The 115,343-nt window shown below is 42.5% G+C and carries 106 protein-coding genes, 4 tRNA genes and 1 riboswitch (2 of these 111 only partly in view); of the genes, 57 read left to right on the plus strand and 53 right to left on the minus strand.

Annotated elements, in window-relative coordinates; all coding sequences use genetic code 11:
- The 3 genes in view from GZH31_RS15385 to GZH31_RS15395 are tightly spaced (at most 21 nt apart) and all read right to left on the minus strand, a layout consistent with a single transcriptional unit that may run on beyond the window.
- Nucleotides 1–610: the 5' portion of a heme A synthase gene (locus GZH31_RS15385; RefSeq protein ID WP_074989192.1), read on the minus strand. The gene continues 380 nt to the left of window position 1, outside the view; 610 of the gene's 990 nt are visible here — the first part of the coding sequence; its start codon is at nt 608–610; its stop codon lies beyond the left edge, outside the window.
- A gap of 21 nt (nt 611–631) precedes the next feature.
- The gene (locus tag GZH31_RS15390) at nt 632–1,126 is read right to left on the minus strand and encodes a hypothetical protein (protein WP_036973422.1); all 495 of its coding nucleotides are present in this window, start codon (nt 1,124–1,126) and stop codon (nt 632–634) included.
- Nucleotides 1,116–1,856 carry an SURF1 family protein gene (locus GZH31_RS15395; RefSeq protein WP_180311214.1) on the minus strand — a complete coding sequence of 247 codons (741 nt, stop codon included), beginning with the start codon at nt 1,854–1,856 and terminating at the stop codon, nt 1,116–1,118. The genes GZH31_RS15390 and GZH31_RS15395 overlap by 11 nt, the downstream gene beginning before the upstream one ends.
- 14 nt (nt 1,857–1,870) lie before the next feature.
- Here GZH31_RS15395 and GZH31_RS15400 point away from each other — a divergent pair, with 14 nt between their 5' ends.
- Nucleotides 1,871–2,182: a DUF2909 domain-containing protein gene (locus tag GZH31_RS15400; RefSeq protein ID WP_075594307.1), complete on the plus strand. Its 312-nt coding sequence runs from the start codon at nt 1,871–1,873 to the stop codon at nt 2,180–2,182.
- Here the strand turns inward: GZH31_RS15400 and GZH31_RS15405 are convergent.
- From GZH31_RS15405 to lexA, 5 genes are all read right to left on the minus strand, one after another.
- Nucleotides 2,082–2,957, minus strand: a complete 876-nt coding sequence (locus tag GZH31_RS15405; protein ID WP_036973425.1) for a cytochrome c oxidase subunit 3 — start codon at nt 2,955–2,957, stop codon at nt 2,082–2,084. The two genes, GZH31_RS15400 and GZH31_RS15405, sit on opposite strands and share 101 nt — an antisense overlap.
- Before the next feature lie 35 nt (nt 2,958–2,992).
- A complete protein-coding gene (locus GZH31_RS15410) occupies nt 2,993–3,523 on the minus strand; it encodes a cytochrome c oxidase assembly protein (protein ID WP_036973427.1) in 531 nt (176 codons plus the stop codon).
- A complete protein-coding gene (gene ctaD, locus GZH31_RS15415) occupies nt 3,523–5,118 on the minus strand; it encodes a cytochrome c oxidase subunit I (RefSeq protein ID WP_036973428.1) in 1,596 nt (531 codons plus the stop codon). The genes GZH31_RS15410 and ctaD overlap by 1 nt, the downstream gene beginning before the upstream one ends.
- On the minus strand, nt 5,118–6,260 hold the full coding sequence (coxB, locus tag GZH31_RS15420) for a cytochrome c oxidase subunit II (protein WP_036973429.1): 1,143 nt from the start codon (nt 6,258–6,260) through the stop codon (nt 5,118–5,120). Before coxB ends, ctaD begins: the two co-directional genes overlap by 1 nt.
- A gap of 543 nt (nt 6,261–6,803) precedes the next feature.
- Nucleotides 6,804–7,421, minus strand: coding sequence for a transcriptional repressor LexA (lexA, locus tag GZH31_RS15425; protein WP_036973430.1), 618 nt, complete (start codon nt 7,419–7,421; stop codon nt 6,804–6,806).
- A gap of 173 nt (nt 7,422–7,594) precedes the next feature.
- Between lexA and GZH31_RS15430 the strand changes: the two genes are divergently transcribed.
- Nucleotides 7,595–8,032 (plus strand): PaaI family thioesterase, encoded by a 438-nt coding sequence (locus GZH31_RS15430; protein ID WP_036973431.1) that lies wholly within the window; start codon nt 7,595–7,597, stop codon nt 8,030–8,032.
- 3 nt (nt 8,033–8,035) lie between these two features.
- Here the strand turns inward: GZH31_RS15430 and GZH31_RS15435 are convergent, their stop codons facing one another.
- Nucleotides 8,036–8,416: a hypothetical protein gene (locus GZH31_RS15435; RefSeq protein WP_065979420.1), complete on the minus strand. Its 381-nt coding sequence runs from the start codon at nt 8,414–8,416 to the stop codon at nt 8,036–8,038.
- Nucleotides 8,417–8,563: 147 nt separating this feature from the next.
- Between GZH31_RS15435 and GZH31_RS15440 the strand changes: the two genes are divergently transcribed.
- Nucleotides 8,564–9,289, plus strand: a complete 726-nt coding sequence (locus GZH31_RS15440; RefSeq protein WP_180311215.1) for a hypothetical protein — start codon at nt 8,564–8,566, stop codon at nt 9,287–9,289.
- Here GZH31_RS15440 and GZH31_RS15445 read toward each other — a convergent pair.
- Entirely contained in the window at nt 9,264–9,617 is a 354-nt protein-coding gene (locus GZH31_RS15445) for a VOC family protein (protein WP_180311216.1), read from the minus strand. The two genes, GZH31_RS15440 and GZH31_RS15445, sit on opposite strands and share 26 nt — an antisense overlap.
- Nucleotides 9,618–9,731: 114 nt before the next feature.
- Here GZH31_RS15445 and GZH31_RS15450 point away from each other — a divergent pair, with 114 nt between their 5' ends.
- The 3 genes from GZH31_RS15450 (at nt 9,732) to GZH31_RS15460 (ending at nt 12,491) form a co-directional block, all read left to right on the plus strand.
- On the plus strand, nt 9,732–10,391 hold the full coding sequence (locus GZH31_RS15450) for an endonuclease (RefSeq protein WP_074989189.1): 660 nt from the start codon (nt 9,732–9,734) through the stop codon (nt 10,389–10,391).
- A gap of 98 nt (nt 10,392–10,489) precedes the next feature.
- On the plus strand, nt 10,490–12,124 hold the full coding sequence (locus tag GZH31_RS15455) for a S41 family peptidase (protein ID WP_065979423.1): 1,635 nt from the start codon (nt 10,490–10,492) through the stop codon (nt 12,122–12,124).
- Entirely contained in the window at nt 12,117–12,491 is a 375-nt protein-coding gene (locus GZH31_RS15460) for a hypothetical protein (protein WP_036973440.1), read from the plus strand. Before GZH31_RS15455 ends, GZH31_RS15460 begins: the two co-directional genes overlap by 8 nt.
- 107 nt (nt 12,492–12,598) lie before the next feature.
- Here GZH31_RS15460 and hmpA read toward each other — a convergent pair whose 3' ends face one another.
- Nucleotides 12,599–13,762: an NO-inducible flavohemoprotein gene (gene hmpA, locus GZH31_RS15465; RefSeq protein WP_036973442.1), complete on the minus strand. Its 1,164-nt coding sequence runs from the start codon at nt 13,760–13,762 to the stop codon at nt 12,599–12,601.
- 22 nt (nt 13,763–13,784) lie between these two features.
- Complete coding sequence (locus GZH31_RS15470) at nt 13,785–15,017, minus strand: NnrS family protein (protein ID WP_074989185.1); 1,233 nt, start codon at nt 15,015–15,017, stop codon at nt 13,785–13,787.
- Nucleotides 15,018–15,175: 158 nt separating this feature from the next.
- Here GZH31_RS15470 and norR point away from each other — a divergent pair, with 158 nt between their 5' ends.
- Nucleotides 15,176–16,738, plus strand: coding sequence for a nitric oxide reductase transcriptional regulator NorR (gene norR, locus GZH31_RS15475; protein ID WP_036973447.1), 1,563 nt, complete (start codon nt 15,176–15,178; stop codon nt 16,736–16,738).
- Here norR and GZH31_RS15480 read toward each other — a convergent pair.
- Nucleotides 16,735–17,628 carry a LysR family transcriptional regulator gene (locus tag GZH31_RS15480; protein WP_036973449.1) on the minus strand — a complete coding sequence of 298 codons (894 nt, stop codon included), beginning with the start codon at nt 17,626–17,628 and terminating at the stop codon, nt 16,735–16,737. The genes norR and GZH31_RS15480 overlap by 4 nt on opposite strands.
- A 113-nt stretch (nt 17,629–17,741) precedes the next feature.
- On the opposite strand from GZH31_RS15480, the gene GZH31_RS15485 reads away from it, so the two are divergent.
- Nucleotides 17,742–18,311 (plus strand): NADPH-dependent FMN reductase, encoded by a 570-nt coding sequence (locus GZH31_RS15485; protein ID WP_036973450.1) that lies wholly within the window; start codon nt 17,742–17,744, stop codon nt 18,309–18,311.
- 4 nt (nt 18,312–18,315) lie between these two features.
- Here the strand turns inward: GZH31_RS15485 and GZH31_RS15490 are convergent, their stop codons facing one another.
- Nucleotides 18,316–18,762, minus strand: coding sequence for a TerB family tellurite resistance protein (locus GZH31_RS15490; protein ID WP_180311217.1), 447 nt, complete (start codon nt 18,760–18,762; stop codon nt 18,316–18,318).
- A gap of 168 nt (nt 18,763–18,930) precedes the next feature.
- Between GZH31_RS15490 and GZH31_RS15495 the strand changes: the two genes are divergently transcribed.
- Entirely contained in the window at nt 18,931–19,254 is a 324-nt protein-coding gene (locus GZH31_RS15495; protein WP_371915646.1) for a hypothetical protein, read from the plus strand.
- A 74-nt stretch (nt 19,255–19,328) separates the two neighbouring features.
- On the opposite strand, the gene GZH31_RS15500 is transcribed toward GZH31_RS15495, so the two are convergent.
- From GZH31_RS15500 to fabR, 6 genes are all read right to left on the minus strand, one after another.
- Nucleotides 19,329–19,922, minus strand: coding sequence for a hypothetical protein (locus GZH31_RS15500; protein WP_036973454.1), 594 nt, complete (start codon nt 19,920–19,922; stop codon nt 19,329–19,331).
- Between the two features lie 129 nt (nt 19,923–20,051).
- Nucleotides 20,052–20,651 carry a 3-isopropylmalate dehydratase small subunit gene (gene leuD, locus GZH31_RS15505; RefSeq protein WP_036973455.1) on the minus strand — a complete coding sequence of 200 codons (600 nt, stop codon included), beginning with the start codon at nt 20,649–20,651 and terminating at the stop codon, nt 20,052–20,054.
- Nucleotides 20,651–22,051 (minus strand): 3-isopropylmalate dehydratase large subunit, encoded by a 1,401-nt coding sequence (gene leuC / locus GZH31_RS15510; protein ID WP_036973457.1) that lies wholly within the window; start codon nt 22,049–22,051, stop codon nt 20,651–20,653. The genes leuD and leuC overlap by 1 nt, the downstream gene beginning before the upstream one ends.
- A gap of 57 nt (nt 22,052–22,108) precedes the next feature.
- Complete coding sequence (gene leuB / locus GZH31_RS15515; RefSeq protein ID WP_180311218.1) at nt 22,109–23,185, minus strand: 3-isopropylmalate dehydrogenase; 1,077 nt, start codon at nt 23,183–23,185, stop codon at nt 22,109–22,111.
- Complete coding sequence (gene leuA, locus GZH31_RS15520; protein WP_036973462.1) at nt 23,182–24,729, minus strand: 2-isopropylmalate synthase; 1,548 nt, start codon at nt 24,727–24,729, stop codon at nt 23,182–23,184. The genes leuB and leuA overlap by 4 nt, the downstream gene beginning before the upstream one ends.
- 370 nt (nt 24,730–25,099) lie before the next feature.
- The gene (gene fabR, locus GZH31_RS15525) at nt 25,100–25,717 is read right to left on the minus strand and encodes an HTH-type transcriptional repressor FabR (RefSeq protein WP_036973464.1); all 618 of its coding nucleotides are present in this window, start codon (nt 25,715–25,717) and stop codon (nt 25,100–25,102) included.
- Between the two features lie 116 nt (nt 25,718–25,833).
- Here fabR and GZH31_RS15530 point away from each other — a divergent pair, with 116 nt between their 5' ends.
- Both GZH31_RS15530 and sthA read left to right on the plus strand, forming a co-directional pair.
- Nucleotides 25,834–26,967 (plus strand): fatty acid desaturase, encoded by a 1,134-nt coding sequence (locus GZH31_RS15530; RefSeq protein ID WP_180311219.1) that lies wholly within the window; start codon nt 25,834–25,836, stop codon nt 26,965–26,967.
- A 13-nt stretch (nt 26,968–26,980) separates the two neighbouring features.
- Complete coding sequence (gene sthA / locus GZH31_RS15535) at nt 26,981–28,411, plus strand: Si-specific NAD(P)(+) transhydrogenase (RefSeq protein WP_036973466.1); 1,431 nt, start codon at nt 26,981–26,983, stop codon at nt 28,409–28,411.
- A 59-nt stretch (nt 28,412–28,470) separates the two neighbouring features.
- Here sthA and hemE read toward each other — a convergent pair whose 3' ends face one another.
- The gene (gene hemE, locus GZH31_RS15540; protein WP_036973467.1) at nt 28,471–29,535 is read right to left on the minus strand and encodes a uroporphyrinogen decarboxylase; all 1,065 of its coding nucleotides are present in this window, start codon (nt 29,533–29,535) and stop codon (nt 28,471–28,473) included.
- A 613-nt stretch (nt 29,536–30,148) separates the two neighbouring features.
- Between hemE and GZH31_RS15545 the strand changes: the two genes are divergently transcribed.
- Together GZH31_RS15545 and GZH31_RS15550 are read left to right on the plus strand one after the other, a co-directional pair.
- A complete protein-coding gene (locus GZH31_RS15545; RefSeq protein WP_036973468.1) occupies nt 30,149–30,619 on the plus strand; it encodes an Rsd/AlgQ family anti-sigma factor in 471 nt (156 codons plus the stop codon).
- 147 nt (nt 30,620–30,766) lie between these two features.
- Nucleotides 30,767–31,819 carry an LD-carboxypeptidase gene (locus GZH31_RS15550; RefSeq protein ID WP_174403897.1) on the plus strand — a complete coding sequence of 351 codons (1,053 nt, stop codon included), beginning with the start codon at nt 30,767–30,769 and terminating at the stop codon, nt 31,817–31,819.
- A gap of 42 nt (nt 31,820–31,861) precedes the next feature.
- On the opposite strand, the gene fkpA is transcribed toward GZH31_RS15550, so the two are convergent.
- On the minus strand, nt 31,862–32,617 hold the full coding sequence (gene fkpA / locus GZH31_RS15555) for an FKBP-type peptidyl-prolyl cis-trans isomerase (RefSeq protein WP_065979435.1): 756 nt from the start codon (nt 32,615–32,617) through the stop codon (nt 31,862–31,864).
- A 201-nt stretch (nt 32,618–32,818) separates the two neighbouring features.
- Between fkpA and GZH31_RS15560 the strand changes: the two genes are divergently transcribed.
- Both GZH31_RS15560 and GZH31_RS15565 read left to right on the plus strand, forming a co-directional pair.
- Complete coding sequence (locus tag GZH31_RS15560; RefSeq protein ID WP_036973471.1) at nt 32,819–33,817, plus strand: WD40 repeat domain-containing protein; 999 nt, start codon at nt 32,819–32,821, stop codon at nt 33,815–33,817.
- The gene (locus GZH31_RS15565) at nt 33,804–34,016 is read left to right on the plus strand and encodes a SlyX family protein (RefSeq protein WP_036973473.1); all 213 of its coding nucleotides are present in this window, start codon (nt 33,804–33,806) and stop codon (nt 34,014–34,016) included. The genes GZH31_RS15560 and GZH31_RS15565 overlap by 14 nt, the downstream gene beginning before the upstream one ends.
- A 20-nt stretch (nt 34,017–34,036) precedes the next feature.
- Here the strand turns inward: GZH31_RS15565 and GZH31_RS15570 are convergent, their stop codons facing one another.
- A complete protein-coding gene (locus tag GZH31_RS15570; RefSeq protein WP_036973475.1) occupies nt 34,037–34,240 on the minus strand; it encodes a YheV family putative zinc ribbon protein in 204 nt (67 codons plus the stop codon).
- A 129-nt stretch (nt 34,241–34,369) separates the two neighbouring features.
- Between GZH31_RS15570 and GZH31_RS15575 the strand changes: the two genes are divergently transcribed.
- The 7 genes from GZH31_RS15575 (at nt 34,370) to GZH31_RS15605 (ending at nt 40,729) form a co-directional block, all read left to right on the plus strand.
- Nucleotides 34,370–36,289 (plus strand): ATP-binding cassette domain-containing protein, encoded by a 1,920-nt coding sequence (locus GZH31_RS15575; protein ID WP_180311220.1) that lies wholly within the window; start codon nt 34,370–34,372, stop codon nt 36,287–36,289.
- Nucleotides 36,276–36,692 (plus strand): TIGR02444 family protein, encoded by a 417-nt coding sequence (locus GZH31_RS15580; RefSeq protein WP_065979437.1) that lies wholly within the window; start codon nt 36,276–36,278, stop codon nt 36,690–36,692. Before GZH31_RS15575 ends, GZH31_RS15580 begins: the two co-directional genes overlap by 14 nt.
- A 244-nt stretch (nt 36,693–36,936) precedes the next feature.
- On the plus strand, nt 36,937–37,077 hold the full coding sequence (locus GZH31_RS15585; RefSeq protein WP_074989877.1) for a DUF3149 domain-containing protein: 141 nt from the start codon (nt 36,937–36,939) through the stop codon (nt 37,075–37,077).
- A gap of 142 nt (nt 37,078–37,219) precedes the next feature.
- Nucleotides 37,220–38,221 (plus strand): hydrolase, encoded by a 1,002-nt coding sequence (locus GZH31_RS15590; RefSeq protein WP_036973479.1) that lies wholly within the window; start codon nt 37,220–37,222, stop codon nt 38,219–38,221.
- A complete protein-coding gene (locus GZH31_RS15595; RefSeq protein WP_036973480.1) occupies nt 38,196–38,453 on the plus strand; it encodes a YheU family protein in 258 nt (85 codons plus the stop codon). The genes GZH31_RS15590 and GZH31_RS15595 overlap by 26 nt, the downstream gene beginning before the upstream one ends.
- A 60-nt stretch (nt 38,454–38,513) precedes the next feature.
- The gene (locus tag GZH31_RS15600; protein WP_074989875.1) at nt 38,514–39,707 is read left to right on the plus strand and encodes a dipeptidase; all 1,194 of its coding nucleotides are present in this window, start codon (nt 38,514–38,516) and stop codon (nt 39,705–39,707) included.
- 131 nt (nt 39,708–39,838) lie between these two features.
- Nucleotides 39,839–40,729, plus strand: coding sequence for a HEAT repeat domain-containing protein (locus GZH31_RS15605; protein ID WP_036973483.1), 891 nt, complete (start codon nt 39,839–39,841; stop codon nt 40,727–40,729).
- Between the two features lie 349 nt (nt 40,730–41,078).
- Here the strand turns inward: GZH31_RS15605 and tuf are convergent, their stop codons facing one another.
- The 8 genes from tuf to murB all read right to left on the minus strand — a co-directional run bounded on the left by tuf (nt 41,079) and on the right by murB (nt 45,619).
- Nucleotides 41,079–42,263 carry an elongation factor Tu gene (gene tuf, locus GZH31_RS15610; protein ID WP_036971551.1) on the minus strand — a complete coding sequence of 395 codons (1,185 nt, stop codon included), beginning with the start codon at nt 42,261–42,263 and terminating at the stop codon, nt 41,079–41,081.
- A gap of 136 nt (nt 42,264–42,399) precedes the next feature.
- Nucleotides 42,400–42,475, minus strand: a tRNA-Thr gene (locus GZH31_RS15615).
- 12 nt (nt 42,476–42,487) lie between these two features.
- Nucleotides 42,488–42,562, minus strand: a tRNA-Gly gene (locus GZH31_RS15620).
- Nucleotides 42,563–42,606: 44 nt separating this feature from the next.
- Nucleotides 42,607–42,691 (minus strand) — tRNA-Tyr (locus GZH31_RS15625).
- A gap of 40 nt (nt 42,692–42,731) precedes the next feature.
- A tRNA-Thr gene (locus tag GZH31_RS15630) sits at nt 42,732–42,807 on the minus strand.
- Between the two features lie 117 nt (nt 42,808–42,924).
- On the minus strand, nt 42,925–43,623 hold the full coding sequence (locus GZH31_RS15635; RefSeq protein ID WP_074989484.1) for a type III pantothenate kinase: 699 nt from the start codon (nt 43,621–43,623) through the stop codon (nt 42,925–42,927).
- On the minus strand, nt 43,620–44,612 hold the full coding sequence (gene birA / locus GZH31_RS15640) for a bifunctional biotin--[acetyl-CoA-carboxylase] ligase/biotin operon repressor BirA (protein ID WP_074989485.1): 993 nt from the start codon (nt 44,610–44,612) through the stop codon (nt 43,620–43,622). Before birA ends, GZH31_RS15635 begins: the two co-directional genes overlap by 4 nt.
- Nucleotides 44,609–45,619 carry a UDP-N-acetylmuramate dehydrogenase gene (murB, locus tag GZH31_RS15645; RefSeq protein ID WP_180311221.1) on the minus strand — a complete coding sequence of 337 codons (1,011 nt, stop codon included), beginning with the start codon at nt 45,617–45,619 and terminating at the stop codon, nt 44,609–44,611. The genes birA and murB overlap by 4 nt, the downstream gene beginning before the upstream one ends.
- 146 nt (nt 45,620–45,765) lie before the next feature.
- Here murB and GZH31_RS15650 point away from each other — a divergent pair, with 146 nt between their 5' ends.
- Nucleotides 45,766–47,610, plus strand: coding sequence for a M1 family metallopeptidase (locus tag GZH31_RS15650; RefSeq protein ID WP_036973488.1), 1,845 nt, complete (start codon nt 45,766–45,768; stop codon nt 47,608–47,610).
- 56 nt (nt 47,611–47,666) lie between these two features.
- Here the strand turns inward: GZH31_RS15650 and GZH31_RS15655 are convergent, their stop codons facing one another.
- Nucleotides 47,667–48,290 (minus strand): DUF2057 domain-containing protein, encoded by a 624-nt coding sequence (locus GZH31_RS15655; RefSeq protein ID WP_180311222.1) that lies wholly within the window; start codon nt 48,288–48,290, stop codon nt 47,667–47,669.
- A gap of 103 nt (nt 48,291–48,393) precedes the next feature.
- Between GZH31_RS15655 and GZH31_RS15660 the strand changes: the two genes are divergently transcribed.
- The 3 genes from GZH31_RS15660 (at nt 48,394) to GZH31_RS15670 (ending at nt 51,918) form a co-directional block, all read left to right on the plus strand.
- Nucleotides 48,394–48,765 (plus strand): histidine triad nucleotide-binding protein, encoded by a 372-nt coding sequence (locus GZH31_RS15660; protein WP_065979446.1) that lies wholly within the window; start codon nt 48,394–48,396, stop codon nt 48,763–48,765.
- Nucleotides 48,766–48,995: 230 nt separating this feature from the next.
- On the plus strand, nt 48,996–49,652 hold the full coding sequence (locus GZH31_RS15665) for a response regulator transcription factor (protein WP_036973496.1): 657 nt from the start codon (nt 48,996–48,998) through the stop codon (nt 49,650–49,652).
- 109 nt (nt 49,653–49,761) lie between these two features.
- Nucleotides 49,762–51,918 carry an ATP-binding protein gene (locus GZH31_RS15670; RefSeq protein WP_180311223.1) on the plus strand — a complete coding sequence of 719 codons (2,157 nt, stop codon included), beginning with the start codon at nt 49,762–49,764 and terminating at the stop codon, nt 51,916–51,918.
- 120 nt (nt 51,919–52,038) lie between these two features.
- On the opposite strand, the gene GZH31_RS15675 is transcribed toward GZH31_RS15670, so the two are convergent.
- From GZH31_RS15675 to GZH31_RS15685, 3 genes are read right to left on the minus strand one after another with little or no spacing between them, the layout of a single operon-like run.
- Nucleotides 52,039–53,454 carry a mannose-1-phosphate guanylyltransferase/mannose-6-phosphate isomerase gene (locus tag GZH31_RS15675; protein WP_180311224.1) on the minus strand — a complete coding sequence of 472 codons (1,416 nt, stop codon included), beginning with the start codon at nt 53,452–53,454 and terminating at the stop codon, nt 52,039–52,041.
- Nucleotides 53,455–53,510: 56 nt separating this feature from the next.
- Complete coding sequence (locus tag GZH31_RS15680) at nt 53,511–54,284, minus strand: amidohydrolase (protein ID WP_180311225.1); 774 nt, start codon at nt 54,282–54,284, stop codon at nt 53,511–53,513.
- The gene (locus GZH31_RS15685; protein ID WP_180311226.1) at nt 54,272–55,414 is read right to left on the minus strand and encodes a methionine aminotransferase; all 1,143 of its coding nucleotides are present in this window, start codon (nt 55,412–55,414) and stop codon (nt 54,272–54,274) included. Before GZH31_RS15685 ends, GZH31_RS15680 begins: the two co-directional genes overlap by 13 nt.
- 99 nt (nt 55,415–55,513) lie before the next feature.
- Here GZH31_RS15685 and GZH31_RS15690 point away from each other — a divergent pair, with 99 nt between their 5' ends.
- The 6 genes from GZH31_RS15690 to GZH31_RS15715 all read left to right on the plus strand — a co-directional run bounded on the left by GZH31_RS15690 (nt 55,514) and on the right by GZH31_RS15715 (nt 59,959).
- Nucleotides 55,514–56,131 (plus strand): methylthioribulose 1-phosphate dehydratase, encoded by a 618-nt coding sequence (locus GZH31_RS15690; protein ID WP_036973502.1) that lies wholly within the window; start codon nt 55,514–55,516, stop codon nt 56,129–56,131.
- Entirely contained in the window at nt 56,128–56,814 is a 687-nt protein-coding gene (gene mtnC, locus GZH31_RS15695; protein ID WP_036973505.1) for an acireductone synthase, read from the plus strand. Before GZH31_RS15690 ends, mtnC begins: the two co-directional genes overlap by 4 nt.
- Complete coding sequence (locus GZH31_RS15700) at nt 56,811–57,353, plus strand: acireductone dioxygenase (RefSeq protein ID WP_180311227.1); 543 nt, start codon at nt 56,811–56,813, stop codon at nt 57,351–57,353. The genes mtnC and GZH31_RS15700 overlap by 4 nt, the downstream gene beginning before the upstream one ends.
- Nucleotide 57,354: 1 nt before the next feature.
- Nucleotides 57,355–57,696, plus strand: coding sequence for a gamma-glutamylcyclotransferase family protein (locus GZH31_RS15705; RefSeq protein WP_180311228.1), 342 nt, complete (start codon nt 57,355–57,357; stop codon nt 57,694–57,696).
- Between the two features lie 98 nt (nt 57,697–57,794).
- Nucleotides 57,795–58,349, plus strand: coding sequence for a winged helix-turn-helix domain-containing protein (locus GZH31_RS15710; protein ID WP_180311229.1), 555 nt, complete (start codon nt 57,795–57,797; stop codon nt 58,347–58,349).
- The gene (locus tag GZH31_RS15715) at nt 58,337–59,959 is read left to right on the plus strand and encodes a hypothetical protein (RefSeq protein WP_180311230.1); all 1,623 of its coding nucleotides are present in this window, start codon (nt 58,337–58,339) and stop codon (nt 59,957–59,959) included. The genes GZH31_RS15710 and GZH31_RS15715 overlap by 13 nt, the downstream gene beginning before the upstream one ends.
- Here GZH31_RS15715 and mtnA read toward each other — a convergent pair whose 3' ends face one another.
- Complete coding sequence (gene mtnA / locus GZH31_RS15720; protein ID WP_180311231.1) at nt 59,960–60,985, minus strand: S-methyl-5-thioribose-1-phosphate isomerase; 1,026 nt, start codon at nt 60,983–60,985, stop codon at nt 59,960–59,962.
- Nucleotides 60,986–61,118: 133 nt separating this feature from the next.
- Here mtnA and mtnK point away from each other — a divergent pair, with 133 nt between their 5' ends.
- Nucleotides 61,119–62,336, plus strand: coding sequence for an S-methyl-5-thioribose kinase (gene mtnK, locus GZH31_RS15725; protein ID WP_075594210.1), 1,218 nt, complete (start codon nt 61,119–61,121; stop codon nt 62,334–62,336).
- Between the two features lie 54 nt (nt 62,337–62,390).
- Here mtnK and GZH31_RS15730 read toward each other — a convergent pair whose 3' ends face one another.
- Both GZH31_RS15730 and GZH31_RS15735 read right to left on the minus strand, forming a co-directional pair.
- Nucleotides 62,391–63,875 (minus strand): FMN-binding glutamate synthase family protein, encoded by a 1,485-nt coding sequence (locus tag GZH31_RS15730; RefSeq protein ID WP_065979454.1) that lies wholly within the window; start codon nt 63,873–63,875, stop codon nt 62,391–62,393.
- Between the two features lie 114 nt (nt 63,876–63,989).
- Nucleotides 63,990–65,654 carry a DUF885 family protein gene (locus tag GZH31_RS15735; protein ID WP_374027200.1) on the minus strand — a complete coding sequence of 555 codons (1,665 nt, stop codon included), beginning with the start codon at nt 65,652–65,654 and terminating at the stop codon, nt 63,990–63,992.
- 174 nt (nt 65,655–65,828) lie between these two features.
- On the opposite strand from GZH31_RS15735, the gene GZH31_RS15740 reads away from it, so the two are divergent.
- The 12 genes from GZH31_RS15740 (at nt 65,829) to GZH31_RS15795 (ending at nt 78,451) form a co-directional block, all read left to right on the plus strand.
- Nucleotides 65,829–66,815: a GGDEF domain-containing protein gene (locus tag GZH31_RS15740; protein ID WP_036973756.1), complete on the plus strand. Its 987-nt coding sequence runs from the start codon at nt 65,829–65,831 to the stop codon at nt 66,813–66,815.
- 114 nt (nt 66,816–66,929) lie between these two features.
- Nucleotides 66,930–67,685, plus strand: coding sequence for a bifunctional demethylmenaquinone methyltransferase/2-methoxy-6-polyprenyl-1,4-benzoquinol methylase UbiE (gene ubiE / locus GZH31_RS15745; RefSeq protein WP_036973531.1), 756 nt, complete (start codon nt 66,930–66,932; stop codon nt 67,683–67,685).
- 27 nt (nt 67,686–67,712) lie between these two features.
- On the plus strand, nt 67,713–68,318 hold the full coding sequence (locus tag GZH31_RS15750; RefSeq protein WP_036973533.1) for an SCP2 domain-containing protein: 606 nt from the start codon (nt 67,713–67,715) through the stop codon (nt 68,316–68,318).
- Between the two features lie 17 nt (nt 68,319–68,335).
- Nucleotides 68,336–69,937 (plus strand): ubiquinone biosynthesis regulatory protein kinase UbiB, encoded by a 1,602-nt coding sequence (ubiB, locus tag GZH31_RS15755; RefSeq protein ID WP_065979457.1) that lies wholly within the window; start codon nt 68,336–68,338, stop codon nt 69,935–69,937.
- 78 nt (nt 69,938–70,015) lie between these two features.
- Nucleotides 70,016–70,252 carry a twin-arginine translocase TatA/TatE family subunit gene (gene tatA, locus GZH31_RS15760; protein ID WP_036973536.1) on the plus strand — a complete coding sequence of 79 codons (237 nt, stop codon included), beginning with the start codon at nt 70,016–70,018 and terminating at the stop codon, nt 70,250–70,252.
- A gap of 5 nt (nt 70,253–70,257) precedes the next feature.
- Entirely contained in the window at nt 70,258–70,587 is a 330-nt protein-coding gene (tatB, locus tag GZH31_RS15765; protein ID WP_180311233.1) for a Sec-independent protein translocase protein TatB, read from the plus strand.
- 48 nt (nt 70,588–70,635) lie between these two features.
- Entirely contained in the window at nt 70,636–71,376 is a 741-nt protein-coding gene (tatC, locus tag GZH31_RS15770) for a twin-arginine translocase subunit TatC (protein ID WP_036973540.1), read from the plus strand.
- Nucleotides 71,377–71,904: a hypothetical protein gene (locus GZH31_RS15775; protein ID WP_036973544.1), complete on the plus strand. Its 528-nt coding sequence runs from the start codon at nt 71,377–71,379 to the stop codon at nt 71,902–71,904.
- A complete protein-coding gene (locus GZH31_RS15780; RefSeq protein WP_065979458.1) occupies nt 71,904–72,686 on the plus strand; it encodes a TatD family hydrolase in 783 nt (260 codons plus the stop codon). Before GZH31_RS15775 ends, GZH31_RS15780 begins: the two co-directional genes overlap by 1 nt.
- 1 nt (nt 72,687) lies before the next feature.
- On the plus strand, nt 72,688–74,544 hold the full coding sequence (locus GZH31_RS15785) for a diguanylate cyclase (protein ID WP_065979459.1): 1,857 nt from the start codon (nt 72,688–72,690) through the stop codon (nt 74,542–74,544).
- 12 nt (nt 74,545–74,556) lie between these two features.
- The gene (hemB, locus tag GZH31_RS15790; protein WP_065979460.1) at nt 74,557–75,567 is read left to right on the plus strand and encodes a porphobilinogen synthase; all 1,011 of its coding nucleotides are present in this window, start codon (nt 74,557–74,559) and stop codon (nt 75,565–75,567) included.
- A 133-nt stretch (nt 75,568–75,700) separates the two neighbouring features.
- Nucleotides 75,701–78,451: an ExeM/NucH family extracellular endonuclease gene (locus tag GZH31_RS15795; protein ID WP_065979461.1), complete on the plus strand. Its 2,751-nt coding sequence runs from the start codon at nt 75,701–75,703 to the stop codon at nt 78,449–78,451.
- A 43-nt stretch (nt 78,452–78,494) separates the two neighbouring features.
- Here GZH31_RS15795 and GZH31_RS15800 read toward each other — a convergent pair whose 3' ends face one another.
- The 7 genes from GZH31_RS15800 to GZH31_RS15830 form a co-directional block, all read right to left on the minus strand.
- Nucleotides 78,495–78,914, minus strand: coding sequence for a hypothetical protein (locus GZH31_RS15800; protein ID WP_036973553.1), 420 nt, complete (start codon nt 78,912–78,914; stop codon nt 78,495–78,497).
- 401 nt (nt 78,915–79,315) lie between these two features.
- The gene (fusA, locus tag GZH31_RS15805; RefSeq protein WP_118844741.1) at nt 79,316–81,403 is read right to left on the minus strand and encodes an elongation factor G; all 2,088 of its coding nucleotides are present in this window, start codon (nt 81,401–81,403) and stop codon (nt 79,316–79,318) included.
- Between the two features lie 226 nt (nt 81,404–81,629).
- The gene (locus tag GZH31_RS15810) at nt 81,630–82,289 is read right to left on the minus strand and encodes a 3-oxoacid CoA-transferase subunit B (protein WP_074989499.1); all 660 of its coding nucleotides are present in this window, start codon (nt 82,287–82,289) and stop codon (nt 81,630–81,632) included.
- A gap of 11 nt (nt 82,290–82,300) precedes the next feature.
- A complete protein-coding gene (locus GZH31_RS15815) occupies nt 82,301–83,008 on the minus strand; it encodes a CoA transferase subunit A (protein ID WP_118844742.1) in 708 nt (235 codons plus the stop codon).
- 9 nt (nt 83,009–83,017) lie between these two features.
- Nucleotides 83,018–83,779, minus strand: coding sequence for a 3-hydroxybutyrate dehydrogenase (locus GZH31_RS15820; protein WP_036973558.1), 762 nt, complete (start codon nt 83,777–83,779; stop codon nt 83,018–83,020).
- Nucleotides 83,780–83,783: 4 nt separating this feature from the next.
- On the minus strand, nt 83,784–84,974 hold the full coding sequence (locus tag GZH31_RS15825; RefSeq protein ID WP_036973560.1) for a homoserine O-acetyltransferase: 1,191 nt from the start codon (nt 84,972–84,974) through the stop codon (nt 83,784–83,786).
- Nucleotides 84,975–84,983: 9 nt separating this feature from the next.
- Entirely contained in the window at nt 84,984–86,285 is a 1,302-nt protein-coding gene (locus tag GZH31_RS15830; protein WP_036973562.1) for a GntP family permease, read from the minus strand.
- Nucleotides 86,286–86,579: 294 nt separating this feature from the next.
- Between GZH31_RS15830 and GZH31_RS15835 the strand changes: the two genes are divergently transcribed.
- The 8 genes from GZH31_RS15835 (at nt 86,580) to GZH31_RS15870 (ending at nt 98,709) form a co-directional block, all read left to right on the plus strand.
- On the plus strand, nt 86,580–88,871 hold the full coding sequence (locus tag GZH31_RS15835) for a TonB-dependent receptor (protein ID WP_036973565.1): 2,292 nt from the start codon (nt 86,580–86,582) through the stop codon (nt 88,869–88,871).
- A gap of 100 nt (nt 88,872–88,971) precedes the next feature.
- The gene (locus GZH31_RS15840; RefSeq protein ID WP_036973567.1) at nt 88,972–89,634 is read left to right on the plus strand and encodes a response regulator transcription factor; all 663 of its coding nucleotides are present in this window, start codon (nt 88,972–88,974) and stop codon (nt 89,632–89,634) included.
- Nucleotides 89,635–89,850: 216 nt separating this feature from the next.
- Complete coding sequence (locus GZH31_RS15845; RefSeq protein WP_230236575.1) at nt 89,851–91,335, plus strand: serine hydrolase domain-containing protein; 1,485 nt, start codon at nt 89,851–89,853, stop codon at nt 91,333–91,335.
- A gap of 161 nt (nt 91,336–91,496) precedes the next feature.
- A complete protein-coding gene (locus tag GZH31_RS15850) occupies nt 91,497–92,774 on the plus strand; it encodes an HlyD family secretion protein (protein ID WP_036973572.1) in 1,278 nt (425 codons plus the stop codon).
- Entirely contained in the window at nt 92,771–93,526 is a 756-nt protein-coding gene (locus GZH31_RS15855) for an ABC transporter ATP-binding protein (protein ID WP_036973573.1), read from the plus strand. The genes GZH31_RS15850 and GZH31_RS15855 overlap by 4 nt, the downstream gene beginning before the upstream one ends.
- Nucleotide 93,527: 1 nt before the next feature.
- Complete coding sequence (locus GZH31_RS15860; RefSeq protein ID WP_036973575.1) at nt 93,528–95,978, plus strand: ABC transporter permease; 2,451 nt, start codon at nt 93,528–93,530, stop codon at nt 95,976–95,978.
- Between the two features lie 64 nt (nt 95,979–96,042).
- Nucleotides 96,043–97,419 (plus strand): sigma-54 dependent transcriptional regulator, encoded by a 1,377-nt coding sequence (locus tag GZH31_RS15865; protein ID WP_118844745.1) that lies wholly within the window; start codon nt 96,043–96,045, stop codon nt 97,417–97,419.
- A complete protein-coding gene (locus GZH31_RS15870; RefSeq protein ID WP_180311235.1) occupies nt 97,420–98,709 on the plus strand; it encodes a PAS domain-containing sensor histidine kinase in 1,290 nt (429 codons plus the stop codon).
- Here GZH31_RS15870 and GZH31_RS15875 read toward each other — a convergent pair.
- The gene (locus tag GZH31_RS15875; RefSeq protein WP_118844747.1) at nt 98,702–99,220 is read right to left on the minus strand and encodes a DUF2569 domain-containing protein; all 519 of its coding nucleotides are present in this window, start codon (nt 99,218–99,220) and stop codon (nt 98,702–98,704) included. The two genes, GZH31_RS15870 and GZH31_RS15875, sit on opposite strands and share 8 nt — an antisense overlap.
- A 207-nt stretch (nt 99,221–99,427) precedes the next feature.
- Here GZH31_RS15875 and GZH31_RS15880 point away from each other — a divergent pair, with 207 nt between their 5' ends.
- A complete protein-coding gene (locus GZH31_RS15880) occupies nt 99,428–102,397 on the plus strand; it encodes a DUF3857 domain-containing transglutaminase family protein (RefSeq protein ID WP_180311236.1) in 2,970 nt (989 codons plus the stop codon).
- Here GZH31_RS15880 and GZH31_RS15885 read toward each other — a convergent pair.
- Together GZH31_RS15885 and ylqF are read right to left on the minus strand one after the other, a co-directional pair.
- Nucleotides 102,394–105,843 (minus strand): PAS-domain containing protein, encoded by a 3,450-nt coding sequence (locus GZH31_RS15885; protein WP_075594219.1) that lies wholly within the window; start codon nt 105,841–105,843, stop codon nt 102,394–102,396. The two genes, GZH31_RS15880 and GZH31_RS15885, sit on opposite strands and share 4 nt — an antisense overlap.
- A gap of 457 nt (nt 105,844–106,300) precedes the next feature.
- Complete coding sequence (ylqF, locus tag GZH31_RS15890) at nt 106,301–107,245, minus strand: ribosome biogenesis GTPase YlqF (RefSeq protein ID WP_065979469.1); 945 nt, start codon at nt 107,243–107,245, stop codon at nt 106,301–106,303.
- A gap of 91 nt (nt 107,246–107,336) precedes the next feature.
- On the opposite strand from ylqF, the gene GZH31_RS15895 reads away from it, so the two are divergent.
- Nucleotides 107,337–107,873 carry a YaeQ family protein gene (locus GZH31_RS15895; RefSeq protein ID WP_036973580.1) on the plus strand — a complete coding sequence of 179 codons (537 nt, stop codon included), beginning with the start codon at nt 107,337–107,339 and terminating at the stop codon, nt 107,871–107,873.
- A gap of 8 nt (nt 107,874–107,881) precedes the next feature.
- Entirely contained in the window at nt 107,882–108,484 is a 603-nt protein-coding gene (locus GZH31_RS15900) for an alpha/beta hydrolase (protein ID WP_065979470.1), read from the plus strand.
- A 7-nt stretch (nt 108,485–108,491) separates the two neighbouring features.
- Here the strand turns inward: GZH31_RS15900 and GZH31_RS15905 are convergent, their stop codons facing one another.
- Nucleotides 108,492–108,701 carry a hypothetical protein gene (locus GZH31_RS15905; protein ID WP_036973582.1) on the minus strand — a complete coding sequence of 70 codons (210 nt, stop codon included), beginning with the start codon at nt 108,699–108,701 and terminating at the stop codon, nt 108,492–108,494.
- A gap of 368 nt (nt 108,702–109,069) precedes the next feature.
- Between GZH31_RS15905 and GZH31_RS15910 the strand changes: the two genes are divergently transcribed.
- Nucleotides 109,070–109,543, plus strand: coding sequence for a Dps family protein (locus GZH31_RS15910; RefSeq protein WP_065979471.1), 474 nt, complete (start codon nt 109,070–109,072; stop codon nt 109,541–109,543).
- Nucleotides 109,544–109,587: 44 nt separating this feature from the next.
- Here GZH31_RS15910 and GZH31_RS15915 read toward each other — a convergent pair whose 3' ends face one another.
- From GZH31_RS15915 to GZH31_RS15930, 4 genes are all read right to left on the minus strand, one after another.
- Nucleotides 109,588–109,989: a hypothetical protein gene (locus GZH31_RS15915; protein WP_036973584.1), complete on the minus strand. Its 402-nt coding sequence runs from the start codon at nt 109,987–109,989 to the stop codon at nt 109,588–109,590.
- 54 nt (nt 109,990–110,043) lie between these two features.
- Nucleotides 110,044–112,122, minus strand: coding sequence for a S9 family peptidase (locus tag GZH31_RS15920; RefSeq protein WP_180311237.1), 2,079 nt, complete (start codon nt 112,120–112,122; stop codon nt 110,044–110,046).
- Nucleotides 112,123–112,262: 140 nt separating this feature from the next.
- Nucleotides 112,263–112,832, minus strand: a complete 570-nt coding sequence (locus GZH31_RS15925) for a chitin-binding protein (RefSeq protein WP_065979472.1) — start codon at nt 112,830–112,832, stop codon at nt 112,263–112,265.
- 114 nt (nt 112,833–112,946) lie between these two features.
- Nucleotides 112,947–113,037: riboswitch (cyclic di-GMP riboswitch) on the minus strand.
- 133 nt (nt 113,038–113,170) lie between these two features.
- Nucleotides 113,171–115,343, minus strand: the 3' portion of a protein-coding gene (locus GZH31_RS15930) for an efflux RND transporter permease subunit (protein WP_036973587.1). It continues 965 nt past the right edge of the window; 2,173 of the gene's 3,138 nt are visible here — the last part of the coding sequence; its start codon lies beyond the right edge, outside the window — the gene reads right to left on this strand; it ends in the stop codon at nt 113,171–113,173.

Raw genomic sequence — 115,343 nt, forward strand, 5'->3', positions numbered from 1 at the left:
CATTGCAGTGCGGTGCCGCATAATTAGCCGCAAGCCACCCTCCTAAGGCAATCTGAAGTATCAGGACGACTAAGCCAATCAAGGCTAATCGGTAATACGGCCGAGCTCCCGTATCCCCACCCACAATGGGTTTTGTGGTTAGCCTCAAGTACAACAAGAACACTAAAGACAAAATACTGAATCCCCCAAGCAAATGCCCCATCACCACTAATGGTTGTAAGTTCATGGTAACGGTCCACATACCTAGCGCGGCTTGAAATACCACTAACAAAAGGAGCAGTAACGTTAACTTAACTGGGGTAGTTGGGTATTGGCGTTTTAACCAAGCCAAAACAAACAAAGCCAAAATAAATAACCCAAGCGCACCGGCAAAATAACGATGGATCATTTCTTTCCACGCTTTTGCCGCTTCAAACATCATATCTGGGTAGTTTTGTTCAACATGTAGTAATGCTGTTTCGTGCTTTGGCACCGTTAAAAACCCATAGCAACCGGGCCAGTCCGGGCAGCCTAAACCTGCATCACTGAGCCGTGTATAAGCCCCCAGTCCAACGACTAACACCGACATAAAACACGTAATTAAGACTAAATATTTATAATTTTTATACATCTTTTGCATCCTTACTGAGCTTTAACTTGAACGCGCATAATTAAGTAGTTTTTTTAGATCTTTCAGTAACCCTTTTTGAATTAATCTGTTTTGTTCTGGCTCATCAGTGTAAGGATAGTGCAGTACCACCAAGCCCATATGATCGACCAAATATAAATCTCCCGCTTTAAGCGCTGAGTTTTCATCTAATTGTCGCCAACTAGTGGCTATATCTTGCTGATTTGTAAGAACGGCAACATCAACCTTTTGCTGATTCTTACCCAAGGCAATATGAAGGTTGTCTAAGCTGGCTAACTGGGCTTCACAAACCGAGTGACAGCTTTTTGGGTAGTTAAGCGCAATCGTCCATGGTTTCGGATCGCCCTGCTGCCAATTTGCAAGCTTTACTTCTGTTTCTAACAGCTCCCCGTAATTACTTGAACCGCTGGGCAGCCAATCAAGTTTCAATGCTGTATACGCTAACGCCAGTGGCACAAAGCAACATAAAGCAAATAAACTAAGTGGATTAACTTTCATTACGCCTCCTTTTCATCGCAAAATAAGCTATAACAACACAGGCCGCACCAATGAGCAGCCACTGCACAGCGTAGGCATAATGCTTGTCTGGCCCCATCACTACACTTTCGTAATGAGGAGTCGCTATGTCATCAGCTGCAAGGCGGTAGGCTAAAAACGGTTGCAGAGGTTGCGCTAGTTGACGACTAAAAATGTCTAAATCAATTGCTTGAATACGCTTAGGCCAGCCAGCTTCAGCGCCAATTTCATCTGCTAGCGTAAAGCCTTGCAGCTGACCTTGTTTGAGTTGCACTGTGGTAGATATGTGTGAAGGTTGAGGCCAATTTACGGTGGGGAGTTGACTACGATCAACCGGTGCCTTCAACCAGCCGAAATTAACAATGACAGGCGCTATATCATCATTAATTTTTACAGCAGCAAGTAGGTCGTATCCTACTTGTCCTTGGTAAATCTGATTATCTAACAGCCAATAACGCTGCGTATTGATGAGCCCATTCAAAGTCAGCTTTAAACCTGTTTTATCAACCTGATTAGGTAATAATTGAAATGCCTGCCAGTCCATTACACCTTGCTGTTCTGACTGCTCAAGCTGGCTTAATTGCTGTTGTTTTTGCTCACCACGTTGATACTGCCATACACTCAGCCGTAAACACACCAGCACAGCAAGTGACACAACGCAAATTGCAATAATTGAGCTAAGCTTTTGTTTACGCCTTAAAATCAACTGCATCTAGGAAACCTAAAATGATAAAAATCATCATTACACTGTTATTGTTATATATCGTGTTTAATCTGTTTCGGGCACTATTTGTGATGATGTCTACTAAGCAACACTCGCGACCGATGTCTCACTATTTAGGTCGACGAGTGTTTTTCTCTGCCATGGTACTGATCATCATTATTGCAGCATTAAAACTGGGCTTTATTCACACTAACCCATCGCCAATTCATAACGCTACAGCACGTACACAAATACAAATAAACACAACCACACCACGTCAACAAAGTGCCAGTACCAAGCCGCAGCTTGAAAGGCAAAATGCTTTTCACTGGTAAAGTGACCTTTAAAAATTCGCAGCAGTACCACAAATAAAATAATTGTCCCTAAGGTCACATGCATGCCGTGAAAGCCGGTCAGCAAAAAGAAGGTATTGCCATACACTCCCGCATCAAGGGTTAGACCCAAGTCTTGGTATGCATGCATATACTCATAAACTTGCAGAGCCAAAAACACCACACCAAGCAACACAGTGAGTGATAAGAACGTTTTGAGTGCCCCCCGCTTATTGTTTTCTATGGCAACATGCGCAAAGTGGATAGTGACCGATGAAGTTAATAGAATAAGGGTATTAATCAGCGGTAAGCCTTGCCAACCCATTGCTTGTGTTGTCTCTCCCGCAGGGGTTGTCAACAATGGCCATACGGCCTCAAATGAAGGCCAAAGTACCTCGTTGGTCATGGCATTATTCCCCGCACCACCTAACCAAGGTACCGAGATCATGCGGGCGTAAAATAATGCCCCAAAGAACGCCATAAAAAACATCACTTCAGAAAAAATAAACCAACTCATACCTTGTCTGAATGAGCGATCCATTTGTGCTGAATATAACCCTTTGTGCGACTCTTCAATCACGTTTTTAAACCAACTAAAAACCATATATATGAGGATCGCAATACCAAGATATAAGACGAACTGACCACTGTTTCCTTCGCCGTTTACTTGCATTACAGTGAGGCCTGCGCCTACTGCAATTAAAAACATTGCGACAGCCCCAACAATTGGCCAAGGACTCTCGGCTGGCACATAATATTTTTCGTAATTTTGATTCATTTTGTTTGCTCCTAATTAGCAATTAGCTTGGCGGCTTAATCGTTCTTGGCCACAACTTGCCCGCTAATATCAAACACGGTGTACGACAATGTTAGCTCTTCCACGTCATCGGGTAGTTCAGTATCAACATAAAACAGTAAAGTGAATTCCACTTCTTCTCCTGCTTTTAACGGCTGTTGATCAAAACAAAAACAAGCAATTTTATGTAGATATTTTGCTGCTTTACCGGGTGAAACACTTGGGATAGCTTGCATTACCTTGTCAGTATTACTGGTATTTTTAGCACTAAACTTAACTTCTCGCATGGCGCCTGGCTGCACAGCGACGCTGTACTGCTCAGACTCCACTTTGAATGGGGCGCCACTTTGCGCATGAGTTGTAAAACTCACATCAACCTGACGTTCAGTATTTACATGCTCACTGACTTTGGCTTGTTCAAGTGAGGGTTTACCATTGAGGCCCGTAACATCACAAAACACGTCATAAAGTGGCACCAATGCGAAGGCAAATGCAAACATAGCTAAACATGCTAACAACAGCTTTTTAAGCAAAGGTGCGTGATTCATTACTTAATCTCCGGTGGCGTCTCAAAGGTGTGATACGGTGCTGGTGAGTCAACTTCCCACTCCAATCCTTCAGCGCCATCCCATACTTTAGCGGGGGCTTTTTCGCCGCCTCTGGCACACTTAAAGACCACTAAAACAAACAGCAGTTGCGATAAACCAAACGCAAACCCACCGATACTGATGATGGCATTGAAATCAGCAAATTGAAGTGCGTAATCTGGAATACGGCGGGGCATACCTGCAAGCCCCACAAAGTGCATTGGGAAAAACAGCACGTTAACGCTAACAAGCGATAACCAAAAGTGCCATTTAGCCAAGGTCTCGTTATACATATTGCCCGTCCACTTCGGCAGCCAATAATAGGCCCCAGCCATAATGGAGAACACAGCACCTGTAACTAATACATAATGGAAGTGGGCAACCACAAAGTAGGTGTCATGATACTGAAAATCGGCCGGTGTAATAGCAAGCATAAGCCCCGAAAAACCACCCAACGTAAATAACACAATAAAGGCGATTGCAAACATCATGGGTATTTCAAAGCTAATAGAGCCTCGCCACATTGTTGCCACCCAGTTAAACACTTTTACCCCAGTTGGCACCGAAATCAGCATCGTCGCGTACATAAAGAACAATTCGCCAGCAACCGGCATACCTGTCGTAAACATGTGGTGTGCCCAAACAATAAAGCTTAAGAGTGCTATTGATGAGGTTGCATACACCATGGACGCATAGCCGAATAATTTTTTGCGCGAAAAGGTCGGCACAATCGTTGAGATAATACCGAACGCAGGTAAGATCATAATGTAGACTTCAGGGTGACCAAAGAACCAGAAAATATGCTGGAACATCACCGGATCTCCGCCACCAGCAGCATCAAAAAAACTGGTCGCAAAGTACTTATCGGTCAATACCATTGTCACGGCACCTGCCAGCACGGGCATAACAGCAATCAGTAAGAAAGCCGTGATCAGCCACGTCCATACAAATAGAGGCAGTTTCATCCATGTCATACCCGGCGCTCTAAGGTTTACAATTGTCACAATGACATTGATAGCGCCCATAATTGAGCTAATACCCATAATATGCACTGCAAACACAAACAGCGCGGTATTGTCGTTACTGTAAGTCGTTGAAAGCGGTGCATAGAACGTCCAACCAAAAGCGGGACCACCACCGGGCATAAGCAGCGATGCCAATAAAATAAGGAAGGCAAAAGGTAAAATCCAAAAGCTCCAGTTGTTCATTCGTGGTAAGGCCATATCTGGCGCACCTATCATCATAGGTACCATCCAGTTTGCAAGCCCTGTAAAGGCGGGCATCACAGCCCCAAATACCATGATCAACCCATGTACTGTGGTCATTTGGTTAAAAAAGTGAGGATCAACCAATTGTAAACCTGGTTGGAATAATTCAGCACGGATCACCATAGCCATGGCGCCGCCAATTAAAAACATCGTCAATGAGAAGATCAGGTACAAACTACCGATGTCTTTATGGTTGGTTGTATATAACCAACGCTTGAAACCTTTCGCTGGATGATGGTGGTCGTGATGCGCATGCTCAGTGGCTTGCTCATTAATAACGTTACTCATTAGTTCGCCTCCGCTGCTGCATCAATTGCTGCTTGAATCTGACTCGGTTGAATGACATCACCGGTATTGTTACCCCACGCATTGCGTTTATAAGTGATGACTGCTGCAAGTTGTTTTATTGAAAGCTGTTTATCAAACGCTTGCATCGCTGTACCAGGCTTACCATGTAAAACAATATCAATATGATCGTTCACATCGCCCAACACGATTGGGCTGCCTTTTAAGGCTGGAAATACACCAGGCAATCCCATGCCAGTGGGCTGATGGCAGGCTGCGCAGCTGGCCATATAGACTTGCTCGCCTAAAACAACTAATTCATCTTTCGAAAGAGTTTGATCAAGTAATGCGGCATCTGCAGCAGCGGCTTGTTCTTTCGCTTGTTTTGCGTCTGCAAGCCAAGTCGCAAACTCATCTTCTGGCAATGCCTCAACAACCACCGGCATAAAACCATGGTCTTTGCCACATAACTCTGCGCATTGGCCGCGGTACATACCGGGCTCATTAATGCGTGTCCATGCTTCATTAATAAAGCCGGGATTGGCATCTTTTTTCACGGCAAAATCAGGAACCCACCAAGAATGTATTACATCATCAGAGGTCATTAAAAAACGTACTTTTTTGTTGATTGGTAACACCAGAGGTTTGTCGACTTCGAGTAGGTAGTGCTCTGTTTTTTCGGCTTGATTATCTATTTGATCTTTCGGTGTCGCTAAAATCGAATAGAAAGCAATATCTTCTCCCATGTATTCATAGTGCCACTTCCACTGCGACCCTGTTACTTTGATTGTAATATCTGCTTTTGAAGCATCTTCCATGGCAATAAGCGTTTTGGTGGCAGGGATCGCCATAGCGATTAAGATCACAAATGGAATTGCAGTCCAAAGTATCTCGACCTTCGTGCTTTCATGGAATTGGGCAGGCTTTGCCCCTTTAGACTTACGATGATGTATCAAAGCCCAAAACATCACCGCAAATACGATGATGCCAATCACACAACAGATAATAAATATCGTCATATGTAATTCATAAACATTATTACTTATATCAGTGACACCTTTACGCATATTGAATTGGCTATTTGCCAAAGCAAGTTGCGGAAGTGCTACCAATATAAGCCACAAGGTGTAACGCAGTTTACCCATGTGACAGCTCCTTTTAATGCTATTGCAAGACGCAAAGCGAAAAGGCGTTACAGCTGGTGCCCATTCGTTTTTTTTATTGTTTAAATACCCAAACCAATCGATGGTTGATGTGTCATCTGCAAACAGCTTGGGTCTGTGTATCATCACGACGCAGTGAACGACACACTCATTGTTTAACCCCCTTACACATTTGTTGTGTGTCTTTTTCGTAAATAGGTGTTAATACAATGTACTTAACCAATTAGTTAAAAAATGAGCAATAAGCAAGTTTTTGTGGTAATAAATGTTTATTTTGGTGCAAAAATAACAACTATAATCAGCGCGTTAATTAATACTTAAGGCAAGTATAAAAACTTAAAAAGAAAGGAAAACTGCGCCGTATAAGGCTTTATGTAGAAAGTAAGGGTGAACAAATCTTAGGTAAACGGTCAAAAACAAACAACGCACCAAATTGAATCAATTTGGTGCGTTGTTTCAAAAAAGTTTAGCAAAGCAGATAAAGTAATTACTCTGCTTGTAACGATTAACGCGTAATATAAAAAGCTACATCCAATCAGCGTTGCGAATAACCCCAACCGCTAAGCCTTCAATATTAAATGACTCATGCTCTAAGTCCACTTCAATCGGGGCAAATTCTTCATTTTCAGCATGCAAAAATACTTTACGTCCTGCTTTTTCTAAACGTTTTACAGTCACATCGTCATCGACACGTGCCACAACAACTTGGCCATTTTCTGCAACTTGCGTTTTGTGTACTGCCAGTAAGTCACCATCCATGATGCCAATGTCTTTCATACTCATGCCGTTAACTCGCAATAAGAAGTCTGCAGCGGGTTTAAACAATGCAGGGTCAACCTGACAATGGCTTTCTACATGCTCTTGCGCCAAAATAGGTTCACCCGCGGCAACACGCCCAATCAGTGGTAAGCCAAGCTGTTCTGGCTCGTCTTCTTCGACTAATTGAATGCCTCGGCTTGCTCCAGGCTTCATTTTAATCATGCCTTTTTTTGCCAGTGCTTTTAGATGCTCTTCAGCGGCATTGGCACTTTTAAATCCCAATGTTTGCGCTATTTCAGCACGCGTAGGTGGCATACCAGTGTCTTTAATAAATACTTTAATAAGTTCTAAAATTTGCGATTGGCGTTTTGTTAATGGGCGCATACAACTGGTTTTCCATACAGTACATTTAACTGTGAGTATATACAGTTATCTGAAAATCGCAAATTTAAATTCCCCTTCCTCTCATGATAAAAAACAAGCATTGAACGGTGGGGATAGATACCATATTGTATACCGATATTTCACTTAAGAAGTTAGTTTGCGAAGGAAACACAATGAGCATTTGGTATCAACCATTCACCCTCGAATTATGTAAAGAACTCGAACAGGGTATTACTGGGCAAGGCACATTAATGAAAACAATGGGCATTGAAATAACCGAAATCGGCGACGATTATTTAGTGGCCACTATGCCCGCTATTCCAGAGCATCATAACCCTATGGGGATGGTCCATGGTGGTGCTAATGTTGTTTTAGCAGAGACTGTAGCAAGTTATGCAGCCAATTTTGTGGTCGACTTCACCGCATATTATGCTGTTGGCCAAGAAATAAATGCCAATCACATTAAAGCCTCTCGAAAAGGCCTCTTAACAGCCACGGCAAAGCCACTGCACTTAGGTAAGCGAACATCTGTATGGGAAATTAAAATAACGAATGCGGCAGGTGAACTATGCTGCGTATCACGAATGACCGCAGCGGTAGTCAAGCGTTAGCGATTAACGCTCAACAGGATAAATAGTAATTTCGAGCCCTGCGCCAATCGCTGAAATACGTAATAAGGTGTCTGCGTGCAGGGCTTGATTAAAACATTTAGGTGAGTCACCCGACTCAAACCCAATATCGAAAGTACGCTTTGAGCAAGATAACCATTGCTTTAATGCATTGCGTGAGCACGACTCTATAAGTTCACATAATTGGTTGATAGCTTTATCTGGTGTGCCGATATCAGCCGCGGCTTCAATACGTGCTAATTGACGGTATTCATCTTGGTCGTAATGTAAAACCATGGCGTTTTTCTTTAAATCAGCTACCAGCGCACTCATATCGTGTTTTGATTCAAGTTCCAGATCTACATTTAAAAATTGAATTTCCGACATACTCTCGTTTTTACCCTCTATTGATATCTCTGAAACTTTAACTCAGTTTTGTACATAAACCAAATTTAGAATACAGTAAATGCTGCAAGAGCGTTGATTCGCTCTGTCTATACCGCTGCCCAATAAAAAAATAATAAGAGGTAATCAATGAATAAGCGCGTATTTAAATATGCCCGTAAAGGGCATAAGTGGCTGGGTTACTTACTCGCCATACAACTCTTTTTTTGGTTATTAGGGGGCTTAGTAATGAGCTCAATACCCCTTCAAAAAGTACATGGTAAACATTTAGCCAATCGTAGCTTAGATAATCCATTTACCTTGCATGATTACCCCGTTTCTCTTGACCAAATAACCAAACAATTTCAGCAAATTGATAGCATTCAATACCGTCATTTTTTAACCACTCCCATCATCGAAGTGACGACTAATAAAGGCGTGTTTAACTTTGACGGTCAATCTGGTCGTGCTATGAGCACACCAACTAAAACTGAAATTATTGCCAATGCCAATGCACACTTACTCATCGAGGCGGATGTCGCGGGTGCGCAGTTACTAGAAAAAGGAGCGAGAGAAGTCGGTCACCGCTCCAATGTGTGGCAAGTGAGCTATAACGATTGGTTAAATACAACCGTTTATTTAGAAGGCGACTCCGGTAAAGTCATTACTGTTCGTAGCACTTTGTGGCGCATTTTTGACTTTTTCTGGATGTTGCATATCATGGATTATGATGAACGAGAAAATTTCAACAACCCATTACTAATTAGCTTTGCCGCAAGTAGCGTATTATTTTGTATTACGGGCATTATTTTATTACTACAAAATGTCCGTATCAGACGCCGTAAACCGATTACACGTGCTGATCAATCAAAATAGGGTTACCATCAGGGTCGGTGACAATAAAACTGGCATCACCGACCTTTTGTACCGCCATCCCCTGTTGTTTAAAGTGCGCCTCTAGTTCATCATAAGCACTAAACTCACTTAAAGGTCTCGCACTTTGGTCCCAGCCAGGGTTAAAAGTCAGCATGGTTTTATCAAACATCCCCTGAAACAAACCAATTAAATGTTCACCGTTTTTCATAATCAACCAATTATGCTCTATCTCACCCGCAAACTGAGTAAACCCCAATTTCTCGTAAAACAGCTTTGAAGCATGGATATCTTGTACATTTAAACTCACAGAAAACGCACCCAATCGCATTGTTCAACTCCCATAGACTGTATTTATTAATGACTATAGTTTACTTTTGGCGCGTACTCTTTTTCTTTTCAGCTCTGCGTTTTACAATAGTGTTTCCAGTAGTTCACTTATGTGATGGATATGCGTTTACTTTTATCAGCAACTTTATGCCTGTTGTTATGCTTCACGGCGTCTGCGGAACAGTTTTCAAACTTTTCTAGCGCCAAAAAATACCTTATTAAAACCTTACCCGAAAACGCTAAAAGCTTATATTGCGGGTGTGATATTAAACGCCAAGGAAAAAAACTGGTGCCCGACCCGAGCGTCTGCGGGTACATACCACGTAACGAAATCACTCGCTCTGGTAAAGAAAATGCACGCGCGAAACGAATTGAATGGGAACATATAGTCCCTGCGTGGGAGTTTGGGCACCAATTACAATGTTGGCAAAATGGCGGGCGTAAAAACTGCCGAAAAGTCAGTGAAAAGTTTCGTAAAATGGAGGCTGACATCCATAATCTAGCCCCTGCAATTGGTGAAATAAATGCCGACCGCTCAAATTTCCGCTATGGAATGGTTACAACCAGCAGCGCCAACTACGGCGCATGCCCTGTGAAAATAGATTTTAAACAGCGCGTATTCGAACCACCACTTTATGCAAGAAAACGTATAGCAGACACCTATTTTTATATGCAAAAAACCTATGACTTAAAAATATCAGATAAGCAACGCACCTTGTTTGAGTCATGGCAAAAACTCGAGATAGCCGAAATAAGCAATAGAAAAGCACTGTAAAATTTGTACACCTGTTTACAAAACTACAACCGTACTCTATTGCCTTGCCTCTTTCTTGTTGATACTTTTTAAACAATTATTTACAGGAAAGTAAACAAATGTTTAAAAATAACAAACTCGCAGTAGCAATCTTTTTTGCAGTGTCAGGCCTCTCTTTATCTGGCTGTGGTGGCGGAGGTTCATCAACGCCAACCAACCCAGATACAAGCACGCCTACACCACCCCCAACAAATTCTGGACCAACATGGACTGCGGGTACTTTTGCCTCATCGAGTGAATTTAAAGACCAATGTGCAATACCACGCACGGGCACTGATCCTTACAACAATAACCAACCATACCCAGATAAAGCAGGCTCTGAATTTACAGAGAAAATGTGGTTACGCTCTTGGAGCAATGAAACTTACCTTTGGTACGATGAAATTGAAGATAATAACCCAGATAACTTTAATTCAGTGGCCGCTTATTTTGCACAGTTAAAAACGTTCCAAAAAACAGACTCAGGTGCTAACAAAGATAACTTCCACTTTAGCGAACCGACCGAAGATTACTTTAAAGAAGCGCAATCAGGTGTCGTATCTGGCTACGGAATTAACTGGGCATTTATTAAGAATACTCCTCCGCGTGAGTTGCGCGTTGCTTATCTAGAAGATGATTCGCCAGCCGCTAAAGCAGGTTTACAGCGCGGCGATACTATTCTATCGGTTGACAATGTAAGCATTGATAGCAATACCGCAGCAGGCGTCGATACATTAAACGAAGTACTTTTTAGTCCAACAGCTGGCGAATCTCACAACTTTAAGTTGCGCAGCAATGATGGCACTGAAAAGTCGATTAATATCGTCGCCGGAAATATCACCCAAACGCCGGTGCAAAACGTTGGCACCATCACTACCGAAAACGGTTTCAAAGTTGGCTACATGCAATTTAATAGCCATATTAGTATTGCTCAGCAAGGACTTATTGATGCGGTCAATCAGTTTAAAGCCGACAATATTGATGAACTCGTAATCGACTTTAGATATAACCGTGGCGGCTTGTTAGCGCTGTCATCGCAGCTTGCTTATATGGTCGCAGGCCCTGCTAATACTCAAGGTTACTATTACTATCAAACCATTAAAAACGACAAACAACCTGTTGAAAACCCATTTCCGTTCGTTGATATTGAAGTGGACTACTCAACTTTTGAGGTAACTAATAATACCCTGCCAGATCTTAACTTAGCAAAAGTCTATGTACTGAGCACTGAAAGCACTTGTTCTGCCTCAGAAGCTTTTATAAATGGCTTAAAAGGCATTGATGCTGAAGTTATTTTAATTGGTGGTAAAACCTGTGGTAAACCCTATGGCTTTACCCCAACGCATAACTGCGCCACGACGTATTACACCATTCAGTTTACCGGTGCCAACTTTAAAGGTTTTGGTGAATACGCCGATGGCTTAAACCCAACACCAACACCACAATTTGCAGCTGATGTGAAAGGATGTGTCGTTGCTGATGACTTTGATCACTCTTTAGGCGACCAACAAGAAGGACTCCTCGCGGCCGCTCTTTATCATATTGAAAATGATAGCTGTCCTGTTGTGGCGCAAGCATCAGCAACTAAACAGCTAAACTTTGCATCACAAGCAGAACAAGAGACTGGGTTATCGCTTTCACCAAATCGTCCTATTTACAGAGAAAACATGGATTTAACTCGTCCAGTTTCAGCGAAAGGAAAGAGCAATGAGTAAAAAACATGTGCTGGCTGTCGCTATGTTAACAAGCTTAGTGGCGTGTAAAAGTACCCAAGCCGAACAACCACAAAATGCCACACTAACGCGAGTCAACCCAGGTGTCATCACTCAGTTGCAACAAGCGATTCAGTCAGCCAAAGGTGGTAGCTTAGTAACGCTCGCTGATGATGTGTTTACAAAAAGCGCAGAACTATTGATTGATCACGGCACCAGTAAAGGTCCAGATGGTATGCCAATTATGGGGGCACATAGCATTCCATCTGAAAAGTTCATATTGCAAAAAGCCGCTGATCAATGCGTACTTTACTACCCTAAAAAAGAGTTGCGTATTCCACTGCCCAATGTGGAATGCGAAGTCAAATAGCAAAAAAGGCGCAGTATGTTACTGCGCCTTTCATTTTCTAGTGCTTCTGATGAATAGCGTTGCTATCCATGCAATTGTCAATAATTAACCCTTGTCAGATATCGCTATTATAGGCTTTGATGAGGACCAAACACTTCGTAATGAATACGCTCGGCTGCCACACCTAAATTAACAAGTTGCTGTTTAATCAAAGCCATAAAAGCAATGGGTCCACAGATATAAAACGCGCCATCGCTAAGCGGTAACTTTTCAGCCAGTAAAGCAACATCCATCAAACCAGTAAAATCGGCTCCGGCTCCTTCTTTAAACCATGTAAAACAACTCAGCCCTTGGTGTGTATTAACTTCTGACAGCAAATAATCTTTAAATGCATATTGCGCAGCGTTATCACAGGCATGTAAATAATGGATAGGCTGACTAGGTTGCTTGTCAAGTAAGCTTTGCAGCATGGCCAACAAGGGTGTTTGACCAACCCCTGCAGAAATGAATACCACAGGGCTGTTACTTTCACGTAAAACAAAATCACCCGCGGGTGGGTAGACCTCTATGTGCTCGCCCTCATCTAAACTATGTAAATAATTAGAAACCAGTCCTTCTCGCTTCACACTGATCCGATAGTTTTCACCGTTACTTTTTTGTGAGATAGAGTACTGGCGAATTTGAGTATTCTCAGTCTTTTTAGAGTGGACTTTTATACCTAAGTATTGACCAGGTAAGTGCGACACAACGGGCTTTCCATCACAAGGAGTGAGGGTAAAGCTGGTAATAGAATCTGACTCAACGTGTTTTTTAGTGATCGTAAACAAACGAGTACCAAACCAGCCCCCTTTAGCTTGTTTAGTTTTTTGATATAGCGCCATTTCTTCTGTAATGCATACATCGGCAAGCAATGCATATGCTTCACGCCACGCATATTCAACCTCAGGGGTAAATTGCTCTGGCAATAACTCTTTTAAGGTCGCAATTAAATGCCCACCAACAATCGAGTAGTGTTCTGGCAAAATATGGTAACTCGTGTGTTTATGGTTAATACGCGCTAACGCACTTTTTAAGACCTCAAGATTATCAATATTTGCAGCATAAGCAGCTAACGCATTGAATAATGCAAATTGCTGATGCCCTGATTTTTGATGGGTCATATTAAAAATATTTTTTAGCTCAGGATTATAACTAAACATACGATCATAAAAGTACTCAGTAACTTGCGGACCTGCTTCTGCAAGCAAAGGCAGTGTACTTTTTACAACCTGGATCGTTTTTTCAGATAACATATTTTTTCCTATTCAAGAGTAGTTAACCTGGACGGCCATCAACACGACGTTTAAGTAAAATGGGCGCACAATGAAATAAAAATAAAATAAAACCCAGCACCCATAGCAATGCACTTAATTGCCACGCAAGGTGATGGTTTAAAATAGCGGGGAGCAGAGCACGGACAATGGCAGCTCCTGCAATAAGCATAAAGGCGACATTCACGAGTACAGGCACCTGTAAAGGACGACTTGTATGGCCATGCGATACACGCACCATCATGGCAAGAATCATTAAGCCAATCGTGCCAACAGTGACAAGATGCAACGCATCTTTAAAGAGTATGAGTGGGCTGTAAAAGCTAACAGCGATTAACGCTAAACCTATTGCCAGTGCCCAATAAGCAAAATGCAGAGACCACAATAAAGGCACTTTTAATACACCTGCATGCCACCACAAAATACTGCGATAAAAATGCAAGGTAGCTAGCCATGCGAATACCCAGCCAACACTCAATGTGTTAAAAAATAACTGGCTTAAGAAATACCAAGCAATGGCAAATAACGAACTGAATAGCAGTAGCTTATCAAGCTTAGGGCTGCGCACTTGTTCAGTAATATTAAGACCGCGTGCGGTAAAAAAAGGCACAACACGCCCCGCAACAACCCCCACCAATAACACCATGAGTAAAACGGCGGTATCAACAATACTTAGCGCAAAGGAAAACTTTTGCAAAACGACCAAACTGAGGAAAATCATATTGCACGCGCATAGCATGGCGGTAATAAAAATGAACAAATAATTATGACGGCTTTTAGCCTGTAAGAGCATATCAGTCAAAATAGCAATACCAGCCAACCACCACACAAGCTGAAATCCCCCTACCAAGTAAAGGTTAAGTTGACTAATACCATTTACGTCAACAAAGAAACTGCCGCGTGCGATAACCCAAGTCACACTAAGTAAACACAATTTAATACCGCTAACACTTGGCACACCTGTCCACGTTTGCGCTGCGGTCAGTAAGAATCCCATAGCAACGACCCCTGCAAACCCAAATAGCATTTCATGGGCATGCCACAGCGTAGCAGGCATTGTTAACTGCCAACTTGCATAGCCACTCAGAATTAGCAGCCAGTAGCTCATAGATAAAACAGCCAAAATACCAGCCCCTAAAAAGAAAGGTCTAAATGCTAATCCCCATACTGGCCATTTACTTAGCTGATAAACATGGATTTTTTTTGGCATTGGCTCTGTTAAATTAATGACTTTCATTGCAACCCTTATTTGCCTGAATTAGTCAGCTTATTGCACAGTTCACGCCAAAAATAAAAACCATTAATTTTCAATCAATTAAAAACAAATCATTGCCTTATGTGTCATAATGACTCACCATTATAAAAGACAAAAGAACACATTTAGGTCAATTTGACATGACAAGCCAAAAAAGCATCCTCGATATTGCATTGGCACTTGCCCACGTAAATCCAAACAAAAACGACTTTAGCGATCTACTAAGCTGTATAAGTGAATGGATACACTGTGATGCCGTTGCCCTACTTATTAAGCAGGGCGAAACGTTAAAACCCGTCGCCCAGCGCGGCTTGTCTCAAGACACTCTTGGCAGACGCTTTGAGATAAACGAGCACCCTCGTTTATTTGAAATTTGCAGAAGCACCCAACCGCTCAAGTTTGCTAAAGAGTGTGAGCTTCCTGACCCTTATGATGGTTTATTACAAAGTCGTGAGGGGGATTTTCCTGTACATGCATGCATGGGGCTGCCCCTTTACAGTCAACAGCAAGATTCACAATTACTGGCTGTTTTAACCTTTGATAGCCTCAACGAATATGCTTTTGATGATGTCCCCCATACTCAGCTCACACAGCTTATGCAATTAGTCGCAGCACATGTTGAAACCCTCCTTACAGTGCAACATTACCAGCAACATGCACAGCACAATCACCAACTAGCTCAGCAACTTAATCTTGAGGCTTTAACCCGAGAAGGTGTTGAAATAATTGGTAATAGCCACTGTATGCAAATACTAAAAAATGATATTCAATTAGTGGCTGCATCGGAGTTTAGCGTACTGATACAAGGCGATACTGGAGTCGGGAAAGAGCTTGTTGCACGTAATATTCATCTCAATTCGAAGCGACGAGAACAACCCTTAATCCACCTTAATTGTGCTTCGTTACCTGAGAATCTGGCAGAAAGTGAATTTTTTGGGCACAGCAAAGGCGCATTTACTGGCGCCCATTCAACTCGCCAAGGTAAATTTCAACTCGCTGATGGCGGAACACTTTTTCTTGATGAAATTGGTGAATTACCCTTAGCAATGCAAAGTAAGTTGTTGCGCGTACTGCAAAGTGGCGAAGTGCAAACCGTGGGTGAAGATCAAAGTCGTTACGTTGATGTACGCGTTATTGCAGCAACAAATCGCGATTTAAAACAAGAAGTTGCTGAAGGACGTTTTCGCGCAGATCTTTATCATAGGCTGCGCGTTTACCCACTTAACGTACCCGCACTAAAAGAGCGCGAAAATGATGTGATTCTTTTGGCTGGCTTTTTTGTTGAGCAAACTGCGCGCAAACTTGCTATAAAACAGCTAAAACTGGGTATCGACACGCAAATATTGCTACGCCAATATGATTGGCCTGGTAATGTGAGAGAGCTTGAACACGTGATAAGTAGAGCTGCTTTGAAAGCCAAACAACAACAATGGCAACAGAAAATCATCACCATTGAACCACAGCACTGTGATATAGAAAAACGTGCTACAAACACGCACACAACGACTCAGCTTATCAATACCAATACATCCTCGCTGTCATTAAAAGAAGCTACCGATGCGTTTAGTTATCAGATGATTATGCAGCAACTAGAACAGCACAACTTAAACTGGGCAGCCACTGCCCGCACGCTTAAAGTCGACAGGGCCAACCTTGTGAGGCTGGCCAAACGCTTGGGTATTAACGTAAAAAAGTCGCTCTAGTTTTTTAATTTTTTAAAATAGGCTTTTAGTAGCTGGCTAAACGCCTGTACTTTCGCGGTGCGGTGCACCAAGTGATGTGTTACCAACCAGAGGTCGGTCGGCCAAACGAGTTCTTTTGCAAGCACAGGCACTAAATCTGGGTATTGATCTGCGACCTCATGCTGTAAACCACCAATGCCCAGCCCCCTAACAATAGCACGCGTTGCTTCTGATGTTTCTGATACTCTAAGCTTGATTTGTGCGGGTGCTATGTGCTCATCAACCCAAGCAAAATAAGGCACTTTAGCGTTGTAACCAGCTACACCCGACACAAAACTATGCTGCTCTAACTGCTGTAAGGTTTTCGGCAAACCATATTTTTCAATGTAGCTTTTTGACGCATAAAACCCGGACGATAACTCAGCCAAATGCTGAGCAATATAATCTCCTTCATCAGGGCGAGGGCCTGCACGTACAGCAATATGAGCTTGACCATGGTCAAGACGTAATCGGTTTTGGTCAAGGATCACTTCAAGCCGTACTTGCGGGTGTAGGCTCTGAAACTGTTCGCATACTTCACTTAATACATCAATGAAACCACTGACCGTTGTCAGTAATAAACTGCCACGCAGTTGACTGTCGGCAGCAATAATATCGTTGTGTAGCTTTTCGAGCTCTGCATTAATCGCTTTCGCTGTCGCAAAGAGCTTTGCACCTATTTCTGTCACGGTGTAACCACGCGCATGGCGATGAAATAAGCGTGCATCAAGATTCTCTTCTAAGTTATTAACCCTTCTGAGTACCGTGCTGTGATGAACACCCAAAGATTCTGCCGCGGCAGTTAATGTACCTAGTCGTGCGACTTCATAAGCAACTTTTACATCTTGCCAATCATCAAATTGAATTGCCATAGCGCCCTCTTGTGTGCGTATATGCACATAAGTTTTGCGTTTATTTGGCTTTTCTGCAAGCTGTTTTTTGCTAAAGTTAAGATATCAACCGTGAAGCTTAAAAGGAAGCCATCATGACAGCACCAAAAATCATTGCCCTCGCAGGCAGCTTACGTAAAGACAGCTTTAATCAAAAACTAATTAATGAAGCAGCACGCTTCGCCCTTGAAAGCGGTGCTGAAGTAGAAGTGCTTAAACTAAGCGATTTAGACTTACCACTATTCGATGAAGATATAGAAGCACAGGGTACACCTGCAGGTGCACAACGTTTAAAAGATAAACTACGTGCTGCCGACGGTATTTTATTAGCAAGCCCAGAATATAATGGCTCTATTACAGCACCTTTAAAGAATGCCATCGACTGGGCTTCGCGAACTGAGCAAGGTGCAGTGCCTGCATTTCGTAACAAAGTAACGGCACTGTTTGCGTCATCACCTGGTGGTTTAGGCGGCCTACGTGGTTTAAATCATGTACGCGATATTTTATCCGGCATCGGTAGCCTAGTATTAGCTGACCAACTTGCAGTGCCCGCTATCCACACGAAATTAGATGAACAAGGCCGCATTAACGATGCCGATACCGCCGAACAAGTTGCCAGCCTTGCACAGCAGCTTGTCAGTGTCGCCAGTAAATTAAATAAGTAAGCGTTTAACTCAACTTTGTCGCTGCTAATTTTGCAGCGATGAAGTCTTCATGAGTCACATACAGAAGACTCGCGACACGGCGAATAACTAATTCTTCATGTTTATCAAGTTCGCCATCAGCGTACGCTAAACGCCATAACAGCTCGATGATATCGATGCGCTGCTCGGCACTGCACTGAGCGTTAATTTGCTTAGAAAATTGGAAGTAATCAATCGCTTCATCTAAGTTTTTCGACGCACCTTCTACAAGCTCCAGCACTTCTTCGTCTGATAAAGAAAAGTATTTCTTTAAGGTGTTGTTCAGTACCTGTTGCTCATCATCTTGTAACTCATTGTCAGCGCGCATCACCTCAATTAATAGTGCAGCAACAGCCGTTTTGAGGTCATGTTCGCTAATGTTAGATTGGCTGTTGTCCATTGCTGAAAAGAGCTGTTTTATTTTACTGAGCATCACATTGTCCCTTTTGGGTGTTAAACTACGTATAGATGTAACGTTACCTTAGTTTGACTATGGATGCTAATTCATGGTTCAACGATGCGATGAATTAACGCATTAATCACATGGAGTTAAGTGTTTATGAGTGGAGTTAGAAGTACACAAGCACTACTGTTCAGCGCGATGATATTGATTGCGGGGTGCAGTGCTGCCCAGGCCGCAAAAGGCGAAACCGAGAAACTCTACGACTTTGATGAGAAAGTCCATTACTATCAAACCAAATTGGCAGATGGTCGTTATCATCTTGAAATTCAATCTGATGATTACCCACATTTCAAAAATCAAAGCGTCTTTTTACTGCGTCATGCTAGCCGGTTATGTAAGGACAAACCTTTTATGTTAAGAGTGACTGATGGCGTACAAGAGTACGAGCGCTTTCCTACGAAACCACGTGCCTACCAGCCACCTTTAACCGTAGTATTGCAATGTGAAGACGACGCTAATTAACCAAAAGGCTGGATAATAAGTCGGTATCCAGCGGCTACTATTAACGCCAACTTCTTGAGTTTACTTGGAGCTAGTTAATCAGTGTAGCCCCACGGAGCGTTTGGAGGTGTAATCGGTTTTGTTAAGTCAAAGTCAACACGAAACTCACGACCCTCACGCACTAAACGGTAGGTGAATTGTTTTGGGTAAATATACATTTGCCACGTATTCCCCATCGACTGCGGAATACCTTGGCTTGCAAACAACTCTTTTGAATATTGATCTGCAGGAAATGACTGAGCATTCACAAAGCCAGCATCAACAGTATGACCGCCATACATTGTAGACGCATCATCGCTGCCATCTTTATGGCGATGGTCGTGCTTTAAACTCAAACCACTGCCCGTTTTAGTTATGATCCATGTACGCGACGCATCATCACCAACATGAAATGGTACTTGCAACTCACGCTCGTTACAGTGGCGCACATGCATAATAAGCTTTTTACCTGCAAATGAGCTTGGCCCAGTGGCATTATCAACCGTAACTTTTCCCTCATACGCTTTGCCACAATGCGCTGCAATATTATTAAAAAAGCCATCATGGCTCGGTATTGACACTAACGGCGCTGGGCGTGCAATTGCCACTGATGATGCTGTCACTAGCATTGATGCCACTAAATATTTCATGGTGTGTTCCTTAAATAAAAAATACGTGTTTTAGATTAGCGATTTATACATGACAAAGAAAGCAATCACGATAAGTAATAAATAAAAACGCGGCTTACGCCGCGTTTAGGTTCCACATGTAATACACGTTTATTGCCAAGGTCTCGTGGCTGCAAGTTGCTTTTCAAAAGCATCTATTTGGCCGTTAAGCGTCTCGGTTACTCCGATAAAATCTAGGCCACTTAATAAACGTTCTTTAATGTCATGACGAATATCAAAATGAATGGTCTCAAATTTATCGCTACGAAGTTGCTGATTTTCTAAATCAACCTCAATATGAATATCATCATACTGTTCACTCAGTACAAATAATTGCTCAAGTGTTTCTGCCGGTAATGCGATAGCAAGCATTTGGTTATTGCCGCAGTTATTAAAGAAAATATCTGCAAAGCTTTCCGCTAAAATGACTTCAAAACCATATTGCTTTAATGCCCATGGCGCATGCTCACGCGATGAACCACAACCAAAGTTGTCGCGAGTTAAAAGAATTTGCGCACCTTGGTAACAAGGGCGATTCAAAATAAACTCGGGGTTTGGCTCGCCATTATCTAAGTAACGCCAATCATAAAAAAGCGCCGCATCAAAGCCATCACGACTTGTCGAAGTTAAAAACTGCTTTGGAATAATTTGGTCAGTATCTACATTGTTTTTATCTAACGGGGCCATTAAGCCACTAAAAAATACGCTCATTAGGCTTCTCCTCTGATATCAACAAAACGACCATGAATTGCAGCTGCCGCAGCCATTGCTGGGCTAACTAAGTGAGTGCGCCCACCGCGACCTTGACGTCCTTCAAAGTTACGATTTGAGGTCGATGCACAGCGTTTACCTGCTTCTAATCGGTCGTCATTCATTGCTAAACACATTGAACACCCCGGCTCACGCCATTCAAACCCTGCTGCCTTAAAGATATCAGCAAGTCCTTCGTCTTCTGCTTGCTTTTTAACAAGGCCAGAGCCTGGAACAATCAATGCCTCTACACCGGCTGCAACTTGCTTACCTTCAACAATCTGTGCAGCGGCACGTAAGTCTTCAATACGACTATTAGTACATGAACCAATAAATACCGTATCAACCGTTGCTGAAGACAGCTTGTCACCCGCCTTTAAACCCATGTATTTCAGTGCGCTGCGAATCGCATCGGCTTTTATTAAATCAGGCTCTTGGTCTGGGTCTGGAATACACTCATCTACGCCAATAACTTGTTCAGGGCTGGTGCCCCAAGTAATTTGCGGTTGAATGTCGGCTGCTTGTAATTCAACAACATGGTCAAACTGCGCGCCTTCGTCCGTTTTTAGTGTTTGCCAATAGGCAACTGCTGCGTCAAAGTCATCGCCTTTTGGTGCAAATGGGCGACCTTTTAAGTAATCATAGGTAGTTTGATCAGGTGCAATTAAACCGGCTTTTGCGCCCATTTCAATGCTCATGTTACACAGCGTCATGCGTGCTTCCATTGACAGTGCTTCAATGCCTTCACCACAAAATTCAGCTACATACCCAGTGCCACCCGCGGTCCCTAGCTTACCAATGACCGCCATAATTAGGTCTTTCGCTGTGACTGTTGGGCGTAAACGACCATTAATTTGAATTTTTAACGACTTGGCTTTTTTCTGCTGTAAGGTTTGGGTTGCTAATACGTGCTCGACCTCTGAGGTACCAATACCGTGCGCAAGTGCACCAAACGCACCATGGGTTGAAGTATGACTGTCACCACAAACAATGGTCGTACCCGGTAAGGTAATGCCCTGCTCAGGCCCCATTACATGCACAATACCTTGATTAATCGAATTTAAATCATAAAGTTGAATACCAAACTCTTTACAGTTTGCATCCAGTGCCATTAACTGGTTTTTAGACACTTCGCTTGCAGCATCTAACGAACGGCTTTTTGTTGAAACGTTATGATCCATGGTTGCAAAGGTTTTTTCTGGGCAACGCACTTTGCGGTTTTTCTCACGCAGACCTGCAAACGCTTGTGGTGATGTTACTTCGTGAACTAAATGACGGTCGATATACAGTAAATCGGTTTGATCATTAATACTGGCGACCACATGGGCTTGCCAAATTTTATCATATAAGGTTTGGGCCACTTGCTATTCCCTCGTTTTAGCTGCACTGAATGACGAGTTCAGCGCAATCAATTTTAATTAAATACGTGCAACAATTGCTGCAGCAACATCACTGGTGGTATACCCTGCATTTGGATAGATGTCAGGCGTACCCACACCGGCTTCAACCGCCTCTGCCACCGCTTTTTCGATAGTCCGTGCCGCTTCATCTTGTCCAAGCGAGTAACGCAACATAAGTGCAGCACTTAAAATTTGCGCAATCGGGTTTGCCACCCCTTTTCCTGCAATATCGGGGGCAGAGCCACCCGCAGGTTCATACAAACCAAAGCCAGACTGGTTCAAACTCGCCGATGGTAATAAGCCCATAGAGCCTGTGATCATCGCGCATTCATCCGACAAAATATCGCCAAATAGGTTATCGCAAAGTAGTACATCAAATTGGCTTGGTTGCTTCACTAATTGCATCGCCGCATTATCAACATAAATGTAATCGAGGCTTACTTCTGGGTAATCTTTACTGACTTCGGTGACCACTTCTCGCCACAGTACACTTGACGCTAACACGTTGGCTTTATCAACCGATGTAACATGGTTACTACGTAGTTTTGCCGCTTCAAACGCAAAGCGAGCAATGCGTTCAATTTCTTTACGCGAATAGGTTTGCGTATCGAATGCGGTCTCTTGTTCGCCTTCACCGCTGCGCCCTTTTTCACCAAAATAAATACCGCCCGTTAACTCACGTACACATAAAATATCAAAGCCTTGTGCGCTAATATCTGCACGAAGTGGTGAAGCTGCACTTAAGGCTGGTAGCAACTGTGCGGGGCGTAAATTACAAAACAAACCAAAATGCTTACGCAGTGGCAACAACGAAGCACGCTCAGGTTGCTCATTCGGTGGTAAGTTCTCCCATTTTGGGCCGCCTACAGAGCCAAATAAAATAGCATCAGCATTTTCACACGCAGTAAGTGTACTTTGCGGCAATGCTTGACCAAATTCATCAATCGCAGCGCCACCTATCGCATGGTGATTACGAGTCAATGTAAAACCAAACTTTTCACTTACAGCATCCAATACGGTTTCTGCTGCAGCCATTACTTCTGGACCAATGCCATCGCCTGCTAATACGGCGATGCTGTAATTAGATTGACTCATCCTGCTTTCCTTTGTTGTTTTAAATCAGACACTTTTTGTGCACGATAAATTAAGTTATACACACGGATCATGGCACGCACTGAGGCTTCAACGACATCTGCCGCAATGCCCGCACCGTGATAAGGGCGACCATCGTATTTAGCAATAATATTTACTTGGCCTAATGAACTTGCGCCTTGCCCTGTGGCTTCAAGGTTGTATTCAATCATCTCAACCGACATACCCGTTAAACGCTCAATTGCCAAAAACGAGGCTTCTACCGGGCCATTGCCCGTTGCAGCTTCTTGCTTTGATACACCGTCAATGGTCATGCCAATCGTAGAGCTGGCAACCGATTGCGAATTAGACGTTGAGTTAACAAACTCAAGTTGATACTTCTCGTCTTTATCTCTGATTTGATTGAAGTAAATCATCGCCTCTAAGTCATAGTCATACACAGTGCCTTTTTGGTCTGCTAATGCTAAAAAGCTCTCGTATAAGCTATCCATGTCGTAGTCAGACTTTTGATAACCTAACTCTTCTAAACGGTGCTCAATAACATGACGCCCTGAACGCGATGTCATGTTTAATTGATTACTGGGCACACCCACACTTTCTGGCGACATGATCTCGTAAGTATTCTGCGCTTTTAAAACGCCGTCTTGGTGAATACCCGAGCTGTGCGCAAACGCATTCTCACCAACAATGGCTTTGTTTGGCTGGACCGGCATATTACATATCTTCGCCACTTGACGAGAAGCGCGGTAAATTTCTTCACTGTGAATATCGGTATGCACTTTTAAGTGGTCTTCACGCATTTTCATGATCATCGCCACTTCTTCAAGCGAGCAGTTACCTGCACGCTCACCTATGCCGTTAATCGTACACTCAATTTGGCGAGCGCCCGCCTGCACCGCAGCAATTGAATTCGCCACTGCTAAACCTAAATCGTTATGACAATGCACACTTAAGCGCGCCTTATCGATGTTGGGCACATTATTCATTAAGTGATGGATCATCGCCGCATACTCGTCTGGCGTTACATAGCCCACGGTATCAGGTAAGTTGATGGTCGATGCACCTGCATCAATGGCCTTTTCAACGATACGGCATAAATCCCAATGTGGTGTACGGCCAGCATCTTCACACGAAAATTCCACGTCATCAGTATAGTGACGAGCAAGCTTAATCGACTTTACAGCCATGGCGGTGGCGTCGTCTAAGCTCATTCGTAGTTTATGTTCAAGGTGTAATGGACTGGTTGCAATAAAGGTATGAATACGCCCTTGCTCTGCTGGGCGAAGCGCTTCACCACAGGCTTCAATGTCTTTTGCAACCGCACGCGCTAAACCACAAATAATTGGTCCTTTTACTTCGGTCGCAATACGCTGTACTGAGCGAAAATCTGCCGGGCTTGATACCGGAAAACCCACTTCCATTACATCCACGTTTAAGCGGCTAATGGTATGCGCAAGTTGAATTTTATCGTCTTCTGTTAGGCTCGCTTTAAGCGCTTGCTCACCATCACGTAAGGTTGTGTCAAAAATCCAAACCTTATCTTTCATAAACTGTCCTCGTTCCCAATGACCCATTAGCGAGATAAAAAAAACCCCGCGCTTGCGGGGTTTTATAATGTTTTACAAATGCAAATACACTAAGCCCCGCCTACTCGCTTAAGCAGTAAGAGGTTTAGTTTTAATGTAATTAAACGTGTCATTTGCATCTTTATTTACTAAATGTGTGTTCAGTGAGCTGTATTTTTAACATTCAACAAACAGGCTTGCAAGCATAATTTTTCTAAAAAGTAGATTGAAAAGCGATAATAATAGAAATTTAAAATCCATTAAACCGTACATTTTGAATAATCAATCCAAAACCTAAGTCGACAGCGTTTAATTTATCGTTTACAGCCGACTCCCGTGTTTAGATTAACTTTTAAGAATGATTGTTGTCTCGCACATACATTGTGGCGCCGCGAGCAATATAACGTAGTTGCCAAATTAGACGCTCTACTAACTCTTCTCGCTGCTGTCCTTCAATATCAAGTGCCTCAGCTCCGGCGTTAAATACTAAAGTCACCATGGCCTCCGCTTGAATATACGCATGGGTGGCATCGCATGGGGTTTCGCTTTCAAGGTAGTGAGCAAGTTCTAAGATAAAGTGTTTAATTTCACGCGCGACAGCAGCACGAAATGCCTTAGAAGTGCCAGAACGTTCACGCAGCAGCAACCTAAACTGATTACTCGAGTTATCAATAAACTCCATAAAAGTCACAATAGATGTCGTAATGACACTGCCACCACTGGCTATTCGCCTACGTGCTTGACGCATTAATTGACGCAGCGTTAAACCCGCTTCATCTACCATGGTTAAGCCAAGTTCGTTCATGTCTTTAAAGTGACGGTAAAACGAGGTAGGCGCAATACCGGCCTCACGGGCAACTTCACGCAAGCTTAAATTAGAAAAACTATGATCCGCACTCAATTGATTAAATGCTGCTTCGATTAGTGCTTGTCGTGTTTTTTGTTTCTGTTGCGCTCTAACACCCGACATGGAAACTCCCAGCGTGAATTTTTAATGATTTTTCGGTTAATGAGACAGTCTAATACTTGACGCGGAGAGTTTGAAACACTATTTTAGCGTACAAGTGTACGCTCAGATTTTGAAAGATGAAAAAACCACCTATTATTTGGACCAATGTCCTATTCTTTAGCCTTACTTTTTTGGCTGCCGTTACTTTAGTGCCATGGTATGGAATTACCTATGGATTTACCAGCGCACATTGGATTGCATTCGTTGCGTGTATGTTTTATGCGGGTATGTCGATTACCGCAGGGTATCATCGCCTGTGGGCACACAAGACTTACGATACTCATCCAGTGATTGAAGCCTTTTTTGCCCTTGGTGGTGCATTTGCACTGCAAAACAGCGCACTGCATTGGAGTAGTGATCACCGTATTCACCATGGTCAAGTCGACGACCCTGTCAAAGACCCTTACGCAGCTACCAACGGCTTTTGGTATAGCCATATAGGCTGGATGCTACGTGACTATCAAGGTGATGAGTATGGCAACTACAACAACTGCCGAGATTTACAGAAAAATAAAGTGGTAATGTGGCAACACCGCCATTACATGAAGTTAGTATTAGCCACTAATATTGGTATTCCATTTGCGCTGGGTTTAATGCTGGGTGATGTGTGGGGCATGCTATTACTTGCGGGTCTGCTACGTTTGGTATTAAGCCAACACTTTACCTTTTTTATAAATTCAGTGGCGCACATTTGGGGCTCTCGTCCATACACAGAAAAAAATACTGCTCGTGATAACGGTTTTTTAGCGTTATTCACTTATGGCGAAGGTTATCATAACTTCCACCATATTTTTGCCAGCGACTATCGTAACGGCATAAAATGGTATCACTATGATCCCACTAAGTGGATGATCCGCTCATTGGCCGCGATGGGTTTAGCCTCAAAGCTCAAACGTACGCCTGTTGAACGTATTGAAAAAGCGAAAGCAGAAACCTTGATGAATAAGACCCAAGATAAGCTCGCAAAATTGCCTTTAGCCCAAGATAAGCTTACATTATTACAATCTGAGTACGAATTATTGCTGAAAAAGCTGCAACACTTTTGTGCCCTGCAAAAACGCGTGTTAGAAATCAAAAAAAATAAAATGATAAAACAATGCGAAAAATCAGCAGTAATGACACAATATCATGAGCTTGAAGCCGCTTGGGAAAACCAAAAGCAGGCTTGGCTTGCACTAAATGCGAGGTTATTAAAAGCCTCTTTTAGTTAACATAGGAGCGGCTGTGGCCAAACAAAACGTAAAGCAAAAAGATACGCCTTCGTATCAGTACGACGCGATTATCATAGGCACAGGTCCTGGCGGTGAAGGCACCGCCATGAACCTGTCTAAAAGTAACAAAAAAGTAGCTGTTATTGAGCGCCAAGAATCAGTAGGTGGCGGTTGCGTCCATTGGGGCACTATTCCTTCAAAAGCCTTACGCCACTCTGTTAGTCGTTACATTGAATACAAAGCGAACCCACTTTTTAATATCAGCGAGCGCCCTAACCGCCTCACTTTCCCTGATATTCTTCGCCATGCTAGTAATGTCATTTCGAAACAATCTAACCTACGCAGTAGCTTTTACGACCGTAATCGTATTCATATGTACCAAGGCGATGCTGAGTTTATTGATAAACACACAGTGAAAATTACTCACATCGACGGTTCATTTGAAACGTTAACTGCACAAACCATTGTTATCGCAACGGGTTCTCGCCCTTACAGGCCACCAGGCGTTGATTTTTCGCATCCACGAATTTACGACAGCGATACCATTTTAGGCCTTGAACACGACCCTCATCGCGTGCTTATTTATGGTGCAGGTGTGATTGGCTGTGAATACGCCTCTATTTTTAAAGGCTTAGGCGCGAAAGTTGACTTAGTTAACACCCGTGATCGCTTACTAGCCTTTATGGATGCTGAGATTTCAGATGCACTGAGTTACCACTTTTGGAATAGCGGCATTGTTATTCGCCATAACGAAGAGTTTGATCGCATCGAAACCCGTGATGACTGTGTCGTGATGCATTTGAAGTCGGGTAAACGTGTCAAAGCAGACTGTATTTTGTTTGCTAACGGACGTACAGGTAATACCGACACTCTAAACCTCGATGCTGTGGGCTTAAAAGCCGATAGCCGTGGCCAGCTTAAAGTAAATGAAACATACCAAACAGAGGTTGATAACATTTATGCTGTAGGTGATGTTATTGGTTACCCAAGCCTTGCGAGTGCTGCCTTTGACCAAGGGCGTATTGCTGCTGATGCCATTGCATGTGGTAACTGCGAAGAAAAATTGATTATTGATATTCCTGCCGGTATTTATACGATTCCTGAAATGAGCTCAGTGGGTAAAACCGAACAAGAGCTTACCGCAGCTAAAATTCCATACGAAGTTGGCCGTGCACAGTTTAAGCATTTGGCACGCGCACAAATTGCCGGGACTGAGGTAGGTAGCTTAAAGATTTTATTCCATGTTGATACTAAAGAAGTGCTTGGTGTGCATTGCTTTGGTGAACGTGCGTCTGAAATTGTCCATATCGGGCAAGCAATTATGGAACAAAAGAACGGTGGTAACACCATCGATTACTTCGTAAATACAACCTTTAACTACCCAACCATGGCTGAGGCCTACCGAGTTGCTGCGTTAAATGGTTTAAATCGCTTATTTAAATAAGCGATTGAACGTATATAGAAAAGCCCGCATATTGCGGGCTTTTTTATAACTAGAGCGACTTACTTGTGATATTTAGCACTTAACTCATGCACTGAGTTAATAAATATACCGGCATGTTCAGGGTCAACATCTGGGGTAATACCATGCCCTAAATTAAATACATGACCAGAACCTGTACCAAAGTCTTCTAAAATTGTGGCCACTTCTTGACGAATACGCTCTGGCGTACCGTGCAGCATTGATGGGTCCATATTACCTTGTAGTGCCACTTTATCACCAACACGACGCTTTGCATCACCAATATTGATTGTCCAATCAAGGCCTACTGCATCACAGCCTGTTGCTGCAATTGCTTCAATCCACTGACCACCATTTTTAGTAAATAGTGTTACCGGCACTTTACGACCGTCGTACTCGCGAATTAAGCCATCAACGATTTTATGCATATACTGTAGTGAGAATTCATTGTAATCACGCGGGCTTAACACTCCCCCCCATGAATCAAAAACCATCAATGATTGCGCACCTGCTTTCACTTGTGCGTTGAGGTAATCAATCACTGAATCAGCTAATTTATCGAGTAATAGGTGTAGTGTTTGCGGTTCTGCAAACGCCATTTTTTTGATTTTCCCGAATGTTTTGCTGCTTCCACCTTCAACCATGTATGTGGCAAGTGTCCAAGGTGAACCTGAGAAGCCAATCAGTGGCACTTCACCTTTGAGTTCACGACGAATGGTGCTTACCGCATTCATCACATAGCCTAATTCATCAGTTGGATCGATATTAGGAATCTTTTTAACATCCGCTAATGATGAAATTGGGCGCTCGAACTTAGGACCTTCGCCGGTTTCGAAATAAAGGCCTAATCCCATCGCATCTGGGATAGTTAAAATATCGCTGAATAGAATCGCAGCATCAAGCGGGTAACGACGTAATGGCTGTAAAGTCACTTCACAAGCAAGTTCGGCGTTTTTACATAAGCTCATAAAGTCGCCTGCTTGAGCACGTGTAGCACGGTATTCAGGTAAATAACGGCCTGCTTGGCGCATCATCCATACCGGTGTAACATCGACAGGTTGCTTTTGTAGTGCACGTAAATAACGGTCGTTTTTTAATTCGCTCATGCGTTTTAGATCCTAGAACTGAATGAAATTGCGCTGATTGTATCACCATATTGCGCCGCTCACTATGGATAGATAACCGACCCTAGACATAGATCATAGTTTTTAGCTACGCCACATAAAACCGCACAATTATTGAACGAAATTAAAATAATTTTAAAACTTTTTATTAATAAATTTGCAACATCGAAAAAAGCTTGGTATAACTTATCCCGCGTTAACAAAAACAATAATAAAAATTGTATAACAATAAGAACAAAAATCTTCCCATAACTATAAGAAAGCTTGTTTTAACAAGTTCGGAAAAAGAATTAAACCACCAATTTTGGTGGTTTTTTCTTTTCTTAATCAACAAGATACCCCCTCTACCTCATTAGATTGATAATCCAAAATAAACACTAGTAGTTTTTAATTATTTCCCATACACTGCTGTTAGAGCATAAAAGTCCAGCCTTAGACAACAGCGTAAAGAAGCAGAAAAACGCTGCTTAAATATGCGCCTCTAAGTTGGCTTTTAACAATCTGTTGCAATTAGGCACTAAGAATTTAGTTGATCTTTGTGTCATATTTCCTTCTTATATAGGGAAGGAAAACCAACTCAGCGAGGAGATGAAATATGCTGACGCGTTTGGAAAAAGCTCAACAAAAGTGGGGAGGTAGCCATTCTGTCATCGATAAATGGCTTACAGAACGTCAAGAGCTACTTGTGTTGTTTTGCCGTATTGCGGGATTTTCACCGTATGAAAAGAAAGATCACGCCCTACCTGATCAACTGCAAATCCAAAACTTTTGTCAAATACTGATGGATTACCTGTCAGCGGGACATTTCGAAGTGTATGACGACATTGCCAAGGCCTGTGAAGAAAAAGGCCCAGAAAGCCAAAAGCTAGCCAATGCGCTCTACCCACGAATTTCTGAAACTACCGATGTTGCATTAGACTTTAACGACAAATACGCTGAAGTTGACTCAGATGACTTGCTCGACGAATTTGATAAAGATTTATCAGTGCTAGGTGAAGCACTTGAGCTGCGCTTTGAATTAGAAGATGAACTAATCGATAATCTCTATTCAAACCACACCAGCTAACACAGTAAGACGGCAGCAGAGAACACTTTCTCTGCTGGAAAGTCTTGTTATCTGCCTACCTTAATAGAATGTTATATTCCATTTCATAACAAAAATTTGAAATAATTATTTTAATGCGTTACTCATAGTAAAAAAATGAGGCGCACGATGAACAAACGTACTTTCTTAAAATCTCTTTCTGTTCTTGCAGCAGGTGCAAGTTTAGCAACCAGCCAACCACTGATTGGCGCATCACACACTGCAACTCCCACTTTAGTAAAACCAAAGCCATTAAAAAAAGGGGGAACCATTGGTCTGTGCAGCCCATCAGCGGCAACCGCTGAGCACGCTGACATCATACTCGCAAAAGGTGTAATAGAAGCACTCGGCTATAAAGCAAAGCTTGCCCCTAATATTTTAGCCCGACGCGGTCATTTAGCTGGCACAGATGCACAAAGAGCGAGTGACTTAAACAGCTTATTTGCCGACCCACATGTCGATGCGATTGTGTGCTTACGGGGTGGGTCGGGTGCGGCTCGTATCCTGCCACTTTTAGACTATGCAACAATTCGCAATAATCCGAAACCTCTTATGGGCTATTCTGATATCACGGCATTACATAATGCATTACTCGCTAAAGCCGGGCTTATTAGTTTTCATGGCCCTAATGCCACCAGCGATTGGAATCCATTTCATGTTGCGCAATTTAAAAACATGTTTGAACAACGTCAGTTAATGCGCTACCAAAATTTACCCAAAGCAGACGATGAACTAGTCAACAGCCAATACTTAACCCAAACCATCAATGCGGGTCAGGTCAGTGGCCGTTTAATCGGGGGGAATCTCACTGTACTCACAGCACTCGCAGGCTCTGACTACTTACCTGACTTTAATGGGGCTATTTTATTTTTAGAAGATATTGATGAAGCCCCTTATCGTATTGACCGTATGATGAGCACCCTTAAACTTATGGGCGCACTAGATAAAATAGCGGGGTTTGTATTTGGTGATTGTAATGACTGTAAGCCTGGTCGAGGCTATGGCTCATTAACCTTAGATGATATCTTTGCTGATTATATTAAGCCATTAGGCATTCCGGCTTATCGCGGTGCAATGATTGGTCATATTAAACGCCAGTTTATTTTACCGGTCGGTACGGTGGTGGCACTTGATGCCGATAAAGGCACGCTGCAAATGAAAGAAACAGCATTTAGCAGCTAAAAAAAGGGCCTACTTTAGGCCCTTTTCTCATTGAGTAAAAAATTACTCTGCAGCAGCTGCTTTTTCTTCGCTTTGAATTTCAAGTAGTTCTACTTCAAACACAAGCGTTGAGTTAGCAGGGATCTTACCTAGGTCGCGCTCACCGTAAGCAAGATCAGCTGGAATAGTGAACTTGTATTTAGAGCCAACAGGCATTAACTGTAAACCTTCAGTCCAACCTGGGATCACACGGTTAAGTGGGAAAGTCGTTGGCTCATTACGTGAATAAGAGCTATCGAACTCAGTTCCATCTAGTAAAGTACCTTTGTAGTGTACTTTTACCACGTCAGTAGCGACTGGCTTTTCGCCATCACCTTGTGAAATCACTTCGTACTGTAAACCAGACTCAGTTACTGTCACGCCTTCTTTCTTCGCGTTTTCTGCTAGGTATTTTTCGCCTTCAGCTTTGCTCTGTTCAGCTTCTACTTTTGCTTTTTCTTGTTGCTTAGTACGAATGCTTTGATCAAGCGCTGTTAACACTTCACGAATTTTTTCGTCGTCTAATTTTGCGTTACCTGCAAGTGCGTCTTCAAAACCACGCTTTAATAGCGCTTCATCTAATTCAACACCTAACTCTTTTTTGTCAGCTAAGTCTTGATTCAAGAAATTACCAACAGAGGCACCGATACCGTATGCTTGTTGTTGTGCTTCAGTCTCTAGTTTAACTTCAACTTGCTGTTCTTTTTTTGCTTCTTGATTACAAGCTGTAAGCGCTAAAACTGACGCTGCAATCAATGACAATTTAATCGTCTTTCTCATTTTATATCTCCGACACACTTTGCAGTTGTCAATTATTGTATTATTACTAGTTAAAGATTAACGACCTACATGGTAGGCTGCTTGTCTAATAACTAAACTTCATGCAAACGCATGATCAGTGATTAGAATAACAACCTAGGCCTTTAATGAGCCCTAGTCTAACCTCTCAATCACGAAGAGTTAAGGGGAAATACCCGTAATATGTCGATATTTCGTACTTTTTTGTATCTGCTAAGCCTAAGCTTAGTTGTTGCCTGCTCTGAGCAACATGAGCAATCCACTGCACGTTATGAACATGCGGCTAAAGGTGCGTTTGCATCTGCTATTTCGCATGATGGCAAATACAGCGTGATCTCATCTATACACCATGGGGTCGCGCTGTGGGATAATCAACAGCAGGTATTAAAATACCAATGGTTTCAACAACAAGCTCAAGATAGCCTCGTTCACACTGTGGCAATCTCTTACGACAATAGCCATGCTGTCACCGCAGAAAAGTCCACATTTGCTGTGTGGGACATTAACTCAGGTAAAAACACGGGCTACTATAAAATACACGCCTCAACAATTAGAGATATCGCGATTAGCAACCAAGGACGCAGCGTGTTATATGGCCGCGCCGACGGTGTAGTCGTTTACCTCGACTTAGAGACCGGAAGACGCATAGAGTTCCTTGGCCACCAAGAAAAAGTGAATGTTGTTGACCTTTCACCGAATGGTCATTACGCAATCAGTGGTTCTAATGACTATGTTGCCTACTTTTGGGATACCCGTACAGGGCAAGTTATACATCGCTTTAACCACCCGACTCGCGTTACTCAAGTCGCCCTCGATCCACAAGGCCGCTATGCATTTACAGCTGACAGTATGAAGCAAGCAAATGTATGGCAACTGACTACAGGTGATCTTGTTAGCAAACTGGCGTATATTGCGCGTCAGAAAATTTTTACCGCAGTGCGTTTTAACGATGAAGGCACCTTAATCGCAACCGGGTCACCCAATCGACTTGTTGAATTATGGCAGCTAGACTCAGGTAAAAAATTGCAAACGTGGCAAGTGGTTCCTCGTGAAGGAAGTCGCCCGAAATCGGCCGTGGTGTTAGATGTTGCGTTTACTGATAACAACCAAGCGTTATTAACCGAAAGCTCCAGCGGATTCGCTGAAAGTTTTAATGTAAGAGAATCAAATGAACACAATTGAACATCGTCTAATGGAACTTGAAGCAAAAGTCGCTTTTCAAGATGAAACAATTGAAATATTAAATGATGAGCTTAAAGCGCATCAGCAACAGCTTGCAAAAATGAAGCGCCAGACTGAATTGCTTGCAGAAAAGATTAAAGAAGCACAACAACCTTCTTTAATGTCGCAGATGCATGAGCCGCCTCCGCCACATTATTAATATTGAAAAATTTAGCCGGGTTAATCGCCCGGCTTAAACACCCCAATCACTTGTTCAAACTGGCGTGTTGAGGCTTGTACTGCTTTTTCTGGCTGGGTCATTTTATGGCCACACTGCACACATTCTACTTTCTCAACATCATGCTCTTTATAAAGCATCATCGTATCCATCGCATTACACTCTGGGCATGATGCCCCTGCGATAAAGCGTTTTTTTTGTCTCATACATGATCTCCGGTGCCATTTAGGCGGCTATTTTAGCCTAATAATTCTGTGTTTGATACGATTGCGAAGCCTAATACGATCCGTGTTATGATATGCGCAATTAAAACTGTGGTGTGCAAGTAAACTTTCATGATCCAAATTTCAGACATCGAGCTTCTTCGTGGTGGTAATGCCTTATTAAAAGGTGCCTCTGCAACCTTATTCCCTGAGCATAAAGTAGGCCTAGTCGGGGCTAATGGCTGTGGTAAATCCACATTGTTCGCGCTATTAAAGTCTGAATTACAACTCGATGCTGGTGAATGCAGTATTCCTAAAGACTGGTCCATTTCTTCTGTAAAGCAAGAAACACCGGCTCTCAATATTAGTGCGCTTGATTACGTACTCCAAGGCCATCCTGACTATTACACACTCAGAATCGCACTGCGCGAAGCCGAGCAAAATAATGATGGCGCGGCACAAGCAAAGGCACATATTGGTCTGGAAAATATCCAAGGTTACAGCATTGAAGCAAAAGCCGGTGAACTGCTACATGGTTTAGGTTTCTCCAATGAGCAAATTGACAACCCTGTGAGTGCCTTTTCGGGGGGGTGGCGTATGCGCTTAAACTTGGCACAAGCCCTTATTCGCGATGCCGATTTATTGCTTTTAGATGAGCCAACCAACCACTTAGACCTTGATGCTGTTTACTGGTTAGAGCGCTTTTTACGCGCCTATACTGGCACACTTGTGCTTATCTCACATGACCGTGAGTTTCTCGATGCGGTGGTTGATCAAATTTGGCATATCGACCAGCAAAAAATTAATATTTATAAAGGCAATTACTCGCAATTTGAACGCCAAAAAGCAGAACGCTTATTACAGCAACAGGCCATGTTCGAAAAGCAACAAGAACAAATTGCGCATCTTGAACAGTTTATTACTCGCTTTAAAGCCAAAGCAAGTAAAGCGAAACAAGCACAAAGCCGGGTAAAAGCACTGGAGCGTATGGAAAAGCTGGCGCCAGCACATGCTGATTCACCCTTCGATTTTGAATTCGCTGAACCAACCGCACTACCGAACCCGCTCATGACACTTGACCAAGCCAAAGCGGGCTATGGCAATACCACCATTTTACACAGCATTAAGCTCAACCTCGTACCGGGCAGCCGTATTGCCTTGCTTGGTCGAAATGGCGCGGGTAAATCAACGCTAATAAAATTATTAGCTGGAGATCTGAAACCTCAAGCGGGCGAAGTGTTTCAGCATCAAGGATTAAATATTGGCTACTTTGCGCAGCACCAACTCGAATCGTTGGATCTAAGAGCCAGTGCCGTTACGCATTTACAACGTTTAAACCCGCAGGCAACAGAGCAATCACTGCGCGACTTTTTAGGGGGCTTTGCATTTTTTGGCGATAAAGCACTTGAGCCAGTTGCTCCATTTTCGGGTGGCGAAAAAGCACGTTTAGTACTGGCTATGTTGGTGTATCAAAAGCCCAACTTACTGTTACTCGATGAGCCCACCAACCACCTTGATTTAGAAATGCGACATGCTCTTGTAATGGCTCTACAAGGTTTTGAAGGGGCAATGGTCACCGTATCGCACGATCGCCACATGTTAAAAAACACAGCCGATGAATATTACCTTGTTGATAACGGAGAAGTAACCCAGTTTGGCTATGATCTTGACGCGTACTACCAATGGTTACTCAATGCGAACAAAGAAGCTGCAAAAACAACTGAAGACAGCGCACCGAAAGCGCATTCAAGCATCAATCGTAAAGAACAAAAGCGCTTAGAAGCCGAGTTTAGAAAATCAGTACAACCACTTAAAAAGCAAATTGAAAAGCTCGAAAAGCAACTCGATAAACACTCAGCGGAATTAGCTGAAATCGAAGAGGCACTTGGCGATAACGCGCTTTATAACGATGACAACAAAGCAAAACTCAAAGAGTTACTCGCAAAACAAGCGACATTAACGCCAAAAGTAAATAACATTGAAGAAGAGCTACTGATGGCCCTTGAAGAAATGGAAGAAAAAGAACAAGCGTTTGCCGATGAACTTGCTTAACAGTGACGATTTTTGGCAATTTGCATGTCAGCTTTATAGTAAAGATGACATGCAAGCACGCCTGTTAGATTACCAAAACCAGCAAGGTAAAAACGTTAACCTGTGTCTGCTATTGTATTATTTAGATTCTCTTGGGCTTGCTTTAAACAACTCTCAACTTAATCAGCTTGAATTATGCATTATTGAATTTGACGAGCAGGTATTAAAGCCTCTACGTAAGACTCGCGCCTACCTAAAAGCCAATCAAACCGAAATTGCTGATTACGCCACGATTCGTAAAGAATTACTCAGTGCAGAATTAAAACTCGAAAAACAACAGCAACAGCTTCTTATAAACGCACTGAATACGATGACTCTAACGCCATGTTCCAATGCGAATAATATAGGATTATATATTAAGTAAAGTGGTGAGTTCGCAGTCAATCCAACGCCACTCATAGTAAGTAGTAAGCCATACCCTTAAGGCTTTATCTGAAGCAAAACGCCTCTCGATCGACTGACGTCTAATCGCTAATAGCCTATCAAACTTGATCCAAATCAACTTCTAAATCGCCTTGTGTAGCTTCAGGAAAATAGCTTGATCTGGATCATATCACCCACCCCAAAGCCAGCCTATGATTAACCCATAGACATTAGGAGGCACAACCATGAACGTATTCTTTAGAGATTTTTTTAGCGACCCCGTCTTATTTATGTCATTTGGCATTTTGGCAGTTGTTATCGTTTTATGCCTTTTTTACGTCGGATATTTCATCAAGAAAGTTCACGACGCAGAAGTTCCTAAGTAAGAATTAAGCACGACGCACAAAGCCCCCATCCAATTTTATTGTTTAGGGGCTTTTTATTTGCAACAACACAAAATTGCCACCTGTTCTAAAAAAGCAAAAACTTGCTACAATGGGCGCTTGTTTTGTCTTGAAAGTGTCAACTATGTTACCTGAGTTTAAGCCTGCGTGGTGGATGCGCAATCGCCATTTGCAAACCATAATGCCGCGCTTCTTTCGTCCTTTTCATAATACACGCTACGACTTATCAACAATCGACACCCCAGATGGTGACTTTTTAGAACTTGCTTGGGCACAGCCACACAATGAACATGCTCCATTAGCCATTGTGTTACACGGCCTAGAGGGCAACATTAATAGCTTTTATGCCAAAGGCATGATGAAAAAGCTCAAGCAGCAAGGCTTTGCGGTAGTGCTCATGCACTTTCGTAATTGCTCACGCGAAGTTAATCGCCTTGCGCGTGCTTATCATAGTGGCGAGACCGAAGATTTACGCTTTTTTATCAACCACCTAAAAAACACATTTCCCTCACGTCCTCTTTTCGCTGTTGGCTTTTCGCTAGGCGGTAATGTGCTTGCTAAATATTTAGGTGAGCAAGGTAGCCAATCGAACTTACATGGTGCAGCCGTGGTATCGGCTCCTTTTGATTTATCGGCATCATGCGAAGTAATACGTAAAAGTTTAGGTAAAATTTATCAAAAGTATTTGCTTGATCGCATGAAAAAATCAATGCAAAGAAAGCTGCCACAAATAGAACAGCAAATTAGTCTTACCCCAGAAAAGTTAATGGCTATTGATGACTTATGGCAGTTCGATAACTTACTAACGGCTCCCTTGCATGGTTTTGCTGGCGCTGAAGATTACTATCAACAAGCAAGCGCCAAACCGTTTTTAAAAACGATCGCAACACCGACACTTATTGTGCACGCAAAAGATGACCCGATGCTATCAATTAAAGCCGTGCCCGATAGCACAGATGTCAGTGAACATGTTACTCTGCGTATCTCCGAAAAAGGCGGCCATGTTGGTTTTATTAGCGGTAATAATCCGTTTAAACCCGAGTACTGGCTTGAGCGTATTGTGCCTGAGTATTTTCAACAGTTAGTTAAAAAGAGCAGTGATGATCATTCCACACGAAAAACTTGATAAAGAGACACTTTACAATTTAATTGAAAGCTATGTATTACGTGAGGGCACTGACTATGGCGAGCAAGAGGTAAGTATTGAAAGTAAGGTGGCGCAGGTTACTCAGCAACTAAAAAAAGGTGACGCAATGGTGTTCTTTTCTGAACTACATGAATCTGTCACCATTATTTCAAAAGCCGAGTTTATCGCATTACAAGCCGACCCAGAGTATCAAGCGTCGTTTAACGACTAAACTTGTAACTTTTTCTACAACCCTTCACAATGGCTTTTTAACTTTAAAGAGCCATTAAGAATGAAAAAACTAAGCTCATTGGTTGCCGCTGTTTCGTTGGCCTTAATCAGCCAAGCTCATGCAAGTGAGACGACGGCATCAGATAAAGCCATCAAACTAGCAAAAGACACGATTTTAATTGATACACACATTGATGTGCCTTACCGTATTCACGATAAATGGGCCGATGTAACTAAAGCGACTGATGACGGCGATTTTGACTATCCGCGTGCAGTGCAAGGCGGCCTAAACGCCCCTTTTATGTCAATTTACATTCCAGCTAACCTCGAGTTTGAAGGCAAAGGTAAAAGCTACCAACTTGCTAATCAGTTAATCGATAGCATGGAAGCCATTGTACAGCGTGCCCCAGATAAATTTGCAATGGCTGATTCAACAGCAGATATCAAAGCACACTTTAAACAAGGTAAAATGTCGTTGGCAATGGGGATGGAAAATGGTTCACCGATTGAAGGTGACATGAAAAACCTGAAGCATTTTTATGACCGTGGTGTGCGCTACATCACCCTTGCTCACTCGCAAAGCAATCACATTTCAGACTCTTCTTACGATATTCGCCGTAAATGGAAAGGCTTAAGCCCATTTGGTAAAGAGCTGGTCAAAGAGATGAACAACATCGGTATGCTTGTAGACGTATCGCATATTTCAGATGATGCGTTTTACCAGGTCATGGAAATTTCGAAAGTACCAGTGATTGCCTCTCACTCATCGCTGCGTAAATATACGCCAGGCTTTGAGCGTAATATGAATGACGATATGTTATTAGCACTCAAAAAGAATGGCGGTGTTATTCAAATCAACTTTGGTTCAAGCTTCGTAACCGCTCAAGCTGGTTCTTGGTATGATAAGCTAAAAACAGCAAAAGCAGACAAGAAGAAGGAAGGCACGAAGCTCAGCAAAGATTTTGACGCAGCTTATCGTGCTAAGAACCCATTCCCGTTTGCAAGCCTTGAGCAAGTACTTGACCATATCGACCACGTAGTCGCGCTAATAGGCATTGATTACGTCGGTATTGGCTCTGACTACGATGGTGTTGGTGACTCACTGCCTGTAGGCTTAAAGGACGTGTCTAGCTACCCTAACCTTGTACAAGGCCTCATAGATCGAGGCTATAGCGATAAAGATATTAAAAAGATCTTAAGTGGCAACATGCTTCGAGTTTGGCAACAAGCTGAAGAGTACGCAAAAGCGCATTAAACTAACCTCATTATCACCATCTTAAAAGCGCAGTTAATGCGCTTTTTTATTGATTGCAACATCGTTTATTGATTAAAAAAATAGCATGATTTAATCTGATGATTACACAGAAGTAATTAGGATGATGTGACATGGCTTCATGGCAAGGAAATGTTGCGCTTGTATTTGCAACCGCTGCATTAGGCATAACGTTATACAACCAGTTTGGGGCATCTAAGCCACTCAACAAACCGCAACCCGCAAAGTACGATTTTTCATCTGTAAGTGGTAGCGTTCCCCTTGAAGACAGGGAAAACCTCGTCGCATTGCATGGCTATATTCTAGACCTTGAAACTCGAATTAACGCACTAGAACAAAGTAGCCCTAAAATTGAGCCAACTTTAATTGCAGAACAAATCGATAAAGTCATCGAACAACGCGAAAAAGAACGTATTGCAGAAGCAACCAAAAGAAATCCATCGGTTAATTGGTTTAGAAACTTGCCTGATGATTATCGTCAGCGCATTAAGGCCGATCAACACTATGCAAACAAATCAATTAACGACGCATTTTCTGCACTACTAAATATCAATAATAGCGATGACGACCGTTTGGCAGCCTATGGGCAACTTAAAATGACGTTAGGCATGCTCAGACGTGATCTAGATGAAAATCAACACACAGCCGTTGTCGACGCGATGCTCAATATCAGTGAGTATACAAGTGAACCAACCACACGAATTCATGCCATAGAGAATCTATCGCGACTCGATTCTGTTTCACCAAAACTAGCCGACTACTTTCAAAAGCTCTTGCAAAGCGACGATAACGACTATGTTCGTAGCGTGTCAGCCAGTGCCCTTGTGAGCCAATTTTATCGTGCTAATCAACTCGATAAAAAAGAGTTTGCTCTTGAGCTTGCACAGCGTATTCAAAGCTTAGAATCAAGTGGCGATAGTAAAGTAGCTGATATTATGACCGACAGCCTAAAACACCCACGACTAAGAGAAGAATTAAACAAAGTACTTGGAAATAGTGGTTAGTAGCGAGTAGCGAGTAGCGAGTAGCGAGAAGCGAGTAGCGAGAAGCGAGTAGCGAGAAGCGAGAAGCGAGAAGCGAGTAGCGAGAAGCGAGAAGCGAGAAGCGAGAAGCGAGAAGCGAGAAGCGAGAAGCGAGAACAAAATAAAGCCACGTTAACCTCAAGCAAACTTTTTGATGTTTAATCACACCAGTAAGTAACCCCCGCTCGGTAACTGACTTCTAATATCTACCTTCTAATATCTAACTTCTAATATCTACCTTCTAATATCTAATCTCTAATTTCTCATCCATAAAAAAACCCGAGACTAAGCTCGGGTTTTTCTTGAATGCTTAATGCATCACTATAGTTGATTACTCAACGATAGTTGCAACAACACCAGCACCAACTGTACGGCCACCTTCACGGATAGCGAAGCGTAAACCTTCATCCATCGCGATTGGAGCGATTAGCTCTACAGTCATCTTGATGTTATCACCAGGCATTACCATTTCAACGCCGTCTGGTAACTGTACGTCACCTGTTACGTCAGTTGTACGGAAGTAGAACTGTGGACGGTAACCTTTGAAGAATGGAGTATGACGGCCACCTTCATCTTTAGAAAGTACGTATACTTCTGAAGTGAATTTAGTGTGTGGCTTGATTGAACCAGGCTTACAAAGTACTTGACCACGCTCAACGTCTTCACGCTTAGTACCACGTAGAAGTGCACCGATGTTCTCACCCGCACGACCTTCGTCTAGAAGCTTACGGAACATCTCAACACCTGTACATGTTGTCTTCGTAGTTTCTTTGATACCTACGATTTCAACTTCGTCATTCACGTTGATGATACCAGCTTCAACACGGCCAGTTACAACTGTACCACGACCTTGGATTGAGAATACGTCTTCGATAGGCATGATGAATGGCTTATCGATGTCACGCTCTGGCTCTGGGATGTATGAATCTAGCGCTTCAGCTAGTTCAATGATTTTCGCTTCCCATTGCTCTTCGCCTTCTAGGGCTTTAAGTGCTGAACCTTGGATTAGAGGTAAGTCGTCACCTGGGAAATCGTACTCAGAAAGAAGTTCACGAACTTCCATCTCTACTAGCTCAAGTAGCTCTTCGTCATCAACCATGTCACATTTGTTCATGAATACGATGATGTAAGGTACGCCAACCTGACGAGAAAGTAGGATGTGCTCACGTGTTTGTGGCATAGGACCGTCAGTTGCAGCAACTACTAGGATTGCGCCGTCCATTTGAGCAGCACCAGTGATCATGTTTTTAACATAATCGGCGTGTCCTGGACAGTCTACGTGTGCGTAGTGACGAGTTGGTGTATCGTACTCAACGTGTGAAGTTGAGATTGTGATACCACGCTCACGCTCTTCTGGAGCGTTATCGATTGATGCGAAGTCTTTAGCTGTACCACCGTATACTTTTGCAAGTACGTTAGTGATTGCTGCAGTTAGGGTAGTTTTACCGTGGTCAACGTGGCCGATTGTACCAACGTTTACGTGCGGTTTTACGCGTTCAAACTTTTCTTTTGCCATGACGGAACCTATCAGTTTTGTGTATCTAGATTACATATGAAAATAATCCACCGAGGGTAGATTAATTTAATTTTTTCAAATTTCAAATAGTTTTTTCTGACAGATAAAGGGAGATAATAAGATAAGTTCTCGATACTGGTGCTGATAGGCAGATTTGAACTGCCGACCTCACCCTTACCAAGGGTGCGCTCTACCAACTGAGCTATATCAGCAACACCAGAGTCTGGAGCGGGCAGCGGGAATCGAACCCGCATCATCAGCTTGGAAGGCTGAGGTAATAGCCATTATACGATGCCCGCATAGGAAACTGTTCTTAAACTACCTCTAACCGTCAAGAATAAAGTGGTGGAGGGAGCTGGATTCGAACCAGCGAAGGCTGAGCCGTCAGATTTACAGTCTGATCCCTTTGGCCGCTCGGGAACCCCTCCACGAAAATTCTTTACTAAGTCACTTCCGGTAAAAGGAAAGTGGTGCCGACTATCCGAGTTGAACGGATGACCTACTGATTACAAGTCAGTTGCTCTACCAACTGAGCTAAGTCGGCACTGCTTTAGTACGGGGCGAGATTCTAAGGTAAGGTTTATTGGGATGCAACAATAAAATTAAAAAAAGTGTGAATTTATGTGTTAAACGCTCACAATTCAGGCAAATCCACGGTTTTTTACTGTTTTATTGTTAATTCACGCCAATAATTCAGTCCTTTAAAAACCAAAACACTATCAAATTGACTGCCAGAAAATAGATCAGCAAGTAATTTTCCATAGCCACCGGCAAATAATAAACAACAATTTTGCTGATCAACATGCTGAACAGCTTGCTCAATTGCCCCCATTGTCGCAACGAGCGCGCCATTTTTTAAACCATTAGGTGTATTACACCCTAAATCGGTGGCAAAAGGGGTGTGCTCATCGTCAAAAACGCGCTGAGTATTTTGCGTTAATGAGCGGGTCATTAAATCGAGCCCAGGCACAATCCAACCACCTAAGTGCTGACCCTCTTTATTCAATACATCAATTGTGGTCGCTGTCCCCGCATCAACAATAACACAATCTTTCTCTGGGTATTCAGTGTATGCAGCGATGACAGTAAGCCAGCGATCGATCCCCAAATTTTGATACTGCTTATAAGCACAGGTTAATGTTGCAAGCTCAGCGGTTACTTTAGCTTCGAAATAAGGAATTGCATGTTGTTGTGCCTGCGCAAATAGTGGCATAAGTCGTTCTGTGCTCCCCACACACGCATAAACCATGTCTGTAACATGCGACCATGGAATGGCATTGAGCTCACATGCTTGATAACGCTCATTATCAAAAAGTACGGCCTTAATTGCCGTATTACCCACATCGACCAATAATCTCATAGTTCAGCCTTACGCAGTGATATTTCACCACCGTAATAACTTTTAACCTCACCATCTTGGCGAATGCGAACGCCGCCTTGGTGATCAATCCCCTCACATATACCGCGCCAACTTCGATGGCCTGTATTGAGCTCCACACATTGACCTGCAAATGCGTTTAACTGATTCCATTGTTTATACATGTCATTTAAACCTGTTTGACGGTATTGCGCCAAACGTTGCTCAAGGTAAAAGCACAGATACGCCACGAGTTTATTTTTCTCAAGGCCTTTTACATGTTGGCTCAAGTCTGTCCATGCTTGATCAATATGCTGGCTGACACTGTCTGGCATATGCACGTTTATACCTATGCCGATAACCAACTGACATGGTCCTTGAGGTTGACCATCAAGCTCAACCAACACACCCGCTAGTTTTTTTCCGTCTAAATAAATGTCGTTTGGCCACTTTAACTCCACATCCAGTTGATAAAGTGCCTTTAAGGTATCGTATACCGCAAGTCCAACAGCAATCGACACACCCATTGCAGCTTGTAAGCCATCGTCTAGACGCCAAAAGTAGCTAAAATATAAGTTTGCACCAAATGGCGATTGCCAAACCCGACCTCGTCTGCCTCGTCCTGCTTGCTGCATTTCTGCAACGAGTACAGTGCCAGAGTCTAATGGGGTGTCACTCTGAATACGGCGCATTAACTCGCTATTGGTCGAATCAATAATTGACTGCACTTCAACGCATGCGGTATTTCCACCAAGCTCAGCATAATAGTCATTAATTTTACTTCTATGCAAAAGCCCCGCGCTATTATTCAGGCGGTAGCCTTTCCCTGTCACTTTAAAAATATCCAATCCCATTTCTTGTAACGAGTGAATATGTTTTCCAACTGCGGCCCTGCTAATTCCTAGCTGCTCACCTAATTGCTGACCCGAAATAAAACCACCTGAATTGAGCGCATTTAAAATTGCGAGTTTATTTCCATCTGGCGCCTTCATATTTGTGACTCCAAGTGAATATGACATTCGTGATCGGCATTCATTAAGCGCACTTCATGTTGCAAAGCAATGTGGTATTTTTGCCACACGTGTTGTTGCACATAATTCACCATGGCAATCAGGTCATCGCCGGTGCTGTTGCCATGATTAACTAACACCAAAGCTTGCTGCTGATGTACTTCAACGCCCGCAATACGGTGACCTTTTAAGCCAGCCTGTTCAATTAACCAACCTGCAGCTACTTTGTGGTGTTGTGCGTCGACAAAATAATGGGGCATATCTGGGTATTTTTTTAATAAGTCAGCGAGTTGCTCATTGCTAATCACAGGGTTTTTAAAAAAGCTACCTGCATTAGCAAGTTCACTTGGGTTAGGTAACTTACTATTTCGAGTCGCAATAATCTGCTCAAACACCTGTTGCGCAGTCGAGTTATGTAGCTGTTGCAGTGGCCCATAATGTAATATTGGCTGCCATTGTTTGGGTAAGGTTAGCCCGACTTTCGTGATCACTGCTTTATTTTTAAGTGCATGTTTGAATATCGAATCACGGTAGCCAAACAGGCACTGTTCTTTGCTTAAACGGTTAATACTCGCAGATGCAATATCGAAGTACTCTACATAGCTAATAAACTTTTCAAGCTCGACACCATAAGCACCAATATTTTGCACCGGGGCTGCACCTACCGTACCGGGGATCAGCGCTAAGTTTTCAAGCCCAGGCATATCGTTGGCAATCGTCATGCTCACTAATTGATGCCAATTTTCACCTGCAGCAACATGTAAAAGGAAATGATCGTTTAGCTCTTCAATTTCAATCCCTTTAGTGGCCATATAGATTACCGTCCCTTGGTAGTCGGTTAAAAATACCGTATTACTACCCTCGCCTAAAATACAAAACGGTGCAGAGAAATCGGTATTAACGAGCTGCTCTACGTCATCTATTTGATGGAAATGCTGACAATGGCTTGGCAATGAAAAGGTATGAAAAGGTTGCAGGGACTGAGCCACAAAACGCCTCAAAGGTTACCGGTAACTAATCGCATTAGTGTAACCTATCATCGCAAAATACGCATCAGATTGTAAAAATCACTCAACCCACTGTATTAATCATGTTATAAAACGGGTTCTTTTTTCATTTGTGTTCCAAGGTTATTATGAAGTTTAAACCATTATTTTTAAGTCTTGCTATGGCAGGCGCATGCTCTCAAGCAACTGCTGACGCAATTAGCCAGCACACCTATGCAAACTTAGATGACGTAACAACCACTCACCTATTACTAGATTTAGATGTTGATTTTGATGACAAGCAACTAGAAGGGTTTGTTGAGCATACGCTAGATTGGCACAATGCTAGCAGCAAAACTCTGGTACTTGATACTCGCGATTTAGATATCGACAAAGTTATGTATCAAGATAAAAAAGGCGGCTGGCACAAAGCCGACTTCACTCTTGCGGCACGCGATGACGTAAAGGGCTCAAAATTAACAATTAAATTTAAAAGCCAAGCGGTTAAAGCTCGTATTTACTACAATAGCCGCCCAGAAGCCTCAGGATTACAATGGTTAACGCCTGAGCAAACAGCCAGTAAATCACACCCATTCATGTACAGCCAATCACAAGCTATTCATGCGCGTAGTTGGATACCTGTGCAAGACACACCAGCAATGCGTGTTACGTATTCTGCGCGTATTCATACACCTAAAGATATTCGCGCAGTCATGAGTGCAGACAATAAAGATGCGTTGTACAAAGATGGTGATTACTTATTCGATATGCCACAACCTATTTCGCCATACTTAATCGCGATAGGGGCTGGTAACTTAGAATTTAAAGCCATGTCTAAGCAGACAGGTATTTTTGCTGAGCCAACAATTTTAGATGCGTCGGTTGCTGAGTTCAACGACACACAAGCAATGATCGACAAAACTAACGCCATGTACGGTGAATATGCTTGGGGGCGTTATGACTTATTAATGCTTCCACCTAGCTTCCCATTTGGCGGTATGGAGAACCCACGTTTATCGTTTATCACCCCCACCGTTGTTGCAGGCGATAAGAGCTTAGTTAACCTAATCGCTCACGAACTCGCACACTCATGGTCGGGTAACTTAGTGACGAACGCAACATGGGAAGATTTATGGTTAAACGAAGGCTTTACCTCTTATGTTGAAAACCGCATCATGGAAGAAGTTTTTGGTCGTGACCGTGCAATCATGGAGCAAGCTTTAGATGCAGCAGGTCTGCGTGCTTTACTTAAAACACTTCCTGCTCCAGACACGCGCCTAAACTTAAAGCTTAATGGCCGTGATCCTGACGACGCATTCAGCTCAGTGCCTTATACTAAAGGGCAGCTGTTTCTTATTTACCTAGAGAACAAATTTGGTCGCGATAAATTTGACCCATTTGTAAAAGGTTATTTCGACGAGTTTGCATTTAAGTCACTCACGACAGCCCAATTTGTTACTTACATAAAAGCAAACCTTATCGACAAGTATCCAGGCGTAGTAAGCATGGATAAAGTAAACGAGTGGATTTTTGAGCCAGGGTTACCAACTGATGCTCCTAACCCAACATCTGATGCATTTGATAAAGTCGATACAGTGACAAAAACATGGTTAAACAATGAGATCGATGCAGCAGAATTGCCGACTGCTGAATGGACAGTGCATGAGTGGTTACATTTCCTCAATAACCTCCCTCGCGATTTAAGCATTGAGAAAATGACTGAGCTTGATAAACAATTCAACTTAACTCAATCAACCAATGCTGAGCGTGCATTTGCATGGTTTATGCTGGCTGTAGGCAATGGCTATCAGCCTATTTACCCTGCTTTGGACAAGCACTTGTCTGGTATTGGCCGCCGTAAATTAATAGTGCCACTTTATAAAGCACTGATTAAAAACGGCAAAAGAGACTGGGCGCACGATGTGTACTTAAAAGCACGTCCGGGTTATCACCCGCTAGCACAAGGTACCGTTGACGACTTATTTTCAAAATAAGACGCTTCTAAATGTAAAAAGGCGCTGAATATCAGCGCCTTTTTTAACTCTCAATACTATTGACTTACTTTTTGTAAAAACGCTCGGCGCTCTTCTGGGCTAGCTTGTTGCCACCAAAATTCCAACATGGCTGCTGCATTTGGCATTTTTTTCAATCCAGCCTGACCACCAGACACGTTTGCAGGCAGGGTGACTGGTGCCGCGGTCGCCGGTTTGTTCTTTGCAGCAACAACGGGAGCCTCCGCAACCGCCTGCACAGGAGCCGAAGCCGCTCGGTAATTCACAATTGATAAAGGCATAGCCAGTTCACTGCCTTTGGCTTTTAGGCTCACTTGCGGTGACTCAGCAAACACTTCAGCAGCAACGGCATTACTCGCACGATTAAACACTAAATCATAGTTTTTGCCTTGTTCAACCGTCACTTCAACCCAAAATGGTTCGGATTCAACGACTTGATGATCATCGTAGCCTTGTTCGTAAAGATCTGTGTACTTCAGTTTTAACTGATATGTTCCAGGAGCAAGCTCAACATCGTCAACACGACTAAAAAATGATTGTTCAATAAGACGGTCACCTACTTGCAAAGGGACAAATTCCTCAGGAAAGTGGATTGTCTCAGCTAAACTACTGATACTATTGAATAGCATTAACGCACTACTTAGTAATACTAACTTACGCATGATCACTCCTTGGTTGTTCATTTGCGACAGTTTCAGTTTGACACTGCAAATAAAGTTTGTCATTAGTGAGCGGGTAATTAAGCCAATTTTAAAAGAGGTAAATATGAGCCAAGAGACTATTTTTACAAAAATTATTAATCGTGAGATCCCTGCGGATATCATCTATGAAGATGAGCAGTCACTTGCCTTTAAAGACATTAACCCACAAGCCCCCTTTCATGTTTTGATCATTCCTAAAACACCCATTGCGACCATAAATGATATCAGTGAAGAACATGCTCCTTTGGTAGGTCATCTTTATGTCGTAGCCGCAAAACTTGCAAAGCAGTTTGGTTTTAGTGACGACGGCTTTCGTGTGGTTATGAACTGTAATGATCATGGCGGTCAAACCGTGTACCATATACATCTACATATGTTAGCTGGTAAAGAAATGGGTTGGCCTCCTTATCAGGACAAGAAAAAACAAAATATCTAGCACTTTGCTATGTAAAAAATTGTAAAAAGTCGAACTAATATACTATTATTGATTATTGTGAATATATATCAGCTAGTTAACATATTTAGTTACGTTAACTAACTGTATTTTTTGAAACAAAATAGACACAAACTGTACTTTTCCTGCATAAGACTCAGAAATTTCTAATACGAAAGGGGTGGATTGCATGGTAGGATGAATCAGTCAACTTTATTCAAGAGTGTATAAATATGAGTAGTTCAGCTTTTTTATTATTAGATCCAGAACCAATTAACACGATTGGTGTTAACGTATTGGAGCCGTTGTTAAAAACACAAGGTCTAACTGTTACATCTGGGACTGATATATCTGAAGTGCCAGAAGGTACACGCTTATTATTCATCGAAACATCGAGCACAGATGCCTGGGGTAAATTAAAAGAACAACTAGTTAACCTACGCATTAAGTGCGATATTGTACTATTCAATCTTGACGAAAACCCAGAGATTGCTAACCGTGCACTATTAAGTGGTATTCGTGGTGTTTTTTACACGACTGATAACGCTGATGTATTGATGAAAGGCATTCGTTTATTGCTTGAAGATCAATTGTGGTACCGCCGCGAAATAATGTGCAATGCTTTAAACCGCATGCTGCAATTTAATAAAGATGCCCTGCACAAACTAACTGACGGTAATATCGAGCCTGTTAAGCTAACTAAACGCGAAAAAGCCATCATCTCATTGATGAGCAAAGGTTCGAAAAATAAAGAGATTGCTGAAGATTTAAGTATCAGCCCACACACTGTTAAAACGCACCTTTATAGTGCATTCAGAAAAACGAAATGCCGAAATCGCATCGAGCTTTTATCGTGGGCACAGCAAAATATCCCAGACGAAATACGCTAAACTCTCTTCTTTAAAAAAACAGACGCACAATGCGTCTGTTTTTGTTTCTAGTTGCTAAACACCCAAATAGACTTTATGCTCGAAGATGTTCGTAATCCTCGGAAAAGCCATGCTCGATTCAGTCACCTTATACTACACAAGTGCAGCCATGATGGCGGTAATGACACTCCTTAACTATTTGACATGGCGAGCAAATAAAAGCATTCCGGGCACCTTGCTCTATATTTTCTATCCTTTAGTGATGTTCACTTCAGTGCTGAGTTTTGCACTTCTCGGTCATATCAATGATATTGCAAGTATCACCATTGCAAACTCCTTATTATTCAGTGCTTCTATTATTCATGTACTCGCTATTTGTCAGTTCTTAAATGCCAAGTGTATAGGGTTTAGAGCATTTATAGGGATAACCGGGGTATTAGCACTCAGCATGATCTATTTAGCGACAGACAATGCTGAGCTTAGAAACCGGATTTTAGTATCTGATTTACAACACATTATTGAGGCCTTGTTTCTACTTGCCTTATTCATTCGCAATGGCCGCAAAAGTTACCCGAATGGCAGCATTGTTTATATCTTAATATTAACCATTATTCTTGCCATATTTACAGGCAGAACACTGATGATGGGCGATGTCAGCACAGCTAATTTACTTTCCGAAAATTGGTTTAGTATCACCCTATTCATTAATGGGGTGATTGCACCGATGTTTTATGCCACAGGCATGGCAATTTTGTGTAATGAACGCCGCGAGCAACACCTCAACCAGCTTACTGAAAAAGCACATAAAGATCTTGAAATTCGCGGCTTATTCTTATCAACCATTAGTCATGAAATTCGCACTCCCCTCAATGGCATACTGGGAAGCGCTCAACTGATCATGAATCAGTCGAGCGACCCGCGAGATAAACCATACTGTGAAGCCATTATTAATTCAGCAGAGTCACTGAACTTACTGGTCGACAAAGTGCTCGACTATGCAAGCCTAGATCAGCGCGATGAAGCCCTCTACGAAGAAGATGTCGAATTTAAAACATGGTTAAACAACTTATGCTTATTACTCAGTCCGCTTGCAGAACAAAAGCACCTGAAATTTGAGCTGATTTACGATTTACCCGAACAGGCTTGCTACTATTGTGACCAGCAAAAGCTTAGACAAGTAATTATTAACCTTGTTGGCAATGCAATTAAATTTACTGATAAAGGCTCTGTAAAAATCCACGTCAAACTGCTCAATGAAGGGCAGCTAGACCATGTCGTTCGGATCAGTGTGATTGATTCAGGCCCAGGTATCGAAGATGAAGAAATCATCTACCTAACCGAACCTTATGTTCAAAGCAGTGCAGGAAAAGAAAAAGGTGGCACAGGCCTTGGCCTTGCTATTACAAGTCGCCTTCTCGAAAAGCTCGGTAGTAAGCTCAACATAAGTAGTGAGCTTAACAAAGGCAGTGTTTTTAGTTTTGATATCACACTCACAATTGGTGAACTTAGTCTTGTTGAGCAACGTCATCAATCGAAAGATTATGTGACCGGTTTAGATGTTTTGTTAGTAGAAGATCTCGACTTAAATCAAAAAATTGCCATTGAATTTATGGCCGATGACGAGCATAAAATAAAACTCGCAAAAGACGGTAACAGCGCAATTGAGCTGATGCAAAAACATCATTTTGATGTGGTACTACTGGATATGAATTTGCCCGACCTGACAGGTCAAGAAGTATTAAAAAAACTAAAAAATATCGACCATTTAAATCAACGCACGCCAGTCCTCGCTTTCACTGCGAGTCTGAGCCCCGATGAAATAAAAGAATACTTAGCGTTGGGGATTAAAGATATTGTCGGTAAGCCAATTAAACAACAAAAGCTGCGCCAAGCATTGAGCGACTCGCAAACAAATCAAGCTGCCAGCATTGCCGTCGAGCTGCGTGACACCTTATATGACGAAACAGCAGCAGCTGCACTCATTAGCTCATTTAATGAAGATGAAGTGTCTTCTATTTATAATGAATTTGTTCTCTCGGCGCGGAATAAACTGATACGAAGCCAACAACTTGTTGAAAATGATAAAGATCAATGTATTAAACTACTGCATCGCCAAGCAAGTACCGCCTTACAGCTCGGCTTTAATCGTTACGGCTTAGAGCTGAAAAAGATCGAGCGTAAGTTACTCGATAATAAGCCCCTTAAAGAGTCGCTGACCGATGCCCTAGTACTTTGGCAAGACAGCCTACAAGCCTACTTAAACCATGTGAGAAGTGAGCTAGGTTAGTGAGTTTAGATTAACAAGGTAAATCTGCCCTTACAGATGGTAATACTCTTTTTGTTTCATTACGCCGAGAATTAAATCATCCGCTCATTCGACTAACGACTGACCTCTGAGGCTTAACAATTACTCTCTCCCATATTCATCTTCAAACCGTTCGATATCACTTTCATCAAGTATCGCCCCGGTTTGTACTTCAATGACAATGAGGGGCTCATCATGACAATTGGCAAGGCTATGAATTTGCTGGGCGGCAATATAACAAGACTGATCGGCACCGAGTTCAAACTTATCATCTCCCACATGTACGCTGGCAATGCCCGAAACCACAACCCAATGCTCGGCACGGTGATGATGACGCTGAGTTGAGAGTTTCGCACCACAATTAACAAAAATTTTCTTAACCTTAAACCCAACACTCTCAACCAAAGTGCGGTAATTGCCCCAAGGTCTGAATACGGCTTGATGGTGCGTCAATTTATCGTTGTCTCGTTGCGCGAGTTGTTTAAGTAATTCAGGCAACTTATCAAGGGCTTTTTTATCTGCGACGAGGGTGGCATCGTGGGTATGTATAATCGCCTTATTGCTAATTCCCAAAGCTGCAATCGTGTGATCAGCTTCACTAATCAGCAAATTATTTTCACTATCAATACTCACTCCCTGCGAGCCCAAATAATTACCAAATTGATCTTTGTTAGCAATTTTTGAAAGGGCTGAGAAGCAGCCCACATCACTCCACGTTAAATCAACAGGAAGCATAGCGACATTTTCACTTCGCTCAAGAATAGCGTAATCAATTGAGTCACTTGGGCATGTTTTCAGTATGTCTGCGTTGGGTCTCAAAAAACCGAGATCTTCAGTAAAATAGGCTGCTTGTGCGATACTACTCGCTATTTTTGGCGCAAACCGTTTTAACTCAGATAAGTACACATCAGCGAAAAATAAAAACATACCGCTATTCCAGCTAAACTCACCACTGGCAATGTATTGCTCAGCAAGTTTAAGCACTGGCTTTTCCTTAAATTCAGCGACTTTGTAACAGCCATCACGGTGCAGTGGTGGGCCTTGGCGAATATAACCATACCCTGTATGCGGCTCCGTTGGGGTAATTGCAAACGTAACGAGTTGCTGAGCCTCTGCCAAGGCTACGGCATCATCTAATCGCGCAAGTAGCTTTTCAAAGTCACAGATATAATGATCTGCAGGCATTACCAATAACGGGCCTAGTAAACCATTTTTCTGCGCATATTCAGCCGCTAACGCAATAGCTGGCGCGGTACTTTTGCCCTCAGGTTCAAGTAAAAGAGTCACATTTTTAGATACGTCTAATGCCTGTGATTTGGCAATAAATCGATGCGCTTCATTACACACTAATATCGGTGCATTAAATTGCGAACCAGTTACCCGCTTTAAGGTGCTTTGCAGTAGCGATTCATCGCTTAGCAAAGGTAAAAATTGCTTAGGCATGGCCTTGCGTGATAACGGCCATAGGCGTGAACCTATGCCACCAGCAAGAATAACAGGGGTAATTTTGCGACTCATGATTGCTTGTAGTTAATAAACCAACCATGAGTTTAACAAATTTTTAGCGATGCGGCTTAGATCAACTGAAATTGATCCGCGTCTAAATACGCAGGAAAAGCACGCCGAAAATCCTCTAATGCGGATATATCAAGGCGCTGAATGATGATACCCGATTGGTTATCATCGAGCGCTGCTAATGTATCCCCTTTAAAATCGTATACTGCAGTGCCGCCATTATGATCAACCTCATTGCCATCTGGCCCAATACGGTTGACACCGACCACATAACAGACATTTTCCATTGCGCGCGCTTTTAATAAGGTATCCCAAACATGGCGACGTGCCGCAGGCCAGTTTGCAACATTCACCATGAGGTCATAGTCATTGCAGTTACGTTGAAAAACAGGGAAGCGTAGGTCGTAACACACCTGCGGTAAAATGCGAAAGCCTTTGATATTGAAAATTTCACGCTGCTTACCCGCCTCAACATAGCGGCCTTCGTTCCCTAAACAGAATAAGTGACGCTTGTCGTAAAACTTTACCTCACCATTTGGCCACACCCAGTAGAAACGATTTGCTTTTTTATCACCGAGAGACACTAATACCGACCCAGCGATGACTGCATTTTTTTGTTTTGCAGTGGCTTGTAACCAGTTAACAACGTCACCTTGCTCAGGCTCGCTACAGTCAAGATTGATGGCAAACCCTGTCGCAAATGTTTCGGGTAACACGATTAAATCAGCCGGCTCAGTTAAACACTCAAGCAGCTCAGAAAAATGCGCAAGATTTGCCTGTTTATCTAGCCAATAAAGTGAGGATTGTACAAGGGCAAGCGTTAAAGCTGACATAAAATCTCCGCGGCACGCAACAGCGTGTCATCATTTTTTGCAAAACATACTCGTATGACCTTATCATTACTTGGGCTGTTGTAAAATACACTAAGCGGTACTGCTGCAACGCCTGCTTGCTCTACCAACCAATGACAAAACTCCACATCATTTAGGTCTGACACATCACTGTAATCAAGCAATAAAAAATATGTGCCTTCACTGGGCAAAAGGGTAAAACGGCTATCTTGTAACGCGTTACTGAGCAAATCACGCTTATGTTGATAAAAATCCGCTAGCCCATCAACATGTTCAGGCTCCAGTTCTAACATATCTGCTAAAGCATGTTGTGCTGGGGTAAAACTTGAAAATGTCACGTATTGATGAATCTTACGAAACTCAATCATCAGCTCAGCGGGGGCAACACAGTAGCCCATTTTCCAGCCTGTGCTGTGGAATGTTTTCCCAAAGCTTGAAATAACAAAGCTGCGTTCAAATAATTCTGTATCCGTGAGCGCACTAACATGTGTAGCACCATCAAAGGTGATGTGTTCATACACTTCATCGCTGATCACGTATAAGTTGTGTGCTTTAACTAAGGCCTTCAGTGCTGCAATGTCGTCAGCTTTAAGTATTTTGCCACTCGGGTTGTGTGGTGTATTGATAATAATAGCGCGCGTTTTTTCGCTCATGACCTCTGCAACCGCGTGCCAATCAATCCGATAATCAGGCGCATGTAAGGCAACATGTACACTGCGTCCCCCTGCTAATTCAATCGCGGGCTGGTACGAATCATAGGCAGGGTCGAACACCACCACTTCATCACCGTCTCTTACCAGCGCTTGAATTGCCACAAATAATGCTTCGGTTGCACCCGATGTCACCGTGACTTGCTGCTCATAATCTATATTGTTATGGTATTTTCTCGCAATCAGTGCTGCTATTTGCTGCTGTAAACGCACAATACCACTTGACGGAGCATATTGATTAACCCCTTCAAGTACATAATTATTTAACTGTTTTTTTAGTAAATCAGGGGCGTCAAATTCAGGAAAGCCCTGAGATAAATTAAGTGCTTGATGCTGATTCGCTAAAGCAGTCATTTGACTAAAAATACTGGTGCCTAAATTCGGCAATTTACTTTCAAACACAGAGGTTCCTTAAAGATGGTTTTGCGCTCGAAGCGATGCTATCATTGCTTAAAACAGATGTATAGCCGTCTAAATAACTTTTAGAAAGTCGAGGAATGTATGCATAACAATACCGCTATTTCAGAACTAATAGAAGCAGGTAAATGGGTAAGCCAACGAGGTTGGGTCCCAGCAACCGGTGGTAATTTTTCAGCCCGCACAGAAACGGGTTATGTCGTCACCGCCAGTGGTTTCGATAAAGGCCAGCTCGGTACACATGCATTTATTGAGTTGGACCACGCAGGCAACCGCACTAAAGGGTCGGGAAAACCCTCGGCAGAAACAGAACTACACTTGAACATGTATAAGCTGATCCCTTCTGCAAAATTTGTTTTACATACCCACTCGGTTGCTGCCACCGTTTTATCTCGCGTCATAAAAGGACATGCCATTAATTTACATGGCTACGAGATGCAAAAGTCACTCAGTGGTGTTACCTCACATTTAGATACGCTAAGCATTCCTATATTCGACAACGATCAAGACATTGATCGCCTAAGTCTATTAGTAAGCGATCATCACCTGCATACGCCAATAGAGCACGCGGTGCTTATTCGCGGCCACGGTCTCTATGTTGTCGGCAGAGACATCAAAGAAGTATTGCGCCATTTAGAAGGGCTGGAGTTTTTATTTAGTTGCGAGCTTGAGCGCCTAAAACTGGAAGGTATCCACGCATGATCAAAGCCATTTTAACTGACATTGAAGGCACTATCACACGCATTTCATTTGTGAAAGATGTGCTATTCCCTTATGCCGCTGAAAAGCTTCCTGCGTTTATTAAAGCACACCAAGACGATCACGATGTCGCGGAACATATTGCGAGTGTAAAAGCACACATTGAACAGCCAGAAGCTGACCTAGAAACGGTGATTAGTACTTTACTTCATTGGATTGAAACGGATCAAAAAGTAACGCCATTAAAACAGTTACAAGGTTTAATTTGGCAAACAGGTTATGAAAATGGTGATTTTACCGGTCACCTTTATCCTGATGCGTACGCTTTTTTAAACGCGCAAAAACAAGCAGGAAGAAGCCTGTATGTTTACTCATCAGGCTCAGTAAAAGCACAGCACCTTATTTTTCAATATTCTGACTATGGTGATGTGAGACCTCTTTTTAGTGATTACTTCGATACCAAAGTGGGCGCAAAACAAGAGCAAAGCGCTTACAACACAATTATCGCTGCACTGCCATTTGACGCCTCTGAGGTGCTATTTTTAAGCGACGTTGCTGCTGAATTAGAGGCAGCTAAAGCGGCAGGTTTACGCACTTTGCACCTTATTCGCGATGGCCAAGACAGTACCAGCGAGCATCCTTATATTAATGATTTTAGTGAATTTAGTGCGGAGTATTTAGCATGAGCCAGTTAACAGTTTTTAATGATAACAATGCCGATGACATCATTTTTCACAGCGACGACTCAAACGCCATAGCAACGAAACTAAATGCAGTGGGTGTACGCTTTGAACAGTGGCAGGCGAATGCACATATTGATGAAACAACCAGCCATGATGCTATTTTAAGTGCGTACGCTCACGACATTGAGCGCTTAAAGCGTGAAGGAGGTTATCAAACTGTTGATGTTATCTCGCTCGCAAAAGGCAACCCTAATGCCGCTGAGTTACGTGGTAAGTTTTTATTTGAACATACCCACAGCGAAGATGAAGTACGCTTTTTTGTAAAAGGCCAAGGGCTTTTTTGTCTGCATGTCGATAATAAAGTATACCAAGTGCTGTGCCAGCAAGGTGACTTAATTTCGGTGCCAGAATTAACCCCTCATTGGTTTGACATGGGCAGCAACCCTGAATTTACTGCTATTCGCTTATTTAATAATACCGAAGGCTGGGTGGCTAAAAGCACAGATTCAGCTATCGCGAATGACTTTCCATTGCTTGATTAATATGGAAAAGCTTTTCTCATACGGCACTTTGCAATATAAACAGGTGCAACTCGATACCTTCGGGCGTTTGCTCGAAGGTCAGTCTGCGACTTTAACAGGGTACATTGTCGGTGAAATTGAAATTACTGATCCTGCGGTGTTAAAAAGCAGTGGCCAGCGTTTTCATCCTGCGTTAATTAAAACAGGTGAAGACTGCGACATTGTGAATGGCACAATTTATTTAATCACCGAACAAGAGTTGGCCCAAGCCGATGACTATGAGGTAGATGACTATCAACGCATTGCAGAAAAATTCCAATGTAATACTTCTGCTTGGTTATATGTTGCAAAAAACGGCCTTTAATTTACAAATATAAAACAAAAAAACCCAATTCAAAAACAACTTCTGGTATCATCACCTCATCAATGCTCAGTACTTAATTATTAGCTAAAGGACTACACATGGGGTCGGTAATTTCACCCTTACGCGATAATATTATTTATGTTGGCGAATGGCAGCTAAACATATCATTGCAAACAATTAATGACGGCGTGCATGCTCGCGAGCTAGAGCCGCTGTTATTTAAGTTACTGTGCTATTTTATTGAACATAATGAACGTATTATTTCTCGCCAAGAGCTGGCGGACAACATTTGGCAGCAAAGCTACGTTGATGATAATGCCATCAATCGAGCGATATCGGAGCTTAGAAAAGCACTCAAATCAGAAAAGCAGCCTGGCCAAAGTATCAAAACACATTACCGTAAAGGGTATAGTTTATTTATTCCTGTCAGCTCAAATAAAACCGAGACAGTCACTACAGAACAGCAAAATCAACATGAATCTTCGAGTGAAGTCGCTGCCGCTGAATCATCTTCACACAGTCATCCCAAAAGAAATGTAAATTGGTCGTGGTCAATTCCCGCCATATTAATAGCAACGCTAATTTGTTTTTTCTGGTTTTTTCAGATAAACCTGCGGCAAGTAGTGAAACCAGACAAACCATGCCTTTTCTAGCATTAGATGCTGACACTATTTCTTGGCATAAAGGCAGTTACTCTCACTTACTACTGCCCCCCGATAAAAGTAAGCTTGCTTATTTGCTCACACCTCTCAAGCAAAATGACATAATGAATATCTATGTAATGGACCTAAAAACCAAAAAAGAGTTTTTAGTTGACTCAGGTGACGCTTATATTCAGGGCTGGTCTGATGATGGTCTGCGCTTATTTTATGTCAAATGTAAACCCGGTGACTATAGTCAGTGCCAACAATGGCAGGCCAGTGACTTTTTTTCTGAAACAATCAAAAAATCCCCCCTGTCGTATCCTTATTCTTCAGGTGATAAGTTAACGCAATACACAGAAGTCGGGGATACCGCTATTTTTCGACGTAATCATTATCGTGGCTTAAGCCAATTATTTGCGCTTTACGCTTATGATAAAAAAACAGCAGAAGAAATCCGCATTACATCACCCAATATTACTGGCACAGGTGATTATTTATTAACGACATTATCAAATCCTGAACGGATTATTTTTGAACGCCACAACACTGGCCAAGCAGAAATTTATATGGCAAACCTAGACGGTAGCTCCATGAAGCTGCTCACGACAAATAACTATAGATCATGGGCTGCCACGTATGATGAACCCAGTAATTCGCTCATTTGGTATAACCGTGCCAATTCGACTATTGAATCATTTTCGTTCGACTCAATGACCCGAGCCCACGCTATTAAAGCCCCCGTTAAAGACGCTAACTACGCTTACCCACTCAACAAAGAGTCGCTGTTAATAAGTACCGATCTGCATGATCTAGATGCCAGTGTTTTTGATTTAAAGACGCAAGAAATGAGCTACATAGCCACCGCTAATAAGCATGAAAATTCTGCTGTAGCGCTTGCAAATGGTGATGTTTATTTTGCCGATACCTATTACGATAAGCGTGAACATTGGCTTAAAACCAATAACCAATATATCCCTATTTCTGATAGGGTTGGCACTGACAATATCATTGTTTCTGCCAATGAAAACAGCACGCGTTTATTGAGTTTCAATAAACACACGCATCAACTCTCACTATTAGATGCCACAGACTTTAAGACAATTAAGCAATGGCAAATACCAGGCCGAATTGTGCTCGCTAAAATACGTAAAAACCGCATTGCGGTAATCTACGCCGATGCAACCACCTTACAAAATCAGTTAATGCTATTGAATACTGTCAATACAGAAACACTCATCAGCACGATTGATACACCCCTTGCTATCGCTTGGCGTAATGATCATCAATTGATTGTGCATGCCAAACACACACAGTTTTTAGAACTTGATAGCCAAACTAATCGCTACCATGAATTACCTATGCCAGATAAGTTGACTGCAATAAAACCGTCAATAGTAACGATGGCGAGTAATGAGCAAACACTGTTTGTCGCCACCTCTGCTGACATTTACAGTGCCGCTTTAGAGGAACTAACGGAAGTGAATACACTGATTAAAATGAAACCGTCTAACTATATTTTGCACCTCAACGCACAAAATGAAAAATTAGCGATTTCATTCGTAACCGCTAATAATCAAAACAGTATTGAGCTTTACACTGAGAAAAGACCCCGCAACTAGTTATTTTAATTGCGTTAATACACCTTGCTCGATATCAGCATACTCGTAAACACCGGTATCTAATACCCAGCCTGTAACCAACTTTGCAGGCGTGACATCAAAAGCAGGGTTATACACTGATGCATTCGTAGGTGCCCACTGTGCTTCACCAAAACTACCGCTCACACCACGTACTTCAGCGGGGCTTCGCTGTTCAATCTCAATATCATCACCACAGGCTGTTTGCGTATCAAGTGTTGTTAGCGGCGCAACCACGTAAAACGGAATATTATGAAAGTGAGCCAATACTGCCAAATTATACGTACCCACTTTATTAGCAAAGTCGCCGTTTGCAGCAATACGATCGGCACCTACAAAAATTTTATCGACCTTACCCGCAGCCATTAAGCTTGCTGCCATATTGTCGCAAATTAACGTGTAAGGTATTTGCCAGCGCTCAAGCTCAAATGCAGTTAATCGGCCCCCTTGCAATAATGGGCGTGTTTCATCAACCCAGACATGCAGATCTCCATGGCGCTGGTGAGCTTTATAAATCACACCTAACGCTGTGCCGACTCCCGCCGTAGCTAATGCTCCAGTATTACAATGAGTAAGAATATTATCGCCTTTAGCAACAAGCTCAGCACCACGCTGTGCCATGCTGTCACACAGCGCAATGTCTTCAAAAAATAACTGCTCAGCCGTGTCTACAACAGCCTCAACATATGCAGGTTGCATTAATGCCTCACGAAGCTGTGCCATACAGTGCATTAAATTCACAGCAGTCGGACGCGTTGCTTCTAATTCATCAATCGCTGAAGCAAGCTCTGCTTTACTCATACCTTGCTCTGCTAAATGAGCAACGAGTACGCTGGCACCTAAGCCAATTAAAGGGGCACCACGAATTTTTAAAGTCAAAATCAGTTCTTTCATCGTTTCAACATCATTGCATACATGCCAATGCTGTTGATGAGGCAATAAGTACTGATCAAGCACAGTTAAGGTATTTTGCTGATATTTAATACTACTCGCGATGAGATCTTGCATAGTGCATCCAGATTACTAATTTGATGAAAGGGTATTTTACATCAGTTTACACAACTAACAAGCTGGATGTATGGACATCTAAACGCTTACAGGTATAGAATGCCCAAAGTTAATAATATTTTGAGATAGAGCCATGGCTAATTACACTGCCTTCACTGCAGAGCATGCTGTTGATTACATTAAAAAACTTACCGAAAGTGAACTCAGTTCAGTGTTTACTCCTAACGCTGAGCTGTCAGCGTACGAGTTCGGCGACGGAAATCTAAACTTAGTTTTCCGGGTCACTGATCAACACAACAACAGTGTAATTTTAAAGCAAGCTTTACCCTATGCTCGCTGCGTGGGTGAGTCATGGCCGTTATCGTTAGACCGTGCGCGTATCGAGGCTGACGTCTTGATAAATCATGGTTCATTATGCCCAGAGCACACCGTAGCCATTTTGCACCACAATGCTGAGCTTGCATTAACCGTGCTGGAAGACTTAGGTCACTTACAAATTTTACGTGGTGCACAAATAAATGCCGAGCAGTTCCCTAAATTAGCCAGTCATGTTGCCCAATATCTCAGTCGCACCGGTTTTTATAACTCCGACTTTTATCTTTCTGCCGACGATAAAAAAGCCAAAGTGAGCCAATTTATCAACCCAGATTTATGTAAGATCACTGAGGACCTCTTTTTCACTGACCCTTATATCGAGCACGAGCGCAATCACTTCCCGGCTGAACTCAATTCGTCAGTGCAACACATTCGTAATAACAACGCGCTAAAACTTGCCGCAGCGAAATTAAAAGCTAGGTTCTTATCGTGTCCGCAAACCTTGTTACACGGCGATATGCACAGCGGCAGTATTTTTGTTGATAACAACACAACCAAGATGATCGACCCAGAGTTTGGCTTTTTTGGCCCAGTTGGTTTCGATATCGGTTCATTTATGGGTAATTTATTACTTAATTACTGCGCGCAAAATGGCCGTATAGCTGAATTAGCAAAGCGTCGCCAATATCAAACGCATTTATTAACATGCTTACAAGACTGCTATAGCCAGTTTGAAGAGCAGTGGTTGAACTTAGCAAGTAATGAGACAACCGATGTAAGCTTTGCTAACCGCGCCTTTACAGAAGATTACTTAAAAAGCGTGTTGCATGATGCCATTGGTTATTGCGGTGCAGAACTTATTCGCCGTACGATTGGCCTTGCCCACGTTGCTGACATTGACGGCATTGAAAACGAGCAAGCACGCTTAGCTGTGCAGCAACAAACCTTAGTGTTAGGCGAGCAATTGATGCTTAACGCAACAAGTTGCGATAATAAAGATGAATTTTTTACCTTATTGATCAGCTTATTAAACTAGTTATTCAGCTACCCAATGAATAAGGCGCTTATCGCGCCTTATTGAATCTCATCATTATTTATTGTAATGCTCATACATTTTATCAAGCGGTTCTGACAACCCATTTTCTTGTACAACACGCACATGGTGGCGCGCAAGTTCTCGGGCGCTCGACACGCCACATGAATGAGCAATTAAGCCTGCACCGTAGTGAATAAACTTATTGTAATTTGCAACTCGCTGCGCTTTGTCTGTCACATCTAAGCCGCGTTGTAATCGCTCATTGTGCGTTGTAATACCGGTCGGGCAAGTATCTTTATTGCATTGTAATGCTTGAATACAGCCTAATGAAAACATATGTCCGCGCGCTGACACAATAAAATCAGCCCCCAAAGCCAATGCCCAAGCCACTTTCGACGGGACGATTAATTTACCCGATGCAATCACTTTTACCCGCTCTCTTAAACCATGTTTTTTCAGCAAATCAACGACCAAAGGTAAGCTTTCTTTTAGAGGTAAACCAACAGAATCCATCAATGGCTGCGGGGCAGCCCCAGTGCCACCATCAGCACTATCAATGGTAATAAAGTCTGGTGCTGACTCAATACCGCGATTGTTAATTTCACTGAATAAGGTTTCAAGCCACGTATACTCACCGATTACTGCTTTAAATCCTGTGGGTTTTCCTGTCGTAGCTCTAACAGTTTCAATCATATCGAGTAAATCAGCAGGTTTTTTTATTTCTGGGTGCCCATTAGGGCTAATCGAATCATGTCCTTCTGGTATGCCACGGATTTTAGCGATTTCTGCGGTGACTTTTCGGCCCGGCAACATGCCACCTTTGCCCGGTTTTGCGCCTTGGCTCATTTTAATTTCGAACATTTTTACTTGCTCATGACTAGCAATCGCTTTGAGTTTTTCGAGGCTCAGTTTGCCCTGCTCATCTCTGACACCATATTTTGCCGTACCAATCTGAAATACAATATCAGCTCCTCCTTCCAGATGATAAGGACTCAACCCCCCTTCACCTGTATTCATCCAGCATCCCGCGAGTTTTGCGCCTCGAGATAAAGCGCGAACAGCCGGTTTTGAAAGTGCTCCAAAGCTCATGCCCGAAATATTAAATAATGCATTGGTAGAATAAGGTTTTTCACAATAGGGTCCCAAGGTGACATGACTAGGTTCGAGTGCCTCTTCATCGAGCGTCGGAAATGCACAGTTCATGAACATCACAGTGCCTGTGGCTTCTAAGCTTTGAGTGGAACCAAATGCCGTAGTACGGTCAACATTTTTTGCTGCTCGGTAGACCCAACTTCGATCGGCACGGTTAAACGGAAGCTCCTCTCTGTCCATCGCAAAAAAATACTGGCGAAAAAACTCACCTTGGCGTTCAAAAAAGTAACGAAAACGCCCTATCACAGGGTAATTACGACGAATAGCCTGTTTCGACTGCGTCACATCACTAATGTAAAAACAGATGATTACCAACAGCCCTATCCCTAACGCAAAGATAAACAAGCTGGCAAATACATCGATACTAAAAATTATAAAATCACTCATTCAAGACTCCTGTGTGATGATGACGTCCTTGCAAATCATATAAGCAGTTTAAAATACGCGCAACAAACAAAAAAGGCGTGTTTTAAACACGCCTTTTTTAATCAGCTCAATTGCTTAGGCTCGCTTTGCTAATTCAGCCTTAATATAAAGTTGAATTTGCTCTTCAAGCACCGACATCGGCACAGAACCATGACGTAATATTTGGTGATGGAATTCACGCACATCAAAATCTTGACCCAGTGCTTGTTCAGCTTCATGGCGCAAGCGTTTTATCGTTAATTCACCGATTTTGTAAGACAGCGCTTGTGCTGGCCATGAGATGTAGCGGTCGGTTTCTGTTTTTACATTATGCAGTGAAAGCGCCGTGTTTTCGCTCATGAACGTCATCGCACGCTCACGACTCCAACCATACATATGCATCCCCGTATCAACGACTAAACGTGCAGCTCGCCACATTTCGTAAGTTAATCGACCAAAATCACTGTATGGGTCTTGGTAAAAACCGGCTTCAATACCTAAAAATTCAGAATATAGCCCCCAACCTTCACCAAATGCCGACAAATACGCATTACGACGATAGCTTGGTAGCGATTCCAGCTCTGAATTTAATGAAATTTGTAAGTGATGTCCTGGCACAGCTTCGTGCAGAGTTAACGCTTCAAGTACATACAAAGGACGTTTATCAAGCGCATAAGTATTGACCCAGTAATAGCCCGCTTGGTCGTCACGGCGTGATCCCGAATAACGCCCCGTGGTGTATTTAGGCGCAATGCTAGCTGGCACTGGTGCAACACCGTAAGGCATTCTTGGTAACGTATGGAATAGTTTAGGAAGCTGTGCGTCCATTTTTTTAGCAATGTAAGACGCTTCTTTTAATAATTCTTCAGGCGTTTTGGCATAAAACTGCGGATCTGTACGCAAAAAATGCACAAAGTCGGCAAAGCTGCCTTCAAAACCAACCTCTTTAATGATTTTATCCATTTCTGCACGGATACGCGCGACCTCTTGCAAACCCAATTCATGGATTTCTTTTGGCGTCATATCTGTTGTTGTGTAGTACTTCGCACGGTTTTCATAAAATGCTTTGCCGTTAGGCGTACTCGAAATACCAATCTCTTTACGAGCACCCGGTTGGTATTCGTTATTAAAGAAAGTCAGGTAGCCTTGGTATGCAGGAATCACCTGTTCTTTTATAATCTTTTGTGCCTGTTGTTGACGCTGTAAAAATTCGCTCTCACTGAGCCCTGCAGTATTTTTTAAAAAGGGTTTATAAAACTCAGATTGTGTCGCATCATCAACTATATATGCTGTAATCGAATCTTGATAACCCTCTAAAACGGCTTGCGGTTGCGTTAATCCAACCTCAAGGCCCTTACGCATCCAGCCAATGTTTTGCTGAAAAAAGCGGGGAATTTGCTGCAGTTTGGCAAGATAAACGTCGTAATCTTTCGCTTTCGTGTAATCGGAGCTTGAGATCATAAATGAGAGGCTCGAATGAAAGCCATATTCAGACGTTAACGGCATGTAGTGGGTATTAAACACATATTCATCAACACTATTTTGTACTTGGCCACGTAAAATCGTTAAATTTATACGATTTTCTTCCGACAATTTATCGCGGTCGATGGCATCTAGCTCTGCAAGGAGTTCGGTATTTTTTTGGTATTTTTGTTCTAAAAACTCAGCAGATAAATTTGCTAATAAATAACCATTAACGCCGTTTTCTTTACCATAAGGGCTGATACTTTCACGGTAATTGACCACATTTTCTGCTTTGATACAGCCGTAAAACAGACGCTTTTAACACAATTAGCGCCAAGTTTTATCTCTCGTGATTACGTGTTATGCGGGTTTATATAAGGTGCTTGGATGCAATTAAACCTTACGGAAGAGATGATTAATTGGTTGTTATGCGTATTTAGTGGTATTGAAAAAATGATGTTCCATGATTCCATGGCTATTGCTCAAGAAAAAATGACAAAGGTATGTATCTTTTTAGAACATCATGCATTACCGCCGTCACCACTTAATTACCAGGTTGTATATACATATGTCAGCCAGTCTAATCTAAAACTTAATGCCGCACTGGATCGCGCCATCGCGCAAAAAAAGCCGATCGACAGTATCTTTATAGAGCAACTGTATTTTGATTTTATGGAGCAAGGCCATAAAATGAAAACAGCGATTGTACGTAATGTTGATTCTGTTCTGGGCACACTAACGCGCAATGCAAACAATAATGAACAAAATATTGTTCGCTTTACTGAACAAATTAGTGATTGTGTACACGCCATTGACGAAAACAACTTAGAACAAACACGTCATGCGCTAAAAATGCTCAGTAAACAATCAGAACATTTACTGGCTCAACATCGCCAATTTAAACAAGAAATCGCAAAAGCCAAAGCACTACAAGATAAGACCCAAAAACAACTCACCCAACTTCGTAAACAGCACATCACCGATCAGCAAACTGGTTTGTATAAACGTCATTATTTAAATCAACAAACACAATTGTGGCTTGGTCAAAGAAAAGCGGTGTGCGCCATTGCGATTCAAATAGAAAACCTTGAGCACTTCATCAATAATTACGGTGATGTCATTGGCGAGGTGATCTTGAATAAGGTCGCCAAACAAGTGCAAAAATATGTCCTTGAAAGTGGTTTACCAGGGCGCACTGGCAAAGATGAATTTACTATTTTACTGGCTGATATTGAGCCTGAGACGGCTAATTTAATTGCTGAAAAAGTGCGTAATGGTGTTGAAAAGCTGCGCTTTATTAGTTCAAAGAATGGCACAAAACTACCCGCTATTCATCTTGCTTTAGGGATTGCTAAACATCAAGATGAAGACGACTTCAACAGCTTAGTCCGCAAAGCTTCGCTTGCTGCTGCGAAAGCAAAGTCACTAGGTCAAAGCAGTTTTATTGCCGGCCAATAAACCTGCGCTAAATCATAAAAGCCAATGCTAATCTGATGATTTAGTTATAATCAAATTGCACCCCACAGCTACAATCAAGTACACTAGTCTTTATTGCCACGATAGAGACAAATCATGAACGAGAATCAACAAAAGACCACGCATTTTGGCTATAAAACTGTTGCTGAAAACGACAAAGCATCTATGGTTGCAGATGTATTCCACTCAGTCGCTGCAAAATATGACGTTATGAATGATCTTATGTCGTTCGGTATTCATCGTTTATGGAAGCGTCAAACAATTGCCAGCTCTGGTGTTCGCAAAGGCCATTACGTATTAGACCTTGCAGGCGGTACTGGCGATTTAACGTCGAAGTTTAGCCAACTCGTCGGTGAAACAGGTCAAGTAATCTTGGGTGATATCAACTCTTCAATGCTAAAAGTCGGCCGTGAAAAGTTACGTAACCTAGGCCGAGTAGGCAATATTGAATACGTACAAATGAATGCTGAAGCGCTGCCATTCCCTGATAACAGCTTTGATTTAATCACCATCGCATTTGGTCTTCGTAACGTAACTGACAAAGACAAAGCGCTGCGCTCAATGTACCGCATCCTTAAACCAGGTGGTCGTTTACTCGTTCTTGAATTTTCTAAACCAGAACATGAAGCGCTCAGCAAAGCGTACGATTTTTATTCATTCAATATTTTGCCAAAAATGGGGCAACTAGTTGCAAATGATAGCGAATCTTACCAGTACCTAGCCGAATCGATTCGTATGCACCCAGACCAAGAAACGCTGAAAAGCATGATGGAAGATGCGGGCTTCGAACACACTAGCTATCAAAACCTCACCGGCGGTATTGTCGCCTTACACCGTGGTTTTAAATACTAAAATTAAACAGATTAAGTAGGTAACGCGATGTTAGCAAATGCTCTGTTATCACTGGTAGAACGAATCATTAATCATGTTTTGCAGCTAGACTCGTCTCTAAAGGACAACCTAGCGGCTATTTCAGACAAGCAATTACTGATTGAGATCCGTGATTGGCAACAGCGCATTTTATGCGTATACAGTGATGAGCAAATACACTTATATAGCACTGCAGAGCATCACTTCGACTGCATGATCAGTGCTGATATTGACACTCTGCTCACGCTGAAAAATCCAGCAATGCTAACCCAGTTAATCCGCCAAGATAAATTAGATTTACAAGGCGATTTACACATAGCTCAAGGCTTTAGTAATGCCTTTGCTGCACTTAATATTGATTGGCCAGAGCATTTTTCACGTTATATTGGCGACGCACCAGCACAGCAGCTATGGCTGTCTTTGCAAGCAATGAAACGTCACGGTGTGAACGTAAAAAATAAACTCGAAAATACACTGACCACCTTATGCCAAGACGAGCTTGCAGTGACAATTCACCCACTTGAACTGGCTGAGTTTAAGCAACAGAACCGCCAATTAAAGAACCAAGTGTCTCAACTCGAGATGCGAATAAACGCCTTATTAAAGTCATGCTAGTGCGCTAAGGATATTGTGTGTCAACTGCTCGTCTGTATTACATCACAAAAACATTACTGAGCTTCGGCTTAGACGAACTGATCCCACGTAAAAAAATACCTTGGTTTGCCACATTAGCGCGAGGCAGTTTATTTTGGTTACGCAATCAACATAAAGATAAACCTGCGGGGATGCGTTTACGCTTAGCCTTACAAGAGTTAGGGCCTGTGTGGATTAAGTTTGGGCAAATGCTCTCTACACGCCGCGATTTATTACCGCATGATATTGCGCTTGAACTGGCTTTGTTACAAGACCAAGTTGAGCCCTTCGAAGGAGAGCTTGCTCAGCAACTGATTGAAAAAGCGCTTGGTATAAATGACATTAGTGAGCTTTTTAATGACTTTTCGCAAACCCCTCTCGCGTCAGCATCCATTGCACAAGTGCATACGGCAACCTTGCTAGATGAGCATGGTGAAGAGCAAAATGTCGTTATTAAAGTTATTCGCCCTAATATTAAAGAGCAGATAGACGCCGACTTAATGCTGATGCAAAAGGTCGCTAAGCTCGTTGCAAAACTTTTAAAAGAAGCCAAACGTTTGCGCCCTATTGAGGTGGTAAATGAGTACAAGAAAACCTTACTAGATGAGCTCGACTTAATGCGCGAAGGCGCGAATGCCATTCAATTACGTCGCAACTTCGAGGGCTCAGATTCTCTCTATATTCCCTTTGTTTACAGCGATTATAGCCGCAGTAATGTCTTAGTTATGGAGCGTATTTATGGTATTCCTGTCTCTGATACCGAAGCGCTCCTTGCACAAAACACCAATATGCAATTACTCGCTGAACGCGGTGTCGAGGTCTTCTTTACACAAGTCTTCCGCGACAGCTTTTTCCATGCAGATATGCATCCGGGCAATATTTTTGTTTCTCGCGAGACGCCCCATAACCCTCAATATATTGGCATTGATTGCGGCATTGTCGGCACCTTAAATAGAGAAGATAAACGTTACCTTGCAGAAAACTTTATTGCCTTTTTTAATCGTGATTACCGCCAAGTAGCGCAGCTGCATGTTGATTCGGGGTGGGTCCCCGCAGATACCAGTATTGAAGAATTCGAGTTTGCGATTCGCACAGTATGTGAGCCCATTTTCAATAAACCACTGGCTGAAATTTCATTTGGTCACGTACTGGTTAATTTATTTAATACCGCACGTCGCTTTAATATGCAGGTTCAACCGCAATTGGTGTTATTACAGAAGACACTGTTATATGTTGAAGGTCTTGGCAGGCAACTTTATCCGCAGCTTGATCTGTGGAAAACCGCTAAGCCATTTTTAGAAGAATGGGTTAAAGAACAAGTGGGTCCGCTTGCAGTGATGAAAAAAATGTACGCGAACTTACCATTCTGGGCTGAAAAAATGCCTGAATTACCCGATTTAATCTATCAAAACTTAAAGCGTCATCAACAACCTGTACAATTGCCGCAGGAGTCGTCGTCAAAACCTCTGCTCCTGAGCATTTTTGCGGGCAGTTGCTTTATTGTGTCGGGACTGTGTTATTTACAGGATGACCTAATTGCAGCAGGCATCACAACAGGACTTGCTGTGGTTGGTTTTATTGCAGCTTGGCGCAGCGCATAAACTAAGTGCTATTTATGTTTTGGTGAGTATAATCAAAACAAGTACATTCAATCAATTTGATAAAATATGGAGTAACCCATGCTTAGTGGTATCAGTATTTGGCAATTAGTCATTATCTTAGCAATTATTGTATTGTTATTTGGCACTAAAAAATTACGTGGCATTGGTGGCGACTTGGGCAGTGCAGTAAAAGGCTTTAAAAAAGCCGTGTCTGAAGACGATAAAACCAGCAGCAACAACGAGCAGATCGAGCAAGCGTCTAATACGCAAAGCAAAGAGACCGCAGAAAAAAGCAAAGACGACCATAAGGTTTAATCAATATGGGGATGTGGGAACTTGTTGTCGTACTGATTGTAGGCCTAATTGTCTTAGGGCCTGAGCGCTTGCCTGTCGCAATACGCACCGTTAGTCGCTGGATGAAAACGCTTAAGTCAGTTGCCAACTCAGTGAAAGCTGAAGTAAACGAAGAACTCCGTGTCCATGAACTTCATGAAAACTTAAAAAAAGCAGAGCAGCAAAACTTAAAAGAGTTATCACCTGAACTGCAAGACTCTGTGAACGAACTGCAAAAAGCAGCACAGTCTGTCACCCACAGCTACAAAAAAGACAACCAAGAAGAAACGAAAGTTGAAAACAGTGAAAAAAAATGAAATTAATTTTTCTTTTAGTTGTCCATTTTAGAGAGTATTTATAACACTATGACTGAGCAAGCTCATTCAGGCTTTGTGGGCCATTTAATTGAGTTACGAAATCGACTCATGAAAGCGCTCCTAAGCACTTTGCTGGTATTTATCGTCTTGATATTTTTTATGTACGATATTTATGATTTTATATCTGCACCCTTAGTATCAAACTTACCCAGTAACACAAGCATGATTGCTACAGATGTTACTTCTGTTGTTATAGTTCCGATTAAACTTACTCTGTTTTTAGCTTTTTTAATTGCCATACCCATGATATTGCACCAAGTTTGGGGGTTTATCGCACCCGGCTTGTATCAAAATGAGAAAAAAATGTTAGTACCCATTTTGATTTCAAGTGTGTTTTTATTTTATGGTGGGGTCAGCTTTTGTTATTTCGTCGTGCTGCCAATGATACTGGCTTTTTTCACTGCAGCAGGTCCCGAGATGATGACCTTAGCCCCTGACATAGGCAGCTATCTAAGCTTTGTTATTAAGCTTTTCTATGCATTTGGCATTGCTTTTGAAATACCAGTTGCCATTATGCTGTTATGCTGGAGCGGTGCGACAACCACTAAAAGCTTAAAAGAGAAACGCCCATATATCGTGGTCGGTGTGTTCGTGGTAGCCATGTTCTTAACCCCACCCGATGTATTGTCACAAACATTATTAGCATTACCCATGCTGTTGTTATTTGAGTTAGGCTTAATTTTGGCTGCATTTTATACCGCCAAACCCCAACAGGAATCAGAGGAATAAATGAAAAAACAACTAATTCCCTTTATTGCACTACTTACAGTTGCAGGCACAACGCACGCTAACGAAATTAATATTCAAGCATTGCAAGCCTGTACTTTTGTTGAAAACGACTTTAATCGCTTGCTTTGTTACGACAACATTATGGCAGGTAAATCACTGACTAAACCTGCAGCAAACAAACAAATTGAAAAGCCTGTAACAAACGCCGCCGCAGTTTCGGCACCTGCTGTAGTTGCTTCATCAAACCAAGTTGTTAAGACAAAAAATGAAGATTTTGGTCTAGAGCACAAAGAAGCAACAAAAGACAATGATGATGAGATTAGTGCCGTCGTTAAAAGCGTTGAAAAAGCCGCGTATGGCGAGCTCATCATCGAACTGAAAAATGGTCAACAATGGCGTCAAATTGGCTCAGATAGTTTACGTCTAAAAGCCAATGACACAGTCGTGATTGAGCGCGGTATTTTTAATTCATTTTTATTGAAAGTTGAAGGTCAAAACCGCTCAATTCGTGTTAAGCGCACAAACTAATGAGCACACGGCTTGTTGATGCTGGCGTCAACTTAAGCAATCATCAATTTGATGATCGTCACGCCGCTGTCATACAGCGAGCTGAGGCTGCGGGTGTAACGCAAATGCTATTGATTGGCTGTGATTTACAAAGCAGCCATGACTCATTACAGCTTGCAAAGCAATTTAATCTGCTGTGTACCGCCGGAGTTCATCCCCACGATGCGAAAACAGCCACTGAGGCACTTGAGAGTGAGCTAAGCGCACTTGTTAACCATGCACAGGTGGTTGCTATTGGTGAATGTGGGCTCGATTACAATCGCGATTTTTCTCCACGTGATGTACAACGAAGCGTTTTAAGAAGACAGCTGGCACTTGCTGAAACACTTAACATGCCTGTTTATCTTCATGAGCGAGATGCCAGCGAAGATATGTTTCAGATTCTAGCCGATTACAACGTACGTGGCGTATTACATTGCTTTACAGGTGATGCATCAGCATTACAAAATTACCTGGCGCTTGGGCTTTATATTGGCGTTACAGGCTGGGTGTGTGATGAACGCCGTGGTGAACAACTACAGGCGCTTGTGCCCGACATCCCATTAGAACGTTTGCTTATTGAAACAGATGCCCCTTTTTTATTGCCAAGAACCATTAAGCCTAAACCTAAGTCTCGGCGGAACGAGCCACAGTATCTTACCTATGTATGCCAGCAAATTGCTGACTTAAAAGGCTGTGAATTTACTGAAGTGGCAAAACAAACTACACTAAACTTTCAGACATTATTTACCACAAAGGGTTAAAATGAAGCGCCTATGGTCACTATGTGGCGTACTCTTCGTTGTTTTATTCAGTCATTATTTAAAGGCTAACCCTATCGCCGTTAGCTCGCACTTTAAGTCTCAACAAATCATAAATGTTGAGTACACGCTCGAGCCTATTACTCAGCAACAAGCATTTATCAGTAAAGATATCGACTGGCAAAAAAATCAAGCTGACACTCTTAACTTGGGCTTAAACCTGACACCCTTGTGGCTAAAGGTATCGATAAAAAATACCTCCTTGAATGATCTCACTCTGATTCTCTCGATCGATAACCCACTTCTTGATGAAGTCAGTGTTTTTCATGTGCAAGGTAGGCACATTCTGTCAAAGACCAAAATTGGCGACGCACTGCCGCTTGCAAATCGGCAAATAAAGAATGAGTCCTTACTTGTTCCACTCATTTTGCCTAAAGCAAGTCATACGGAAGTATTTTTAAGAGTTGAGAATGAGGGCGGATTACGTGTCCCACTTAGTCTATGGGAGCCGTCTGAATACCTTAAATATAAAAGTAAATTTAACTTACTCTATGGATTATTAGTTGGTTTTATTCTTTCTTTGGCGATCACTAACCTCGTCCTGTACGGTTTTTCAAGACGCCGTTACTTTGCCTACACAGGTATTTTACTAACCTCATTATGGTTAACACTTGCTTATATATATGGTTTTGGGTATCGCTACTTACAACCGAGTGGTTTAACATTCCAGCAGTTGGCAATCCCGAGTCTATTTTTTATAAGTGGTGCGCTATTTGTTCCTATACAACGGTGTATTTTTAGCACTGATAATAAAACCCTGAGTCGCACTCAATATTGGTTAGCCTGGGCCATGATACTGATGACAGTATTAATGTGGTTTCTCCCTAAACATTTTGCACTCTCACTGTGTTTAATCAGCTTGCCTGTATTACTACTGGTGTTTTTCATCATTGCCATGAAGCAATTTAACCAGGCGTACAAGCAACCAAGCATTGCCTTCCTTATTGGTTTATCTGCATTTTTCTCTGCGATTATTTACAGTGGTTTAGGTGTCTTTAACCCATTTAATTTAAATATTGGTATGCTTTCTCTTACGTTTGTTTGCTTCTTAATTTGTAGTCTGAGCTTATGTTATGCCGTTATTAAATTATTCTTGATGCAACGTGATGCCGAAGTCGTGTCACAACAAAACGCATTAGCAGAGAGTAAAGCGCAAGATACCTTAATGCGGGAGCGCTTAGCCCTTCAAGAACAAGCTCGGCAAGATTTAGAGGCTAACATTGAAGAGCGAACATTTGAGCTGCAAGTTACCCTACGTGAGCTTGAAGACAAAAATCGTGAGCTTGAGCAGCTCAATATGGAAGATGCATTAACGAAAACGAAAAATCGCCGTTATTTCGATAAGAAATTAATAATGGATATTCGCCGCTCTCGCCGGGAACAAACCCCGCTTAGCGTCATTATGCTCGATATTGACCATTTTAAAGCAATTAATGACAATTTTGGCCACTTAACCGGTGACCAAACCATTCAAACGACTGCAAATATTATTAAAGAACACTTAAAGCGCCCTCTCGATGAAGTCGCCCGGTATGGTGGGGAAGAGTTTGTTGTACTCTTGCCTAACACCCCCCTTGAAGGTGCCCTAATAATTGCTGAACAAATACGCAAAGCCGCTGCTAACACTGATATAATAGTTGCCGGAACAACGATTAAATTTACACTCAGTGCCGGTGTTTTCAGCGCCGTTGCAGAAGACGTTAATAAACCAAGTTTATTCACAGACTATGCCGACAAAGCCCTTTATCACGCAAAGCAAACAGGCCGTAATCGCGTAGTAAGTTATCCTCTACCAGACTAGGAGTATAAAAGCATGGCCCAATCAGGACTCGATCTTTTCCCATATACACGTATGCGCCGTATGCGCCGTGATAATTTCTCTCGACGCCTTATGGCTGAAAACCAACTAACCGTGAATGATCTTATTTTCCCTGTTTTTGTGTTAGAAGGTAAAAACCGCCGTGAAGCCATTGAATCTATGCCGGGGATTGAGCGCCTTTCTATCGACTTATTGCTAGAAGAAGCCAAAGAGCTTGTTGAATTAGGTGTACCCGCTGTCGCGATTTTTCCTGTTACACCGAGTGATAAAAAATCACTGCTCGCTGAAGAAGCTTACAACCCAGATGCACTTGCACAACGCACTGTGCGTGCACTAAAAGAAGCATTTCCAGAGCTGGGTGTAATCACTGATGTTGCACTCGATCCATTCACTGTGCATGGCCAAGACGGCATTATTGATGACGAAGGCTATGTGATTAACGATGTGACAACTGAAATACTCGTAAAACAAGCACTTTCACATGCCGAAGCCGGTGCTGATGTCGTCGCCCCATCTGACATGATGGATGGTCGCATCGGTGCAATTCGAGAAGCATTAGAAGCGCAAGGCCATATCCATACTCGCATCATGGCGTATTCTGCTAAATACGCTTCAAGCTATTATGGACCATTCCGTGATGCGGTAGGCTCAGCAGGTAATTTAAAAGGTGCCGACAAAAAAACCTATCAAATGGATCCAGCAAATTCAGATGAAGCCTTGCGTGAAGTAGCGTTAGACCTACAAGAAGGTGCAGATATGGTGATGGTTAAACCTGGCATGCCATATTTAGATGTTGTACGTCGCGTGAAAGACGAGTTTGGCGTACCAACATTTGCGTATCAAGTGAGCGGTGAATATGCCATGCATAAAGCAGCCATTGATAATGGTTGGCTTGCAGAAGAGGCAATAATCATGGAATCTTTACTGGCCTTTAAACGTGCAGGTGCCGATGGCATCCTCACTTATTTTGCTAAACAAGCAGCAACGTGGTTAAAAAATAACTAACCTAAAGTAAATAGTCTAAAAAACAGTGATTATTTCACTTTTATTAACATTTTGTATTCAATTTGTCATAGATTTTCCTTAAAGTATTGTGTCCCAATTTGGGACTCTAATCATACATACACGGGAAAATATAATGATAAATACTAAATTAACGCCGCTCGCGCTTGTCATTGCAAGCCTGAGCGCGCCTGCCTCAGCCAACTTAATCATCTCAGAATACGTTGAAGGAAGCGCCAACAACAAAGCTGTTGAGCTTTACAACACGTCAAGCACTGAGTTATCACTCGATGGTTACACTATCTCATTGTATTCAAATGGAAATGGTGACTTAGCCTCTCCTAATAACAGCCTCACCTTAAGCGGTACCCTTGCTGCAAATGGCACATATGTGATTGCTAATGCAGGCGCTAGTGCAGAATTAATAGCAAAAGCAGATACAGATTCAACCATTACCTACTTTAATGGTGATGATGCGTTGGTATTAAGCAAAGACGGAGCAATTGTTGATAGCTTTGGTCAACTCGGTGTTGATCCAGGTTCAGCGTGGTCTGAGGGGGGAGTAACAACGGCTAATAAAACACTCCGTCGTAAAACGACTGTAACCACTGGCCGTACCGATGCAACGGCAGGCTTTAACCCAAGCGAAGAGTGGGAACAATTCGATCAAGACGATTTCAGCAACTTAGGCCTATATGGTGACAGCAGTGAACCAACACCTGAGCCAGAACCAGTAACACCACTTGTGTGTGGCGCAGAAAAAACCTTAATCAGCGCCATTCAAGGTGAAGGGGGTGATAGCCCACTTATTAACACTGAAGTAGAAGTTGAAGGCGTAGTCACTGCTGACTTCCAAGGTGATGATCAACTTAAAGGTTTCTTCATCGGCTCACTTGCGGCTGATATCGATGCAAACCCACTTACCTCTGAAGGCGTATTCGTTTATTTCGCTGATACTGATGTGACTGTTGGTGACCACGTACGTGTTAAAGGCAGCGTGGCTGAATACTACAGCGCAACACAACTGGGTGATGTTAGCCAAGTAGAAATTTGTGCGACAGGTTTAACTACCGACGCTACGGCTATCACCTTGCCAGTTGCTGACGTTGCAGACCTTGAAGCTTACGAAGGTATGCTCGTTACCCTCTCTCAACCACTTGTCGTTAATAACAACTATGGCCTTGGCCGCTACGGCGAAGTTGACTTAGGTACTGAGCGTTTATACCAAGGCACGCAAGTTGCGCTCCCAGGTGATGCTGCGAATGCAATTGAAGCTGAAAACCTGAAGAAGCAAATCTTAATTGATGATGGTTCAACCAAACAAAACCGTGATCCAATTGCTTATCCTGGCACGGGCCTCGATGCTTATAATACTCTGCGTTTAGGCGATACAGTAAATTCTATCACCGGTGTAATGGGTTACAGCTTTGACCGTTACCGTATTCACCCGACTGTGCAACCTAGTTTTACAGCAACAAATCCACGTGCAGACGCTCCTGAGCTGGCCGAAGGTGCAGATTTACGTGTTGCTAGTTTCAATGTACTGAACTACTTCAATGGTGATGGCCAAGGTGCAGGTTTCCCTACTAGCCGCGGTGCAGACAGTGAAGAAGAGTTTATTCGTCAACAAGCGAAAATCGTCAGTGCAATCACTGCAATTCAGGCAGATGTGATTGGCTTAATGGAAATCGAAAACGATGGCTTTGGTGAAAATAGCGCTATCGCCAGCCTAGTCGCAGCACTCAATGATGAAGACGTAAACAACAGTTATGCTTTTGTTGACTTTAACGTCCCACAAGTAGGCACTGACGCGATTACAACGGCAATTATCTATCGTGCAAATAAAGTAACCGAGGTTGGCACAGCCGCGCATACTACGGTTGCACCATTTGATTACAGTAATCGTCCGCCAATTGCACAAAGTTTTAAATCGCTAGAAACAGAAGAGGTTTTCACTGTTGCTGTTGCGCATTTAAAATCAAAAGGTGGCTGTGGCAGTGCCGAAGGCAATAATGCAGATTTAGGCGATGGCCAAGCATGTTGGAATGAAATTCGAGTTGCGGGTGCCAATGCCTATGCAGATTGGTTAGCCACTCATCCTACGGGTGTCGCAGATGACGATGTCATTTTGGTTGGCGATATGAACGCTTATGCCATGGAAGACCCTATCCGTGCATTTGCAGACAAAGGCCTTAAGAGTGCTGTTACAGAGTTAGATGGTAACACATTAGGTTATTCTTATAGCTTCTCTGGTCGTATTGGTAGCCTTGATCATGCATTAGTATCTGAATCACTGCTTGGTAAAGTAGTTGCAGCGACAGATTGGCATATCAATGCCGATGAGCCAATTAGCTTAGACTATAATCTTGAATACAAGTCATCAACTCAACAAGCAAGCCTCTATGCAGACAATGCTTATCGAGCATCGGATCATGACCCAGTCATCATTGATATTAAATCAGAGCCAGCACCAGAGCCTATTCCTGAGCCACAAGCCCCAGTGATAAGCCCAGAGCAAGCTTTTGAAGTACTTGAAAATAGCGCGATTGGTACTGTCATTGGCCAACTTGAATTCAGCGATGCTGATGCTGAGTATACGCCTGTTGTAAAATTCATTGTTTCTGGTGAAAACGCAGATGCGATATCAATCGACGCACTCGGTCAAATCAGCCTTACGAAAGAACTTGATTATGAGTTCGAAAATAAACTAACACTTATGATCCGCGCTGAAGATAGCGCAGGTAACTTATCGGAAGCGCAACTACTTTACATCAATGTGAAAAATGATGAAGCTGACGATGAAGACGAAGACGATTCTGGCTCATTTGGCTGGCTGAGTTTACTTGCTTTACCTTTCGTGGCTGTACGCCGCCGCTTTAAAGCATAAACATTAAAAAGGCCGCAATTGCGGCCTTTATTCATCCTGCGATTTAAGCCTTACACTCTACATGTGCCTTAAATGTACTAGAGCCTTTGTTTACTTTATACAACTTCGTAATTGCTAATTGCTGCTCTTCATTAATTTGCCAATTACTAAAATGGTATTTTTCACCATTCTCAAGGCTAATCTTAAACACCGTAAGAAAGGCCACTTTCTTAAACTCAATGGCTTTAATCTCTTCAGCATTTATATAACGCTTACCAAAACCACGAGAATAGCAAATGCCTGCTTTGTAGCAGTGTAAAAAACGGATCTGCAAAAAGTTTAATACCGTGATAAACAGTAAAACTGGCAAAATAAACATCAGTAATGACGTACCAATAATGTTAACACTAAATGCAACAAGACTAGCCAGCACTAACTTGCTTCCCTGTACGGTCCAATTTGGACTTAACTTAATCGTTTTCATGAGAATATATCTTTAATTTTTAATAAAAATAAGCAGGACTTTTAATACAAAATGATTAACTAATCATTCGCAAGGCAATTCTACACCGTTCAAAAAAGGTACACAAGGTACAGAATAAGACTTTTAGACTAGAACAAAATGATTAATTCACAACTTACTAAAAAGCATAGCTTTTTAGATTAAAAATAAATTTGTACAAAAATCATGCACATCAAACCACTTAGTACTTATTTGGTAATTATGAAAATAAAACCAATACTAAAAGTCGTGATCATATTGGGAACATTAATAAAGAAGCACTGAATAGAAGATTAATTTAGATGTGTTATTTGTAATCGTGCTTGGCGGGCAATAAAAAACCCGCAACAAGTGCGGGTTTTTTTAAGAAGTTAAAAGGCTAATTACTTAGCAGCTTTTTTCTCTTTTTCTGCAGCGATTACAGTTTCAGCTACGTTTTGTGGACATGGTGCGTAGTGTGAGAACTCCATAGAGAACTGACCACGACCAGACGTAATAGTACGTAAGTGACCGATGTAACCGAACATTTCAGAAAGTGGTACTTCACCCTTGATGCGAACGCCCATTGCGCCTGCTTCTTGGTCTTTGATCATACCACGACGACGGTTAAGGTCACCGATTACGTCACCTACGTTGTCTTCTGGTGTGAACACGTCAACTTTCATGATTGGCTCAAGAAGTTGTGCACCCGCTTTAGGGATAGACTGACGGAAAGCGCCTTTAGCAGCGATTTCGAACGCGATTGCTGATGAGTCAACTGCGTGGAAAGCACCGTCGAAAAGTTCTACTTCAACGTCTAATACTGGGAAGCCAGCTAGAACACCTTCATCCATCATAGACTTAAAGCCTTTCTCAACTGCAGGCCAGAATTCCTTAGGAACGTTACCACCAACAACTGAAGACGTGAATGTGAAACCTGAGTTAGGCTCACCTGGCTTGATGCGGTAATCAATTTTACCGAATTGACCAGAACCACCAGATTGTTTCTTGTGCGTGTAGCTATCTTCGATTTCTTTCGTGATAGTTTCACGGTAAGCAACCTGAGGTTGACCAACAACTAGGTCTACGCCGTAAGTACGCTTAAGGATATCTACTTTGATATCTAAGTGAAGCTCACCCATACCTTTAAGGATGGTTTCGCCTGAATCTTCGTCAGTTTCAACTTGGAATGAAGGATCTTCTGCAACCATCTTACCGATCGCGATACCCATCTTCTCGTTACCGCCTTTGTCTTTAGGCGCAACAGCGATTGAGATAACTGGATCAGGGAAGATCATCGCTTCAAGTGTACATTCGTGCTTAGGATCACAAAGCGTGTGACCAGTTTGAACGTTCTTCATACCAACAACAGCGATGATGTCACCCGCTTGCGCTTCAGAGATCTCGTTACGGTCGTTAGCTTGCATCTCAACCATACGGCCGATACGCTCAGTTTTACCTGTTGCTGAGTTAAGTACTGTGTCACCTTTTTTCATACGACCTGAGTAGATACGGATGAATGTAAGTGCACCGAAACGGTCGTCCATGATTTTGAACGCTAGCGCTTTAAGTGGCTCATCAGCAGAAACTGTTGCTACTTCACCTGTCGCTTCACCTGTTTCTGGATCAGTTAGAGGCTGTGGATCAACTTCTGTAGGCGCAGGTAGGTAATCTACAACCGCGTCTAGTACTAATTGCATACCTTTGTTTTTGAATGCAGAACCACAGAACGTTGGGAAGAACGCAAGATCACGAGTACCTTTACGGATACAACGCTTGATTTCTTCTAATGAAGGCATTTCACCTTCCATGTACGCTTCCATTAGCTCATCGTCTTGCTCAACAGCAGACTCGATTAGCATCTCATGGTATTCTTCAACTTTGTCTACCATGTCAGCTGGAACGTCTTGTACTTCGTAGTTTTCAGGAAGACCTGTCTCGTCCCAAACGTATGCTTTTTTCTCAAGTACGTCTACAACACCACAGAATTGGTCTTCGATACCGATTGGTAAAGTCATAACTAGTGGGTTAGCACCAAGTACTTTTTCTACTTGACCAACTACGCGGTAGAAGTCAGCACCCATACGGTCTAGTTTGTTTACGAAGATTACACGTGCAACTTCTGATTCGTTCGCATAACGCCAGTTAGTTTCTGACTGTGGCTCAACACCACCAGAACCACAGAATACACCGATACCACCGTCTAGTACTTTAAGTGAACGGTATACTTCTACTGTGAAGTCAACGTGTCCCGGAGTATCGATAACGTTTAAGCGGTGGCCTTTCCACTCACAAGTTACAGCTGCTGATTGGATTGTAATACCGCGCTCAGCTTCTTGTTCCATGAAGTCAGTAGTAGACTCACCGTCGTGTACCTCACCAGTCTTATGAATTTTACCCGTAAGCTTAAGGATACGCTCAGTGGTGGTAGTTTTACCCGCGTCAACGTGGGCGAAAATACCAATATTTCTGTACTTCGATAAATCTGCCATTATTTTACTCTTAATAAAGTCGAAAAATTATTCGGCGGGAGTATAGCATTACTTAAAGCGAACATCACCATAGAAGTCGCTTAAAATGCAATCAATTTTATAAAATTTTTATATGCAAAGGATAAGCGGCACTTTTTAAAGTGCCGTTAAAGTGATGTTAAGGTGCCAAGGAGTCATTTTATGTCTCCAAAAATAAAAAGAGATTCGAAATAATGCGAAAAAACGCCTAATCAAATGCCATCTCAGGAATCTCACCCGAGACAATAAGTTTGCCTTGTGTCTTTGCAATAATCTCATCAACCGAAACACCTGGGGCACGCTCTAATAAATGAAATGCACCGTCTTTAATTTCTAATAACGCTAAATCGGTGATCACTTTATTAATACAACCAACACCAGTGAGCGGTAAACTACACTCTGTTAGTAGCTTTGATTCACCGTGTTTATTGGCGTGCGTCATGGTGCAAATAATGTTTTTAGCACCGGCCACTAAATCCATTGCGCCTCCCATGCCTTTAACTAACTTTTTCGGGATCATCCAACTGGCAATGTTACCGTTTTGGTCAACTTCAAAGGCACCCAGTACCGTTAAATCAACATGCCCACCGCGGATCATGGCAAAGCTTTCTGCAGAGTTAAAAATAGCCGCCCCCGTTGCCGCAGTGACCGTTTCTTTACCGGCGTTGATCATATCGGCATCAACTTGGTCTGCGCTTGGGTAGGGCCCCATACCGAGCAAGCCATTTTCTGATTGCAGCATCACTTCGATGCCATCAGGGACATAATTCGCGACTAAGGTTGGAATACCAATGCCTAAATTAACGTAGTAACCGTCTTGTAATTCCATCGCCACGCGTTTAGCGATTTGTTCTCGTGATAATGCCATCTGCGTGCTCCTTATTGACTCTCTTGCTTAGTGGTAACTTTCTCGATGCGTTTTTCAAATTCACCTTTAATCACGCGGTCAATATAGATACCCGGTGTGTGAATTTGACTTGGCTCAAGCACCCCTGGCTCAACGATTTCTTCAACTTCAAGAACCGTAATTTTGCCCGCGGTTGCCGCCATCGGGTTAAAATTCATTGCCGTATGTCGATAAATACAATTGCCGTAACGGTCTGCTTTCCACGCTTTTACTATCGCAAAGTCACCCGTAATACTTGGCTCTAATAAATAATCGCGACCATTAATATTGCGGGTTTCTTTACCCTCAGCGACCGGTGTACCCACACCCGTCGCGGTATAAAATGCAGGAATACCCGCACCACCAGCACGCATTTTTTCAGCTAAGGTGCCTTGCGGTGTGAGCTCAACCTCAAGCTCACCGTTTAATAATTGCTGCTCAAATAACGCGTTTTCGCCGACATACGAGGCCACCATTTTGCGGATCTGCTTGTCTTCGAGCAACACACCTAAGCCAAAACCATCTACGCCGCAGTTATTCGACACCACGGTTAAATCACGCGTGCCTTGACGTTTAATTTCAGCAATTAGACCTTCGGGAATACCACATAAGCCAAAGCCGCCAGCGATGACAGTCATGCCATCTTCAAGGCCTGCCATAGCATCACTATACGTTGTTACTACTTTATCAAAACCAGCCATGGGCTCCTCCTATTGTGCTGTCCAACCGCCATCAATGGCGATTGCTTGCGCAGTAATGTTTCTTGCTGCATCCGCCATTAAAAAGCTCACGGTATGCAGTATTTCATCTAAGCCGATAAATGCCTTTTTCGGCATAGGAGCAAGCATAATGGTGTCGATCACTTGCTGCTCAGAAATGCCATGTTCTTTCGCTTGAGACGCTATTTGCTGCTCCACCAGCGGGGTTTTCACATAGGCCGGACACACCGTATTAATCGTGATGTTGGCATCGCCAGTTTCGAGTGCCATGGTTTTTGCAAAGCCAATTAAGCCATGTTTTGCGGCGATATAAGCCGACTTATACTTAGAGGCGACCATGGCATGAATTGAGCCAATGTTAATGATGCGACCAAAATCTTGCTTACGCATACGCGGCAATACCGCTTTGGTCATCATTGCCGGACCAACAAGCATTACCTGTTGTAAAAACTGCCATTTATCTGCCGGAAAGTCTTCAAGCTTGGCAACATGCTGGATACCCGCATTATTAATAAGAACATCAATCGGCTGATTTAGCTCAGTGAAAAATTGCTCTATCGCAGTGCTGTCTGCCACATTCAGTGCATAGCCTTCAGCGCTGCCGCCTTGCTCTACAATTCCTGCTGCTGCTTGCTGCGCCGCATGTTGATTTAAATCAGTGACAATAATGGTATGCCCTTGCATCGCAAGTTGCTGGGCAATATACAGCCCAATACCACTGGCAGCACCGGTAATTAAAACTGTTTTGCTCATCGGGTTACTCCTCTAAAAACTCACTGATAAGCTGCGCCTTAGGCGCAATTGAGAACAGGCCATCAAGGTGCCCCCAACCGCCTTCGATTTCAGAAAGCGTGACATCTTTACCTTGCGCTTTCATGGTTTCATACACAGCGCGCATGTTTTCAGGGCGTAGCAATAAGTCGTTACTTGCAGGAAGCAGTAAGGTTTTTGCAGATACGTTTTTAAGTGCACTGGTTAAATCACTTTGCATACCCGCCGTAAATAATTGTGATGCCCGGACCAAATACAATACATGGTTCGCATCTTGAGTTTGCGCACGCGCCATTGCACGCTGTGCAAGCACTTGGTTTAATTTAGGCAAAGTGCGAATGTCTTTTAATGCCCCGTCATCTAGAACGTTAAAATCTGGGAAACTGGCATTGTAAATAATCGGGTGCATTGCATCTTGAGTGATATTGAGCATGGTTGCAGCAAGCCCCTCTAACGGGCGCTCTTTGCCATAGTAATTACCTTGTTGCCAATTTTTATCAAGGCGAATTGGTAAAGCCCATTTTTCAAGTGCTGCGACAGTCCATGCGTCCATCGTTGCCGCACCAATAACATGAATTAAACGCTCTACTTTATCGGGGTAACGTGTTGCCCATTCAAGCGCTTGAAACGAGCCCATAGATGCGCCCATTACTGCATGTAATTTATTAATGCCTAGGCTGTCTAATAAACGCTTTTGCACATTAACAAAGTCAGTGATTGTCACAACAGGAAAATCCAAACCATAGGGTTTACCCGTTTTTGGGTTAATCGATGCTGGACCTGTGGTGATCACATTAGAATCGTGCCAATTCGCATTCACTAAGGTGTCTGAACTGATCACAAAATATTTATTAGTATCAATCGCCTTACCTGGGCCGATGATCGCATCCCAATACCCTGGTAATGCATCATCTGCTTTATATTTACCTGCAGCATGTGAGGTACCCGAAAAATAATGGGTAATTAAAATCACATTATCTTTGTTGGCATTTAATTTACCGTAACTTTCCCAACCAATATCGACTTTAGGTAAAGTCACGCCAGAGACAGTGGTAAAGTCCTTTGTCGTAAAATGCTGTTTTTCTACCAGCATTGTCTGAGGTGGTGTGTTATCAGCAGCAAACGCTGTGCAACTAAATACAACCAACCATAGCAACATTATTAATTTAGTTTTCATTGCTGTTCCTTAAAATAAAATAAAGAGTCCAAGTGCCAATGCCACACCTATGAGCGGAATAACCGCTGTTAGCGCTGCCATTGACCAATAAGCGCGTTGATGCGTTTCTTTACAGATAGCGCGTATGGTCGTTACCACATAGCCATTATGCGGCAAGGTGTCGAGTGCGCCCGAGCTAATTGCCACCACACGGTGTAGTTGCTCTGGGTTCACACCCATATCTAAATACCCAGGTGCGACAAGGGGTAATGCAATGGCTTGCCCGCCAGAAGCCGAACCAGTTAAACCCGCAATGACACTCACGGCAACCGCAGCCCCTACAAGTTCATTACCAGGCATATGCGTCATTACATCCACAGCAGCAGTAAACGCAGGTGACACCTTAGCCACCGCACCAAAACCAACAACTGCTGCGGTATTACCAATGGCGACCAATGCCCCGGTTGTGCCCACATTAATGGCATTCCCCATATCGTGAAAATGCTTAAAGTTAATAATCACAATACTTAACACCCCTCCCAGCAACGCAACGATCAATGCTGTTTGCTGTAACACATCGTGTAAAGTAAATGATAAAAGCAGTACCACAATCAAAGGGATCACACCCGTAATTGGGTGCGGGCGACGGCGTTCAATTATTACCGGGTCGTCATCACGCGCTTCAAAAGTTTCGCCATTAGCCACCGCTTTTTTGATCATTTTGTTTAACCAAAAATACCCTGCTATAGCCATGAAAATAGCCACCACTAAACTCACTTCCCATGCAGCATAAGGCGAGGTACCTAAGTGCTTCACGGGGATCCAGTTTTGGATTTCAGGTGAACCAGCCGAGGTCATGGTAAAGGTCACTGAGCCAAATGCGAGGGTCGCTGGAATAAAACGGCGCGGTAAATTGGCATCTTTAAACAAACTAAGTGCCATTGGGTAGACAGAAAACGCTACGATAAACACGCTAACGCCACCATACGTTAATACAGCACACGCAATCACCACAGCAAGCACCGCGTGCTTCATGCCTAGTTTACCCACAATATAACTTGCCACACTGTCTGCCGCACCCGTGTCTTCCATAAACTTACCGAATAAAGATCCCAGCAAGAACATAAAGAACCACGCACTTAAGAAACCAGCAAAGCCGTCCATATAGGCATTGATAAAGTTTGAGTCAGCCGACACAGGAAAAATAGCCATGCCACTACTGAGTGCGACAAGTAGCGCACAGATTGGCGCGGCAATAAATAAATTTACCCCACGCAACGTTAAAATGATCAGCAGTATTAAACCGCCTAACAGTCCTATCATGCTCAGCATAGACATTCCTATAATTATTGTTATTAAACAGATGAGGTGACATCGGAATAATGCATTCAGTCTTACCTTAAGCGCCAAAAAAAGACATAACACTAAGGTACTATCTGCTTTAAAAATAGCTTAAAAGCTTGATAAATAAAGGCCTATAGCGGGTATAGCACTATGGTACTAATTCATTTTTCGCAACTATCTTCTACATTAACTGACAGGTGACACGGGCAAATATTATGAGTCTTAGGCAACATCATCGTGAGTGGCCACAAGACAAATGACAACAATAACAAGGAATACAACATGATAAAGCTTAACCCAAAAGTCGCGCCACTTACTCTGGCAGTCTCCCTTGCTTTAGCAGGTGTGAATGCGCAAGCAGCTGATCAAGCAGAACCTGCAGCCAAGAAAGGTGAACTTGAACGCATTCAGGTAACAGCGCGTAAAACCGTTGAAAACCTACAAGAAGTACCTGTTGCAGTGACCTCAATTGGTGCTGAAGAGCTGGCTGAAAATGGCATATCAGTGATGACCGAAGTTCAGCAGTTTTCACCTAACACCACACTACAAGCAAGCCGTGGTACTAACTCAACCATTACTGCATTTATTCGTGGCGTAGGTCAGCAAGATCCACTGTGGGGCTATGAGCCTGGTGTCGGTATCTATATTGACGACGTCTATTTAGCGCGTCCACAAGGTGCGGTACTCGACCTACTAGACGTACAACAAATCGAAGTACTTCGTGGTCCACAAGGGACGCTGTATGGTAAAAATACCATTGGTGGCGCAATTAAGTATGTCACCAAAGAAATGAGCGGCGATGCCATGTTAAATGTGCAGGGCACAGTGGGTAGCTACAACCAAAAGGACCTTAAAATCACAGGTCAACTGCCTATTGTTGACGAAAAACTGTATGTGGGCTTTGGGTTTGCTACATTAAACCGTGATGGCTTTGGTGAGTTTTTAACCTCAGCACTTGATAACCAAGACCGCGAAAACTACAACAAAGATGTCACTGCAGCTCGTGTTACATTAGAATACACACCAACAGATGACTTATTCTTCCGCTTAGCGTGGGATAAAACAGAAGATAAATCGAACGCCAAAGGCGGCTACCGTTTACTACCAAGCTTACTCACGGATGCGCCAGTCCCCGACAGCGTATACGACTCATACACCAGCTTACCAACATGGAATAAAGTAGAGCTTGAGGGTTACAGCTTAACTGCACGTTGGGATATGAGCGACCGCACCAGTGTTAAATACATCGGTTCGAGCCGTGAAAGTTATTCACCAACCAATATTGACTTTGATAACACCTCACTGCCTATTTTTGACGTACCGGCTATTTACGATGACGAACAAACGACACACGAAATTCAACTAAACCATCAAGGCGATAACTACAAGTTGGTGTCAGGCCTTTACTATTACGATGGTGAGTCATGTGGTCAATTTGAGGCTATTTTAGGTGTGTTAGGTCAAAGCTTAGGCGCTGCGGGATTAACGCGTGAAGTAAGCGGCTGTAGTAATTCAAATAGTAAAGCAGCCTATATACAAGGCTCGATTGATTTGAGTGAAAAATGGTCAATGACATTAGGTGCGCGCTACACCAAAGACAGCAAAGAGGCCATTGTTAACAACGGCCTTGTATTTGACATTGTTTATCCTGAATCAGACTGGATCCCAGGTTATGTGCGCCCAGAAGGCCAGCTAGTCCCTACCGTACTTGATGATGAAGAAGAGTGGTCACGCTTTACACCTCGTGCAGGTGTTGAGTACCAATACTCAAACGACATTATGTTCTTCGCAAGTTATGCGCAAGGCTTTAAATCAGGCACATTCAACCCGCGTGCAACAACCGCAGAGCCAGCTGCACGACCAGAAATTGTTGATTCTTTCGAAATGGGTATGAAGAGCGAATGGAACAATAACTTACGTGCAAACGTCACCGTATTTACCCTTGATCATAAAGACCGCCAATATATTTCTGTACTACCGGGCGACAGTGCAGCTGATTTAAACCAACGTTTAGGTAACATTGGTGAATCTAAATCAGACGGTATTGAGCTTGAACTTAATTACGTAGCAACAGAATCACTCAGCTTTGATGCCTCAGTCGGTTATATCGACAGTAGCTTCGACAATGTTATTGATTACAATCCTGAAACAGGTGAAGCATTTGACAAGTCAGACCGCTTTAGCGTTTCAAATACGCCTGATTTAACCTTTAATTTAGGTGCAACATACCGTATGTACACTGAAATGGGTGACTTTGTCGTCAATGGTAATTACTACTACCGTGGTGATTATGCACTGTTCGAAGAAGACAGCCTATTAACGCAAGATGCTTACGGTATCTTCAACATGGGTGTGACATGGTACAGCACTGATGGTCATTGGACGGCGGGTCTTTACGGTAAAAACTTAACCGACGAAGAGTACATGATTGGGGGTTACCAATTCGTAGCACCTGATCCGAGCGACCCTACCGATACTAGCAAATACACCCCAGGTTTAGGGGGTGATAATACGCTAATCGGTTACTACGGCGACCCTCGCACTGTCGCTTTCACCGTAGGTTACCGTTTCTAAATCCTTGTGTGAGAAAGGTTTGCCTGATACTTCCCCTCAGGCAAACCTTGTTTCCAACTGTAAAATCACTTATAACATAACGCATTGGAGAATCGAGGGAATGTCTTTAGCTGTGAACACCATAATCGCCGATGATCATCCGTTATTTAGAAGTGCACTTCGTCAAGCGGCCGCAACATCTGTGCCTGAAGAACACATAAAAGAAACCAGTGATATTGATGGCTTATTTACATTATTAGCCGCTCACCCAGAAATTGAGCTGATTTTTTTAGATCTCACCATTCCTGGTGCAAATGGTCTGCAAGCCCTGTCGCAATTGCGTAATCACTACCCCGATATTTTAGTCATTATGGTCTCAGCCAATGAAACACCCGCCATTATTAAACAAGCAATGAGCCTAGGTGCAGCTGGCTATATTCCTAAGTCATCGTCTCTTGATGTGATCAGCGAAGCAATTAGTCATGTGCTAAATGGCGATACGTGGTTACCTCCTGAAGTTGATTTAACCGATGTGGTAATCAATGATGAGCAGAGTGAGTTTGCTCGTAACCTTGAAAAACTCACCCCACAACAATACCGCGTGCTGGCGATGATTGCCGATGGTTTACTCAATAAACAAATTGCTTTTGAAATGTCGATTCAAGAAACCACCATTAAACAGCATGTATCAGCCATTTTACGCAAACTCAATGTGTATAACCGTACTCAGGCAGGTATTTTATTTAATCAGCTTTCGCAGGTTGGTAAAATAGAAGACAACTAAAATAGAAGACAACGAGTACTGTACTAAACCCACATTAATAAACCACAGCAATAAACGCGACTCCCGTTTTTATTTAAAATTCCCATTAGTGGGAATTTACCTTCCGCATTAAAAACAAAAAACTATATATTTTAATAACTTAAACCTTGGCACACTCCTCGCTTATGTGTTCGTAAAAAGCATATACCGATAAAAATGAACGCTAAGGATAATCACGTGTACTCAACAAGCAAAAAGCTTAGACAAAAACTCATACTACAAACCATCACCTTTCTTACCATCACATTCAGTGCTTTTTCTGTGCATGCAGACGAACTCGACCAATGGATCGTTGAGTTAATGCAAAAAAGAAATATCCCAGGGTTGCAGCTAGCTGTCGTGCAAAATAATAAAATAACCAAAACTGCCAACTATGGCACTGCAAATATTGAAGATAATATTGCCGTTGATTCAACTACTTTATTTGCTATTAACTCAGTCACCAAAGCGTTTGTCGGCGTAGCCCTAATGCAACTGGTTGAGCAAAAGAAACTAATCCTTGATGCGCCTATTTCCACTTACCTACCAGACCTCCCTAAACAGTGGCACCCAATCACAACAAGGCAACTAATGAGCCACACGTCTGGTTTACCTGAGATTTTAAAAGATGGCATTGGTAATTTAATCTCCGATCAAGGCCCTGATCACGCGTGGCAACGAGTACAAACTATGCCATTAGAATTTAATACAGGTACTCGTTTTAAATATAACCAAACAAATTACGTTATTGTCGGTCAGCTTATTAACAAACTCTCAGGCATGCCTTTTCAGGAATTTATTCAAAAAAACCAGTTACAACAGGCCGAAATGAACAGAACAATTGAAGCAGGCTTTAACAACCTCAATAACGTCGTAAAACACTCAGCGAGACGATACGAAAACCAAGGCAATGACCTTTTAAACTCTAGAGAAGCGATTTTTTCTCCTCTATTGCAAACAGCCGCGGGCATGGCTTCTACAGCAACTGAGCTGGCACATTGGCTAATTGCATTACAAACAAATCAATTAATGGGGGCTGATAGTGTGCGCAAAATGTGGACCCCTACTCGTTTATTAAATGGCAATACGCAAGGGTTTAACCAACGTTTAAATGGCTATAGCCTCGGCTGGCCTGTAATGGCGAGAGAAGAACACCCTGCGATAGCTGCTGTAGGTGGCGATAGAGCAGGTGTGTTTGTTTACCCTGAAGATAATATGTCAATCGTCATTTTAACCAACTTAATTGGCGCACTTCCCTCGCAGTTTGTTGATGAAATTGCCGGTTTTTATATCCCTGAAATGAAACGTGAGAATGGCTTTGGTTTAAGCAAAAATCTTAAAAAACTATGGCAAGTACTTGAAGTTCAAGGCTATGAAAATGCAATTGAAGCAGCACACATATTGAGCCAAAAAGAGCACATCCAATTTGATGAAAAAAATATTAACCAGTGGGGCTATTCACTTATCAATCAAGATAAGCTCAATGAAGCATTAGCCATTTTTAAACTCAACACACACCTTTTCCCAAATAGCTACAATACCTTTGATAGCTTGGCAGAAGCTTACTGGTATTTGGGTTACCACAAACACGCAATCGCCAACTATAATCATGTGCTTACGCTACAACCTGATAACGCGCATGCGAAAAAGCAACTGGCTAAGCTTGCAAAATTAAATCAATAAACGCCGTTTTTATACGCTGTCCCACTTTTGATTTATTAATCCCGGAAGTGGGAATTTCCGCATTCACAAAAACATAAAAATCCATATAATTCATAAATTTAAATATTGGCATGTTCCTCGCTATTGTATTTATTAATTAAAAACACAATGAAACATAGCCAATGGATTTAGATAGCACCTTAAAACCTAGCAATAAGCCAAGTCAGCGTAAAAAGTTGATCATTGGCGTCTTAATTATAAGCACGTTGCTTGTAATGTGGTTGGTCAAATCATGGCTCGCCCCCACGACGCTCTTGGCCAAGCAACTGCAAATCGCCACCGTTAAAAAAGCCGATTTTATAGTGAAGATACGCGGTTTTGGTCGTTTAAAACCCAAATTCCAACGCTATTTAACCAATACCGATACTGCCATGGTCGAGGCTATCCATGTTTACCCTGGCACCTTAGTGACTAAAGACACGGTTATACTCAGCTTAATAAACCCGCAACAAGCACAACGTTTATCGGTTGCACGATTAGAACTCGCCCGCCAAAAAGCCAGTGTCAATGAGCAACAAATTAACCAGCAAAGTGAACTACTTGAACGCCAAGCTAACCTCGCGATTTTAAAAAGTGAATTACAAAGTGCAGAGCTTAGAGCCGATGCCGAAAGCAAATTAGTTGAGCAAGGTATTGTTTCAAGCTTAGATTACAAACGCAGTTTACTCAGTGTCGCACAACTAACCGAACGCGTTAACATCGAAAAGCAACGCCTTATGCAACTAAAAGAAATGCACCTACAGCGCGATAAAATTCAGCAAGAGTTATTAAGCCAATTTGAGCTGAATTATCAGGTAGAACAACACGCATTTGATGAACTGCAAATCAAAGCTGGTATCGATGGCATGCTGCAAGAGCTCAATGTAGAACTTGGACAAAACCTCATGCCGGGCACCCGCCTTGCTGTTGTGGGTTCAAATAAAGCACTCAAAGCTGAGCTCAGTGTACAGCAAGCCGATGCAGAAAAAGTGGCACTTAATATGACAGCTAAAGTAAACACCTTTAGCCAAGCGGGTCAGGGAGAAGTAAGCGCTAAAGTGACCCGAATTGACCCTATCGTGACCGACGGTCGCGTGATCATAGAACTTGATTTAGAAGGGACGCTGCCTGCCAATGCTCGACCCGACTTAAGCATCGAAGGCTATGTAGTGAGTAATATCATCCCCGATGCATTAACCATTAATGTACCGCAAAGAGCAACGGCGCACAGCCATGCCACTCTTTTTAAACTCAATCCAAGTACTCAGTTAGCAGCGCCAATTAATATCGAATTTGGTACACTCAGTGACAACCAAATTCAACTTTTGAGCGGCGCCACTGAGGGCGAACAGCTGATCATTTCAGATCTTTCTAAATGGCAGCATTTGGCAACAATAAAAATCGAACAGGACAGTTTATGAAAACCAATACGCTTATCTCATTAAACAATATCGCCAAAGTCTATCGCGGCCAAAATGTTGAAACCTATGCATTAAAAAACATCAGTCTGAACATTAATCAAGGTGACTATATTTGCATTAGCGGCCCCTCTGGCTGTGGTAAATCAACGCTGCTTTCACTACTGGGCTTGCTTGATAGCCCTACAGGTGGCGACTATTTCATTAAAGATGTCGACACTAAAACCCTCGATATGGATAAACAAGCAGAGTTGAGAAATCTACATATTGGCTTTATTTTTCAGTCGTTTAATTTAATTGATGAACTATCTGTATTCGATAACGTTGCACTACCTCTCACCTATAGAGAGCCCGCAATGAGCCAAAACGACATTGAAGCGGCAGTAAAGCAAGCACTCGATGAAGTAGAAATGGGCCACCGTGCTCAGCATAAACCCAATCAATTATCGGGTGGTCAACAGCAGCGCATTGCTATCGCCCGTGCGCTGGCTGGTAAACCCAGCATTCTATTAGTGGATGAGCCAACGGGTAACTTAGACTCAAAAAATGGTGATGCGGTTATGGACTTGCTCGATGAGCTAAATAAAAAAGGCACCACGATTTGCATGGTTACCCACGACTTACGTTACGCAGGACGTGCCAAAACCCAGCTAAAACTACTCGATGGCGAAATTATTTCCTACTCAGAGGCGCGTCAAGCCTCAGATCACTTAGCAGCCACTGAACACAATGAAGAAAGTGCAGAGGTGATCTAACATGAAACTAACCAAAATACGCACTCAATTGAGTTTAGCGTGGGCATCTCTAATGAATGCTCCCGGCTTTGTAACGGCGGTTATCGCAACATTGGCACTCACCCTCGCCACCTTGTTTGTGGTACTCAGTTTAGTAAACAGCTACTTTTTAAAGCCACTAGATGTCTACGATGAAAATCGCATGGTGGTCGTTGAACAATCCCTTACTTATGATGACTACGACGCCACCGGCTTTCAAAGCTATCAGTCGATGGTGCATTGGCTCAAGCATAATCAAAGCTTCGAGCAAAGTATGATGATCAATGCTGGCGAGGAAATCTTTGCCAACCTCGATGGCCAACCAAAAGAACCGGTACTTTATGTGGGCGGCAATTATTTTGACTTGTTGCACACCCCATTCATACTAGGGCAAGGTTTTGACCTTGGCGAAACACTAGAAACACCCGACGATCGCGTAGTGATTTCAGCCAACTTTTGGCGCAAGCATTACAGCAGCGATCCGAATATTATTGGTAAGACACTCTCAGTAATGGCCGGTAAAACCGATTATGTTCACCGTATCGTGGGGGTTGTTGATGATTCATTTAGCCCACCTTATATGTTTAAAGCAAGTGATGTTGAAGTGTGGTTTCCATCAAGCGCCGACCGTCGTTTTTTTCACAATGAAGACTGGCAAAGCCCGTGGACAAACACCTTTAAAAACTTAAAGCTAATTGCCGTTTTAAAACCCGGCGTAACAATTGAGCAAGTTAAAGTCGACTTAAAACAACAAATTGACACCATAAAATCAGAATGGCTCAACAATGGCGGCATTACCGATGTAAAACCCGAAGTAACCGCCTATCGCGACGTTGAATTAGGCAAAAATGATGACTTAAGCTTAATGATGCTTGCAGGAGCCGTGGGCTTATTAATCATTGCGGTGCTGAACGTCAGTACTTTATTTTTCTCGCGTGCGCTGGCGCAACATAAAACCCTCGCTTTGCAAGCAGTGCTCGGTGCTAAACGAAAAACCTTGTTTAATAGCATATTCTTACAGTCACTGATTCTAATGACTTTGTCGGTCAGTATTGCACTGTTTTTAGCAGTCTGGGGCATTCGCTTATTTAAAGTATTGGCCGAAGGGCGTTTACCCTTGGTTAATAGCCTTGCTGTTGATAGTACACTGGTGATCGTTGCAGTGCTTTTATGTATTGCACTTGCCACTATTTTCTCACTGATAACAGCGCGTTTAGTGAATTACAAAACCCTAAACACGCAAATGCAGAACAGTGGTAAAGGCGGGGTATCACAAGTATCTGGCCGTACGGTACGCATTTTAATTGGCTCACAAATGTTTGTTGCCGCTCTACTCGTTAGCTTTTCGGTAATGGTTGTAAGCAAAGCCCTCGGTACGATTAACCGCCCTTTAGGCAGTGACACTGAGAACCTCTATTTTGCCAACCTGTTCCAGCCAAATAATCAAATGTCATTGGCTGAGCGCTACGAACACATGCTGCAATACAAGCAAGTTTTACTTAATAGCGAAGGCATTGAAGATGTGGCTCTCGGTCACAGCCCGGTGTCGCCAAGACAAAACGCCAATACCCTGACTGATGTTAATGGTAAAAGCTCAATTTTCTTCCCAAGTCAGTGGGTGGGGCCTGATTACTTTGCTTTAGTTAACACGCAAATTCTTGCGGGGCGCACTTTTACTGAGCAAGCAATACGCGGTGAAACCAACGAGATACTGGTGTCACAAAGCGTGGCAGAAAACTTATTACCCGATCAAGATTATCGCAATATTATTGGTAAATCTTATCAAGGCCTGGAAGAAAAAATGTTTGAAGTGGTCGGCGTAACCGAAGACTTTAATCACCCAAAATACTACGACGAGTCGTTTGGCCGTCATATTTGGTGGCCGGCCCAGCCGTATAGCTATATGTTCACAATTAAAGCCTCTGAAGGCGTCAAGCTGACCAATAAACAAATACTTAATACACTAAAAGAAAAGAACAGCGACTTAACCATGTGGCAGTTTAATGACTTACAACACGAGTATGACAATTTACTGTATATGAGCCGACTAACTGTGGTTCTGTGTAGTACCTTAGCGCTATTTACTCTATTATTAGCGGCAATCGGTATTTTTGGGGTACTGAGCTACAACCTTGGTCTGCGCCGTTATGAATTCGGTATACGCATGGCTTTAGGTGCTAAAAAAGCACGTTTATTCAAACTGATGAGTGTTGAAGCGATTATCCCTGTTTTAATTGGTTTTAGTGTCGCGTTGGCTGCTGTGATTGCTGGTTTTTACTTATTACAAGGGCAGCTAATGTCTTGGCTGGTACTTGATGTAAGGCTGCAATTACTCGCTTGGAGCATTACCTTATGTATTGCCCTATTCGCTTGCTTTAGGCCTTTGGTTTTACTGCTTAAAGCAAAACCTATGGCTGCACTGCGTAACGATTAACAGCACAAAACGGTGGCTTAAGTGCTAACTTAAGCCACATCAACAGGACAAAAAGAAAAACATCATGGACAAAATCTTAGTCATTGACGATCAAGCTGATGTGCGTCTGGCTGCAACCGTTGCATTACAACAACTCGGCTTACAATGCCTTGAAGCGGAAGGCCCTGAACACGCTTTTGACGTGTTGAAATCAGAACATATTAGCTTAATTTTACTCGACATGAACTACAAACTCGACACCACATCGGGTGAGGAAGGACTGCGTTTTTTAAAGCAACTAAATACGTTAGGTTCAACCATTCCCGTGATCGTAATGACGGCGTGGGCAAGCATTGATGTCGCCGTTAAAGCCATGCAATTAGGCGCGGTCGATTTTGTCGAAAAGCCATGGAATAATTTGCGCTTAACAGCGGTGGTGCAACAGCAGTTAAAACTAAAACAAAGCCACCATGATAATGCCTGCTTAAAAGCACTTACCAATAACACACACGCTAGCTATATAGCCCATTCTGAGGTAATGCAACAACTACTCGCCAAAGCAGAGCGCGCCGCAAAAACCGATGCCAGTATTTTAATTACCGGCGAAAATGGCACAGGCAAAAGTTTACTGGCCAATTATATCCACCAGCATTCTATACGCAGTGACAAACGCTATGTAAGCGTAAATATAGGCGCCATTGCGCCATCACTCTTTGAAAGCGAATTATTTGGCCATAAAAAAGGGGCGTTTACTGACGCCAAAGAAGATCGCTTAGGGCGTTTTGAAATTGCCGAAGGGGGCACTTTATTTCTTGATGAGATAGCCACTTTGAGCCTTGAACTACAAAGCAAAATGCTGCGCGTGCTCGAAAGCAAAGAATTTGAGGTATTAGGTTCAAGCCAGACCAGAACAGCCGATGTTCGGATTATTTCGGCAACCAACTCAGAACTTGCAACGGCGATTGAGCAAGGTGAATTCCGCCGTGATTTACTGTTTAGACTCAACACCATTGAGCTACATATTCCTGCGCTTCGCGACAGAAAAGCGGATATTGCCCCCTTAGCGGAGCATTTATTACTCACTCATGGTAAAAAATACCAACGTTCAAATATGTCGCTAAGTAACTCAGCCATCGAGGCATTAGAACAATACAGTTGGCCGGGTAATATTCGTGAACTGAGCCACTGCATTGAACGTGCTGTGATCATGAGTGACAACATCAATATTCAAGCAAGCGATCTCATTTTAGATCAACCTAGCTGCGAGCAACCTATTAACAGTGCAGATAAAACGCTGCCCTTATTGCCTCTTGAAGAGCTTGAAAAACAGATGATTCAAAAAGCGCTGCTGCAATTTAATGGCAATGTGATTGCTGCTGGCGAATTTTTAGGGTTAAGTAAATCAGCTATTTATCGTCGCATTGATAAACACCAACTTGACCTAAAAGAAGTAGATCGTTAAATGGGTGCAAAGCTGTCGTTAGAGAAGCGTGTAAAACGTTATTATTCTGTGGTGTTAATTGCTCTATTCACACTGGGCATCGCACTCACATTGAGCCTAAAGCTCGACTGGTTCGCCAGCATTAGTCTACTGCTGCCTTTTATTGGCGTAAGCGCATTCGCATTAATTAAAAGCTACCGTCTGATCACCGATGTCGTAGAGCGTTTTGGTTTACAGCTTGACGCACTCGCCAACGACGAGAGCAATAGCTGGCATTTAGCTTTTTATGAAAGTGGCCGAGTTGCCTCACTCAAAAACGACTTTGCTAAGCTGAGCGATAAAATAGCGAAAAACAAACGCCACTATATGCAAACCGAAGAGTTTGTATTTGAGTTTGCGAGCATGCTAGATTTACCCATTGTGATATTAGACCCACATAGCTTGGTATATTTTAGCAACCGTGCTTTTTTAAACAGTATACAAAATAGCAATATAGAAGGTAAAACTGCCAGTGAGCTGGGGTTAACACTTCAAGACGGGCAATGGCAGCAGCAAAAAAGCGCCCCCTTTACACAGCGCTTTCAGATAGCCTCTCAAACTTTTTGGCGGGCTGGCAGAAGCTTTGAATTACTGACCTTTTTTTCTATCGAGAAACAACTTCGCGAAAACGAGCAGCTTGTCTGGCAGCGCCTCATTCGGGTATTAAATCACGAAGTTCGTAACTCCCTCACCCCGATTTATTCAATGAGCCAATCGCTGCAAACCATGAAGCGTCAGGGACAAATAAGCAATCACGATGATCTTGCTCAAGATATGCTGCAAGTCATCGAAAAACGCGCCCAGCACTTGTTAGACTTTGTGAGCAGTTACAGCGCCTTTGCAAAACTACCACCTGCAAACAAACAACCGATAAGCAACGAGCAATTAAATACGCGTTTAACAGCTATCTTCCCTGAACTCGTTATAAATAGCAGCGAAAAGCTGCATTTTAGTGCCGATTTAGGGCAACTCGAACAAGCCTTAATCAACCTGATAAAAAATGCATTTGAAGCAGGTAGCAATTCTGCTCCTAGCCTCACTTGGTCAAGACAAGGTGATAACTTAAATATTGAAATTAGCGACCAAGGTTGTGGCATTCAAAACCCCGACAACCTATTTGTGCCATTTTACTCAACCAAAGCTAACGGCACAGGCATAGGACTGATAATCACCCGCGAACTAATACGCAATCAAGGTGGCGAGCTTACTTTAACGTCGCAGCCAGCGCACGGAACGCAAGCAAAAGTGAGCGTGCCCTGCAGCACTATTTAACAAATGTTGCTTTAACACGCTGAGATAAAAGCATATAGGGGCCCCAAATTAAGGCTTGAATAACTCCCCTTATCAGCATAGTTTTCATTTCACTATCAAAAATGGTGACACTCGGCACAAGTAAGCTCACAACAAAAGCATCAAGCACTATAAATGCGAGGCCGCCGAGTAAAATAGCTAAATACCAGCTAACAAATGCTTTTTTATGCTTAAAGAACAACACAATCAAATAAAGTGATGCAAAAAATAATGTAACATTAAAGAGTATCTCAATAATTAAAAGAGGCTCCCACAACGGGTGATACATATCACCAAATTGTGAGGTTAATCTTTGCCACATATCAGTAGTAAAGATAGGTTTAAATATGTTGATACTTTCATAAAAAACCCGAAGTGGGCTGATAACCACTCCAATAGCAACCAGAATCAGCCAACCTTTTATACCGACTAAATCCTTATCTCCTTGAACATCGGCTGTTTGAGTCGCGCTTTGTTGTTTAACCTCTTCCATGACATCTCCTTTTTATTATTTTTTCACTATACGCCGATTTTTGAAGAATCCTATTTCCACCTCACACTATTTAAACATCATCCACTCTTCATTTTCACCAAATGCCTTTATAACTAAAAAAGAGACAAAAAAGGCTAATTTTGGTTGGCTAATACTGTTTATTTCAGTAATTTGTCATATAAAACTAAACGTAATTAGAAAATAATAATGAAATGGACGCACCTATACCTCACGTTATCATCGCTTTTTTTACTTTTTATAAGCTGCTTGGTAGTTGCTGATGATTACCAGGTTACGCCAGCGGATAGCTGGGTCAAACAGCATGAACTACTAACACCGAATATCCCCAATGAGCATATTAAAGATGGGACCTTCTATCTTATGCTCGATACACAGTTTAAGGTGACTGAACAAGCACCACAGCAACGCTTTACTCGAACGGTTATGCAAGCTGCCAATCAATCTGGAGTAGATTATATTAGTCAACTCAATATTGATTTTGACCCTAGTTATCAATCACTTTCGCTCAATAGTTTAGGGATTATCCGTAATGGTGAATATATAGACAAACTGGGTAGTGCTCAGCGACAGGTTTTACAACGTGAGACCGACCTAGCAAGTCGAATATACAATGGCACATTAAGCCTAAATATCATTATTGATGATATGCGGGTAATGGATATATTAGATTACAGCTATACGATTTCGGGCAGCAATCCAGTTTATCAACACTTTAGTACAGCGAGAACTCTTAATTGGTCTGTGCCTGTCGTGCAGCAATTTATGCGGGTTCTATGGCAAAAGCCAAACCCTTTACACATCAACTTTGTCAATGGCGAATCAACTCTTATCAGTACTCCCCTAAATATAGGATTTGACTACCAAATAAACCAACACAATGAACCTACAATGATCTCAGCAAGTGAAGTACCTTATTGGTACTCACCGTATAAACAAGTTTATTTCTCTGAAGTTAATAACTGGCAAGAGGTCATCGATTGGTCACTGCCACTTTACCAATCAGCCATTGAAATTAGCCCTGCTATTGAAACTATTACTCGTCAAATCAAGTTGCAGCATACTGATTTAGAGTCACAAATAGTTGCAGCACTGCGTTTCAGTCAAGACGAAGTTCGTTACTTGGGGCTCGAAATGGGCACCAACTCGCATCGGCCAACTCCGGCATCAGAAACCCTTGCACTGCGCTATGGTGATTGTAAAGACAAAACAGTACTGCTTATTTCATTGTTAAAAGCACTGGGCGTTGACGCCTATCCAGCATTGGTAAATACAGAAGAAACAAAGCGTTTAGCGAGGTTACCTGTCGCCCCAAACTTATTTGATCACGTCATTGTCACCCTAGAGCACCAAGGGAAGCGCTATTGGCTTGATCCTACCACGTCATATCAACGCGGCGACTTAGCGCATTTAGCACAACCAAACTATGGCGTGGCTTTAATCGTTAAAGAAGGTGAAACAGGCTTTACAGACATGCTTACTAAGCCTCTGGTCAAGCGTGTTCAAGTCTTTGATAGCTACTCAATCCCCGAAAAGGTAGATGATGCCACCCACTTTACAACTCGCTATGAATACGGCGATTATGAAGCGATAAGCCGCCGTAGTTCAATAGCAAAAAATAGCCTTAAAAGCACAGAAGATGATTACAGAGAATATTATCAAGACTCTTTCAAAGGTTTAAAAACAGCTAAACCCATGACCGTAGATACCCTTGATGACACAGGTCAACTAATTACAAATGAATACTACACAATTGATAATTTCTGGAAACCTGACAATAAAGGCTATCGCAACGATTTTTATGCCAGCGAAATTCAAAACAGCGTTTATAAACCAGAACAGCTAGAGCGTAATGCCCCCATGTGGTTTCGGTATCCAAATGATATTGAAACAACAATTCAAATCGCATTCTCAGAGCCTAATTGGGAATTTGAGGAAGAACAACTCAGTATCGACAATCCCTTTTTCCATCTGGAAAAACGCGTTACCTTCAAAGACTCTATACTTACCCTTTACTTTGATTACAGTGCGAAGCAAGACCATATTCCTGCAGACCAAATAGAGCAATACTTCAACGCGCGGAAAAAACTAATTAACGAAACGCAATATGGCATTATCAAATATGGTACTAACACTGCGACTACCACGCAGGTAGATGAAGAAACCAATTGGTATAGCGTTTTTATTTTAAGCTACTTAGCGGCAATCATCTTTTTCATCGCGGCTTGGCGTTTTGAAGTTCGAAAACGTCCAGAATTTGAAGGTACGCAGTTCTACCCTGTCAGTAACAGTAAGTTTGTTATTTACAGCTTATTGAGCTTAGGAATATTCATTAACTACTGGAGCTATCGCAACTGGAAAGCGATAAAAGAGCAACAACAAAGCCATATAATGCCGATTGCCCGAGGTATATTTGCACCACTGTTTTTTATTCCGTTGTTACTTGAGCTTTGCAAGCACAGCGAACAAACCTTTGGCAAAAATAAGATCATGCCCGTTGCGGTTGGGTTCGTGTTATGGCTGGCGATTATCATTTCTGAAGTCGTAAGCTATAACTGGGAATATGGTACCTGGCTGTTTTTAGTTACGCCTATTTTATGGTTGCCTCTAGTTAATTACATTCAAAACCTCAAGCAACCTGAACAAGCTCTTGAGTACCATTCTCAATGGCGAGCGAGGCAGGTTATCATTTCGATATTCATGCTGCCTTGGCTATTTTATGGCTTAATTTATGAGCTATATTTGTTGCCAAATTCAACCATAGTAACCGGCGATAAGCTATGGTCGTATCAAGTTAACTTCTTAAAACGAAAAGAGATCATCCCAGCAAATGAGAATGTGCAATACTTTTATAGTGATGCCTTTGTTGATTTTAAAACTGATGGAAACGGCATAACTGAAAACACCATTTTTAGTTACTGGGAAAATGAGCACGGTGTGCTTGAGAAAGATCAGCGCCGCTTTAGTGACATTAAAAAGCTCAACGTTGATTATGCTAAAAGCGCCCTACTAACCACCACGCTAACGGTCATTGACCACAATGGTGATGAAATGCTGTTATTTTTGAGCCATGAAGATGACTTAGATAAGAAGTTTGTCGCTGAGGTAGAGCGCTTAATTAAGGCCAATACCCCAGCAACTGAGCAAAACGCAGATTAAGTCAGTCGCTTAATCATACGCTTTAATGCGGGCGCTTTCAGTGGCTTATAAAGCAACGGATAGCCCGCATCGAGCACCAGCTCGCGTATACCCTCGTCATGGTTTGCGGTATTTACAATTGCAGGCAGTGTTGTTAAGCCTGCTTGCTCTATGACCTCAAGACCCGTAACACCATCATCAAGTTGATAATCAATGATCAGCAACTGCGGCAAGGGCTGCTCAGCTTTTAATTGTTCCAGCTCAGCTAAGTTAGTTGCCGTAGAGATTTCGCATCCCCAGTTTTCAAGTAACTGCTTTAACGCCTCTAATACATTGCTATCGTTATCCAGCAGCCAAATCCTTAATTGCCCAAGCTCTGTTTCTTGCGATATTTCAGCATGTTGTGCCTGCTTTGGTGCAGTGCTAACTTTGCATGGTAAGGTTAAAGTAAACTGTGTACCTTTGCCCAGCTCAGAGCCCATTACGAGCGGTATTTTTAATAAGTCGCAAATACGTTTTGTAATGGCAAGGCCTAATCCAAGTCCTTCAGCACTCGGTTTAACACCCAACTGCTTAAACTCTTGGAATATGGTGTGTTGATCACCGGCAGCAATTCCAATCCCTGTATCTTCAACAATAAACGATACATGGTCATCATCGTGATGCATTTTCAGGCGAACTTCGCCGTGCTCGGTATAACGAATTGCATTACTGAGTAAATTGCGAAGCACACGACGCAATAATGCTTTGTCTGTATGCAAACGGACATCACATGTTTCTAAAATGAACTTTAACCCTTTGTCACTTGCTAACGCTTCGTAATCATTGCGCAATGGTTCAACCAAACTACTGATGGCAAATTCACTCATTTGCACTTTAAATGATCCCGAATCAAGTTTAGTTAACTCTAAAATACTCGATAACAATTCTTCAGCACTGCCGAGCGAATTCTTAATATTCATTGCCAGTTCTTTAAGTTCTGTGTCTTGGGCTTTTTCATTCATTAAGGAACAAAATAAGCTAGCAGCATTAAATGGCTGTAATAAATCATGGCTGGCAGCTGCAAAAAAGCGCGTTTTACTGACGGTTGCTTGCTCGGCGACTTGTTTTGCCATTGATAGCTCTTGGTTCGCTTGAGTGAGTGCTAAGGTCCGTGCCGCCACTTTTTCTTCAAGGCTAACATTGGCCTCTGTGAGTGCTTTTTGTTGTTTTACAAATTCAGTAATATCTGTGTAAGTCGTTACAAAGCCACCACCTGGCAGCGGATTACCTTGCATTTCAAACACGCGGCCATCATTGTGTGAGCGCTGATATTTATACGCACTGCCTTGGCGCAAATACGCCAAGCGTTTTTCAACTTCACTGGTCATACTTTCACCGCTAAACAAACCGCGCTCAGCATTAAAGCGAATAATATCGGCAACCGGACGACCGATATACAAGGCATCATCTGGGTAAGCAAACATGTTTTTGTAGCCTTGATTCCAAGCAACTAAACGCAGTTCACTGTCGACTACACTGATACCTTGTTGAATATTTTCTATGGTTGATTGCAACAGGTCACGATTAAATTTCAATACTTGGCTTGCTTCATCAACAAATTCAGCAACTTGCTCAAGAGGTTGGCGCTGCTCATTTTTGGCAACATCCAAAATAAGCCGTGCTGAAGCGCCCCCGATGACCGCCGACATTTCACGCTCTACGAGTAACTCAAGTTCAACATTTGCGGGCCGCTTCCATTTACTTTTATCTTCAGGAAAATAGTGATTTACCAGCGATTGCCCCGCTTCTTTTTCAGCAAAGCGCTGCAATAAAGCCCCTAAATCGTGATAACTTAAAGGCTGCAAATGGTTACTTACACGAGATTCATTTCCTTGAGCAACAAACTTATTACTTTGTAAACGCTCAGCCAGTGTTGCACGACTAAACAGAGGCACCAAAAAGTACACCAAACAATTCGCACCCAACGATAACAATAAAGCCTGACTGATACTTTCAAGACCCAGCGAAAATAAATCAGTCGGTGCAAGCCAGCTAATGTGCCAAGGGCCATCAACCAACCATTGGCTATCGTTACCTAATCCGCCCGCTAAATTGGGCAGTAATAACGTGTAACCCCAAATAATAAAACCGCTCAAAATACCCAGTTGTGCACCCCGGCAAGACGCTTGTCGCCACCATAAACCAATGATCATGGCCGGTGAAAATTGGGCAACCAACGTAAACGACATCAAACCAACATTAGCTAAGGTAGTGCTTTCGCCTAAAACCCGATGCGTGAAGTAACTTAATAATAAAATCAGTACGATAACGATTTTACGCGCATGCAAAAGGTTATTTTTATCCAAGCCTCGGCTACTCGACGTGAGTTGTGAGCGGCGTAAAATGAACTGGTTAATAAAGTCATTGGTGATCATCACCGAGAGTACAATTGCCGACACAATCACCATACTCGTCGCCGCTGAAAAGCCGCCTAAAAAGGCCAACAATGCAACAAAGGCATCGTCTGCGGCCATGGGTAATGCCAATACAAAGGTATCGTAGCCTACGTCTTGTCCTTGAAAATAAATAAGCCCGGCATACGCAATTGGCAAAATAAACAAGTTGATAAGTAATAAGTAAATAGGAAACAGCCAACGTGCTGAAGCCAGTTCTTTATCGTTATTTTTTTCAATAAAGCTCATATGAAACTGACGTGGTAAGCACAAGGTAGCCAAAATACCCAAGAGAGTATGTGCAACATACACATAGGTCGGACTCTTTGAAGCCGCAACTTGTTGGTCAATATTTAATTGTTGTGCCGTTTCAAAAAGAGCGATGGGACTGTCGAATAAAACGAAGCATACGTATAAACCAACCGCTAAAAATGCCAGAAGTTTCACCACCGACTCAAAGGCAATACTGGCGATTAAACCGGGGTTATGTTCACTGGGTTTTAAGCGTCTTGCACCAAATAAAATTGCAAATAACGCCAACAAGAGCGTGATATAAAAAGTGCTGTCGGCCCATACCTCACTGCTTTGTGTCACTGCTCGGTCGGTTAGTAAATTAATACTTTGTGCGGTCGCACTGAGTTGCAACGAAATATACGGTACAATAGCAATCACAGAAATTAGCGATATTAAGCCCGACAAGCTTGATGATTGACCATAACGAGTCGCGATAAAGTCAGCCATGGAAGTGATTTTTTGCTGTCTACAAATATGGGCAATTCGGCAGTAAATCTGCCAGCCAAAAATAAACAGCAGAATCGTGCCAGCGTACGTTGGTGCTAACCACCAGCCGTTATAAGCTGCTTGCGCCGTAGTGCCAAAAAAAGCCCACGACGTACAATACACGCCCAACGACAAACCATAAGTTAAGCCTTTAAAAGGCAACACCTTTCTTTTATCAGCCCAGCCTGCAACAGCAAATAAAATTGCTAAATAAACAATCGCAAGTAGGCTTATTGACCAAATTGAAAACATCGCATGTGATTTTTTTAATTATTATGGCACCAGCATAGTTTTTATTGGCGCTAATTTACAGCCTAACTTTAGTGCTAATGCGTGTAATAGCCATACTTTGAAGAAAATAAAAATTAAATGAGAATTATTTGCAATAGAGTGTTGACAGATATCTAAATCTAATTGATAATCAATATCAACAAGACGGAAAAAGCATTACGGATTGTAATAGCTGTTCGCTTAATTACGTATTTTGGCGAATTGTTATCGGAATAAACTGATTTGTTTCTCGACCCTGAAACACGTGTGGCCCACGATAAAGCTAAGATCGCTTGTTGCTAACCGCAGCGCCCCTTGATGTTGGCAACAGGCGATCGCCCTACTTATTTTACTTGCTACATTGCTCATATCGGTGACGGTAGATATGAAACTAAAAAAGCCCTTACGGGCTTTTTTTATGTCTGCAAATAAAGTGTGATTAACGGCGGTTTTTACGAGCACGCGCTCGGCGCTGTTTTTTCTCTTCTTCTTTTGCTGCTTTTTTAGCTTCTGCCGCAGCGCGAAGCTCTGCCACCATGCGCTCTTCTTCTTCACGCATTGCGGGGGTTTCCATGGTAATTCGACCAATAATGCCATCACGTAATTCATTTATCAGAATTTCTGACATTTTATAGGTATCAATTTGATTACCACCACGGATACAGCCACGCTTTTTACCGGCCATTTCAACAAATTCCCAGTCAGACTCAGGTAATTCGTCAATCTTATAACGGCTTTTTAAAAGCTCAGGGTATGCGTGCAATAAATACTCCGCCGTGTAGCTTGCCACTTCCTCATAATCAATCGCAGTATCACGAATCGCACCTGTTGCACCTAAACGATAACCTGAGTTTTCGTTTTCTACTTTTGGCCACAACATGCCTGGCGTGTCGTACAACATAATGCCATCATCAAGTTTAATGCGTTGCTGGGCTTTGGTTACAGCAGGTTCATTACCCGTTTTTGCAACAATTCGGCCAGCTAAGGTATTGATTAGCGTTGATTTACCTACGTTTGGAATACCCATTATCATGGCTTTTATTTGCTTATCTGCACCCACTTTATGCGGCACTAACTTTTTACAAAGCTCATTAATACGATGCACTTCACCCGCTTTATCATTCCCAAAATCAATTGCTTTAACACCGCTTTGTTGTTCAAAGTAGTCTTTCCACGCTTGCGTGAGTTTAGGATCAGCAAGGTCAGCTTTATTCATGATTTTTATAACGGGTTTATCACCGCGAAGCGCTGTAACCATCGGGTTTTCACTACTATAAGGAATACGGGCATCAAGCACCTCAATGATCACATCCATTTGTGGCATGATTTCTTTAATTTCGTTACGGGCTTTGTTCATGTGACCCGGGAACCACTGGATTGCCATGTTTTACTCCTACAAGATAATTTCACGGTATTTTAACTGGCTCAGCAGTTAATTGCGCTATAATGACGCAAATTTTTTCAAGTAAGCAGTTATGGCTCTTAAATCAACCATTATAAAAGCACACATATCGCTGAGCGATATGGACCGACACCTGTATCAAGATTTCAATCTAACCCTTGCACAGCACCCATCAGAGACCGAGCAGCGCCTGATGATCCGCTTGCTGGCATTTGCACTCAATGCCCGTGAAGGGTTGGAGTTTACCAAAGGCTTGTGTGCTGATGATGAACCTGAGCTTTGGCACATAAACTACAGCGAAGAAATTGAGTTATGGATTGAGCTTGGTCTACCTGATGAAAAGCGTTTGAAAAAAGCCTGTAACAAAGCTAAACAGGTTATTTTGTATACTTACGGCGAAAATAACCAAACTATTTGGTGGCAAAAGCATCAACCTAAGTTGTATGATTTTAAAAACTTAAGTATTTTTAGCCTCGATTATGCTGCGACTCAAGCATTAGCCGCACTGGCAGACCGTAATATTAAGCTTACGATTACGATTCAAGACGGTGAGGTATGGGTGAGCTCAGACACAGCAAATATCGAAATTAAACCTCAGCAACTCATGTAAGGAATGCGATGGCAATTAGGCAGGTTGTAGTATTACACGGACTTTATATGTCGGGCTTTGTAATGCGCCCTCTGTGCGCACGTCTTGAGAAATCAGGGCTTAATATACTCAATTTGACCTACAATACGCTGTCGCCAAATAGAACGGCTATTTTTGACAAGATTGACCGCTTTATTAATGGCAAACCCACAGCAATGGTGTGTCATTCAATGGGCGGTTTAGTCGCCCGAGCCTACCTTGAAGCAAACTCGCTACAAAGCAAACATGTTGAAAAAGTCATTACCTTAGGCACGCCTCATAAAGGCAGCCATATTGCTAAGCAAATGCAGCAAAAAGGCTTCGATATGTTACTTAAAAATAGTGTCGAGTTTTTGTTGTCTGAAAATGGCGACTGGCCGTTTAATGCCAAGCTTTATAGTATTGCAGGCGACTTACCCATTGGATTAATGCCGCTCATTGCTAAAGGCAGTGCTTCCGATGGCACAGTGCTTATAGATGAAACCAAACTCAATGGCATGGCAGAGCACAAGGTGTTTCATTTAAGTCACACCAGTATGATCTACTCACGCCAAGTCATGGATTACATTATTAAGCTTATCAATCAACGTTAGCTGTATTTTATTTCTCAGCACTTGCGGCAACTTTGTAAGAAATTAATACAATAATCCCCAGAATCAACGGCACCGGCGCAGCGATATAACCAAAGGTGTCAAAATTAGCAAAGCTTGCCCCTGCAAGATGACCCACTAAACCGATTACAAACGCAAGTAATGCAATAACAACAACCACTATTTCTGCTTTGTTTTCTTTTACTGTTTTACCGTCCATTTTTGTTCTCCTAGCTAAAAGCGGTAAAGGTATTATGCGCTTCTGTTGCGTTGATTTTTTGACCTAAATCAAGTTCTAAATCGGCATGTATATTAGCTAAAGCAAAACTTGTTTTAGATCATATTTTCACCTTCATTAAAAAATAATCACTTTTTATGGTGGTTTTTTGCGTCACTTGCCCCAAGTTTATAAAAGAGTACTTCGAGGTTATGCTGATAGTGGACGACTGATTCAAAATGCGCATTGATAGCTAAAACCTATCACCCTGTTCGAATTAAACCATTTTACAGATTAATAAAAATGGCCAATACTTGATATCACGCACTAGCAAGTAACCTATTCACGATTATTTTTTAAGGAGCTAATCTATGTCACAGGTAAATGCAATTGGTTTAAACAGCGCAAAAAGTGAAGATATCGTAAAATCTCTCAATACTTTATTAAGCTGCTACCAAATTCAATATATGAATGCACGTGGCTTTCATTGGAATATTAAAGGTCGTAACTTTTTTGAATTACACCTTAAATTTGAAGAAATTTATAACCTACTTCTTGAAAAAGTAGATGAAATTGCAGAGCGTATTTTGACACTTGGTGGCGCACCTGTTCATGCGTTTTCAGAATACCTCGAAGCAAGTAAGATTAATGAAGCGAAGAACATTACTGAAGGCACCGCAGCCGTTGAAAACCTATTAGCAGGTTACAGCACACTTATTCAGATGCAGCGCGAAATTTTAACAGAAGCTGGCGATGCTGATGACGAAGGGACTGCATCACTAATGAGTGATTACATTAAAGAACAAGAAAAACTTGTTTGGATGTTAAAAGCTTACTTAGGCTAGGCCCTTACTTTACATCACTTGAAAAGCCCTCTATGAGGGCTTTTTTATTTTAACCACTTTCTCAGATGACTGTATTCTGGCCTGTCTTCAAAAAAGCTATCAGCATTGTGATGAAAGTTAATATCCATATCGACACCCGACCATATTGTCTCGAGTAAATTGCGCGCAATTATATTTGCTTTGATATAGTCAACGCGTTTGTAACCACGTGCTTTTATAGCTTGAAAATACGCCTTCGCGGTTTCAATACTATCTGCCGTTGCTAATTCAAATTGCGCTAAATTAACAACAGCATACTGAATTGAGTGCTCAGGGTATTTCATTATTTCTTGAGCAACTTCAACACTAAACGAAGCAACAGCTTCTTTATTAAAACTGCCACTTATTTCCACATAAATCACTGGCGGTTCAATAAAGTAACACCAATCACCGTGGGCTTTAAACATGCTCACCCCTTAAAATACAACTTAAGTTTTGCACTTATAGGTGTTATCTAAGCTTTAATTCGATAATAAAGCAATAAAAAATGCGATTTCGAGTGCCTTTTCTTCAAGGCTTTTAAAACGACCCGACGCACCACCATGACCTGCATCCATATCTGTTTTAAAGACAAGAATGTTGTCATCTGTTTTCATCTCGCGAAGTTTAGCCACCCATTTCATGGGCTCCCAATACTGTACTTGTGAATCATGAAAGCCCGTCGTCACTAAAATATTAGGGTACGCTTGCGCCTTAATATTGTCATATGGAGAATAGGCCTGGATCACATCATAATACGCGGGGTCGTTCGGGTTCCCCCACTCATCATACTCGTTAGTCGTAAGCGGAATGCTTTCATCTAACATGGTCGTCAGAACATCTAAAAATGGCACATGACAACCAATGCCTAAATAAAGCTCGGGTGCTTGGTTAACGACGGCGCCCATTAATAGACCTCCAGCACTGCCACCTGACGCACAGACTTTTGCAGGGTGTGCGTACCCTTGCTTGGTTAACGCTCGCGTAATATCGATAAAGTCATTAAAGCTATTTTGCTTGTGCTGTTTTTTGCCTTGTTCGTACCAACTACGCCCCAGCATTTCACCACCGCGAATATGAGCAATCGCATACACGAAGCCACGGTCGAGTAAGCTCAATGAACTACTAGAAAAGCTCGGATCGATAGTAATGCCATACGCACCATACCCATATTGCAGCAATGGATTTGTGCCGTCTTTTTTAAACTTATCGATGCGGTAAACCAGTGATACAGGTACTTGTTCGCCATCTCTTGCCGTCACCATGATACGTTCTGAACGGTACTTTTCTGGTTTAAACTCACCCAATACCTGTTGTTGTTTTAATAAGGTTTTTTGCCCTGTATTTAAATCAACATCATACAGTGATCCCGGTGTCGTCAGACTCGAATAATAAATACGCGCAGAGCGTACGTTGGGTTCTGGGTTCATTGCAATTGCAGCGTAATAACAGGGATCATCAAACTCTAAGGTGAGTCGCTCACCGCGCTTATTCACCACAACAAATCGTGTTTGTCCTAGCTCTCGCTCAGTTAAAATTAAATAATCATCAAATATCTCTACACCTTCTAGTAACACATTGTCGCGGTGTGGAGTGTGTTCTTGCCAAAGTGATTTATCTGCGATTGTACTTAACGTAGCCGTCATTAAACGAAAGTTTTTTGCCTGCCAGTTAGTCACGATATAAAACGTATCACCTAGCTTATCTACATCAAACTCATGGCCTTCTTCACGCGGTGTTAACGCACTAAATTCACCACATGGATTGTTGGCATCAAGCACCCATGTATCACTGGTTTCTGTGGTCGCAAGATCAATGATAATAAGGCTTTCATCACGGCTTTTGCCAAGTCCCATAAAAAAGCTTTTATCTTGCTCTTCATACACCAATACATCGTCGGCCTGAGGCGTGCCTAACACATGGCGAAAAACCTGAAAACCAAGCAAGGTTTGCAGATCTTTTTTCACGTAAAATACGGTGTTACTGTCGTTTGCCCACACGACTTGCCCTTCGGTGTTTTCGAGTACATCAGTAAACATGTCACCTGTGGCAAGGTGTTTAAATCGTACCGTATAAACACGTCGGCCTTCAGTATCCTCTGAGTAAGCAAGCAACTGCTCATTTGGACTAATGGCCACTTCGCCCAGCTCGTAAAACTCAAACTCACCGGCTAATTGGTTTACGTCTAATAGTAACTGCTTATCATGGGCGTCAATTGAGCTACTGCGGTAGTGGCGGGCATATTCATCATCGCCACGCACTTCTGAATGATACCAATACGTTCCATCTTTTACGGGTACGGTATTATCGTCTTTTACAATACGCCCTTTTAGCTCATCAAATAGCTGCTCACGAAGTGGCTTTATACCTGCAAGCTGCTTTTCACAATAATCATTCTCGGCATGCAAATGAGTTAATACTTCGGTATTTTGTCGTTCATCATCGCGCATCCAATAGTAATTATCGATGCGAGTAAACTGATGAGTGCTTAAGGAATGAGGCTGTTTTTTAGCAACCGGCGGATGCGCTAATAATGACAATGAATACGAACTTGATGACACAAAGAAACCACAATTAAAAAACGAATTAAACCGAGTTTACCATAGAAGCTTGGCCAATTCGCTTAACAAATGGGTATAAAAAAGCCCACTCAAATTGAGTGGGCTAAGCAATGCTAAAATAGCATTTAGGGGGAAAACGGTTAATGCGATATCTGCTGCCATGCCATGGCCCAACTTTTGCCAACTCCCGGTTCAAACAACGGGTTATGTGAATCTTTAACACGACAAAATTCACTAAATGGCCAAGGCTTACACCTATAAATGTGGCCTGTTTTAGGCTGTAGCACTTTTACACCAGCACTGTAATCACTGCATGCCTGTGGGTAAACATAATCATAATCTTGTGGATTATCGACCGCGCGTTCTTTACATTTCGCGATGCAGTTAAACGCCACTTTTGCATGTGTTATGCCCGAACCTTCAAGGGCATAAATTTGGTTTGAGCGGTATGCAACCACCAAACCTTGTTCGGTCATTTTTCCGGCCTCAACCAGTGGAATGTGCACGTTTATATGCTCGGCAACTAAACGTGGCCAATTATGAGGCTCACCTTCATCCGTACTGGTGATCCGGTAATTGAATGATAAATCGACTAGCTCTCCTTGCATGTCATAAAAGGTTACGACCACCGTGTCCCCAACAAAAAGCTGAGTATGATGGTTCAAGCAACCAATCGGTAACCACTTTCCAGAGGCCAATGACGAATGCATAAACAAAGTAACACCCTAAGAACAACTAATAGGTACTATCCAACAATAACCGAACAAAATAAATACATTTTTTAGTTTGAGGCAAAAGATCCAAAGCCCGAAGAATATGCGCTTATCGGCGGCCCCGCTATCATAGTTTTGTTAACAAAACCTTAGACCGGAAACTTTGCGTCCTAACTTTTCAGTTAGTTTGCCAAAAACTGAGTTGAGTATAATCGCGACCGGAAAACAAATCAAACAAAAGAATGTAACCAAAACATACATATAACTATTAAGTACTAGCAAATGCAGATACAAAAAAGCCAACCCGGAGGTTGGCTTTTAAACATTATCTTAACTTAATCTCTTACTGGCTTAGCGCTTGGAAATAACTCACGCACCGAGCGAAAGAAACGTAAGAATACGTGCCCAACGTCACTCATCACAATGTATAAGCAAGGGACAAGCACTAGGGTAATCAACGTTGCAAACATCACAGCAAAACCCAGTGCGACCGCCATCGGAATAACAAACTTCGCTTGTAGGCTTGTTTCAAACATGATCGGCAACACACCGGCAAACGTTGTAATTGAGGTTAGGGTTATAGCCCTAAAACGTGCACACCCCGCCTCGATAACGGCTTGACGAGTTGAAATGCCTTCTCGTCTCGCTTGGTTTACAAAGTCTGTCATTACTAAGGAGTCATTAATAACCACCCCAGCAGCTGCAATTAAACCAAAGCCCGACATTAAACTAATATCTAGGCCAAACCAAAAATGACCCCATATAGCGCCTGTTAAACTAAATGGAATAACTGACATCACAATCAACGGCTGTGAATAGCTCTTAAGTGGGACTGCAAGCAAAATATACACAAGTATCATACCGCCAATGAAGAACATTAATTGCTCGTTTGCTTGCGCTTGTTGCTCTTCAATTGAGCCTCCTAACTCAGTTTTCACTGATGGGTACTCTTCTTTTAATTGTGGTAATAAAGTGTCTTCAACTTGTTTAACAACGGCACCCGGCTCAATGGCTTCTTCATCAATACTGCCGTAAATATAAACCGTACGATAACCGCCTTCGCGGCGAATATAGCTGATGCCCGGTTTTTCGGTTAGTTCAACCACGTCACCTAGCATAACTTCTTTACCCGCAGGGGTTGTGATTACAGCATGCTTTAAAGAGGCAAACGCTTCACGTGTGAGCTTAGGGTAACGCACCATTACACGCACCTCTTCACCACGACGAATAACACGTTGTGCTTCACCACCATAGAAGCTTGCGCCGACTTGATTAGCAATATTTGCTAAGTCTAACCCTAAGTCATACGCCACAGGTTTTAAGCTGAGCTGTACTTCTTTACTGGCTGGGTCGATAGTCGAGCTAATATCAAACAGCCCTTTTTGCTGTTGTAATAACTGAATAAAGCGACGCCCTGCATCATTTAAGGTATCAATGTCTGGGCCATAAAGTAGATAACCAAACTCGCCATCACTGCCACCGCCATTCACGTCATCGTAAATTTGCAAAGACTTAACCCCCGCAATGCTTGGCATTTGTTCACGCCAGCGGCGTGATAGCTCAAAGGCATTATATGGACGAAGGTCTTCATCAACCAACGGCGCTAAAATTTGTGCTTCAGTTCGGCCTTGATTAAATACCAAAATATCGCGGATCAGTTTTTGGCCAAACTCACGCTCAGTTTCCTGATCAACTCTTAACACCATGGCTTCAATTTCACGAACCGCATCAATTGTTTGAATGTCCGACGCATTTTCGTTCATCTCTAAACGAATTTGCGGGAAATCATGAGGTACCTTTGGTGTTGGCACCACGCGCACTTGATTAGAAGAAATCAGGCCAAAGGTTAAAATTAATAGGCCAATGAATGAAAACAACACAAACCAGCGCCACTCTACACAACGTACGATAAATGCTTTATATGGGCCGTTTACAAATTTGAAAAAACGCTTATTAAAACGGGCACGCCAGCTATTTGGGTTAATAGGTGGAAACTTCGTGTGCGCAATGTGAGCCGGTAGAATCAGTTTAGATTCAATTAAGCTGAATATTAAACACAGTATAACCACCACTGCGATACCAAAGAAAAACGCACTTTCGGGGCCACTTGATAATGTAAACGGTGCAAACACCGCGATGGTCGTTAATACGCCAAAGGTTGCTGGTGTTGCAACTCGCTTAGCACCATTCACCACATTAACAACGCCTCCCCCTTTTTTCTCAATTTCGGTGTAGGCGCTTTCCCCTATGACGATGGCATCGTCGACCACGATCCCCAGTACCATAATGAAGGCAAATAACGACACAATATTAATACTGATCCCAAAGAGCGGCATCATCATCATCGCCCCTAAGAAACACACGGGTAAACCAATCATTACCCACAGTGCTAACTTAAAGCGTAAGAAAATCGACAACATAATGGCAACCAAAATTGCCCCTTGGATCAGGTTGGTTTTCATCATGTCTAAACGCGCATTAAGATAGTAGGTCATATCCATGAGCGGT

It is taken from the genome of Pseudoalteromonas sp. JSTW (assembly GCF_013423925.1).
Taxonomy (GTDB): domain Bacteria; phylum Pseudomonadota; class Gammaproteobacteria; order Enterobacterales; family Alteromonadaceae; genus Pseudoalteromonas; species Pseudoalteromonas lipolytica.

What these genes read in the sequence shown, in the direction of transcription:
- GZH31_RS15390 (WP_036973422.1), bottom strand. Translation starts at nt 1,126, where the DNA reads ATGAAAGTTAATCCACTTAGTTTATTTGCTTTATGTTGCTTTGTGCCA.
- GZH31_RS15395 (WP_180311214.1), bottom strand. Translation starts at nt 1,856, where the DNA reads ATGCAGTTGATTTTAAGGCGTAAACAAAAGCTTAGCTCAATTATTGCA.
- GZH31_RS15400 (WP_075594307.1), top strand. Translation starts at nt 1,871, where the DNA reads ATGATAAAAATCATCATTACACTGTTATTGTTATATATCGTGTTTAAT.
- GZH31_RS15405 (WP_036973425.1), bottom strand. Translation starts at nt 2,957, where the DNA reads ATGAATCAAAATTACGAAAAATATTATGTGCCAGCCGAGAGTCCTTGG.
- GZH31_RS15410 (WP_036973427.1), bottom strand. Translation starts at nt 3,523, where the DNA reads ATGAATCACGCACCTTTGCTTAAAAAGCTGTTGTTAGCATGTTTAGCT.
- ctaD (WP_036973428.1), bottom strand. Translation starts at nt 5,118, where the DNA reads ATGAGTAACGTTATTAATGAGCAAGCCACTGAGCATGCGCATCACGAC.
- coxB (WP_036973429.1), bottom strand. Translation starts at nt 6,260, where the DNA reads ATGGGTAAACTGCGTTACACCTTGTGGCTTATATTGGTAGCACTTCCG.
- lexA (WP_036973430.1), bottom strand. Translation starts at nt 7,421, where the DNA reads ATGCGCCCATTAACAAAACGCCAATCGCAAATTTTAGAACTTATTAAA.
- GZH31_RS15430 (WP_036973431.1), top strand. Translation starts at nt 7,595, where the DNA reads ATGAGCATTTGGTATCAACCATTCACCCTCGAATTATGTAAAGAACTC.
- GZH31_RS15435 (WP_065979420.1), bottom strand. Translation starts at nt 8,416, where the DNA reads ATGTCGGAAATTCAATTTTTAAATGTAGATCTGGAACTTGAATCAAAA.
- GZH31_RS15440 (WP_180311215.1), top strand. Translation starts at nt 8,564, where the DNA reads ATGAATAAGCGCGTATTTAAATATGCCCGTAAAGGGCATAAGTGGCTG.
- GZH31_RS15445 (WP_180311216.1), bottom strand. Translation starts at nt 9,617, where the DNA reads ATGCGATTGGGTGCGTTTTCTGTGAGTTTAAATGTACAAGATATCCAT.
- GZH31_RS15450 (WP_074989189.1), top strand. Translation starts at nt 9,732, where the DNA reads ATGGATATGCGTTTACTTTTATCAGCAACTTTATGCCTGTTGTTATGC.
- GZH31_RS15455 (WP_065979423.1), top strand. Translation starts at nt 10,490, where the DNA reads ATGTTTAAAAATAACAAACTCGCAGTAGCAATCTTTTTTGCAGTGTCA.
- GZH31_RS15460 (WP_036973440.1), top strand. Translation starts at nt 12,117, where the DNA reads ATGAGTAAAAAACATGTGCTGGCTGTCGCTATGTTAACAAGCTTAGTG.
- hmpA (WP_036973442.1), bottom strand. Translation starts at nt 13,762, where the DNA reads ATGTTATCTGAAAAAACGATCCAGGTTGTAAAAAGTACACTGCCTTTG.
- GZH31_RS15470 (WP_074989185.1), bottom strand. Translation starts at nt 15,017, where the DNA reads ATGAAAGTCATTAATTTAACAGAGCCAATGCCAAAAAAAATCCATGTT.
- norR (WP_036973447.1), top strand. Translation starts at nt 15,176, where the DNA reads ATGACAAGCCAAAAAAGCATCCTCGATATTGCATTGGCACTTGCCCAC.
- GZH31_RS15480 (WP_036973449.1), bottom strand. Translation starts at nt 17,628, where the DNA reads ATGGCAATTCAATTTGATGATTGGCAAGATGTAAAAGTTGCTTATGAA.
- GZH31_RS15485 (WP_036973450.1), top strand. Translation starts at nt 17,742, where the DNA reads ATGACAGCACCAAAAATCATTGCCCTCGCAGGCAGCTTACGTAAAGAC.
- GZH31_RS15490 (WP_180311217.1), bottom strand. Translation starts at nt 18,762, where the DNA reads ATGCTCAGTAAAATAAAACAGCTCTTTTCAGCAATGGACAACAGCCAA.
- GZH31_RS15495 (WP_371915646.1), top strand. Translation starts at nt 18,931, where the DNA reads ATGATATTGATTGCGGGGTGCAGTGCTGCCCAGGCCGCAAAAGGCGAA.
- GZH31_RS15500 (WP_036973454.1), bottom strand. Translation starts at nt 19,922, where the DNA reads ATGAAATATTTAGTGGCATCAATGCTAGTGACAGCATCATCAGTGGCA.
- leuD (WP_036973455.1), bottom strand. Translation starts at nt 20,651, where the DNA reads ATGAGCGTATTTTTTAGTGGCTTAATGGCCCCGTTAGATAAAAACAAT.
- leuB (WP_180311218.1), bottom strand. Translation starts at nt 23,185, where the DNA reads ATGAGTCAATCTAATTACAGCATCGCCGTATTAGCAGGCGATGGCATT.
- leuA (WP_036973462.1), bottom strand. Translation starts at nt 24,729, where the DNA reads ATGAAAGATAAGGTTTGGATTTTTGACACAACCTTACGTGATGGTGAG.
- fabR (WP_036973464.1), bottom strand. Translation starts at nt 25,717, where the DNA reads ATGTCGGGTGTTAGAGCGCAACAGAAACAAAAAACACGACAAGCACTA.
- GZH31_RS15530 (WP_180311219.1), top strand. Translation starts at nt 25,834, where the DNA reads ATGAAAAAACCACCTATTATTTGGACCAATGTCCTATTCTTTAGCCTT.
- hemE (WP_036973467.1), bottom strand. Translation starts at nt 29,535, where the DNA reads ATGAGCGAATTAAAAAACGACCGTTATTTACGTGCACTACAAAAGCAA.
- GZH31_RS15545 (WP_036973468.1), top strand. Translation starts at nt 30,149, where the DNA reads ATGCTGACGCGTTTGGAAAAAGCTCAACAAAAGTGGGGAGGTAGCCAT.
- GZH31_RS15550 (WP_174403897.1), top strand. Translation starts at nt 30,767, where the DNA reads ATGAACAAACGTACTTTCTTAAAATCTCTTTCTGTTCTTGCAGCAGGT.
- fkpA (WP_065979435.1), bottom strand. Translation starts at nt 32,617, where the DNA reads ATGAGAAAGACGATTAAATTGTCATTGATTGCAGCGTCAGTTTTAGCG.
- GZH31_RS15560 (WP_036973471.1), top strand. Translation starts at nt 32,819, where the DNA reads ATGTCGATATTTCGTACTTTTTTGTATCTGCTAAGCCTAAGCTTAGTT.
- GZH31_RS15565 (WP_036973473.1), top strand. Translation starts at nt 33,804, where the DNA reads ATGAACACAATTGAACATCGTCTAATGGAACTTGAAGCAAAAGTCGCT.
- GZH31_RS15570 (WP_036973475.1), bottom strand. Translation starts at nt 34,240, where the DNA reads ATGAGACAAAAAAAACGCTTTATCGCAGGGGCATCATGCCCAGAGTGT.
- GZH31_RS15575 (WP_180311220.1), top strand. Translation starts at nt 34,370, where the DNA reads ATGATCCAAATTTCAGACATCGAGCTTCTTCGTGGTGGTAATGCCTTA.
- GZH31_RS15580 (WP_065979437.1), top strand. Translation starts at nt 36,276, where the DNA reads ATGAACTTGCTTAACAGTGACGATTTTTGGCAATTTGCATGTCAGCTT.
- GZH31_RS15585 (WP_074989877.1), top strand. Translation starts at nt 36,937, where the DNA reads ATGAACGTATTCTTTAGAGATTTTTTTAGCGACCCCGTCTTATTTATG.
- GZH31_RS15590 (WP_036973479.1), top strand. Translation starts at nt 37,220, where the DNA reads ATGTTACCTGAGTTTAAGCCTGCGTGGTGGATGCGCAATCGCCATTTG.
- GZH31_RS15595 (WP_036973480.1), top strand. Translation starts at nt 38,196, where the DNA reads ATGATCATTCCACACGAAAAACTTGATAAAGAGACACTTTACAATTTA.
- GZH31_RS15600 (WP_074989875.1), top strand. Translation starts at nt 38,514, where the DNA reads ATGAAAAAACTAAGCTCATTGGTTGCCGCTGTTTCGTTGGCCTTAATC.
- GZH31_RS15605 (WP_036973483.1), top strand. Translation starts at nt 39,839, where the DNA reads ATGGCTTCATGGCAAGGAAATGTTGCGCTTGTATTTGCAACCGCTGCA.
- tuf (WP_036971551.1), bottom strand. Translation starts at nt 42,263, where the DNA reads ATGGCAAAAGAAAAGTTTGAACGCGTAAAACCGCACGTAAACGTTGGT.
- GZH31_RS15635 (WP_074989484.1), bottom strand. Translation starts at nt 43,623, where the DNA reads ATGAGATTATTGGTCGATGTGGGTAATACGGCAATTAAGGCCGTACTT.
- birA (WP_074989485.1), bottom strand. Translation starts at nt 44,612, where the DNA reads ATGAAGGCGCCAGATGGAAATAAACTCGCAATTTTAAATGCGCTCAAT.
- GZH31_RS15650 (WP_036973488.1), top strand. Translation starts at nt 45,766, where the DNA reads ATGAAGTTTAAACCATTATTTTTAAGTCTTGCTATGGCAGGCGCATGC.
- GZH31_RS15655 (WP_180311222.1), bottom strand. Translation starts at nt 48,290, where the DNA reads ATGCGTAAGTTAGTATTACTAAGTAGTGCGTTAATGCTATTCAATAGT.
- GZH31_RS15660 (WP_065979446.1), top strand. Translation starts at nt 48,394, where the DNA reads ATGAGCCAAGAGACTATTTTTACAAAAATTATTAATCGTGAGATCCCT.
- GZH31_RS15665 (WP_036973496.1), top strand. Translation starts at nt 48,996, where the DNA reads ATGAGTAGTTCAGCTTTTTTATTATTAGATCCAGAACCAATTAACACG.
- GZH31_RS15670 (WP_180311223.1), top strand. Translation starts at nt 49,762, where the DNA reads ATGCTCGATTCAGTCACCTTATACTACACAAGTGCAGCCATGATGGCG.
- GZH31_RS15675 (WP_180311224.1), bottom strand. Translation starts at nt 53,454, where the DNA reads ATGAGTCGCAAAATTACCCCTGTTATTCTTGCTGGTGGCATAGGTTCA.
- GZH31_RS15680 (WP_180311225.1), bottom strand. Translation starts at nt 54,284, where the DNA reads ATGTCAGCTTTAACGCTTGCCCTTGTACAATCCTCACTTTATTGGCTA.
- GZH31_RS15690 (WP_036973502.1), top strand. Translation starts at nt 55,514, where the DNA reads ATGCATAACAATACCGCTATTTCAGAACTAATAGAAGCAGGTAAATGG.
- mtnC (WP_036973505.1), top strand. Translation starts at nt 56,128, where the DNA reads ATGATCAAAGCCATTTTAACTGACATTGAAGGCACTATCACACGCATT.
- GZH31_RS15700 (WP_180311227.1), top strand. Translation starts at nt 56,811, where the DNA reads ATGAGCCAGTTAACAGTTTTTAATGATAACAATGCCGATGACATCATT.
- GZH31_RS15705 (WP_180311228.1), top strand. Translation starts at nt 57,355, where the DNA reads ATGGAAAAGCTTTTCTCATACGGCACTTTGCAATATAAACAGGTGCAA.
- GZH31_RS15710 (WP_180311229.1), top strand. Translation starts at nt 57,795, where the DNA reads ATGGGGTCGGTAATTTCACCCTTACGCGATAATATTATTTATGTTGGC.
- GZH31_RS15715 (WP_180311230.1), top strand. Translation starts at nt 58,337, where the DNA reads ATGCCTTTTCTAGCATTAGATGCTGACACTATTTCTTGGCATAAAGGC.
- mtnA (WP_180311231.1), bottom strand. Translation starts at nt 60,985, where the DNA reads ATGCAAGATCTCATCGCGAGTAGTATTAAATATCAGCAAAATACCTTA.
- mtnK (WP_075594210.1), top strand. Translation starts at nt 61,119, where the DNA reads ATGGCTAATTACACTGCCTTCACTGCAGAGCATGCTGTTGATTACATT.
- GZH31_RS15730 (WP_065979454.1), bottom strand. Translation starts at nt 63,875, where the DNA reads ATGAGTGATTTTATAATTTTTAGTATCGATGTATTTGCCAGCTTGTTT.
- GZH31_RS15740 (WP_036973756.1), top strand. Translation starts at nt 65,829, where the DNA reads ATGGCTATTGCTCAAGAAAAAATGACAAAGGTATGTATCTTTTTAGAA.
- ubiE (WP_036973531.1), top strand. Translation starts at nt 66,930, where the DNA reads ATGAACGAGAATCAACAAAAGACCACGCATTTTGGCTATAAAACTGTT.
- GZH31_RS15750 (WP_036973533.1), top strand. Translation starts at nt 67,713, where the DNA reads ATGTTAGCAAATGCTCTGTTATCACTGGTAGAACGAATCATTAATCAT.
- tatA (WP_036973536.1), top strand. Translation starts at nt 70,016, where the DNA reads ATGCTTAGTGGTATCAGTATTTGGCAATTAGTCATTATCTTAGCAATT.
- tatB (WP_180311233.1), top strand. Translation starts at nt 70,258, where the DNA reads ATGGGGATGTGGGAACTTGTTGTCGTACTGATTGTAGGCCTAATTGTC.
- tatC (WP_036973540.1), top strand. Translation starts at nt 70,636, where the DNA reads ATGACTGAGCAAGCTCATTCAGGCTTTGTGGGCCATTTAATTGAGTTA.
- GZH31_RS15775 (WP_036973544.1), top strand. Translation starts at nt 71,377, where the DNA reads ATGAAAAAACAACTAATTCCCTTTATTGCACTACTTACAGTTGCAGGC.
- GZH31_RS15780 (WP_065979458.1), top strand. Translation starts at nt 71,904, where the DNA reads ATGAGCACACGGCTTGTTGATGCTGGCGTCAACTTAAGCAATCATCAA.
- GZH31_RS15785 (WP_065979459.1), top strand. Translation starts at nt 72,688, where the DNA reads ATGAAGCGCCTATGGTCACTATGTGGCGTACTCTTCGTTGTTTTATTC.
- hemB (WP_065979460.1), top strand. Translation starts at nt 74,557, where the DNA reads ATGGCCCAATCAGGACTCGATCTTTTCCCATATACACGTATGCGCCGT.
- GZH31_RS15795 (WP_065979461.1), top strand. Translation starts at nt 75,701, where the DNA reads ATGATAAATACTAAATTAACGCCGCTCGCGCTTGTCATTGCAAGCCTG.
- GZH31_RS15800 (WP_036973553.1), bottom strand. Translation starts at nt 78,914, where the DNA reads ATGAAAACGATTAAGTTAAGTCCAAATTGGACCGTACAGGGAAGCAAG.
- fusA (WP_118844741.1), bottom strand. Translation starts at nt 81,403, where the DNA reads ATGGCAGATTTATCGAAGTACAGAAATATTGGTATTTTCGCCCACGTT.
- GZH31_RS15810 (WP_074989499.1), bottom strand. Translation starts at nt 82,289, where the DNA reads ATGGCATTATCACGAGAACAAATCGCTAAACGCGTGGCGATGGAATTA.
- GZH31_RS15815 (WP_118844742.1), bottom strand. Translation starts at nt 83,008, where the DNA reads ATGGCTGGTTTTGATAAAGTAGTAACAACGTATAGTGATGCTATGGCA.
- GZH31_RS15820 (WP_036973558.1), bottom strand. Translation starts at nt 83,779, where the DNA reads ATGAGCAAAACAGTTTTAATTACCGGTGCTGCCAGTGGTATTGGGCTG.
- GZH31_RS15825 (WP_036973560.1), bottom strand. Translation starts at nt 84,974, where the DNA reads ATGAAAACTAAATTAATAATGTTGCTATGGTTGGTTGTATTTAGTTGC.
- GZH31_RS15830 (WP_036973562.1), bottom strand. Translation starts at nt 86,285, where the DNA reads ATGCTGAGCATGATAGGACTGTTAGGCGGTTTAATACTGCTGATCATT.
- GZH31_RS15835 (WP_036973565.1), top strand. Translation starts at nt 86,580, where the DNA reads ATGATAAAGCTTAACCCAAAAGTCGCGCCACTTACTCTGGCAGTCTCC.
- GZH31_RS15840 (WP_036973567.1), top strand. Translation starts at nt 88,972, where the DNA reads ATGTCTTTAGCTGTGAACACCATAATCGCCGATGATCATCCGTTATTT.
- GZH31_RS15850 (WP_036973572.1), top strand. Translation starts at nt 91,497, where the DNA reads ATGGATTTAGATAGCACCTTAAAACCTAGCAATAAGCCAAGTCAGCGT.
- GZH31_RS15855 (WP_036973573.1), top strand. Translation starts at nt 92,771, where the DNA reads ATGAAAACCAATACGCTTATCTCATTAAACAATATCGCCAAAGTCTAT.
- GZH31_RS15860 (WP_036973575.1), top strand. Translation starts at nt 93,528, where the DNA reads ATGAAACTAACCAAAATACGCACTCAATTGAGTTTAGCGTGGGCATCT.
- GZH31_RS15865 (WP_118844745.1), top strand. Translation starts at nt 96,043, where the DNA reads ATGGACAAAATCTTAGTCATTGACGATCAAGCTGATGTGCGTCTGGCT.
- GZH31_RS15870 (WP_180311235.1), top strand. Translation starts at nt 97,420, where the DNA reads ATGGGTGCAAAGCTGTCGTTAGAGAAGCGTGTAAAACGTTATTATTCT.
- GZH31_RS15875 (WP_118844747.1), bottom strand. Translation starts at nt 99,220, where the DNA reads ATGGAAGAGGTTAAACAACAAAGCGCGACTCAAACAGCCGATGTTCAA.
- GZH31_RS15880 (WP_180311236.1), top strand. Translation starts at nt 99,428, where the DNA reads ATGAAATGGACGCACCTATACCTCACGTTATCATCGCTTTTTTTACTT.
- GZH31_RS15885 (WP_075594219.1), bottom strand. Translation starts at nt 105,843, where the DNA reads ATGTTTTCAATTTGGTCAATAAGCCTACTTGCGATTGTTTATTTAGCA.
- ylqF (WP_065979469.1), bottom strand. Translation starts at nt 107,245, where the DNA reads ATGGCAATCCAGTGGTTCCCGGGTCACATGAACAAAGCCCGTAACGAA.
- GZH31_RS15895 (WP_036973580.1), top strand. Translation starts at nt 107,337, where the DNA reads ATGGCTCTTAAATCAACCATTATAAAAGCACACATATCGCTGAGCGAT.
- GZH31_RS15900 (WP_065979470.1), top strand. Translation starts at nt 107,882, where the DNA reads ATGGCAATTAGGCAGGTTGTAGTATTACACGGACTTTATATGTCGGGC.
- GZH31_RS15905 (WP_036973582.1), bottom strand. Translation starts at nt 108,701, where the DNA reads ATGGACGGTAAAACAGTAAAAGAAAACAAAGCAGAAATAGTGGTTGTT.
- GZH31_RS15910 (WP_065979471.1), top strand. Translation starts at nt 109,070, where the DNA reads ATGTCACAGGTAAATGCAATTGGTTTAAACAGCGCAAAAAGTGAAGAT.
- GZH31_RS15915 (WP_036973584.1), bottom strand. Translation starts at nt 109,989, where the DNA reads ATGTTTAAAGCCCACGGTGATTGGTGTTACTTTATTGAACCGCCAGTG.
- GZH31_RS15925 (WP_065979472.1), bottom strand. Translation starts at nt 112,832, where the DNA reads ATGCATTCGTCATTGGCCTCTGGAAAGTGGTTACCGATTGGTTGCTTG.